Raw genomic sequence first — 115,343 nt, forward strand, 5'->3', positions numbered from 1 at the left:
TAGGTAAGCGCGGTCAGTATGTGGCTAACTTTTCAATGATATTTTTATTTTATGCGTTATGCGCGGCCTACATAGCAGGTGGCGGAGCCCAGCTACAAGAACGTATAAACACTGGTTTTAACTTAAGTATTGCCCCACAGTTAGGCTCCGTTATTTTAGCGGTGGTGATTGCAGGTGTTGTCACTTTAGGCACCAGCAAGGTAGATAAGCTTAATAGAGTGCTGTTTAGTATAAAAATAGTGGTATTGGGTAGCTTATTTTATATGCTTACGCCTTATGTGCATGGCCAGCACTTACTTGAAATGCCGGTTGAGCAAGGGCTCATATTATCGGCCATTCCTGTGGTATTTACCTCTTTTGGTTTTCATGGCTCTATCCCTTCTATTGTTAAATATGTCGGACTTGACATAAAAACCTTGCGCAAAGTTATGATTGCAGGCGCCTCTTTACCGCTGGTTATTTATATTTTTTGGCAAGTATTAAGCCAAGGTATAATGAGCCAAGCCCAACTTCTCGAAAGTGAAGGCTTAAGCGGGTTTGTAGCCAGTGTGGCAAATATTGCTAACAACACGAGCGTTTCTACAGCCGTTAAGCTTTTTGCTGATTTAGCGCTGGCAACGTCATTTTTAGGAGTGAGCTTAGGGTTGTTTGACTTTTTTGCCGACACATTCAAAAAAGCAGATACGGGCGCAGATAGAATAAAAACCGCATTTATTACCTTTATTCCTCCTCTTGGGTTTGCCTTATTTTATCCGCAAGGGTTTATTATGGCATTAGGCTATGCCGCCATTGCATTGGTGATATTGGCTGTATTTTTGCCGGTGAGTATGGTGTACAAACAGCGTCAAGGCGTTGAAAAAAGCGGTTATAAAGTACGAAGCGGTAATATTGGTTTAGCCATAGCCGCTTTGTGTGGCATTTCAATTATTAGTGCGCAATGCCTGCAAATGGCAGGGCTAATACCTGCAATAGGTTAATACCCAATAATAAGTAATACTCTATTGGCAATCCCCCCAAACAAGAGTTTGGGGGGATTGCCATGCAAACGCTAACGTTAAAACACGATTGCTTTTCCTCTACCGCTTTGCTCTGACGCCGCATCTAATTTGCCATTATGATTAATAATCACATGCATATCACCAAAGTGGCGTTCGTCCACTGTGTAACCCATTTTTATCAGCTGTTGTTTTACTGATGGCTCCAAGCCGGCATGTGCTCTGATAACATTTTTTGGCCATAACTGATGATGAAAACGCGGGCTATTTACCACATCATCGGCGCTCATATTAAATTCAATCGCGTTGAGTATCGATTGATACACCGAGCTAATAATAGTAGTGCCACCTGGCGACCCTGTTACCATTTTCACCTGATTATTACTGAGTAAAATAGTGGGGGTCATAGAGCTGAGCATACGTTTATGCGGCTGAATTTCATTTGCTTTGCCGCCAATGGCACCAAATACATTCATAACCCCGGGTTTAGCGCTAAAGTCATCCATTTCATCGTTTAAAATAAAGCCTGCGCCTTCTACCACCACACCACTACCAAAGCCTAAATTAATGGTGGTGGTATTAGCTACAGCGTTACCCATGTTATCGACAATGGAAAAGTGAGTGGTTTGCTCGCTTTCTTTTAAACCGGGTTTAATGTTTTCGGTGGTTGAAATAGCCTTTAAATCTATACTGCTACTACGGTTTTTAAGATAATTTTCTGCAAGTAGTTTTGCTGTAGGTACTTGGTAAAAATCAGGATCGCCTAAGTACTCTGCTCTATCGGCAAATACTCGCTTACCTATTTCAGCCAATAAATGCACATACCCTACTGAATTATGTTGTTGTGCAGGCGTTGGTTTTTTAAGCTCATACATTTTCAGCCATTGCAATATAGCAATGCCGCCTGAACTTGGTGGCGGTGAAGTAAGCACTTGGTAGCCATTCCAGTTCGCTTTTATAGGAGTCCGCGATTTAGCACGATAACGTTTTAAGTCATCTTGGTTAATGATCCCGCCATGTTGGTGCATAAATTTTGCAATAATTGCGGCAGTTTCACCTTGATAAAAGCCATCTTGACCGTCATCGCGAATGCGTTTGAGTGTGGCAGCTAGCTCTGGTTGTTTAAAAAGCGCACCTGCCGTAGCTGTAGCAAAATAACTGGCAAAATTTACTTTAATGTTTTTATTATTTAGATGCGCTATATAGTCCTCAATCAGCTGAGCCAACTTTTCAGGCACAACAAAGCCCTGCTCTGCTAATGTTACCGCAGGTTGCACTAACGCTTTCCACGGTAACGTACCATGCTTTTTATGGGCTAACCACATTCCTGCGACACTGCCAGGCACGCCACTAGCGTGTATGCCGTAAATAGATTTATTTTCAATTACTTGCCCCTGCTCATCTAAATACATATCACGATGCGCGGCACTGGGCGCGGTTTCGCGGTAATCTATAAAATCACCTTTTCCATCTTTATGGATAAGCATAAACCCACCGCCACCAATATTACCCGCTTCGGGGAGCGTAACGGCTAATACAAACTGAGCAGCAATAGCTGCATCAACCGCGTTGCCGCCTTGCTCTAACACGGCTTTTGCAGCGTGGGCACTAAATGTGTCGGGCATCGCCACCGCACTTTGTTTAGCCGCTACATTAAAAAAGCCTACTTGTATTATTAAGACACTGCTAATAATTAGCTTGCGTGGTGAAAAAAGTGTTCCCATCCCATATCCTTAGGTTATTTTTATACATTGATGGCAAACATTAATGCACAGTAACAAACACTAGGTCAATATTTATACGCCACATTTAAAGAGCTTAGGATTGTTGTTAGATTATCCACATGACTTTGAATAAAGTACGGCTGTTAAATTTGAGCCATCCTCTGTATGAATATAATAATGTTTAAGCTGCATACCGAGTTTTTTCATAACATTAATTGAGCCAACATTTGAGGTCAGTGCTGTAGCGCTAATTGCCTTTACTTGGCGTTGTTTTTCAAGCTCTGAACAAATAGCGCCTGCCGCTTCGATAGCATACCCTTTGCCCCAACTCACTTGCTTAAACCGCCAGCCCACTTCAATATCACTAAAATCAGGCGTATCTGAAAAAAAGCCCATCGGCCGAACAAGCACCCATCCTATAAAGGTATTGCTTTCACGCAAGGTTACTTGCCATAACCCCCACCCTTGTTGCTCGTTACGATAAGCAAGCATTCTAGGAATACTGACTGTTTTTATCTCTTCAAGCGAAGTGGGTTTACCTTGTGTTAAATACTGCATAACGGCTGGGTCTTGATCGAGCTCGTATAATTGCGGCCAATCATGTTCGTCCATTAGTTTAAAACTTAATCGTGTTGTTACAGCTATGTTCATTTTCATTGTTGTATAGTTACCCCTGAAATATAATTTTCTCTAAAGGAGATAGTAAATGAAGAAATTAGCAGGTTTAGCTTTATTAGGCACTTTAATTACGTTAACTGGCTGTGAAGATGCCAACGAAGTAAAACAAGATGCAAAAGAAACAAGCGCTCAAGTGAAAGAAAAGCTTGATGAAACTTGGAATGAAGTAAAGGAAAAAACCAATGAGCTTAAAAATGATGAATCATTAAACGAGCTACTTGAAGAAAGTAAAGAAATGGGCTTAGACATGTACGACGACGGCAAAGAAGTAGCTGTTGATGCATGGATTAAAAGCAAAGAAGCGGCTGGCGAGCTGACTGAAAAAACCAAGCAAAAAGCACGTGAAATTGCCGCAGAAATTGAGCAGGCACGTAAAGAACATAAAGAAGGTTAATTATTTTTAACCATAAAAAAAAGGTAAGCTATGGCTTACCTTTTTTGTTTTACTTTTAAAGTAAAATATAAATTATAGTTCAAAGTCTTTTTTGAATTTTAAACCAAACTCACTACGATCATTACTGCGCATAACGCCAACAAAGCCAGTTTGCTGTAGACGTCCTACATCGTAAACTTCGTTTAATACGTTTTCGCCATATAACGTCACTTCCATATCACCGTATGGGTTAGTGTAAGAAATATTAAAGCCAACGAGCTCACGCGAATCAATCGTTTCACTCTTATTGAAAACTGATTGACCTTGCATTTCACTGCGGTATGAGTAATTTGCATTCAATGCAACTGTGCCACCATTACTTAAATCTACAAAGTAAGAAGGCGCAACCATCACTGTCCAACGCGGAGTCAATGCTGGTGAATCACCTTTACCAATACCTTGTACGCCCTCGGCGACTTCGGTAATCTCTGAGTCTAAATAACCTACCGCACTGCGAATAGTAAAGTCATCAGTTATTGCAATTGTGGTTTCAAGTTCAATACCTTGCGCTTTAGACTGACCTGCATTCTCAACGATAGTGACAAAGCCACCACCCGCAGTTGGATCTGAGAATGGTAGTGCTAAGTCAGTGTAGTCGGTAACAAACATCGCAAGCATCATAGACACATTTTCATGTACTTGGCCTTTTAAACCAATTTCGTAGTTAACTGCTTTGGTTTCATCAAACGATACAAACTGATCTGGACCACCAAATGGGCGCGGCGGGAAACCACCTGTTTGATAGCCTTTTTGTACTTGGCCGTACACATTCATATTATTGCTAAGCTGATATGAAGCATTAATATCCCATGTCACTGCATTAAAGTCTGCACTAATGTATTTACGCTCTGAAAAGCTTGGGAAAATCGCATTCGCGTCTTTTTTATCTTCTGAGTAACGAAGACCACCGCCAATTGTTAAATCATCCGTTAAATCGTAACTACCATTAATGTAAGCTGCGTATGAGTTTGTTTCTTGATTGATTTCAAAAAATCCAAAGCCACCAAATGACGGAGTAACTCCATCATTTAACAGACCATTTGGCGTGTTAAACGGGCTAAATACAAAATCTTCTGAGCGAGTAAAACCATCTTCATTAAAGAAGTATAGACCCGATACAAAGTCCATTTTATCAAACGTTGCGTTTAACTGAACTTCAAAAGAGTATTGATCTGCACCGCCTACTTCTGGGAACTCAGATAAGTTAAGTGGTGATGCATCATCATCTAAGCCACCTTCATACTCAGAGGTGCGGTAGCTTGAAATAAACTTAGTTGTATACGTGTTATTAATTGCCCAATCAGCGGTAAATGACGTACCCCAACCTGAATATGAGGTTGATTCAATACCGGCAACTGTTGTGCCTAAATCATCTGGATTCGATGGAATTAAGTCTTCAGTTAATAATGGGAAATCGCCATTGAATACATCATTTGAATCTAATGAATCTGTTAGTTCAATAGTATAAGGTGATTGACCTGATTCATTATCAACCCCATCTAATGAGAAAGTAAACGCTAAGTCGCTGGTGGCTTCGTATTTAAGCGCGATACGACCACTAAACTCTTGCTCTTCACCAATTTCTTTTTCAGGGTTAGCTAAATTTACCGCCGTACCTACACCGTCACGTTGTTTGTATGACGCACTGGCTGACATGCTTAAGTCATTGGTTAGTGCATTATTAAAGTAAATATCGCCAGCAATACGCCCACGGCTGCCCACTTTAGCAGTTGTCGTTAAAATACCTTCATCACCAGGCTGCTTAGTAATTACGTTTACTGCACCACCTAATGTATTACGGCCATAAAGCGTGCCTTGTGGTCCACGTAGAACTTCAACTCGCTCAACATTAGGAAGCGATAAGTTAGACCCCATTTGGCGACCTAGGTAAACGCCATCTAGGTAAACACCTACACCGGGATCGGTTGTTATAATGTGATCTTGTAAACCAATGCCGCGAATAAATACAGAAGCATGTGCCGCGTTACCAACACCATAACGAGTAATGTTTAAGTTAGGAACGTATTTGCCAATGTCTTCTAAGTTACCCATATTGGCTTTATCAATAAGGTTAGCGCCTATTGATGTAATTGCAGTTGGAGATTCGAACAGGCTCTCGGTACGTTTACGTGCTGTAACTTCAATTTTTTCAAACGCGTCTTGTTTGGCAGTGGTTTTAGCTTCTTGTGCATTTACGGAAGTTGTTAGGGCTGCAATAACCGCTAAACTTAACTGTGAGAGTGTGCGTAATTTCAAGGTTTTCTCCAAAGGGTATTAATTTAATTATGCATTATATGTTATGTAAACATAAACTGTAGGCATAAAAAAAGATGCTTAGATGCATCTTTCCTCTGGGAGTGTATTGTATTACATAAAAGTTACAAAATGTATATTTAACTTTAGTTTATACAAAAAAATTAATTTTCAGTTTTTAATCTGAACTAATTATCTCAATAATGACGCAACTTTGGTTTTAAATTAAGACTTTAACATTAGCCAGCAGCCATATTGTGCATAAATCGCACACATAATTTATTGTGAAAAATACATTAAAGCTACATGAGATTATGACAATATCCAAAGACCCTTTATATTTAAGTCTACAGTAAAACCATTTTTAGGTGAAAAGCATGACAAAAAAACAGACCTCACAATCAGCTAACATGCTTTTTAACAACAACCACTATAATCCATTATTTTTTACTACATTGAATAACGACATATTGTTGGTATGCTACTCAGCCCTAAATTCTCTTACTAATTACGAACTTTTAAACCAATTTATTCATACAAATAATTACCAAGGGCTCGTTATTTTTAATATCCCTAAAAATACCGATGCGGCTTCACTCAAAGAATGGCCAAATTTAAAAGGTCTTTTTTATCAAGATACTAGTGAAGAGTTGTTCAATAGAGGGTTAGATGCAATTAAACAAGGTGAATTGTGGTTTCCACGAACCATTAGTGACATTTGGATGCGCCAAATGCTCGATACAGAGCAAAAAAACGCTTTGCAAACAACTAACCTAACCGATAAAGAAATTAAAGTACTCAATCTACTCTTTAGCGGACTTCATTCCAGTGCTATTGCTGATAGTTTATTTATAAGTGAAGCGACGGTGAGAGTGCACTTACATAAAATTTATAAAAAAATAGCGGTCAAAAATAAACAGCAAGCAATTCGTTGGTGCCAAGATAACCTAAAAAATATAAATTCACGTTTATAACTAAAAAAATAATTACTACTTAATACGTACTGCAGTAAATATTATCTCATCATAAATAATTTAAAAAATTCAGCTAGTTACATTACCTTAAAATATAAAAGCCTTAATTTTCAATCACAGTCATGTGTTCCTGTTGCAAAAAGGTAGTGAAAAGTACTTAATTTATTAATTTTAATTAGAAAAAAGTTAATACTCGTCTTATACTGCAGCGGGATACACATGAAATTAAATAGGATACACAATGAAAAAACTATCTGTAGCAGTAGCAATTTGTTGCGCACTTGCCACAAGCAACGCGAGTGCTGAAGTTCGTATTAATGGGTTTGCTTCTATTGTCGGTGGTAAGTCGCTCGATAGTGATCAAACTTTATATGGATATGATGATGATATTTCATTCAAAAATGAAAGCGTATTTGCTCTTCAGCTAACTGCTGATTTGCAAGAGAAGCTATCCGCTACAGCCCAAATAGTGGCTCGCGGCGAAAATGATTTTGATGCCGATTTTGAATGGGCATACTTAACTTATGAGATATCTGACGAATTACAGATCAGTGCTGGTAAAATGCGTGCACCGTTTTATCGTTACTCTGACTTTTTAGATGTTGGCTATACCTACCGCTGGGTGCGCCCACCTCAGTCTGTATATAACTTACCTTTTTCAACCTATGAAGGCCTAAGCTTATTACATACAACTCAGCTTGGTGATTGGGACTCTACTCTACAGGTTATTTACGGCAGCTTCGACGATAATATTGCCGTAGTATCTGTAAATGGTGATACCGAGCTTAATGATATTGCAGGGTTAAACTGGACATTAAGTTACGATTGGTTCAGTGCTCGCGCTGCTTACTTTGTTGCCGAAACGAGTATTGAGATTGAAAATGATACGGCCGAAGGTATGGCCCTTAACGGCTTAGAACAAGCCCTTCGTAACTCAGGTTTTGTTGACCAAGCAAACAGTATTGCTATTGACGAAGACGATGGTGCATTTTTAGCGCTTGGCTTTTCAATTGATTACAACAATATCTTGTTTGACGCTGAATACACACAGTTTGAAGTAGATAACAGTGCGCTCGCTAAGCAAACTCAATATTACACATCCTTAGGCTACCGTATGGATGAATGGCTTGTTCATTTAACCTATGAAAATAACGATGATGAGCATGACAGTAATCGTTATAATGCAATCCCAACTGTGCCGCAATTAAATGCTGGCCTTAACCAAGTTTTGGAAGGCTCTAAAGCAAAAAGTAATGTGTACACTATTGGTGCTCGTTATGATTTCCACCCAATGGCTGCCTTAAAAGTAGACTTTAGCCGCTTAAAAGATGACATAACAAATACTGAAACCGACGTAGTGGCCGTTGGCGTTGATTTAGTATTTTAATTGGAGCGAACCATGAAAAAATTAATTTTAGCCAGCATGCTAACATTATGTAGCTCAGCAGTTTTTGCTGAAGTTGCAGTCATCATTAACCCTGCGAATGCTAATGCAGTAAGCCAAGACGATATTAAAAAAATATACCTTGGCAAGAGCAAATCGTTTGCCGATGGCACCAAAGTGAACCCTGTTAATCAAAATGGCACTGCAGTCGCTGATGAATTTAACGACAAACTTGTTGGTAAATCGGGTAGTCAATTAAATGCCTATTGGTCAAAGCTCGTATTTACCGGTAAAGGCACACCGCCGGGTAAACTTGATAATGACCAAGCTGTGATTGATTTTGTCGCTGCTAATGCAGATGCAATTGGCTATATCGATAGTGCCAAAGTAAGTGATAAAGTTAAAGTAGTGGGTAAGTATTAATCTGCTAAATTAAAATAAAAGCCCGCAATAAATACTTTATTGCGGGCTTTTTTATCCCTTAACGTTTTACAAAATCATAAAACGTTAAAGTAATGTGCTTTAGCAACTACTCAATTTTAAACTTAGCAGTTGCATCTAATAAGTTATCTGAAAGGTAATGTAAGTTTTTAGCCACATCTCTTACTGCTTTTAGTGAGCTCATAGTATCTTCAAATGAAACATGCATATTAGATACGTTGTCTACAACCATTGCAGCAACAGAGGTTTGCTCTTCTGTTGCAGCTGCAATTTGCGAGTTCATGCCATTAATTTCTAGTATTTGCTCTGCAATTTTTTCAATCGAAACACCGGTTTGCTCTGCTGCACTAGCATTATCGGTTGCCATATCTCTTGCAGAGGTCATCGCGCTTACAGATTCATTAGCTGCCACACTTAATGTACTTAACAATTCACGTATTTCATTAGTTGACTGCGCCGTACGAGAGGCAAGCTCACGGACTTCATCTGCAACCACGGCAAAGCCTCGGCCATGTTCACCCGCGCGTGCAGCTTCTATTGCGGCATTTAGGGCTAATAAGTTTGTTTGCTCAGCAATGGATGTAATTACATTTAATATTTGCGATACATTTTTAGTGTCATCAGCTAACTTATTAATGGTGCTGGCCGCTATATTAATTTCATCACTTAGCGTTCGCGACGCATTTACAGACATTTTTACTTGTATTCGGCTTTGATCTACTTCTTTTTCTGCGGTTTGCACGGCATTAGATGCGCTTGCAGCTGATTGTGAAATATCACCCACGCTTTGCTTCATTTCTTCCATCGACTGTTTAACAACATCTGCATCGGTGGTTTGTTTGGTGGTCGCTCTCTCCGCTCGCTCCATCCCTTGTACAAGACGGGTTGAATTTTCCATTAACGGTTCACATACCGCGATGACTTCTAAAACGGTTTCTCTAAGCAGGCTAATAAAAGCATTAAAGTTTATAGATACCTGTCCTATTTCATCCTCTGAGTTAACAGCAAGCTTGGTACTTAACGACCCTTTACCACTTGCCAAAAGGCTTAAATTATTAGCGGCATCACTGGCTGATGAACCGATATTACGCGCTATCCAAATAGCCATAAGTAATAACAGTGCTAATGAAACTACCGCAACAACCAGCATTAAGTTAAGTGCGTCATCTGAGCGTGCTTTTGTATTAGCAACAAGCTGGAAAAAGCGATCATCTGCTTTTTGCTGTGCGCTTTTAAAGCTGGTTAATACGGCTTCATATAGGCTTGTTTTAAGCTGAGCTTGTTGTTGAATTTTACTGAAATCTGCCGTGCCATTAACCATACCATTGGCAATAGTTGCAGATATTTTTTCGTAATTAGCTAGTCGTGTTTTTGTATCATTATCAATATAAGAGGTATTAATTGCCTCAATCGCACCAAGATTAGTAACCAACTGCGCATAGGTTTCACTCGCCTTTGTTACTAAGTCTTGCTCACCAAAGGTTACAGCCTGGGTGTATAATTCATCTAATTTTTCTAAAATACTTACGTTAGCCAAGGTTAATTTGGCTACTTTATAAGACGATTTCTCCATTTCATTGAGTGATATGCGATTTTCGTTCATGGCAAAGTAGTTAACCAAAACGATTACTAAGAATGCGATGATCGCTATAGATGTAATTGCATGTATTTTTTTAGTAATGCTGAGGTTTTTAAAAGAGAAACCTGAAGCCATATTCATTTACTCCGTTTAATTATCTATAGTTATTATCGGCTTAAGATGCATAAATGTTAACTTTATTTTTAACTTTAGACGCTTTTTATACATAAAGTTAAATATACCGTAATATTCTTTTGTAAACACTAACAATTGAAATATAGAGTGTTCTACTCAATGATCAACATTAATCCTAAAAGAGTTGTTTAATATTTTAAATTTTAGGCACAAAAAAACCAGTAACATTGCTGTTACTGGTTTTTGTATTTGGTGCGGATGGGGGGACTTGAACCCCCACGCCCGAAAGCACTACCCCCTCAAGGTAGCGTGTCTACCAATTCCACCACATCCGCATTTTTTAAGCTATTGCTTAGTGTTAAGTCCGCATGTTTATTTGAGGCAAATAAACAACTTAACGATTTATAACTAAATTAATTTGGTACGTCAGAGCTTTGCTCTTTAGTTGATGTGACTGGCACATCTTCTTCAACTGGAGTCACTGTTTCAACAGCTGGAGCCGCTTCTAGGTTTTCCCATTCGTCAGTCTTTTTAATTTGACCGGCAGTTAGGTTACCTAACACAATACTAAGCACAAAAAAGATTGTAGCTAATACCGTTGTCGTTTTCGTCATGAAATTCCCAGCCCCAGAAGAACCGAAAACTGTAGACGATGCGCCGGCACCAAATGATGACCCCATGTCCGCACCTTTACCTTGTTGGATCAAAACCATACCAACAAGCGCTAAAGCTACAATTAAATACACTACTAATAAAATTTCGTACATCTTATACGGTCCCTTTTGCACTATTGCAGATAGCAGTAAATGATTCTGCTTTTAAACTTGCGCCTCCAATTAGGCCGCCGTCTATATCTGTTTGCGCAAATAATAATTCGCTATTTTTTTCATTAACGCTACCACCATATAAGATGGTTAGCCCTTGTGCTAAATCGCTATCTAGTGCAGCAATTTTGTCACGGATAAATTTGTGAACACTTTGTGCCTGTTCAGGCGATGCAGTCTTACCTGTGCCTATAGCCCAAACGGGCTCATATGCTATCACAGATTCTTTTAGTGCTGCTACACCTAATTTATTAATTACTGCGTCAATCTGCGCAGCAACTACTTGTTCTGTTTGACCGCTTTCTTGCTCTGTTTCACTTTCGCCAACACATAAAATAGGCGTTAGACCTACTTGTTGCGCGCGAGCAAATTTTGCAGCAACGGTATCATTGCTTTCTTTGTATATGCTGCGTCGTTCAGAGTGACCAACCAGTACATATTTCGCACCTAGCTGCTTAATTAGCTCTGCATCTACTTCTCCAGTAAACGCACCTGGGGTATTTTCAGACACTGTTTGCGTGCCTGTTGTTACACCACTTGCAATCATTGCTGGGACTAGAGGAAACGGAGGAAATAAAACAATGTTTACTTCAGAAGATTTAACATCGTTAATAGCATCAGACAGTTGTTGAACGAGTTCTAATGAACCATTCATTTTCCAGTTGCCTGCGACCATCGCTTTGCGTGCTGCCATTTTTCCACTCCACATTAGAAAGCGGGCGAGATATTAACTCGACTCGCCCAAAGTTACAAGAGGTTATTGTTATCAATCAGTTTGTTTGCTCATAGATTCAACAACCGCTGCTATTTTCTGTGCACTATCTATTACTATTTTTTCTTGCTCAGCTTCAACCATTACTCGTACTACAGGCTCAGTGCCTGATTTACGCAGTAATACGCGCCCTTTATCTGCTAAGCTTTGCTCTACTTCAGCAACTGCAGCGAGCACTTCGGGTGCTTGGGTCGGATCAGTACCGGCAGTGTAACGTACGTTAATCATTTTCATTGGGTACTTAGTAAAACCGGCTCCTAAGTCTTGAAGTGTACGATTTTGTGCTACCATAGCAGCAAGCACTTGTAAGCTTGAGATGATGCCATCACCCGTGCTGATTAAATCTAGATTCAACACATGCCCTGAGCTTTCACCGCCAATTTTCCAGCCTTTTTGCTGCAGCAGTTCCATCACATAACGATCACCGACTTTACTGCGAGCAAAAGCAATGTTTTTTGCTTTTAACGCATTTTCAAGTCCCATATTCGACATAACCGTGCCAACAACACCACCGCCTAAATTGTCATCTTGTGCAGCTTGGCAAGCAATAATATAAACCAAATCATCACCGTCGAATACGCGGCCATTATGATCAACCATCATCACACGGTCGCCGTCGCCATCATAGGCGATACCAACATCCGCTTTATGCTCTAGTACTTTACGCTTTAATGTATCAACATGGGTTGCGCCACATTCATGGTTAATGTTTACGCCATTTGGCTCACATGCATGAGTGATCACCTCTGCACCAAGCTCTCGCATTACAGAAGGAGCAATATGGTATGTAGCACCATTAGCACAATCTAAAACAATTTTAATTCCTTCCAGGGACAATCCTTGTGGAAACTGGCTTTTACAAAATTCAATATAACGGCCATCAGCGCTAGATAAACGTGTTGCTTTACCTAACTTGTCAGAAGCAACACAGGTCATAGGCTCGTCAAGCATCGCTTCAATTTGTAGCTCTACCTCATCATCTAACTTTAAACCTTGGCCATTGAAAAACTTAATGCCGTTATCATAATAAGGATTATGTGATGCGCTGATCACTATCCCCGCTTCAGCGCGAAACGTTTGCGCTAAATAAGCAACTGCAGGCGTTGGCATCGGCCCTAAAAGAATAACATCAATACCTGCTGCAATTAATCCAGCCTCTAGGGCAGTCTCAAGCATGTAACCTGAAATACGAGTGTCTTTACCTATAATGACTTTTTTAGTGCCATGAAGTGAGAGTACACGCCCTGCGGCCCAACCCAATTTCATCGCAAACTCTGGGTTAATAGGACCTTGACCTACTAAACCACGCACACCGTCCGTGCCAAAATATTTTCTTTCTTTCATTTAAAGTACTCCTTGTTTGCAGGCTTGATATACGCCAAGCACATCTGCGGTTTCTTTTACATCATGCACACGAATAATGTGTGCACCGTTTTGTGCGGCGATCAGTGCTCCAGCTAAACTGCCTGCCAATCTATCGTCTGTGTCTCTATTTAATAAATTACCAATCATTGACTTACGCGATAATCCCGCGAGCAAAGGAAGTCCCAATTTTGCATAATCGTTAAATTGAGCCAATATTTGATAATTATGCTTTAGTGTTTTTCCAAAACCAAAACCAGGATCTAAAATTAACTGGCTTTGATTAATGCCAGCAGCTTCGCATGCGGCTATTCGCTGGCTAAAAAAATCGTTTATCTCACCTGCTAGGTCATTATAGTGAGGAGCGTGTTGCATACTACGAGGTTGCCCTTGCATATGCATTAAGCACACTGCTACCTCAGGAAACTGTGCAACCACATCGATTGCGCCGGGCTCTTGCAATGCCCGTACATCGTTGACAATATCAGCACCGGCTTCAATCGCTTGGCGCATCACCTCAGCTTTACTGGTATCGATTGAAATAACGCAGTCACTTTGCTCACGAATAGCTTTAATAATAGGAATAACACGCTTTAGCTCATCTTCAAGGCTAACATCAGGTGCGCCTGGGCGTGTTGACTCACCACCGATATCTAAAATGGTCGCACCATCATCAAGTAATTGCATCGCATGACTCAGCGCGGCAGTTGTATTTAAGAACTGACCGCCATCAGAAAATGAATCAGGGGTAACATTCACGATCCCCATAATCACAGGCTCTGCAAAATCAAGCGTTCGGCCACGCGCAAGGTTAATTTTATTATTCATCGCTAACCTTAATATGTGATAATTTTAGTTATTTACATCGAACTGATACAAAAAAGCCCCGAACTTCGGGGCTTTTGGATATGTTATTTTAACGATTATTCAGCTTTATCATCAAGGTTTGTTTCATCTTTTTTAGATTCATCAGCTGGTTTTTGTACTTCATCAACTGGTTTGTCTTTAGAAACATCTTCTTTTTCTGGTTTAGCTTCATGACGGTCATGCGCATCACGTGGTTCACGTACAGGCTGACGAGCCATTAAATCATCAATTTGCTTCGCATCAATGGTTTCATACTTCATTAATGCATCTTTCATTGCATGCAGAATATCAATGTTTTCTTTCAATATTGATTCTGCACGTTGATAGTTGCGGTCTGAGAATAAACGTACTTCTGCATCAATTACTTTCGCCGTCTCATCAGACATGCTCATAGAGCGACCACCGCCGCCACCCATGTACATCTCACTTTGATCTTCAGCATAAAGTAATGGACCTAATTTTTCGCTTAAGCCCCACTGAGTCACCATCTTGCGCGCGATATCAGTGGCACGTTCAATGTCGTTGCTTGCACCCGTGGTTACTTTGTCTTCACCATAAATGATTGCCTCAGCAATACGACCACCGTAAAGGCTTGAAATCATTGATTCTAAAAGCTCTTTAGAGTGACTAACACGATCTTGTTCTGGTAAATACATAGTCACACCTAGCGCTCGGCCACGTGGGATAATAGATACTTTATAAACCGGGTCGTGCTCTGGCACCATACGACCTACAATTGCGTGGCCAGCTTCATGGTAAGCCGTCATTTCTTTCTCTTGCTCACTCATAACCATGGTCTTGCGCTCAGCGCCCATCATAATTTTATCTTTCGCAGCGTCGAATTCAGCCATACTAACAACACGTTTATTGCCACGTGCAGCATACAAAGCAGCTTCATTTACAAGGTTAGCGAGATCAGCACCCGAGAATCCTGGTGTACCACGTGCAATCACGGCCGCTTCAACGTTATCGCCTAATGGCACTTTACGCATATGTACTTTGAGAATTTGTTCACGACCACGAATATCAGGTAAACCGACCACTACTTGACGGTCAAAACGACCAGGACGAAGCAACGCAGGGTCTAGTACGTCAGGGCGGTTTGTCGCAGCAATAACGATAATACCTTCATTACCTTCAAAGCCATCCATTTCAACAAGCATTTGGTTTAGAGTTTGCTCACGTTCATCATGGCCGCCCCCCATACCAGCGCCACGTTTACGCCCTACCGCATCAATTTCATCGATAAAGATAATACAAGGAGCTGCTTTTTTAGCTTGTTCGAACATGTCACGTACACGTGATGCACCTACACCTACAAACATTTCAACAAAGTCAGAACCCGAAATAGTAAAGAACGGTACTTTTGCTTCACCAGCAACAGCCTTAGCAAGTAATGTTTTACCTGTACCTGGAGGACCGACCATAAGTACGCCTTTAGGAATACTACCGCCTAATTTTTGAAACTTAGAAGGGTCACGTAAAAAGTCCACCAGCTCGGTTACATCGTCTTTGGCTTCATCACAACCAGCTACATCAGCAAAGGTCGTTTTGACTTGATCTTCACTCATTAAGCGGGCTTTACTTTTACCAAATGACATGGCGCCTTTTCCACCGCCACCTTGCATCTGACGCATGAAGAAAATCCACACACCAATAAGCAGGATCATAGGGAACCAAGAAATAAAAATGCTTGCTAAAAACGATTGTTCTTCAGGTTTAACACCTTTAACGTTCACATCGCTTTTTAACAAATCATTTAAAATGTCTTTGTCATAAATAGGCATAATGGTTTGAAAACGCTCGCCACTATTTTTTATGCCAGTAATTGTGCCACTACCACTTTCAATGGACACTTCTTGTATAGAGCCGCTACGGGCGTCTTTTACAAATTGACTGTAACTTGTTTGACGATCAACTTGATCGCCGCCATTAAAGCTCTGAAATACTGACATAAGCACTACTGCAATAACCAGCCAGAGTATTAGATTTTTCGCCATATCGCTCAAGGGGTTAACCTCTTGTATCCAATTAATTTAAATTCAACTAAACGCCAAGCAACTGTACTACAGTTTGTATCCAGTCGCTACTATATATACTTCCCGAGAACGGGGACGCGAGGCATCCGGTTTACGTATCTTCACTGCTTTAAAACTATTACGTACATCTTGCAAATATTGATCAAAGCCTTCACCTTGGAATACTTTAACAATAAACGCGCCATTTTTCTTTAAAACTTGGTTGCACATATCAAGTGCAAGCTCAACCAAGTACATGCTGCCTGCCTGATCAACCGAGTTATTGCCACTCATGTTAGGTGCCATATCAGACAATACCACATCTACATTTTTACCATCAATGCGTTTTAACAATGCATCAAGTACCGCTTCTTCACGAAAATCGCCTTGTAAAAAGTCAACGCCCGCTAAAGAGTCCATAGGTAAAATATCACACGCAACCACTTGGCCTTTGTCACCCACTTTTTCAGCTAAGTATTGTGACCAACTCCCTGGGGCTGCGCCTAAATCAACAACGGTCATCGCTGGGCGCAATAACTTATCTTTGTTTTGGATTTCGTCTAATTTGAAAACAGCTCGAGAGCGCCAGCCTTTTTTTTGCGCTTCTTGAACATATTTATCATCAAAATGTTCTTTAAGCCAACGTTGTGAACTGGCTGACTGTTTTTTATTTGTCATAAATTAACACGCAACTAATTAGTAATATTCTCTAGATGGCGTTAGAATACCCTTAATTCAAGCCATATTCAGCAAAATTTGTAATATCATGACATTATCAAACAAACAAAAGCAGTTTTTAAAAGGTCAGGCGCATAGCCTTAAGCCTGTAGTTTTACTAGGTTCTAACGGTTTAACCGAAGGCGTAGTAGTTGAAATCCAAAGCGCACTAGAAATTCACGAATTAATTAAAGTGAAGGTGCCAACAGACGATCGTGAAACCAAAAAGCTTATTTTTGATGCTATTGTTCGCGAAACAGGGGCTACTAAATTACAGACTATCGGTCATACGATTGTGCTTTATCGTCAAAGCCCTGAGAAAAAAATTCAATTACCTCGTGGCTAATAAGGCCATTTAAAGGTAAAACAAAAAAACCAGCCATTGCTGGTTTTTTTATGCCTGCTTAAAAACCCATTGTCAGCGTTTTAACTTCATAACTATTATTTTCTAGTTTACTCACTAAATAATAATGCCCGTACTGACTCTCATCCATACTTTCAATAGCTTGGTTACTCAATAATGAAGCCAACTGCGGTGTGGTATTACTATGCCCTATTACTACCACAACGCCATTTTGTGCTAATAATTGTTTTTTCAATGTCATTAGATCAGCAGCATCATAGGTAATAACTTTAATATTATAATACGCGGCTAATGGCGCTGCCGTGTTTAGGGTACGGTTATAGTTACTGCTGAATAACGTTATGTTTGGATAGGTGTTAACTAACGAAACCAAGTGCTCTGCACGCGCTTGGCCTTGGGCAGTTAGAAATGGATTTTCCCCTGTTTGTTTTTCGCTATGTCGAAACAAGTAAACCTGTTCAGGGGCAGAAAAGGCGGGTTGGCAAATAAGTAATAATGCTATTAACAATGTTTTTATGTGGGCGTTCATTATTGCTTCTCTCGTTTATATGCTAATAGGCGATTTATAAACTCAGTAGTAAGCTCATTAATGAGTCCAGTTTCTGCATTTAAAATCAAACTAAAGCCTACATTTAAGTGCGGAAAAACCACTAAGTCACTGCGGTAGCCTTGCACCCAACCACTGTGGTAATAAAGCGTTTCATCATCATAATCATACACACGCCAGCCTAGCCCATAGTAGGCTTCGTTCATGTGCTCTCGCCATACTCGTCTGTAGCGTTCTTTTTTAGTATGTGTATAAGGACGCGTTTGCGTGGCCAATGCATCTAAGGATAATACCGATGGATATTGCCCTAATTGCGCATTTAACCAAATAGCCATATCTGACGCACTGGCGTTTACCCCAGCCGCCGGAGCGACTTTATAATAATTCTTTTTCAAACGGGCACTGTACCAACGCTTTTTCCCACGCACATGAGGATGTGCGTAGTTACTATCTTGCACCATGGCATCGTAGCCTAAGCTTGCATCGTTCATTTTTAGAGGGATAAAAAATGCGTCATTGAGCCACTGAGTATAAGTTTTGTTGGTGCTTTTTAAAATCACGTCATCAATTAAACTAAACATGACATTTTGATAGCCATAACAGTCACCGGGTTCGCATATGGGTTTTACACTTAATAGCTTTTCTACAATATCGCTATACCCCATTCGCGATTCGATTAAATTATCGTATGCATTCGGTACTAGCCCACTAGAATGGCTTAAAATATGAAAAACCTTTAAATCATCTTTGTAGTCGGTTTGTTTAAATTCAGGAATGTAATGACTAACAGGAAAATACAAATTAAGTTGTTCTTCATTTGCAAGTTTTGCCGCTAACGACCCTGCAAACGTTTTAGATACTGAGGCCAAACGAAACCGAGTGTGTGGATTAATTTTTTGCCCACTGCGCACTTTGGTATGCCCCATAGTATGTATATAGTCACGCGCTTGTGCGTTGACGATGGAAAGCGCTCCGCCCGGAATCTTTTTTACTTTTAGTTTTTTTTCTACGTAGCGTCCATAATTTTTAACAAAAGCTTCCCAGTCAGGATCTGTGCTTGCGCTTGCCTGTAAATGCGTCCCTAAAATACATAAAGCAAAAAAATAAAAGGGTAAGGAGTTAAAATACTTCATTCTTAGCTAATTTTTCTTTTTTAGTCATAATCAGCCTCTATAATATCATGAACTTTTGCTCGGACTAACGTACAATATGTTCGATTAATGGCTTTTGAGTGGATGTAAAATATTTATGCGTTTTTTAGTTGTATCACTTTTTATTGTATTAGCTTCAGGTTGTGCCGTAGTTAAGCAGCCTGCAGAACCTTTAGCAATGCCTGCAAAACCTTTGCTTAAGAGTCAAACTTACCAACTTAAATATGAAACCGAGCATGCTTCACCGAAAGTAAAATCGGTGCAATTACCTGCACATAACATTAAAAAAAATCAGACTGTCAGAGTGATCGTAGACCGTGCAAGTGTCACTGACACATTAGTATCTCAAATTAGCCAAGCACTTAACGATAAACAACTAAAAGTTACCACAACCGATAACAGTGATTACACGTTAGCTATTCATCAAGTTGACCTTGAGTTTATAGATGATGCAAAGTACATCCTAGCGCAGCCAGAAAAACCTTATTCATTGTTTTCAAAAGTAGCACAGCAATTCCCTTCTCAACAATGCGCAAATATACTGGCACAAGTTAGTATGCGCCTTACACACAAAGCATCGGGAGATGTAGTGTGGTTTGCCAAATCATCAATAGATAGTGCTAGCTTTCACCGTGAGCCCCTAATCTATAGCTTTACTGAAGAAAAAAAGATCACTAACGAGTTAGAAGTTGTTGCGTTTATTCATAAACATAATACCGAACAGGCTCGGCTTAAGCGTGCTGAACTTAAAAATGAAGTAACGGCCCCTGCTTATAAAACCATTACTAAACTGAGTCGTTTAACTAAATTAAATGGGCCATGTACACGTACTGAGATCAGCGCATTAACTCCCATGATGCAATTTTATTTAAGCAGTATACTTATCGATAAAATTAAGGTTCAGTAGTTGCAGGACGACCGCTACATTTTTTTACAGATTTAGCCAAGAGTTTGACAATATACTACCCTTTTAAGCAAACTCTAATTTAGGTTCCAAGGATGAAGCATTTCCCACAAAGACATTTTTTCCGTTGTGCAGCCTTATTGTTTGCGCTCATTTTTAGTGGCCAGAGCACAGCAAGCAATCGTTACTATGCCGATAACACATTGGAACCCACTACAGGGTTTGCCTGGGACTGGAGTGCAGGAGCTGGTTATTACATAGAAGATTCTTATTTGGTGGGCATGAATTCTTATGATGTTGGCGCCGAGTTAGATTTAAGCCTTGCGGTTTCTTACGATAATTTTTACCTTGATTTTGATCATAATCAACTCAGCGGTGGACTTGTTTTAGGCTATAGCTTAATTAACAAATACGATTGGGGCCTTGATTTATTAGGCACTAATTCGCAAGCCGGGTTTGACGAACAAGGCTTAGGTATTTATAACGATGGCATTATTGAGCCACTGCGCGGTATCAAAAAACGTAACTATGATTTTGATACCGGCCTTCGATTAACACGTCGATTTGAAAACTCACAAATTTCCCTTGAATACTTACATGATATATCTGGTGCTCATAATGGCTGGGTGGCAAACGTATTTTTTAGTCATATTCAGCCTTGGCGTAATTGGGAGTTTCGCTCTGGTATTGGCCTAAGTGCCTACTCTGAAGATTTTACAAACTATTATTTTGGTATTGATAGCGATGAAGCAAACGCAACTCGCCCTATTTATCAAACCAATGCCAGTACCAGTATTATGTTTGAATTTCATGCTGAATATCCCATTAACCAAGATTGGGTCTTTTTAGCAGGCTGGTTAACGACGTGGTTTTCAAAAGAAATTGATGACAGCCCAATTATTTCCCAAGGATATCAACACAAAGCCAAGGTAGGCGTGCGTTATGTACTTTAGATTTTTTTACTGTTTATTGTTTAGTTATTCAGGCTCTTTGCTGGCAGCCCCAGTGCAAATACCCGCTCAATTGAGTGCAGTACCTGATACCTGTGTGGCCTTACGTGAAGGACGTCACTGTTACGCCGATGTTGTTTTGTCATGGCAGCAAGTAGAAGTGGGGAATTATTGTCTACGCGATGCCACCTCAAAGTACATTATGCAGTGCTGGCTTAAACAGCGACAAGGTTCGTTTAATTATGCCTTTGACTCAACGCAAAGTATTTCGTTTGAACTATTTGACAGTAATACATCACAAGTCATTGCCGTCACAGAAGTAAAATTACAATGGGTGTATCAAAATAGGCAAAAAAAGCGGCGTTGGCGGTTATTTTAGTCACACACTATAAACATTATGATAGCTAAACATCATTTAGGTATGCGAAGAAAGCTTATGGATAATTACGGTACTATTTTACTGGTTGAAGATGATATTTCTCTTGCACAATGGGTCACTGAGTATTTAACAGAGCAAGGCTATGTTGTACACGTATGTCATCGAGGTGATGAGGTAATAAGCCAAGTAAAACGTTTAAGCCCACAACTTATTTTACTCGACATTATGCTGCCAGGGCTTGATGGTATTAGTGTATGTCGTGAGCTACGTAGCTTTTATCATGCCCCAATTATAATGCTTACTGCCCGCGATGAAGAAATGGATGAAGTCATTGGGCTAGAAGTCGGTGCTACCGATTATATAATAAAACCAGTACGCCCTCGCGCATTGCTTGCACGCATTAAATCTGCCTTGCGCTACAGTAGCGACACGCCTAAAACCGATGATCAAGCAAATATGATCAATATCGGTCAATTAAGTATTAATACCGAGTCACGCAACGTTACCCTTAACCAACAGGATGTGAACATTTCAAGCGCAGAGTATTTATTACTGCATTACTTAGCCAGTAATGCTGGACAAGTTGTTTCCCGCGATGCGGTGTTTAAAGCAACCAAAGGCAGGGAATATGATGGCTTAGATAGAAGCGTTGATGTGCTTATTTCTGCCTTGCGTAAAAAGTTTAATGATGACCCACAAAAACCAGAAAAAATTAAAACCATTTGGGGACGTGGTTATTTGTTTGTGACTACAGCGTGGTAAGTTTTAATGCCTGAGTGCTTAAAATAATTAGCGCGATAGTAATAAAAGTCACTTCAATACACCCAGCCTATTATGGAATAGCATCAATGAAAAAGTTTTATATTTCACTACTAGGCAGTGCGCTGCTTTCAATTATTGTTTTAGGTTGGCTTATTGATGCATTTAGCCAACAAGCGCATGCGCCTTTGGATGAGTTTAGCGTTCAAAGCCAGATTATTGTCGGGTTAAGTAAACAGCTCACGGCGCTTAAACCCGATGCTCGCCCGCAACAAGTAACAAAGCTCGCCGCTGACTTTGACCTTATACTTAACTACAAATTAAATCAGTCGCTGGCACTGCCCTTAGCGCTATTAGATAAAATGCAAACCCAAGGCGGATTAATACTCGAAGACGAGCAAGGCTTTTATATGCTCTACACAAATGATGAGTTAAGTCCTTATCATTTAACCATGCGTTTAGATAAACCCTATGAGGCCACACAACGAAACGATATTATTTTAACGCTATTATTTTACACTGGCTTATGTGTTTTTATGGGTTTTATTATTACCCCTTTAGCAAAGCGCCTTACGGTGTTAAACGAAGCAGCAAAGCAATTTGCATCTGGTAATGTTAAAGCGCGTATTACCCCCTCTCGATTTACCTATATAAAAGATGTGGAACTGACCTTTAACCGTATGGCGAGTCAAATTGAAAAGCTAGTTGCTGAAAACAAGCTAATGGCCTCCAGCTTATCGCATGATATTAGAACTCCAATTGCTTGCTTACGCTTTGGTGTCGACGCCGCTCTTGATAGTCATGACGAGAGTAAAATAAAGCATTATTTAACTCGCATGGAAACCGACTTAGACCATATGGAGTCAATGCTAAAAAGCTATTTAACGTTTGCTACTTTAGAGCAAAATGCGAATAAGCTTACTTACTCATCAGCAAACCTTAAACAATACCTAAGTGATATTGTATTGCAACTTGAGCCTAGAATAACCTCTCGCTCGCTTAATATTTCTTTAGAATGTGATGATCATACCGTTTATGCTGACTTACATTGGCTGGCAAGAGCAATCACCAACTTAATTAATAATGCCTGCGACTTTGCAAATCACAGCATTCAAGTAACCGCTTCAGTACAAGAACGTTTTCTGGTGGTGAACATCGCCGACGACGGACCAGGCATTGCTCAAGAAAATAATCATAAAGTATTTAGCCCATTTTTTCGTGAACGCAGCCACCGTAATCGCAGTGATAATAGTTATGGCTTGGGGTTAGCAATCGTCGCCAAAGTTGCCGATTGGCATCATGGCACCGTAAAAGTGAGTAAAAGTGAACGGCTCTCAGGCGCCTGTTTCACATTAACCATCGCTCAGTTTGAACATTAATCAACAATGCAAAGATGCTCAATACAGCTGATAAACGAAATATAATTAAAAAAATTGTGCTATTTATAATCAAAATACGCACGTGTTATTTATACAGCTAAATAAAACGCAATAATTGTGCAACAGAGACAAATAAGCACTTTTTATTTAATTACAATTCCAGTAGATTGTCACGGCGTCGAAAAAATAGAGAAGCAGAATAATATGAGTGCAGTAAGAGGTGAGTTTAGCTCCCGCTTTGGTTTTATAATGGCTGCGGCAGGATCAGCTGTTGGCTTGGGTAATATTTGGGGTTTTCCGACTCAAACAGCAAGTAATGGGGGCGCTGCATTTTTAGTCGCGTATTTAGTACTGGCTTTCTTTTTAGCCTACCCCGCTTTAATGGCAGAACTGATGATAGGTCGCCATGGGCAAGCTAATGCGGTCTCTTCATTAACTAAATTAACCACGCGACCATGGCAAAAGCAATTTGCCTTTGCTGTCGGTTTTGGTGGTATTTTATGTGCTGGATTTATTTTAAGTTTTTATGCCATTGTTGCCGGTTGGATGTTAAGTGCCACTTTAGAACCGGTAACCACATTGGTCGGCGCTGATGCCGCCTCTTTATGGTTAAGTGAGCAATCGCTTACTCGTAATATTCTTTTCACTGTTTTATTTATTATTTTAACTGTTGCTATTATCAGCCGCGGTGTAGAAAACGGCATCGAAAAATGGTCTAAACGCTTAATGCCCGCTCTGCTCGGTATCTTGTTTGCCCTAATTGCCTACGTGATGACTCAAGAAGGCGCTGTTGAGGGGTTAAAAGCTTACTTAGTCCCTGACTTTTCTTCTATTTTTGACCCTACATTGTTAGTGAGTGCCTTAGGCCAAGCTTTCTTTTCATTGTCACTGGGCACCAGTGTGATGATTATATATGGCTCATATATCAGTAAAAAAGAAAACCTTGTGTCCCTTGGCGCGTATGTAACCTTAATTGATGTGTTTATAGCGTTTGTAGCGGGTTTATTGATCATCCCTGCTATGTACGTGGCACAAGCGCAAGGTGTTGAAATATTCTCTGCAACTACAGGTAAACTTCTCTCTGAAGATACTCTCGTATTTCAGGTATTGCCTGCCTTATTTGATGGCATGGGTGGTGTAGGTTTATTTGTTGGCTTTGCTTTTTTTGCATTGATGAGTATTGCCGCACTAACTTCATCTATTTCCATGTTAGAAGCGCCAGTGTCGTACACGGTAGAGCGCTTTGCGATGAAACGTGTTCAAGCAACGTGGTTAATAGGCGCTTTAATTGCCATAGTGAGCATTACCATTGTGTGTAACCTAGGCACTTTATTTGGCTTAGTGATCACCCTAACAACCAAAGTTGCACAACCTTTATTAGGGCTTATGTGCTGTATATTTGTAGGTTGGATCTGGTACAGATCGTCACTACTTAAAGCGATTCAACAAGGTAACCCTGAGGTGCATAATACGTTATTTTGGAAGATATGGCCTTGGTATACTAAGTTTGTATGCCCTATTGCCATTAGCTTAGTATTTTTACATTCCCTACTAAGCTAGTTAAAAGATGCATAAAAAAGGCCCACATCAGTGGGCCTTTTTAGTGGAGCAATATTACTGCTTTAAAATCATATCCTGATGGGGTATGCCATCTTCTATATATTCATCACCAACACATTCAAAACCGAATGAGCGATAAAAATTCAGTAGGTAGGTTTGTGCGCCAATATAAATATCGCGAGTCGGCCATTGCGCCTTACAGCATGCTATTGCTTCATTGACTAACTGTTTGCCTAATCCAGAACTTCGCTGTGATTGAGCAACCAATACACGCCCTATCGCACTGTACTGAGCATCTTTTTCATAACAACGGGCATAGGCATGCACCGATAGCCCATCAAGTAAATAGACATGACGTGTAGAGTCTGCGATATCGTGATCATCAAGTTCGGGGTAAGGACATGCTTGTTCTACAACGAATACATCGACACGTTCACGCATGATTGAAAATAGGGTTTGGGAGTCGAGCGCAGAGAATGGCTCACATTTAAACGCCATTTAAACACCTTTTTTATTGCTGGGGCTGCTTAAAGCCCCTATCACTTTGTTAAGCAAATAACCGTTCTAGCTGATCACATAACTGCGATAAATTAACATGGTCATGCTCTATGGTTAAATCAACATAGCCATCACTTCTAAATGCTCTGTCTAATTCAATCAATACATGGGTTTTATGTGCTTCAGGAATAAACGACAACTCTATTTCTTTTATGCCAAACAAACTGCGGCTATTAGGCTGATACTCAAGCTCTTGATAACACCCCGACACAGATTGAAAAGTAGGAGCACGTAAATGGCCTTGCTCTACATCGGCTTTAACTAAACTAAAACCAAGCTTTTCCATCGCTTGCATGCATGTTTTAACCGCCTCATTAGGATAAATGTGTAAATGGTCTTTATCTGTTGGATCAAGCGCAAGGTCAATATCAAGGCCTGTTTCTAACCATACATAAGATTGGTTATAACCTGCATTAATTTCGGTTATAGGCGTTTCTGAGTGTAAACGGGCTTCAAACGGAATAGTTCTTACCTCACCGGGCTCAATAATACCAATATCGGTAATGCGCCACTGGTCAATCACATGATTAGTGAAATAATCACCGTCTTCACTCGCCACTTTTACACGGGTAACTAACATTAAGTCTAAACCGGTAATTTCTTGGCTCACATCACCTGCAGTAATTACAATTTGCGCGTTAAATAATTGCCCCGGCTGAAGATGCTCGGTCTCTAAAATAGTATCTACTTTGGCGGCACCAATGCCTACCGATGCTAAAATCTTTTTAAACATATTTTCTCCTTAAGCTAAGCAACTCTAATGTTTGCTTACGCTTAAACTCCTTCGTTATGGCATCTTAACCACATTTAAAAGCTCTTGTCAGCGAAAAACTGCTATTTACATGCTGTTTACCATAAAACTAGCCATATATGTGCATTTTTTATACATTGAAGCTACTTTACCTCTGCATAAACTGACAGTAGCAATCATTTGATAAATACTCACTATCACGTAACTAACTGCGTTAAATAAGTAGATTAATTGTCAATAAGCATTGTTTTTCGCTACACTACAGTGCCTAAAAAAGTGGTATTAATAACTATGGAACTAATTTATTTTGCTACCGCCTTCGTCTGCGGTTTTGGTATATACCAGCTAAAATTGCCGCCACTTATCGGCTTTCTTATGGCTGGATTTATTCTTAATTTAGCGGGTTATAAAAGCACGGAACTGCTGGAAACAATTGCATCTTTAGGGGTTACACTGCTACTTTTTAGTATTGGCCTCAAGCTTAAAATTTCAAATTTAATAAAACCTCAAGTCTGGGCTCCGGCCACCTTACATATTATTCTAAGCAGCGCTTTATTTAGTGGCTTTATGCTACTACTGGGTGTTTTTGCACTGCCATTATTCGTCGATTTAAGTTGGCAAAGTGCGCTGTTAGTTGGTTTTGCTCTGAGCTTTTCAAGCACCGTATTTGCGGTAAAAGTTCTTGAAGAGCGCGGTGAAATGGCAAGCCTGCACGGTAAAATAGCCATTGGTATTTTAGTTATGCAGGATATATTTGCGGTTATATTTTTAGCGGTCAGTACCGGTAAGTTGCCGAATATTTGGGCCTTAGGGTTAATTATTGCCTTACCTTTATTTCGCCCTGTTATGTACTGGGTGTTAAACCGCTCTAAACATGGTGAGTTACTGCCGCTATTTGGGTTTTTCTTTGCCTTAGTAGCAGGTTATAACGCCTTTGAATTTGCAGGTCTCAAAGGTGATTTAGGTGCTTTGATTGTAGGTATGATGTTCGCACCACACAAAAAAGCCGGTGAATTGTCTAAGTCATTGCTTAGCCTAAAAGATATATTGCTAGTTGGCTTTTTCCTAAGCATTGGTTTAAGTGCAGAGCTTACTGCCCACTCCTTAGTCGTCGCTTTAGTGCTGGTATTAATTATTCCAATTAAAACCCTGCTTTATTACATACTAACCAACCTATTTAAACTTCGTGCGCGTACCTCTTTGTTAACAGCATTTAGCCTAGCTAACTTTAGCGAATTTGGTTTGATTGTGTGTGCAGTTGCCGCATCTACCGGCATGGTTACCTCTGAGTGGCTTGCTGTTATTGCGATTGCGGTGTCGATCACCTTTGTAATTGCTTCTCCTTTAAATAAACGCTCTAACGAGCTATACGTTAAAATTGAACGCTTTTTATTAAAGTTTGAAAGCAAAACCCGCTTAGCTGAAGAGCTCCCAGTAAACTTAAATGACACAAAAATTGTTATTTTTGGCATGGGTAGAATTGGCACAGGTGCCTATGAAACAATAAACGCAACTCATCCGGATGTTGTTGCAGGTATTGATATTAAGCCTGAGGTAGTTGATAAGCATGTAAAGCGAGGTCGCCGAGTATTAATTGCCGATGCCACCGATCCTGATTTTTGGCAACGTGTTAACCACTCCCACGTTGAAATGGTAATGCTAGCTATGCCTAAGCACATGCAAAATATTTTTGCCTTAGAGCAATTACAAGCATCGGGTTATAAAGGACAAGTAACGGCGATTGCCAACTACCCCGATCAGCAAAAAGAATTAGAAGAAATGGGAATAGACTCTACTTACAACTTTTACTTAGAAGCAGGTAGCGGTTTTGCAGAGCATGTAAAGCAAACCCTGTTTCCTTAATAGGGTTTAGATGCAAATAGATTGCATTTACATTCCTTTACATCTGCGTATTTTATTGGTTTAAAAATAAGGTAAAATGTCTGTGTTGGTTTAGTAAAGCTAATACCTAAGTGTGTATTTAAATAAAATATACACAACTGGACCCCTTGCTTTTAATTAACCAATAAGATTCTCAAATTAGAGGGCCTACTCCCTCTATCAATAGGCTGTTACTTGCCCGTTACAGCCTATTTTATTTCTTTATTATCCCTTACACTTAACACCTCTACTCATAAAAGATGTCAATAATGGATCCTCAACAACTTAAAGTCGCCATTAATACCATTATGCCGTTTGGTAAATATGCGGGACGCCCCTTACTTTTGCTGCCTGAGCCTTATTTAGTGTGGTTTAAACAGCAAGGCTTTCCTAAAAGCAAGCTCGGCTCTCAACTTGCAATGATGTACGAAGTGAAGCTTAATGGTTTAGAGCAAATGTTGATGCCATTACTAGAAAAAAATAGTAAATAAATAGAACTTTTCTATAAGTGGCCTGTCTATCTATTTGCTACTTGTTGATTTTTTGGTTTTAAACCGCAAAAAAGCGCCTTTAAGGCGCTTTTTTATTGTTTGGGATTTACTAGTCTAAGCTAATAATAAACTTAACCCCACCCAGTGTAGAGTCTTCAATCGTGCACTGCCCTTTATGCCATGACACAATTTTACTCACTATCGCCAACCCTAACCCAAACCCACCGGTTTTTTTATCACGACTTTTATCTAAGCGCGTAAACGGCTTAAATACTTTTTCGCGCTCAGAGAAGGCAATACCAGGGCCATCATCTTCAACCACTAGCAGTAACTTTTCATCGGCAGTACTTAAACTAATATGTACACTTTTCGAGGCATGTTTAAGTGCATTACTGATTAAGTTTTGCAGCACCCGCGACATAAAATGACTATCGCATAAGTAAATAAATTGAGTGGGGAGCGTTGTTGTTAGTTTAATACGGGTATCAAAGTTTACTTTTTCAATATTAGTTTTAATTAATGCAACGATATCGCAAGGGGCTAATTGTAGACTAGGTTGCTGTGTATCTAAACGGGCGTATTCCAACATTTCAGATACCAAGGACTCCAGTTCATGAATATCCATTTGCATGTCAGATAAATACTGCTGTGCTTTGGTATCGTGAGTTTTATCCTCGAGTATTGCAATAGCAAACTTCAACCGCGCTAATGGCGTTCTAAATTCATGAGATACAGAAGAGGTGAGCTCTTGCTGAGCACTCAGTAAAAACTCAATACGTTGCTGCATTACTTGCAATGTATCGGTGATGGGTAAGAAGAATGACTTTGAGCCATGGCTTAATTGAAAGTCTTGCGAGCCACCCACTGCCTCGCATGCATGACTCAGCTTTGCAAAGTCTCGCCACAACAAAAAGCTCCACAAACCTATTGGTAAACTTATAATAAACAACACCAGTAAATACGGTAACACAGTCCCTGAGCTGCTGTGTTTAACACCTACAGGGCCTACTTGTAGCAATTGTGAATTATTTAGCGTTACATACCAAACGATACGCTGCTGTTTATCATATAAATAAAGGTAATGGTTTTGAAATAGTTGTGCTTGCTGTTCAGGTGGGAGCACTAGATCTTGCTGGGCAATGACTTGGCTATCAAAATTATGTTTAAGCTGCTCAAGCCCATCTGGGGTTTGTGAAAGCAGCCATAAAGACTGCCCGAATTCGTCATCTAACAATACACTTTGCTGAGATTCATCATAGGGCCAAAACTGCTCTATGACACCACTAACAATAAACAAAGAGGCAATAATATACACGTAAAGGCTTATAAATAGCTTTCCCATTAACCTAGCCTAACACCTTGCATTTATTACATATCCCACGCATCTGATACAAATAAATAGCCTTGCCCCCATACCGTTTTAATACGGTATGGTTTATCACTATTATCACCGAGCTTTTTACGAATGCGTGATACACGAACATCCACCGTGCGGTCTAACCCGTCGTACTCACGCCCTATCATATGTTGATGGACATGCTCTCGACTGAGCACTTCACCAGCATTTGAAGCCAATAACCACAGCAATTCAAATTCATGAGAAGTCAGGACAATTTCAACACCGCTTAGCTTTACAATGCGGCTGGTTTTATCTATTGATAAGTCACCAAATTGAAGTTCTTCAATCGCTTTAACACTTGGCTGTCCACGGCGAAGCAATGCACTAATTCGAGCAAGAAGTACACGCGGCTCTGCTGGTTTTATAACGTAGTCGTCAGCCCCGAGTTCTAAGCCTATGACTTGATCGAAGTCTTCACCCTTTGCTGTCAGCATTAAGATAGGGAGAGTGTATTTGTCACGTACTTGTCGACATACGCTAAAGCCATCTTTTCCTGGCAACATTACATCTAAAATGATCAAGTCGACGTGGTTTTCACTAAGATAAGGGAACACTTCGTCACCGCGTTCTAAAACGTCAACTTCTAAGCCATTATGCTCAAGATAGTCTTTGGTTAATTGTTGCAACCCTAAATCATCTTCAACAAGTAATATCTTTGGCATTTACTGCTCCTAAATTAAAAAAAGCTCCAAGGTGAGCGTAGCCGATGTTTTTTCTTAGCGTATGCGGTTTGCACTTCTATTTGCACACTCGCTAACGATACACCTGTATGGGGATTAATCAGGGAGTATATGGTCTCCACCTGAACACGCGCTTTATAACTAAGTTGGCCTTTTTTGACACCTTGCCAGCATTGTAATTGTGTATCTTGTTGGTATAAACATACATCGCTAGCGGCTGACAGTTGCCACTTAAATTTTAACTCAAGATCACAAAATTCTTGTTGTTCGGAAACCACACAGACTTTGGGTGATACGTTAAGTGAAGAGGCTTTTGCAACGCTAGCGTTGCTAAAAAATGAAGCTGCAAGCACAACCAACATAAAACACTTCATATTAAAATGTATGTTCGAATCCTATAAAGGCGGTCATTGAATAGTCATGTTCAAAAAGCGGGCTGCTATCCATTGCTGAATAATCATAATAGGCTAAATGAAAACGAAGCGCGTTGACTCCATCTACAGGCCAACGGGCGTCGATTTTAGCATAAGGTTGCCAACTACTACCAACTTCTATTTCACCGTAAATAGATTCAGCGCTATTTAAACCATAAAAATAGTTATTTAGTTGGGCTGATTTGTAATTAACGCCTAACGTCGACTTTAACGTTAATTGCTTAAACTCATGATGATATTGCCATTGCAACGATCCCCTATAGCCATTATAAACGCTGTTTACATCATGCAATAATTGCGCAGAAAATACTTGCTGCTGCTTTACAAAAAAATAGCTGATACCGGCATCAAGTGCGACTCGTCTTTTTTGTATATTATTTATGTTTACTTCACGCGGTGAATCAGTGTGTAGCGATTCTAATATCTCGTTCTCAGCGGTTGTTTTAAAGGGGAAAATATTTTGTGGATGCCAATCAATAAAAAAGCGTGACTCAGGGTTAATTTCTGACACAAAACTAACGTTATGTTGTTTGCTTTGTAAAAAAGAATAACCAAGACGGCCATTATCAAAAAACCAATTTTGACCATAATAAGCCACTTGCGGAATAACAACTAAGGGGATGTTATCTGCACCATACAGAGGATTTGTGATCACCCCAGCACCAACACTCACACTAAGATTAAGCTCATCAGTGGATATATGTTGCTGCTTCTGAGCAATCGCATTAGTGCTTAATAGCACTAATAACAGGCATGTGTTTATTCTCAGATGGAACCGCATGAAGTTAATCGCTAGTTTATAAAGTGGCTTTGACCCTATAGTAGCAAGTAGTATGAACACAAGCTCTAGAGGGTTACAATCATTAACAAATTTGATACAAACAGAACACGTTTACATATCGGCCGCTATTTCGACCCGATTACGACCATGGGTTTTAGCTAAATAAAGTGCTCTATCTGCCTTTTCAACTAATAAACAGCTTTTACTAAAAGGCTCCATTAAAGCAATGCCGAAACTGGCTGAAATATTACGTTTATTATTACTGTCTTCTTTTTTACGAATCGTCAATTTGGCAATGCTCAAACGAAGCTGATTACAAAATGCCATCGCATCATTAATGCTTTCAAAGTAACCCGTAATACAAAATTCTTCACCACCAAAACGATAAGCTCTGTATTGCTCTTGTACACTATTTTGCACTTTTTGAGCGACTAGCTTGAGTACCTCATCGCCTTTTTGATGGCCAAAATCGTCATTAAAACGTTTAAAATGATCAATATCGAACATAATCAACACCGCTAATTTACCGTGTTCATTTTGTGAAGAGGCGTTCAAACAAAACTCAACAATGTCTGTATCAAACTTACCGCGATTAAATAATCCGGTTAAGGAATCTTTATCAACCGCTTCTTGGGTCACGCTAAGCGCTTCTTTTAAATCTTTAATTTCGTTGTACGCTTGCGCTAATTTGGTTTGGAATCCACGGGCGTAATCTTGCATCGCAATTGATTCGTCAGTTAGGCGCTCAACGCAAGAAAGGATCTCATTAAATGAGTTAATACTAGAGAGCGTTTTTAATTCATTTTGTGAATCAACTAACGAGGTAGTAAAGCTTTTCGAATATTGAATGGAGTCACTAAGATCAAACTGCATTTGCTCTACGGTGCCATGAAACCTTTCAGACATTTGTTGAAAAAATGCAAGCTCTTCGTCATTAATATGCTTATTAAAAATTTCTTGGGCGGTTTGAGCTGAACACGTATTGTGCAAAGAGATGACTTTATCAAGCTCTGTGTTTAGTTGTGGGTTGTCGCCCTGTACATAACAGTACCAAATAGCATAATTTATTGGCGTTACAGGCATTTTGTATTTAACCATCAACGGAATGGCTTTTTTTAAACACTGGGCAGAATGAGCAAGTGAAACCGTATTATCCATAATTAAAACTCTTAGACATCACAACAAGGATGTTAATAAACACATAAATATTAGCGATCTATATTAACAGTTTTTTATCATCCAACAAACCTATATTATGTTTTCCCCCATATTTTGTGCAATATTCCAAAGCGCACTAATAGCAGGGTCGTTTAGTTCTTTATGTAATACCGCCAAACCAATTTTAAACCCCTGTGGTGGCTCGCCTTTATACTCTAAAACCTGAACCTTATCGTTTAGCGGACTATTATCGAGTACAATTTTTGGGATCATGGCCACGCCTAACCCTAAACTCACCATAGATACCATAGCTTCATGCCCTGCCACTTGCGCGTAAATTTTTCCTTGCACATTATTTTTTCGCCACCACTGCTCCAACCTTTGCCGTGAAAATCCTTGTTCAGCAACAATAAATTCAAGCTCAGACCAATCAATAGTTTCGCTACTAGTGGCTAATTTTTCTGTGATCGGACATTGAATAGTGGGCGCAATTAATACCAATGGCGAGTAGCCAATATCTACAAATGCAATTTGTGCAGGTAATTTACTGGGTCTGGCTGCAATGGCCATAGATTCATGTCCATCTAACACTCGGTTAATAGCCAAGGCGGGATCGCCCGTATTTAAGGTAATTTCAATATGCTGATGCTGAGCTCTCAGTTGCTCTAAAATATGATGCAAAAAACTGTAAGACGCGGTAACGGAGCAATAAAGGCTCACATTGCCATAAATATGTTGTTGCGGTTCGTTTAAATTAGCCTTAAAGCGCTGCCAATTATTAAGCGTAGCACTGGCATACTCCTTAAATGCAACGCCTTCGCGGGTAAGCTTTACACTGCGATTATCTCGCTGGAATAACATCACCCCTACTTCATCTTCTAACTGCTTAATATTACGACTTAAAGTGGGCGCACTTACATGACATAACTCACTGGCACGAGAGAAATGAAGCGTTTTTGCCAACGCCAAAAAGTAATTTAAATGCTTATGATCCATAACAACACCAGTATTTCATATTATGAAACACTTTAATTCAAATATATCATTTTACGCAAGAAAAGATTTTCCATATTGTTATTCCAAGCAAAGCAAAAGCAATGCATCTAACAAACTGAATTAATAGGAAACTTATCATGGCAAATTATTTTAATAGCTTACCTTTACGCGAACAATTAGCGCAATTGGCACAATGTGAATTTATGGGCGCAGACGAATTTAACGACGGTGTTGCTGCACTTAAAGGTAAAAAATTGGTAATTGTAGGCTGTGGCGCACAGGGCCTAAATCAAGGCTTAAACTTACGTGATTCTGGTTTAGATGTAGCCTATACACTGCGTGATTCAGCCATTGCTGAGCGTCGTCAGTCATTCTTAAATGCATCTGACAATGGTTTTAAAGTGGGTACATATGAAGAGTTAATCCCAACAGCCGATGTAGTACTTAACTTAACACCTGATAAACAACATACTGCAGTTGTTAATGCCATCATGCCATTAATGAAACACGGCTCAACCCTTGCCTATTCACATGGCTTTAATATTGTTGAAGAAGGCATGCAAGTTCGTGAAGACATTACCGTTATTATGGTTGCACCAAAATGCCCGGGGTCAGAAGTACGTGAAGAGTATAAACGCGGCTTTGGCGTACCTACATTAATTGCGGTTCACCCAGAGAATGATCCTCAGGGCCATGGCTTGGCACAAGCAAAAGCCTATGCAGCAGGTACAGGTGGTCATCGCGCGGGGGTACTTAAATCATCATTTATCGCTGAAGTGAAATCTGATCTGATGGGCGAGCAAACCATTTTATGTGGCATGCTACAAACTGGCTCTATTTTATGTTTTGACAAAATGATTGAAAAAGGAATTGATGCCGGTTACGCCTCAAAACTTATTCAATATGGCTGGGAAGTGATCACAGAAGCACTTAAATATGGCGGTGTAACAAACATGCTTGACCGCTTATCAAACCCTGCAAAGGTTAAAGCGTTTGAGCTAAGTGAAGAGCTTAAAGTGATTATGCGTCCTCTTTATAACAAACACCAAGATGACATTATCGATGGCACATTTTCACGTGTAATGATGGAAGACTGGGCAAATGATGACGCTAACTTACTAAAATGGCGTGCTGAAACTGCAGAAACTCATTTTGAAAAAACCCCTGCAGGCGATGTAGAAATTGCTGAGCAAGAATTTTTTGACCACGGTATTTTAATGGTGGCAATGGTAAAAGCGGGTGTAGAACTGGCATTTGAAACCATGACAGCGGCCGGTATTATTGCAGAATCTGCCTATTATGAGTCACTGCATGAAACGCCGCTGATAGCCAATACTATTGCACGCAAAAAGTTATTTGAAATGAACCGCACTATTTCAGATACCGCTGAGTACGGCTGCTATTTATATAACCATGCCTGTTTGCCGCTTCTACAAGAATTTATGCAAGGTATTGATACTGATGTTATTGGTAAAGGCTTAAATGAGCAAAGTAATCAAGTTGATAACCAAACTTTAATTCAAATAAATACGGCTCTACGTGAGCACCCTGTTGAGAAAGTAGGCGCAAAATTACGCGGCTACATGTCTGCAATGAAAAAAATAGTTTAACCCAAGGGTCCTAGAACTTTCACTTGTTAGAAACCAAGCCCACTTGCATTTTGCTGTGGGCTTTTTTAAGTGCAAATTAATCATCAATAGCTGAAAATAAATAATGTGCTAAAATAATTCCCCTCATTGCCTCAGTTGTAAATATAAGCACTATCATGACGATACAAAATCTCTCTATTACTCAAAAAATAACAGCCCTTGGAAGCATTATTGCTATTTGTGTTGCTGTATTAATTGGTTTGACGTCTTTGCATAACTCAAAGAATATTATTGAGCAACGCATGATCGAATCTGAACTGCCAAGTAAATTGCAAACAATCAGTAATCATATTGGTGGGGAGATCAATGAACTTCTTGGTGCAGCACAGCAGCTTTCGGCAAATACCTTTATTTTAGATTGGGCAAATGCTGGCAACAACAACGACACGCTATTACTTAAAGAGCTCAATCGTTTGGTTGATCAATACGATCTTGCCACGGCTTCGTGGGCGAATAAAAACACTGCACAATATTGGAATCAAGATGGCTTTTTACGTGTTTTAAAAAATGATGCCGCAGATGGCTGGTTTTTTGCTTTTACACAATCAAAGCAACCTTACTCAATTAGTATTTATCAAGAGTCTGAAAACGATGTAAAAATGTTTGTTAACCACCAACAACCTAATGGTTTAGGCTTGGCAGGCTTAGCAAAAAGCATTACAGATATGCAAAAGCTGCTACAACAATTTAAAATTGAGCAATCAGGGTTTGTGTTTATTGCCGATAAAAACGGATTAATTCAGTTACATAAAGATGCAGACAAAGTCGCTAAGGTTAATATAGATAGTATTTACAGCGCTAATATTCATAACAAATTACTTAGTAAAAACGGCTTCGCTTTAGAGGAAGTAAATATCAACGGGCAAGCCACACTCATTGCAGCCACACCGATTAAAAACACTGACTTATTTGTCTTAGCTCAAGTCCCAAAAAGCGAAGTATTTTCTAGTGTAAATACCCTAAAGTGGCAAATATTCACTTTCACTATCATCACTGCGCTAATCGCAAGCGTGATCAGTTACTTATTAGCTCGCTCTTTAGCTTCACCGTTATCAACAATGGCTGAGCTATTTTCGCGCTTAGGCCGTGGCGATGCAAATTTAGCCTATCGCTTACCAACATCTCCCCAACCTGAGCTAAATAATTTAACCACCGGCTTTAATCAATTTATTGAAAAAATAGAAACCGCTATTGTGCAAGTGGCTAATGAGAGCCACGGTATTCGCCACAGCTCAGATCATGTATTTTCGCAAGCCAAGCAAAACTCTTTAGCGCTTGATAAGCAAAAAGAGCAAACTATTTCAGTTGCAGCAGCCATTAATGAAATGGGCGCTACAGTGCAAGAAATAGCGCAAAGTGCTGCCAATGCAGCTAAGTTAACCAACGATAGCCGCGATAACACCAAGCAAAGCCATCAACAAGTGTTACAAAGCCAAACGACAATCTCAGCCCTTGCCAGCGACATTGACGGCATAACCGAGCAAGTTGCTTTACTTTCTAAAAAGACTATTGATATCGCTAGTATTGTGGATTCAATTAGAGGTATATCTGAACAAACCAACTTACTGGCTCTCAATGCAGCCATTGAATCTGCTCGTGCTGGTGAACATGGACGAGGCTTTGCTGTAGTTGCTGATGAAGTAAGAGCGCTTGCAAATCGTACCTCACAATCGACCACTGAAATTCAATCAATGATTGAAGAGCTCACTCATATTTCAGATGACGTTGTCAGCGATATCGGTCAATCAAAAGATAAAGCACAACAAAGCGTAAGCGCAATGCAAAACTCGGTTGAGTTACTTAATACCATTACTGAAACAGCCAATGAAATTAACGATATGGCGACCTTAATTGCCACCGCCACCGAACAGCAAAGTAGCGTTGTGAATGATGTAGGTCGTAGTATTGAGCAAATAAGTGAGATCAGTGATAAATCAATGAGTGAACAAATCAATACAGAACAAGCAATTCGTGATTTAGCCACCAGCGCACAAACACTTGATGCACTCGTTGCTACGTTTAATCAGCAACGTTAAATAGAGTGCTACATTAAAAAATAACCTCTGTACAAAATAACCACTATACTTAAGTGTGTTTTTTGTACAGAGGTGTGTATGAATGCTCTCCAAGGTAAACATTATTTACTGATTGTGTGTCTGCTGGCTCTGTGTGCTTGTAGCACCACAGATAACGCCAATATAAGCGTGCCAATCCCCACTATTACTCCTCCCATGCAATTACAACAGCAGCTGGTAGAGTCTGAGCAACAAATATTTCAACTCGACGATAGCCTCAAACAGCAATTAAATGCTTACGTGCAATCGAGTAAATCAGTTGATGAAATAGCGTATAGCCTACTTAGTTTTTTACTCACAAATGGCGATAGCGCTTTATCTTATCAATCCACCACGACACAAACCGCATCTCAGAGCTATCAAAACTTAAACGCCAATTGCTTGTCACTATCAATTTTAGCATATAGTTTAGCTGAGCATTTAGGGCTTAAAGCTCGCTTTCAAAAAGTACACATTCCGGAGTATTGGTCTCTAAATCAGGGATTTAATTTACTCACGGGGCACATCAACCTTGCCATAGACAATAAAACGAAACTCAAAGACAGCTCACTTGTTTATCAGCGTAATAAGCGTTTAATCATTGATTTTGATCCCAATAGCCGACAAGCCCGTTTTGCAACCTCATTGCTTTCAAAAAAAAGAGTGACCGCCATGTTTTATAATAATAAAGGGGGTGAGGCACTGGTAAATAAACACTATGATTTAGCGTTTAGCTATTTCAAAGCAGCAATCAATACGGACGCTTCATTTAGTGCTAGCTGGGGCAATTTAGGGGTACTCTTTAAACAATTAGATGGTTTAAAGCAAGCGGAGCAAATGTATCGCTATGCTATTGCCTTAAATACTGATAATAATACTGCACAAGGTAACTTAGCATTATTATACACACTCACAGATAGAGTGGCCGAAGGCGAAAAGCTATTGGCTGAGCTTGACAAAAAACGCCAAGAAAATCCTTACTATCATATCTCGCTTGGTAACAGTGAGTATGTAAATGGTAATTTTAAAGGCGCAATTAGCCACTATAAAAAAGCGAACGCTATGTCACCAACCTTACATGAAAGCCACTTTGGACTGGCGCGAAGTTACTTTGAGTTAAATAATATAGCTAGGGCGGAATTTCATTTGCGTAAAGCCAGAAAAAAAGCAGACTTTACACATGACAAACAACGCTATGATAATAAACTCATCGCATTAAAATCACTTATCGTTAAGGCGAATCATTATTAAATTATTTAGCTTAACCTGCATTGTATTTTTTATAAGTTGGAGTGGACTCTCAAAGCCGATTGAGCCGCAGTTATTCACTGATTTAACAACGCTAACCAGCTCTAAATTAGCAGGCAGAAAAACGAATAGTCACTCGGCTTTACTCACCAGAGAATATTTAAAAGCACGCTTTAAAGAGCATCAACTGACGGTTATAGAACAACCTTTTACTTATCCATCAGGGCTGTTTTCTAAGGCGCAAGGCGTAAATATTGTTGCGACCAAAACAGCAAAAAATTTGCCTGTTATTGTTATTACAGCGCATTACGACCATTTAGGCCTAAAAGCCGGAAAATTACACCCTGGCGCTAACGATAATGCCTCGGGTGTTGCCGCATTACTATACTTATCGAACGCTTTAAAGGTGCAATCATCCTATGGTTTTGTGTTTGTTGCAACAGACGCTGAAGAAAACGGTTTACACGGCAGTGAGCACTTTGCCAAAACAATGCGCCAGTTCCCTGTTGCTTTAAATATTAACTTAGATATGTTGGCAATTAAAAAATCGCATAAGCGGTTATACGCGCTAACAAGTCGTTCGTTAAAAAACCAACTCACTCCACTATTTAGCCAAATAAAAAATACGAGTGTCGAATTAAAGCCCGTTTACTCATCACGAAAAATGAGTCGACTCACCAACACGAAACAAATAGACTGGCACAGAGCCAGCGACCATTATTCATTCGCTAAACAGAAAATTCCGTATGTGTACTTTTCGATGGGCGCCGATAACTATCATCACACAGCAAAAGATACGCTCGAAAATATTAATACTGCTCTTTATCAAGAAGCAGTATTGCTAATTGAGGCATTTATTAATCAGCTTTTGACAAACCCTGAGGTATTCAGTCCCCCTTTAAAAGCAGCAACGTAAGCCTCTTTTTTTGCCCGTGGAAGTTTTTTAATCGCATATTCTAATTTACTTGCGTCGCTTTTAGTCCCAACTTGTTGCTGATGAATGAGCACCAGCGGTCCTTTCCCTTTGAGGTTTTTTGCCCCTTTACCCGCTTGGTGCGTTGCTAAACGACGCGCTACATCAACTGTAATACCGGTATACCAATGACCAAGCCGTGTTTGCACAATATACAGTGACCAAACAGCCGGTTTACTTTTACTATTGCACAACTCATCGTTTAAACTTTTTTGATTATTAATGGTCAAAACCTCGCCTTAACGCGCTAAACAAAAACAATTACTCAAAAGGGTTTTACCTTGAGTGACTAATCGGTATCATGTAGATTATAAAAAATAAGGATCACAACTAACAATGCAGTCGTTAAAAACTTTTTCTCTTTGGCTTATCGTCGCTTTAACGCTTAGTTCAGCCGCAGGTTGTTCTAGCTGGGTGTACAGAATCAACATCCCTCAAGGTAACTTTTTAGAACAATCAGACGTTGATAAGCTTCGCGTTAATATGACTCGCGAGCAAGTAATTTATGTACTAGGCAGACCGATTGCCGAAGACGCCTTCGATAAAAATACTTGGCGTTACGTTTACAGCTTTAATAAAGGGCGCGCTAATGAACAATATAAATCATTAGTATTAAACTTTGAAAATGAAAAGTTGGTAACGGTCTCTGGTGACTATGAGCAACCAGAAAACTTTACAACCCCTTTAGAGCAATAAGCCATTTGGGTTTAATTGAAAAAGGTGAGCATGGCTCACCTTTTTTGTATCTAACGATCTAACGGTCGGCCACCGGTTACTTTATTTGCGCGGCCCTCTTCTTTGGCTTTTTCGGCGCGCTTTCTGCGGGCATCTTTAGGGTCGGCAATTAATGGGCGGTAAATTTCAACTCTATCGCCGTCTTTAAGCTCATGATTAAGCTTTACCGTTCTGTTCCATACACCTAAAGTTAAAGCGGTTGCATCAATCTCAGGGCACTTCTTAATAATACCTGACTGGATCACTGCTTGCTCTGCGGTGGTACCTTGGAATACCTCTATATTTAGCGTGGTTGCTTTCGTTGGCAACGCAAACACAATTTCAATATTGATCATGCACGCTCTCCATATACCGCTTTTGCACGTTGAGTAAAGGCACTCACCATATTTTTAGCCACATCATTAAAAATTTTACCAAACGCAAGTTCTATTAACTTACTAGAAAATTCAAAGTCTAGCTGTAAATGTACTTTGCACGCATGTGCATCTAATTGCTGAAAATGCCAACGACCTTGTAAGGTTTTAAAAGGCCCATCGACCAAGCGAAGCATCACTGTTTGCTCATCAATTAGCGTATTTTCAGTGGTAAACCATTTTTTTATACCGGCTTTAGATATTTCTAAACTGGCGGTCATGTTATTATCATGCTGCTTAATAATTTTTGAGTCTGAACAATTAGGTAAAAACTGCGAATAAGCTTCTACATCATTGACTAGATCAAACATCTCTTTAGTGCTGTACATAACCAGCGCACTTTTTTCTATTTGTGGCATACTCACTCCCAACTGTGTGCAGGAATTTTAGCAAGCTTTGTGCGTTTCCCCAAACTTTCATCGCGCTTAAATGAATCCTTCGCTTTTGCATGTATAATTTAAAAAAATCGATGTAAAACATCTCGTATAACGTATATTATAGGGCACTATGGCTAAGAAAAATTCATCAAAATCGACAAGTAATACCATCGCGCTAAATAAAAAAGCGCGACACGAGTATTTTTTACACGACAAGTTTGAAGCAGGTATTGAACTCCAAGGCTGGGAAGTAAAAAGTATCCGAGCAGGTAAAGTAAATATCTCTGAAACTTATATTCATCTTAAAAACGGTGAAGCGTTTTTATTAGGCAGCACAATCCAGCCTTTAAATAGTGCATCAACCCATGTTATTTGCGACCCGCTGCGTTATCGTAAATTATTGCTCAGCAGACGTGAACTTGACCGTTTGGTAGGTGCAACCGAGCGTGATGGTTATTCATTAATTGCCACAGCTATGTATTGGAAAAAATGCTGGGTAAAGCTTGAATTCCATTTAGCGAAAGGTAAGAAAATGCATGACAAACGTGAAGACGGTAAAAATAAAGATTGGTCCCGTGAAAAAGAACGCTTAATGAAACATAAAGTTTAAATGAAAAAGCCTAACATCATGTTAGGCTTTTTTTTGCTAAATTTTTAGGAAAATACAAATTATTACAAATTAAAGTCGCTCGGCGTTTTGTTTATCAATAATAACTAAATCACGTTACAGCGCCAAATAGCGAGCATCCTATCGTTTACCTTTATTGAGAAAATCAGTACATATTAGTGCAGATAACAAAATCATCTTTGTGGCCAATTGATAACAGTTAAGTTACATGGTATTAATAATTCGACTTGTAAAACAAGTAAATTATAACATATCAACAAGGACTTAAGGATGAAGCAATCAATTGCATTTACACCGAGCTTAATCATCGGTGCTACTATCGCATTGTCAGCAGGTTTTAGTACAACGACTTATGCTGCACAGCAAACTGCAGAAAAAGTAGAACGTATTCAAGTAACAGGCTCTCGTATCAAACGTTCGGACATCGAAGGCCCGTCTCCAGTACAATCCATTAATAAAGAAGACATCGAAAACATGGGTTATGACAACCTACAACAGCTTCTTGAAAGAATGCCTGTTGCAGGTAATGGTACTTTTTCAACCCGTGGTAATAACCAAGACTCAACCGCAAATGGCTCAGCTGCCGTCAGCCTTCGAGGCTTAGGCGCCGATGCTACCTTGGTACTTATTAATGGTCGTCGTGTTGCAATCAGCGCATTTGCTGAAGGGATCACCAACTCATTCGTTGATATCAACAGTATTCCTGTTTCAGCAATCGAACGTATTGATATTTTAAAAGATGGCGCCTCAGCAATCTATGGCTCTGATGCTGTAGCGGGTGTTGTAAACGTTATCTTGAAAAAAGATATTGACGGTATTGAAGTAAACTTAGGTTACGGCGGCACAGATGGCCCTAACTATGAAGAAACTACAGCCAGTATTGTTTGGGGTACTACTAGTGCAAAAAGTAGCGCATCCGTTATTATTGATTACTTTAAAAACACCTCTTTATCATCAGATGAAATGGGGCGTTTAGGTACTGCTAATCAATCTCCATATGGCGGTGAAGATTTCCGTTCATCACGTGGCTTCCCTGGCTACTTCTATGTTGATGGCGTTAAAACAATAGACCCTGCGTGTCCTGCAGAAAATGCAACATCAAGTGGCAGTTGTTTATTTGACTATGGTCCATTTGGCTATATTGCACCGGCATCAGAACGTGTAGGTGCTATTTCACAATTTGAATACCGCTTTGATAATGGCATAACGGGCTTCTTAGAAATGGCCGTTCAGCATAACAGCTCAATTGCAGCAGGTGCCCCAACGCCACTTGATGAAGATGCGGGCTTAACAGTACCAGGTAGTCACCCTAATAACCCATTCGGCCAAGATATTGAAATAGGTCGTTACAGAACCGTAGATGCGGGTGCGCGCCAATGGGATATCGAATCAGACACATTACGTTTTGTTGCTGGTTTAAAAGGTGAAATAAACGATTGGAGCTGGGAAACAGCGGTACAAAAAGGACGTAGTAAGTCATTACAAACTGGGGATCGCTCACAAGGTTGGGTACGCACCGACTTCTTACAACAAGAAATTGATGCCGGTAACTACAACCCATTTGGCGGCACTTACAACGATCCGGCCGTAATTGATAGAATTACTACGAGTTTGGTTCGTCAAGGCGAGTCTCATATGACGTCGTTCGATGCTAACATTTCAGGTGAAGCATTTAGCTTTGGTGATGATGTTGTCATGATGGCGGCCGGTATTGAATACCGCGAAGAGGACGTAACGGATACGCCAGATGATCAATTCCAACGAGGATTAATCTTTGGTACCGAGTCTGTGTCAGCTGCAGCAGAGCGTGACCAATACGCTGCCTATGTAGAGTTTTCAATTCCACTTGCTGAGAACTTAGAGCTACAACTTGCTGGTCGTTACGATGATTACAGTGACTTTGGTACCACAACCAATCCTAAAGTCGCTTTACGCTGGGCACCTACTGATGAAATCACAGTGCGTGGTTCTTGGGCACAAGGCTTTAGAGCACCGTCACTTGCACAAGTAGGTTTAGGGCCATCTCAAGAGAGCCAGTTCTTTATCGATAATTACCGTTGTGACGCAACAGGTAAAGATTGTGATGCACTAGATTACAACATTGAATTTGCTGGTAATCCTGACTTAGAGGCTGAAGAGTCTGAATCTTGGAACGTCGGCTTTATTTGGGCACCTACAACTGACTTTGGTTTGAGTGTAGATGTATGGAGTATCACCCAAGACAATAAAATTGATGAGCAAGAGTTTGGTCCAATTTACAACTCAGAGTGTAATAACCAAAACAGTACCGTATGTGTTCGCTTACCTCCTTCAGGTACGGACAGTTTAGGGACTATTCAAAAGATTTTCAGTACTTTTGAAAACGTGTCATCACAAGAAGTTTCGGGCGTTGATATTTCAGCAAACTACAATCACTCACTGGATGATTTAGGCTTACTAAAATTCAATTTAGAATGGGCTTACCAAGATAAATTTGAAAAAGACGGCCGCGATTATACCGGCGAATATGGCTACCCAGAGCATCGCTGGATTTTCTCAACTAACTGGGAAATTGGTCAGTTCAACACAAACATGAACATTAGTTATGTAGGTGAGTTTGAAGATACGCCAGATATCGACTTCGATGGTAACTTAGACTTCGATAGTAATACATCGCGTACTGTTGATTCACAAGTACTGGTAGATTTACAAACATCATACCGTATTACTGAGTCAGCAAAGGTATCGCTAGGTGTGAACAACTTATTTGATGAAGAGCCACCGTTTGCAATTGGTGACGGTGATTCAGATCTGTATGGTTACGCATCGGGTGTACACAACCCTCGTGGTCGTTACATTTACACTAAAGTTAGCTTTTCGTTTTAATTTAAAATAATAAAAAACCGCCATTTTGGCGGTTTTTTTTCTTAAACTAAAGGGCTAAATTATAGCTCGCCTTCGTTTTCAGATAAGAATTTAGCAACGCCTTCAGGGCTTGCGTCCATTCCTTTTTTACCTTCAGTCCAACCAGCAGGACATACTTCACCGTGCTCGCTGTGGAATGCTAGTGCATCAACCATACGGATCATTTCGTCGATGTTACGACCCAGTGGTAAATCGTTCACTACTTGGTGACGTACGTTACCTTCTTCATCGATTAGGAAAGAACCACGAAATGCAACGCCCGCTTCTGGGTGCTCAACGTCGTATGCTTTACAGATTTCGTGTTTAACGTCTGCAACTAGTGCGTATTGAACTTTACCAATACCGCCGTCTGCTACAGCCGTGTTACGCCATGCGTTGTGTGAGAATTGTGAATCGATAGAAACACCAATTACTTCTACGCCACGTTTTTGGAATTCTGCATAACGCTTATCAAAAGCAATAAGCTCAGAAGGACATACAAATGTGAAATCTAGTGGGTAGAAAAAGATTACTGCTTTTTTACCTTTGATTTTTTCGTGAAGGTTATAGCTATCTACAATCTCACCGTTACCTAGAACAGCTGCAGCGGTAAAGTCTGGTGCCTGACGGCCTACTAATACACCCATTTTATTCTCCAAATATTTTGAGTTTATTGTCAATTGCTTACGCAATACTGATTACTAATATGGGCACTAATTTTAAAATTACAATAGCAACCATATTTAATTAAACATTATTCTATGGCTATCAAAAATAAATTAACAATCGTATTTATAGATAGCACCGTTCTAAAATAGCGAACGCTTGATAAATGGACTGATTTTTAATCATAAAAAAACCTGCTTTAAGCAGGTTCTTTTTACTAATCCATAATATCGCTAGGCATATCACCGCGAATATGTTGCCATATTTCACCGGTTTGATGACCATATTTACGCATCATGAATATTGCACCATCGTGCTCTTTATTCTCAGCAAGCTTAGTTAAGTCTTTATAAAACTGGCGTGCAAGCTCGCGAGTGCGAGGATCTGAAAAGTAATGGCAGCCAATCTTAGAATAAAAACCTTTAAAGCCATTAAGGATGAGCACATAAATGCGATTGTTACCGGCAACAGCTAATTCATGATGAACTTTATAATCATAATCTGCAAACGCTTGCGCGCTGTCTTCTAATTCATCACTTTGTGATAAAATTTCGATAACACGCTCTGGTGCAAGCTTTATAGCTGCACGGGTATAAATTGCGCTGATATTAGTACGTGCTGAGAGTAACTGATCGGTTAGCTCTGGCATTTTATCTTCATCTAAACGTGCCAGTGTTTCAAGGATATTTAATCCTGAGGTTTCCCAAAAGTTATTAACGCGAGTAGGTTTACCATGTTGTATTGTTAACCAACCGTCCCTAGCTAATCGCTGTAATACTTCTCGTAATGTGGTTCTAGTAACACCAATTAACTCTGAGAGTTCACGCTCAGCAGGCAGAATTGAACCTGGAGGAAAATCACCATTCCAGATTGACTCTACTATGTATTCCTCAGCAAATCCTGCTGGGCTTTTCGCTTTAAAAATTCTCATTCAATTCCTACTCGAATTAATTCACATCACATCGCTACATACGATTAACTGACTGATTGTACCAGACAAGCCACAACTAACAAGTAAAGTAAGTTAAATTACCTAGGTATGTGATTAAAAAGGCAACTTTACTTGTATGATTCGCTAGTTTTACCGATAGGTTTTAAACACAATATGAATGCCAACCTATTATTCATACCAGACACTTTGACTATTATTATTTAGTTGTTTACACCCTCTATAAGCTGGACTAAGTTAATGACATTAACCAGACTATTAAACGCCTCCCTAGGGAAAAATCATGCAACAGAGTGTCCCATCTGCAATATTTATAAATTTTTTAGGTAAAGCACCTCAATGGTATAAATACACCATTATTGCATTTTTAATAATTAACCCGCTGCTGTTTCAATTAAACCCTTATTTGTCTGGCTGGGTACTGGTTATTGAGTTTATTTTTACACTGGCCATGGCGCTCAAGTGTTACCCACTGCAACCTGGTGGTCTACTTGCCATTGAGGCACTATTAATTGGTATGACATCAACCACGCAAGTTGAACATGAAATAGCACAAAACCTAGATGTGCTTTTATTACTTATTTTTATGGTTGCCGGTATTTATTTCATGAAAGATCTGCTGCTGTATATTTTTACCAAGTTAGTGGTTTCAGTAAGAAGTAAAACCGTTTTATCGCTTGCGTTTGCAATAGCTGCTGCGTTTTTATCAGCTTTTTTAGATGCCCTAACTGTAATGGCGGTTGTTATTGCGGTGGCCATGGGCTTTTATAGTATTTATCACAAGGTGGCTTCAGGAAAAGATTTTATTAGTGAGCACGATATTAACGATGATAACCAAGTAAAAGAGGTAAACCGTCAAGATCTTGAAGAGTTTCGTGCTTTTTTACGTAATTTACTCATGCATGCCTCGATTGGAACCGCACTTGGCGGCGTGTGTACTATGGTTGGTGAACCACAAAACTTAATTATTGCAGAGCGAGCAAGTTGGCTATTTGGAGAGTTCTTTTTAAGAATGCTGCCCGTTTCTTTACCCGTGCTTTTTGCGGGCTTATTAACAACCTTTTTATTAGAAAAAACAAAAACCTTTGGTTATGGGGCAAAACTGCCAGAAACAATTCATGCTATTTTAAAAAACCATGCACAAACACTTGATAAAAAACGTACCAAACGCGATAGAGTTAACCTCACAATTCAAGCACTTATCGCTATCTGGTTAATTACTGGCTTAGCGTTACATTTAGCAACCGTGGGCTTAATTGGATTATCGGTAATTATTTTAGCCACGTCGTCGGCCGGCATAATAGAAGAGCACCAACTCGGTAAAGCCTTTGAAGAGGCCCTCCCCTTCACTGCACTACTTTGTGTATTTTTTAGTGTAGTTGCAGTAATCATCGATCAACAACTCTTTACTCCTGTGATTACTTGGGTACTAACATTTGAAGGGCACTTACAATTGGTGATGTTTTTTATCGCTAATGGATTGCTTTCAATGGTCAGTGATAATGTATTTGTCGGCACTGTATATATAAATGAAGTTGCTGCAGCTCTAAAAGCAGGTCAAATAACTCGAGACCAATTTGATTTACTTGCAGTGGCGATAAACACCGGCACAAACTTACCCAGCGTGGCCACCCCTAATGGTCAAGCTGCTTTCTTATTCTTACTGACATCAACACTAGCTCCCGTGTTACGCCTATCTTACGGTCGAATGGTGTATATGGCTTTACCTTACACTTTTGTGCTTACCTTTGTTGGGTTAAGCTCGACTTATTTTGGCTTGAGTGAAATAACCAGTTTGTTTTATGACTGGGGGATAATACAACACCACATCCCTGTAGCGAATTCTGGGCATTAAGAGCTTACCCAACTTTGAGGAGCTAGGAAATTTCATAGCTCCTCACTTTTCCCTTTTACTTGCTCCGCTGTTTATCCTACGTCATAATCTAAGCCCTTATTTAAATACGGATTTGTTATGAACTGGCTTGCTAATCTAAGTACTCAACGTACACCTTGGTTATTATTCAGTGGGATTGTTTTTCTGCTTGAAGTCATCGCGCTCTTTTTTCAATACAACATGGGGTTAGCACCGTGCATTATGTGTATTTACCAACGCACCGCGGTATTAGGCTTACTTTTTGCCGGTATTATTGGCGCCAGTAAACCAAACAACCTCGTAGTCCGTATTGTCGCTTATACAGTGTGGGGAGTTTCAAGTGTATGGGGGTTACTAATAGCTCGTGAACACATTGAAATGCAAACAACCACTGACCCCTTTGCATTTAGCTGTGAGTTTGAGCCGAATTTTCCAGAGTTTATGCCATTACATCATTGGATACCGCAATTTTTTGAGGCAACCGGTGATTGCGGAAACATAGATTGGCAATTTGCAGGCTTAAGTATGCCAGCATGGATGGAAGTTATTTTTGTATTGTTTACCGCCACACTTTTTGCGTTAGTGGCCAGTCGATTAATCTCTAAAAAGTCACTTTAATATGTTTACTTTTTTTTCAAGCCACGTTGACGAACTTAAACACTTAAAAGTTCGTCAAAGACAAACCGTTATTGCGATCTCGTTAAGTATGCTCTCTCCTAGTGACAGAGTGTTAATGCGTATTGTAAAGCTTATGCTGCTAAGCCCATTTTTTTTAATATTTACCCTTTTTGAAGGATGGCTACTCGTGCCCTTTTTGATTGTGGCTGGTTTAAGCTACCCACTACTAACCGCCCCCGTAGATATTAACTTTGCTAAAAAGCACCTTGGTGCTGCCTTAAAACAGTTTGATCAGGGCGCATAGCGCCCCTTTTAGTTAAAACGTCACCTTTCCATCAAGTTTGGCTAGCATTTTTTTACCCACCCCTTTTACTTTAGCTAGATCTTCAAGTGATGCGAAATCACCATTTGCTTCTCTATAATCGATAATTGCCTGTGCTTTTTTCTTGCCAACACCTGGTAACTTAATTAACTGTTTTAAATCAGCAGTATTAATATTAACCACGGCTGATTGCATCTGCTCTGATAGCATATCGCTTTGCGCAAAGGTGGTACCCATAGGTAATAAATATAAAGCAGCGGCTAATGAGATGATTTTAATTAATTTCATACTATTTCCTTTTGTGTTCTTACATGAACATTCGTTGATTATTTACACCCAGCACTTTTACATAACGTTGTGGTTACTAAGTACTAACGGTAACAATCACTCCTTGCGACTCCTTTACTGCAACGCGTTATAAAGTGACTTAATAAATAAAGTAGAGTTACTCTTTATTGTCAACCAAGCTGCAGATAAACTAAGGCTAAAGCTTGCAAAACCACGCGCAAGCTTGTACTGTATATAAAAACAGTAATCTAATGATTTAAAATAATCATATTGCCACGTAAGTAAGCAGGAGAAATCATGGCTGTTGTTGTTAAATATGTTGTAGAACGAAACGGAGTCGAGCGCATGACGTTTACTACTAAAAAAGAAGCTGATGCCTATGACAAAATGCTCGATATTGCCGAGTCACTAGAACTCATGCTTGAAAAAGTAGATGTGCCGCTAAGTGAACAACAGGTTGAGTCGCTCGCGCTGGAGATTGCAAAAAGTAAAGACGACTTTATGGCCGTACTTAAAGGTGGTAAAGAAGTACCCACTAAAGCTAAAAAAACAAAGTCAGATAACGTTGCGGATATAAAAGATAAAGCAGCGAGTTAGTACTTTCAAAAGCTCAATAGTAATTATTAAAAAACTGAATTCGGTATTCGAATTCAGTTTTTTTATGCCTTTAAATAATAATAGCTAAAGGCAAGTAATCGGTGATTAAACGAGATGAATGGTCTTTTCTAAAGGTCAGCCAATAAAAAAATGCCAACCAGTTAAACTGATTGGCATTTATAAAAACCAACACTTTACGTTAGCTAATCAGTTACAATGACGATTCAACTTCATCAAACAGATCAGTAATTTCTTTTTTCGGTTCAGCTGTCACAAGGCTTCCTACCACAATAGCAATACTCGCTAAAATGAAGCCTGGGACGATTTCATAAATTACACTGCTTAAGCTCTCACCATTAATGGTAATAGGCGCATAAATCCATACAAGCACTGTTAAAGCACCAACAACCATACCGCTAATAGCCCCTTTTAAGTTCATACGTTTCCAGTAAAGGCTAAACAAGACAAGTGGACCAAATGCAGCACCAAAACCAGCCCATGCGTTGCTAACTAAATCAAGTATTGAACTATTACGGTCATACGCTAGGTAAATAGCAAATAACGCAACCAGTATTACGCTAATACGCCCTACTAACACCAGCTCAGTTTGCGAGGCATCGCGGTTTAAGTAAATCTTGTAGAAGTCTTCAGTAAGCGAGCTTGAACACACCAATAATTGCGATGAAATCGTACTCATAATCGCAGCTAAAATAGCAGCCAGTAGGAAACCAGCAATTAATGGGTGGAAAATAAGTTCAGCTAATACTAAGAAAATGGTCTCTTTATCGGCAATAGGCATTTGGTTTTCAATCATAAAGGCAGCACCAAATAAACCGGTAAATACCGCACCAATCGCAGATAGTGTCATCCAAGACATACCAATACGACGCATAGTTGGCATTTCTTTCACTGAGCGAATAGACATAAAGCGAACAATAATATGTGGCTGACCAAAGTAGCCTAAGCCCCAAGCCATCGCAGAAATAATAGCAATGGTAGAACCACCAGCAAACCAATCAAGCATATTCAATGAATGGATTTCACTGGCTTTAGGTGAACTTAACAACTGCTGGTAATTTGCATTTGCTAAAGTATCCATAAATGGCTGATCTAGCATCATATAAGTAGCGATAGGTACTGCAAGCAAGGAGATAAACATAATACAACCTTGCACGAAGTCTGTTAGGCTAACCGCTAAAAAGCCACCAAATAAGGTGTAAACAACAACCACACCCGTGGTGATGTATAAACCCATTTCGTAACTCATCTGAAATGAATTTTCAAATAACTTACCACCGGCGACTACGCCTGATGAAGTATACAAAGTAAAGAACACAATAATAACAATTGCAGAGATCACACGGAGGATATTCTTGTTATCATCAAAACGATTTGCAAAATAATCAGGGATGGTAATAGAGTCATTTGCTTTTTCAGTATAAACACGCAGTCTTGGGGCGACTAAGAAATAGTTTGCCCATGCGCCTAACACTAAGCCAATAGCAATCCAAACCTTGCTAAGCCCAAACAAGTACATTGCGCCAGGTAGGCCCATAAGTAACCAACCACTCATGTCTGATGCACCCGCTGATAAGGCAGCAACACTGGGGGCTAAATTACGACCACCTAGCATATACCCTGATATATCGCTGGTAGATTGCTTATATGCGTATAGTCCTATTCCCAGCATTACAATAAAATATAATGCCAGTGAAATAATCATTCCTGTTTCCAAATTTGCCTCCACTTAAATAAGTAATAACAGGCTTTTAATCCAAATAATGACTCTTGAAATCTTATAATTAAGACAGTATTGGAATAAAAGCTTTCTACTGAACTATAACACGGTAATTGCTAATAACTCCAACCCGCTCATTTAAGTAGATAAAAAACCATCGGTTAGCTCACTTTTGCAACAAATAAAATGAAAAACAATAAAATTAGATTAAGAAATACCAAACCAACCATAGTATTTTATTAATAATGTTCATTTTACCGATGCTATTTTGAATGTTTTCCAATATATTATTACAATGTTAATCAATTTCTACTCTTTCGGAATCCTATATGTATTTTTACGCTGCTCGGCAACCTATTTTAGATCGCAATAAAGAACTAATTGGCTATGAGCTTTTATTTCGTGATGGAGTTGATAACGTATTTCCAAATATTGACGGCGATGAAGCCACGTCTCGACTGATTGAAGGCAGTCAATTTAACTTTGGCTTAGAAGATTTAACTGATAATAAACCCGCTTATATTAACTTTACCTTAGACACCTTGTTAAAAGGCTACCCAACCCTTTTAAACAAAGATGGGGTGGTAATTGAAATACTCGAAACCGTCCAGCCAGGTAAACGCTTATTGGCAATTGTTAAAGACCTAAAAGAAAAAGGCTATACGCTAGCGCTAGATGACTATGCACATCAACCTGTATGGCGGCACTTTTATCCGTTTATCGATATTATTAAAGTCGACTTTTTAACTTGTGATATTGAAAACGTTAAAACGATCATAGAGGATTTAAAACCTTATCCACACATAAAATTACTTGCTGAAAAGGTTGAAACTTACGCGCTTTACAATCAAGCTTTTGAACTAGGTTTTGAATACTTTCAAGGCTTTTTCTTTTCAAAACCAGAAATGGTGCAAAGCAAGGCGTTACCGCCATCGGGCATGGCATTGGCTGAGCTACTCTATGAAACATCCAGCGTAGAAATGGATCTTAAAAAAATCACCGATGTATTTGAGCGTGATGTCAACTTATCGTATAAGCTGCTACGCTACTCAAATTCGGCAGCATTTGCTCGCCGCTCTGAAATAAACACAATAAAACAAGCGCTTATTGTATTGGGCGCGGCTGAAATAAAAAAACTACTCTCTTTATTATTTGCCGCACAAGTCTCTGCAGACAAACCTCTGGAGCTTATTAGGTTGTCGCTAACACGCGCGCGTTTTTGTGAGCTTTTAGCAATTTCACATGGCAAACTTAGAGATACAGGAATAGCATTTTTAACCGGCATGATGTCGCTTATGGATGCCATACTAGATGAAGAGATGGACAGTGTAATGCTTAAGCTACCGCTTTCAAATGAGATAAAAGCGGCACTGTTAAACAATGAAGGGCTGCTTGCTGAGTATTTAAACTTAGTAACTCTCTATGAGCAGGGTAACTGGCAAGCTGCTAACGATAAAGCCCAACAGCTTAACTTAGGTGATGATGTGCCTGATGCTTACCACGAAGCACTTAATTGGGTTAGTGAACAAATGCAGATAATGATTGATAATTAAAGCGCTCATTAGCAATTAATAACTAAAAATAAAACGCCAGCATTTGCTGGCGTTTTTATTTTTATTAAAGGCTTTCTAAGAAATCTTCGTCAAAATCTTCAGGCTCTTCTTTTATTGGCGGATTGCCATCGTAGAGTTCATATAACTGACGCTGAAAGTAAATGTCTTTAACAAACAGGTATGGGTCTAATGAATCATTTAATAAACCCTCTTGAGCCATTAAAGACGCCCTTGCCTCAACCGCCTTTAACGCAAACACTAAAATTGTTTGTGGTGTTGTCAGTGCAATTTCAGGTAAAACCACATTATCAACAACATCACCGGTTAAGTTACGTGCAGTTGATGGCCCCATTGCCGGGATCATTAAATAGGCACCATCGCCTACTCCCCACACACCTAAGGTTTGGCCAAAATCTTCATCAGTTACTTCAAGCCCTAACGAACTTGCAACGTCAAATAAGCCAAACACTCCCACCGTAGAATTCACTAAAAAGCGCGCAAAATTAATTCCGGCACTGCTTGGCTTTCCTTGCAGACCCGCATTAATAATATCAACCGGTGCGGTAATATTATCGGTGAAATGCACAATACTTCGACGCACAGGCTGTGGGGTTACTGTTATATAACCCACTGCCGCAGGCCTTAAAATATAAGCATCAAGTACGTCCATATTAAAGTCATAAATAGGTCTGTTTACACTTTGTATGGGATCGCGCTCATCATATTTACTCTCAGGCACTTGAGCACAACCCGATAACGTGAGTAAACATAATAAAAGTAAGCCTTGTTTTAACATCTCAAATCCTTAAGGTATTAATGTATCAATGTTCAGTTGCACTTGGCGCACCTCTTTAGAAGCAAGCACTTGAGAATGCCCTTCAAGCTCCCCAGTGCTTGGCATAACTGAATCATCATTAGAGATACGCGCAGAAATGATAATTTCACTCGCACTCGATAAGTTTAGCCCTGCCATCATGGCATTAGCATCGCTCAGCTCAACCGTAATTGGAAAGCTATAGTCTGTTAGTTTGACCACGGCTAAAGGCATCGGTGATCCCTTAGCCGCTTTAGCAAACACAAACAAAATACCGTTATTGGGCTGTTTGTCTGCAAGTTGGCTATCGATATCAACGGTAACTTGAATACTTTGAGCCGCTAACTGATCGCCACTGGTTGCCACGTTTTGCTGAGCAATTTGTAGATCGATTTCGCTAATACGTTGGTTGATCATAGCATAGCGCGTATCAGACTCATCCATACTTGCAAGTAGCACCTCAAACGCTGCCTTTGCCTGTAGCCAGTCTTTTCTCTCAAAGGCGATTAGTGCAAGTAACGAAATCGCATCAAGGTTATTTGGTTGAGCTTGCAGTACTTTAGAAAGCATACCCGCTGCACGAGTCATGTTTTCTTCACTGCCCTCAAGTAATAGCACCTGAGAGTAGCTAACAAGCGCTTGCATATTATCAGGGTTTATTTTTAATGTTTTATCGAATGACTGTTTCGCCATATCAAATTCATTTAGCATTAAAGCAACACGCCCTAACAACATCCAAGCAACTTCATCATCACCGCTTTGGCTTAACTTAGTACGCAGTGCTAGGGCAAACGCTTGTAACTCATTTTTAGTTAATGGCTCGCCCTTTTGCATTACGGCGCGCTGACCATAATCGGCCAAGTTATCCATTGCATCATGCCAAGCTGCAATTTGTTGCTGGCTGCCTGTCATTGCATAGAAAATACCTGCTAATGCAATTAAAAACGCCGCCCCTGTTAAAGCAAATATACGATTGTCACCACGACTATTTAGTGACTTCTCTGGCGATAATTCATTAAGTAAGCGGCGTTTTAATTCAATAATAGCTTCGCTGTGATTTTGCGAGTCTATACGTTGATTATCTAAATCTGCCTGTAATTCAACTAAACGCTGTTCATAAATGCTGATAAGCTGTGCATTGGCGTTATGAGTAATGGTTACTACGCGCTCTTTTTTTAAAAAAGGCACAATAATAAACAGCAATGCAATGAGTGTGAGTAAAGCAAAAGACGCCCACATTAAAATCATTTAACTTTGCTCCTGATGTTTATTTTGTTTAATCAGCTTATTGAGCATCACTTCATCAGCGTCACTCCAGGTTTGTTTTACCGACGCTTTACGTTGGCGAATCACAATAAAGCCAAACCCAATTATTACGATGAGTACCGGAAGTACCCACAGTATTAACGTGGCAGGTGTTACCGGTGGATCGTAATGAACAAAATAGCCATATCGATCAATCATGTAATCAATAACTTCATCTTTGGTTTTGCCATCTTTTACCAACGCCAGCACTCGCTCGCGCAAGTCTTTTGCGACAACGGCATCAGAGTCAGCAATATTCTGATTTTGACACTTCGGGCAACGTAATTCTTTTGTTAGCTCTTCAAAGCGAACAGCTTGCTCGTTGCTATCAAATTGATAACGGTCTTGCTGAGCAAACGCAGCTACACTAACAAACAAGCTAAGGGTTAATAAAAACAATCTCATGGCTGCAGCTCCTGCATAATAGGCGCAAACTTAGCACGCCAAACTCGAGGGTTTATATCACCAGTGTGATGTAACAAAATGGTGCCATTTTTATCTACTAAAAATGTCTCTGGTGCACCGGACACCCCTAAATCTAAAGACAATGAACGTTCTAAATCTAAAATATTAAATTGATAAGGGTCGCCCGCACGTGAAAGCATATTACTCACATCATCACGCAGCGCTTGCATATCAAATGGGCCATCAAAATCGGCGTCGTAACTTTGTACATAATACAAGCCGATAATTTTAACCCCTTGCTCGCGTAGCTTAGTTAAATAGCCAAGCTCAGCTAAACACGTCGGACACCATGTGCCCCATACGTTTAGTAAATACACGTCACCCTTTAGCTGCTCATCAGTCCAACGTTTATCGTCTTGCATTAAATCAGGTAAATTAAACGCAGGCACCGTTTGACCAATTCGCCCTGTTTGTATTTCCCGCGGGTTGGCAAACAACCCTTGGTATAAAAACACACAAATAAAGATAAAAATTAATAAAGGGGCAATTGCGATAAGTTTACGGTTCATACTGCCCCCTCTATTTCATCTTTTCGCGGTGAGGCGCGATAGCGCTTATCGAATAAAATCACAAAACCAGCGAGTGAGATCAGAATACCGCCAATCCACATCCAACGTACAAACGGCTTATGGTAAATGCGTAATGACCATGCCCCTTCACTTAGTTGCTCACCAAGCGCAAGATATAAATCACGAGTGAATCCGGCATCAATAGCGGCTTCGGTCATAAATTGCATACCAATATCGTAACGACGCTTTTCTGCATATAAACGCGTTACAGTGTCATTCCCTTTTAATACCGTCACGACACCAGCATGACCACTGTAGTTTGCACCACGAATGGTCTTCACACCTTCAAAGCGGTATTGATACTGGTTAAGCTGCACGATATCGCCTTGCTTCATCGATACATCACGCTCAACTGAATACGCCGAGGTGAGTGTAATGCCCGCTATAACAAAGGCTAAACCAACATGCCCCAGCACCATTGCCCAATAGCTTAAACCTAAACGCTTTATACCGAGCTTAAGCGAGCCATGAACCGCTGCTTTGGTATATAAATCAATAAAAGTGGCAATAAATATCCATACACCTAGCGTGGTTGCTAAAAGTGTTAATGGAGTCACTACCTCATAGCTACTAAATAACCACGCACAGGTAATGATAATACTGGCTAGTGCGCCTACAAATATTTTATTTTGTAAAAAGGCCCACTTATTTTGCTTCCAACGCAGGAAAGGTCCAATGCCCATTAAAATAGCAAATGGCACCAGTAAAATAGCAAACATTTTATTAAAGAAAGGTTCGCCAATTGAAATACTGCCTAGCCCCATTTCCTTGTGCACCATAGGTAATAATGTACCTAACAGTACAATTAACGTAGCAACTACTAAGAAAATATTGTTTAACCAAAGTGCCACTTCACGCGATACAAATTTATAACGCCCTTCACTTTTAACTTGTGAGACACGCAAGCCATATAACGCTAAACCGCCACCAACAACTACGGCCAAAAAGCCAAGAATAAATAAGCCACGATCAGGGTCTGTTGCAAAGGCATGCACCGAAACAATAATTCCTGAGCGAACGATAAAGGTGCCTAGTAAACTTAATGAAAACGCCGCAATAGCCAGTAACACTGTCCATGATTTAAATACGCCACGTTTTTCAGTCACACTTAAAGAGTGCAGTAACGCGGTTGCGACTAACCATGGCATGAGTGATGCGTTTTCAACAGGATCCCAAAACCACCAGCCGCCCCAGCCTAGCTCTGAATAGGCCCACCAACTACCTATGGTGATACCTAAGGTTAAAAAGCCCCATGCCGTCATTGTCCATGGGCGTGACCATTTTGCCCAGGTGTTATCAAGCTTGCCGGTTAACAACGCGGCAATAGCAAAGGCAAAAGCAACAGAAAGACCGACATACCCCATATAAAGTAATGGAGGGTGAATGATCATCCCTGGGTCTTGTAATAATGGATTTAAATCGCGTCCCTCAACAGGGAAATAGGGCAGTAAACGTTCAAACGGACTTGAAAGTAGCAAGGTGTACATCATAAATCCGACACCTAAAAAGCCAAGCACACCTAATACGCGAGCACGAAGTACCCAAGGCAGTGACTTTGAACGCACAGCAACAACGGCGGTCCAACCGGCCTGCATTAATAACCACAGTAAAATAGCGCCTTCATGGCCACCCCATGTTGAGGTTATTTTATAATACCAAGGCAAGGTGCTACTTGAGTGATACGCTACATAAGATACGGTAAAATCATCAGTTAAGCTGGCATAAATAAGCGCAGCAAAAGACAAAGCAACAAATGCAAACTGACCAATAGCAAGTGATGGCGCAGCGCGCATCAAACGAAGGTTTCCTGTGTGTGCACCCCAAAGTGGGAAAATACACAACAGAATACTCAGTACCATGGCCAATGTTAGGGAAAAATAACCAAGTTCTGGGATCATATTAGCTCCCACTATCTAAATTGTATTTTGGTTTCTCGTGCTTAATTCCTTTTACTGCCTCGGCAACCTCGGCTGGCATATATTCTTCATCATGTTTAGCCAGTACTTCAAACGCTTCAATGACGTTAGGTTCAACTAGCACACCTTGTGCAACAATTCCTTGCCCTTCACGAAATAGATCAGGCAAAATTCCTTGATAACGCACCGTGACCAATGGGCCAGTATCAATCAACTTAAAGCTTACCTGTAAGCTTTGCTCATTTCTTTGTACTGTACCAGGGACAACCATACCGCCAATGCGGAGCTTTTGTCCTATATGAGGCTTTTCTTTATTCGGGCCTTTACCATCAATTAATTCACTGGGGGTGTAAAACAAATTAATGTTTTCTTGTAAGGCGTACAACACTAAACCAATTGATCCACCAATACCAAAGAGTACGGCAATAATAACCAAAAGGCGTTTTTTACGTCTAGGGTTCACGAGGTTTGCTCCTGCTTAGAATTTTTAATTCGAGTTTCACGCGCAATTTGCTGCTCTACCGACGCTAAAATTTGTTTTTTGTCGCGTAACGAGCTAAATAAAATGCCTAATAAAATTAATGCGCATGTACCAAAAGAAAGCCATACATAAAAGCCATAGCCTCCCATTGCAATAAAATCTGAAAACGAGTCAAACTGCATAATTACCCCTTAGTTAACAACTGTCGCACCCATGGGCGGTGCTTTTCACGGTGTAAAATTTCATTTTTAAAACGAATTAAAGTCACAGTACCAACAAACGCGGCAAAGGCTAAAATATTAATCATTAACGGCCAAAACATACTTGGATCTACCGCGTCGCGGTTAAACTTAGTGATGCTTGCCCCTTGATGCAGGGTATTCCACCATTCCACCGAAAAGTGAATGATAGGCAAGTTAATAACCCCAACAATAGCTAAAATAGACGCGGCGCGACCGGCTGATTTTTTATCTTCAAAGGCATGGTACAAAGACAACACCCCTAGATATAAAAATAACAAAATGAGCTCAGAGGTCAGTCGTGCATCCCATACCCACCAAGCACCCCACATAGGTTTACCCCACGCAGCACCGGTGATTAAGGCTATTGCGGTCATGCAGGCACCTACGGGTGCTATTGCAATAACCGCAAGCTCTGCATTGCGTAATTGCCATACCAACGCAACAATGGCAGCAATCGCCATTGATGAATAGGCGCCCATAGATAAAATAGCGGAGGGCACGTGAATAAAAATAATACGGTAACTGTCTTTTTGTTGGTAATCGGCAGGAGCAAAACCTAATCCCCATACCCAACCGACAATCATACTAATAACCGTTACTACTGCAAAATATGGCAGTAGAGTATTGCATAATTGATATGCTCGCTCTGCTTTCGCATACGGATGTAACCACTTCCACATATTAACTTACACTCACTTTTAATGCTGATGATATGGCAATTGGCGCACTGATAGTCGCAACGACTAACATCGCACCAAGGATTGCAAGCTGACCACTGTAATCCAGCGACATAGTGCTGGTATCAATAGCGGAAGTTGCAAAAATTAAAACCGGAATATACAAAGGCAAAACGAGCAGACTCATTAAAATGCCGCCTTTTTGTAATCCCACAGTCAAGCCCGCCCCTATTGCGCCTATGAAGCTTAATAAAGGCGTACCCAATAATAGCGTTAATAACGTAGCCATTAGGGCCGTCGTATCTAAATTTAGTAGTAAAGCAAATAAAGGGGTCATTAGCACTAACGGGAGGCCGGTGATCACCCAGTGTGCGGCTACTTTGCCCAGTACCGTTAATGATAATGGGTATGACGAAGCAATGAGCTGCTCCAAAGAGCCGTCGTGGTAATCATCTCTAAACAGTTTATCAAGGCCAAGCATGGTCGATAATAAAGCCGCAACCCAAATAATGCCCGGTGCCATTCTTGATAACAAGCCTGGCTCAGGCCCTATGGCTAATGGAAACAGTGAGATAACAATTAAAAAAAACAAGATAGGATTAACTATTTCAGCGCGCTGACGAAAAGCGAGCTTAACGTCTTTGCTAAATACCGCGACAAATAACTGCCAATATGAATGCTGTCGTGTCATTAGTGGCGGTACTCCAAAGTCAACGTTTGTAAGTCACTAAAGTGGGTGGTTAAATCTTGGTGTGTTGTTAACAAAATAGCGCCCCCCTTTGATAAGTGCTCAGTAAAACGTTGCTGTAAAAAGGCAACCCCGCTTTTATCTAGCGCCGTGAAAGGTTCATCTAAAATCCATAACTTCGCTTCAGATAACCATAATCGAACGAGTGCCACCCGCCGCTGTTGACCCGCAGATAACATTCTTACAGGCACATCTTCCAGCCCCACTAAACCTAACTTACTTAATAAAGGGTATAAGTCAGGAGTATCAACATAACCATTAATAGCCAACCAATGTGCTACATTTTCAAGTGCACTAAGTTGTACGTTAACACCGGTTTTATGGCCTATAAATAATAAGTCTCTGGCATATTCGTCATAATATTTTTTGATAGATTGATTTAGGTATAAAATATCACCTTCATCCGGCAGCGAAAAACCAGCAATAATGCGCAATAATGATGTTTTACCAGCCCCATTAGGGCCGGCTAACTGCATGATTTGACCGCTTTTAAGGCTAAAATTAAGTTCATCAAACAAACAACGCTCTTGCTTGATACAAGTAACGGACTTAATGTGTAACAAGATGACGATTCTCTCTGCCAAAAATTAGCCGTAAGTCTACCATAATGATAGGGTAATACGAATATTGCTTTAGAATCGATTTACTTAAAATAAAGAAAACTTGATATAAAATAATGAATACACCAACGCACATCACATTGTCTAACCCACAGGTTAGTAATCAAACAACTGATTCAGGTAAGGCTGCGTTAGCAACACTGCCACCTGAAATGCTGGCGGCAAAAAATATTCAGTTTTCTAAAGATTCAGTCACGCTTGATGTGTTTATGAATAAGCATTGGCAAACGATTCGCCTTGGGACAACTGAGACATTCACAAACGTTGAAAAAATAGCAAGCGCTAACATACAGTTAAGTGCAGATGGTAAAAGCTTAACCATCATCCCTAACAATACAACTTTAACAATTAAACAACCGGCTCAGTTGCAACGATTTTTAAATTTTATAAACACCCAAAGTGATATTCAAAACAGTCCACTATCACTTCAGGTGGTATTACAACCCACACCAAAGTTGGTCATTGAAAAATTTAATGCCAGTATTGCTATTAATAAACACGTTGCACAATTACTCGCAGATGAGCCTTTAATAAAGGGGATGATTGAAACGGATAGCAAAGGTACACGACTTAATATTATTAACCGTTTTGCTGATATAGTGCATTCACAGCCAATAAACCAAGCCAAACTAACACAGTTGCTTGCCAGTAATTTAACCCCTGCTCAGCTTCATGCTATGCCTAAGTTTGCGGTATTAAGCCCAAACTCTTTTAAAGACTCATTAACTATTAACCTAAGTCATCGACAATTAAGTGAACTACCTACCATCCCGACTAAGGTAAACATTACTCACCAAGCAGATAAATTACTGATCAAAACCGCTTATCATAATATGACTGTGAGCCTTAAAAACTCATTTAGTAAGCCGTTTAATGAGATGCTCTCTTTGCAACAGTCGCAAGGCCTAATTGATCCCTCGCCAAGTAAACAGCATCCGCTCAGCACGATAAACAGTCCCATACAATCATGGTTAAAAAGCAGTTTTGCTGATTTTAAAACACGTATTTTAGATGCGGTAAAGTACTTTGAAAGCAAGCCATTTACGACCTCGGTAAGCTCATCTCAAAAACCAGAATTTACTGGCAATGATCAGCAAAAATGGCTCACCTCAATGCAAAAAATTGACATCACACAATTAAAAAACGTGTCAAATTTAGCGCCGCCCCTAATGCAATTTACCCAGCAAATAAAATCAAGCGTTTCTATGTGGCAACAACAACCGTTAGTAGCACACACTTTATCTCCTTTAGTGAGTCCTTTTTCATCCCCACCAACTAACGCAGTTACATTTGGTCAGAGCTTACAGCCTTTAGAAAAACTCTTATTAGCGACGGTTATAAAACACAGTCCAATCACCTCAATAGAAAAAAAAGATGCGACCAACCAAATAATAAGCAGCCAACTTAATACCATTACAAGCAAACTGACTGATCAAGGAACCGATTTAAACCGTTTAGTTAATCAGGCTTTTAATCGCATGTTGTCAGATACTAATTTACACCCAGCAACCATACAGCGCGAAATACTCAGCACCATAAAGCCCACACAACTTCAAAACGACATTTTACAGAGCTCGTTTAATAGAGGTGTTGAACAGCTTTCATTAAGCATTTTAGCCGCGCCTATCATTAACCAAAATCCAAGTGCAGTGAGTATTAATAATCAAACGGGTTTAGAAGCTTTACTGCAGGTTTTATTACCGACGTTTAAAGTGGGTAATAGCGCCAATAAATTGTTGGAACAATTACAGCAACCACAAGTACAAGCATTAGCAGGTGAATTAACCCAAATTAAGAACGCATTAAGCCAAGTACAAACGCCCGCTATTAGTCAACAACCTGACACAAACGCCTTAGTGCAATTTTTATTACCGATGAAGCTGCCTGCTGAAGCGGCGCAAACAGAAATAACTTTAGGGCAGTATAAAAAGCACAGTAGCGGTAAACTAGCGGATAAAAATGTCTGGTTTGTTAGGCTCAACTTTGATTATGCCGAGCTGGGTAAGCTACAAATAATCGCAGAACTCATGGATAAAGCTTTAGATTGTCAGTTGTTAGCCTCAACCCAAGCGGTGAGCGCTTTAGCTCATCCACATCTTGATAATTTACGCTCAAAACTGGCAAAACAAGGCTTACAAGTGGGTGAACTTAAACTAAAACGAGCGGATGATAACCATCAAGCATTTTACCAATCGCATGCCATTATTAATATTAAAGTTTAGCCATGACTGAGTCATCAAAAAGCAATTCAGCAATTGGACTACTCTACGAGGCGGGACATTCACCCATTGTAAGTGCTAAAGGGTTTGGTGAACTGGCGGATGAAATTATTGCCCTAGCCAAAGAAAAAGGAATTTTAATCCATCAAGATGAAGCACTTGCAAATACACTATCGAAACTAGACCTCGCAGAAGAGATCCCCAAAGAGTTGTACTTTGTTATTGCTGAGCTCATTGCGTTTTCATACGTGGTTAGAGGAAAGTTTCCGCCTGGTTGGCAAGACTTTCAGGGAAAGCTAAATATAAAAGCATAACGCAGTGTTATAAAAGCAAAAAAGGCGCTAAGCGCCTTTTTGTTTGTGTAATGAAAACAACAGTTCAGCCTCGGCGCGGGGTAATTCACATTCGCGAATAACCTCATCTAAATCAGCACCTAACTCAACCATTTTTACTGCACGAGAGTATATTTTAGCATCGGGGTCATCGTATTTTTGAGCTGCTTGTTGCTGTATCAGCTCTTGGTTTTGTTGTTCTACCTCAAGCACACGCTTACCAATACTCAGTAAACCGGTTCGCAACTCAGACACTTCGCTACGTAAAATATTAATCTGCTCTGATGAATCTTTAAACTGCTGTAATTGCGCGCCAAGCTCACTCGCATAGCGCTTTTTAAACATCACAATTAAAAGCAGCGAGAATAGTCCAAAAACTAAACCCGCAATAGCAATACCAAGTAATAACATAGTTTTATGTAGAGAAGCTTATATATCGCTTAACTCATCCCATTCGTCATCACTAAGTAGTTTATTTAAATCAACCAGAATAAGTAACTCATTGTCGCGGTTACATACACCTTGAATAAATTTAGCACTTTCCTCTGTACCTACATTTGGCGCACTGTCAATTTCAGAGCTACGTAGGTAAACAACCTCAGAAACGCTATCGGCTAAAATGCCAATCACTTGCTCTTCTGCTTCAATAATTAAAATACGTGAATTATCCGTCGCTTCAATATCAGGTAAACCAAAACGAGAGCGAGTATCAATAACGGTAACAACATTACCACGTAAGTTAATAATACCAATCACATACGAAGGCGCACCTGGTACAGGAGCAATCTCGGTGTAACGCAGTATTTCTTGCACTTGCATTACATTTACGCCATAAGTTTCATCTTCTAGCTTGAACGTAACCCACTGCAAAATCTCATCATTATTATCTGCATTTTTTTTAGCTGACAGTAATTTATCTTCACTCATGCTCTTACCTCGTAATGGTCATTACTTGTGACGGCTATCTAAGCCTTTCTCTAATAGTGCGTTTAAATTATTAACATCTATTAAAGCACACATTTTTTCTTTAATTACTCCAGCAAGCCATGGGCGCTTACTGTTATTTGTACGCCATTTTACATCTTCTTTACTCAATGTAATGTTATTTATTAGTTTTTCTGCTAATAAACCCCATTGGCTATCACCTAAAGTGATGAGATATTGATAATTTAAAGATGCCTCTAACTGCTCATCGTACTTTTCAGGCATAACCCAGCGAGCGGTATCAACAACATTGAGTTTTTCTTCTCGGTTGATCATAACCCCTTTAAACCACTTAGGCTTGCCAAATAAATGATTTACTTCTCCAAGCTCATGAATGCCACCTAAGGCTTTTAGCGGCACCGCTAAAGTAAGCCCTGCCACTTCAAAAAACAGCGCTTGAAACTCACCATCAAAGTAGTCAGCTTCACCACCTACAACCACCTCTTGCTCAGGCACGACGTGTTGCTCTTGGTGGGTGTCAATTTCTACATTCGATACTTGCTTATTAAGCTTTTCAACTTCAACAACAGGCTCAACTATTACTGGTTGTTCTTTTTGCTCTTCATACGTTACCTGCTCAAGCAGTTTAGCAACAGGCTCAAGGTCTTTTGTTGGTTCGTCATCAGATAATAACGCCCCTAAGTACTGAGTGACTACTTTTTCATTAGCAAATAATTGCTTACTCATTTATTAACCTTGTTTTATTAAATATTTAAGTAATGCTTTATAAGCATAGACTCCACGCGCATTTGGGCAAAAATCTACCGGTACTTTTTGCGCTAAACTTGCATCTCTAAATTTAGTATCAACAGGAATAACGCCTGGCCATACTTTTTCTTTATACGTTTCTTGTAATGTTTTATAGGCCTCAAGCGATGCTTTGGTTCGTTTATCATACATAGTTGGAATTATAGTATATTCATAGCTTTTCGCTTGAGAGGTTTGCATTAACTCCATAGTACGCATCATTCTATCGAGCCCTTTAAGCGCCAAGAACTCAGTTTGCACCGGCACTAACACTCTTTCACAGGCGGCAAGCGCATTGACCATCAGCACACCTAAAACAGGTGGGCAATCTAAAATTGCATAATCGTAATACTCGCTAATTTTAGCCAGTGTTTTTTTTAAAATCAGGCCCATTCCCGTTTTATTACCCATGCTACGGTCAAGTGTCGCGATCGCCATAGTTGCAGGTAAAATATCAAGGTTTTCAATTGTTGAGGGGCATAATGCTTGCAGTATTTCTTCACTTTTCATACTCGAGCCGCGAGTAAAAATATCGTAAACACTGACCTCTAAATCTTCTGAATCAATACCAAAGTAATAGGTTAGTGAAGCATGAGGATCTGTATCAATCAATAACACGCGCTTGCCTTGAAGCGCAAGGATCCCTGCAAGGCTAACCGCTGTAGTGGTTTTGCCTACTCCCCCTTTTTGATTGGCTACTGTCCAAACTTTCACATTACATCCTAATTACTGTTCGTTGCGCGTGGTAACACGGATGCCACCATGCGGTAAACGGATTATTTTTATTGTATCGTCTTGGGCAGGTAGCTCAATTTCTGGCTGACTTTGCTCTGATACTGAAATTGATGATTTCGTTTGTTCATCAGAGGGCTCTGGTGCTAAACCATATTTAGAAAGTGCAATCACGACTTTACGGTTTTCAGCACGCCCAGCTTCGGTATCATTATCGGCAAAGGGCGAGTATTGACCATATCCCTCAATGGCCATGCGCGCGGATTCAATGCCCAAACGCTCTAGTTCAACTAATATTGAGGTTGCACGCGCCACTGATAACTCCCAATTAGAACGAAATATTTCATTTCGTATGGTTTCGTTATCTGTATACCCGCGTACTCTTATATAGTTATCGACTGATGCGATGATTGCTTCAATTTTTTTTACAATCTCTTTGGCCTTGTTATGTGCAACAGCACTACCACTGGCAAACAACAATCCGGAATTGAGCTCAATAACCAACCAGTCTTGGCTTAGTTCTAAGCTAGCCTCGCCACTGCGTATCTCATCAATCAGCGACGATTGTAATTTAGCCAATAAACTATCCAGCGGCTTACCTAAGTGGCGTTGACTAATATTGCTATTGTCACTTTGACCATCGAGTAACATTGGGCCTTGCTCTTGCTCTTGAATACTTTCGCCATAGAGTATTTCAGCCTCAGGGGTCACCCTTTCAAGCAATAAAGCATCACCATTTACCCCGTTACCCTGCTGAGAATATTGTTTTGCAGACTTATCAAAAACATGCTCAAGAGAATCAGATAAAACCTTGATGTTGTCTTCTTTGTTTATCGCAATTGCATACAATACAACAAAAAATGCAAACATTATGGTCATATAATCCGCATAAGAAACTAACCAACGCTCAGTATGTTGGCTCTTTAATTGGTGATGACGTAAGCGACGGCGTAACATAGGCGCTAATGGGCCTGTAAAATTGGACGTTCAACGCGGTAGGCTTCAAGCTTTAGTTCAATATTAATAGGGCTCTCACCTTGGCTAATAGCAATTACACCTTCCGCTAACATTTCGTGATAAAGCATCTTTTGTTCAACCCGTTGCTTTAGCTTATTGGCCATAGGTAAAAATAATAAATTAGCCAAACCAACACCATATATAGTTGCAATGAACGCGGTGGCAATACCCGTTCCTAACTGCTCAGGATCGTTAATAAATGACATGGCTTGAATAAGCCCAAGTACCGCACCTAAAATACCAATAGTTGGGCTATACCCACCCATTGCTTCATATACCCGGCTAGCCTCAAGTAATCGTTCTCGCTCAAGTAATAAGTCAATCTCGAGAGTATCGCGTAGTTTTTGCTCTGAACAGCCATCAACTAATAAACTCAGTCCTTTGGCAGCATAGGGATCTGAATGCGCAAGTGCTTCGTTTTCTAATGCTAAATAGCCTTCTTGACGGGCTTTATGCGACCAGCGTTTTACTTGCTCAATAGCATCTTCAATATCATGGTCGTCGGTAATAAAAACCCAATGAGTAATACTAAGCATTTTTTTAAATGTATTGGCTGATGTTTGTAGCATCACCGCACCTAATGTACCGCCTAATACAATAATTAGTGCAGGCCCATTAAACAGCGCAGATACCACACCTCCCTCTAAAGAATAACCGATTGCAATAGCACCTAATGCAACCAGTAATCCTAAAACAGAAAGCTTATCCACAGCCAACCTCTCTTTTTAAACGTGCAGCCACATCATGAAGGCTAATGCTTTCGCTCGCTAAACCTGCACTGGCTATCGCCTGAGGCATACCATAGACAACACAGCTTTTTTCATCCTGAGCCCAAATTGTAGCGCCAGTTTGCTTAAGCATGCGAGCACCATCACGACCATCTGCACCCATGCCTGTCAAAATAATGGCAAGCACATCACCTTGATACGCTTTGGCCGCACTGGCAAAGGTAATATCAACACTTGGTTTATAGTTTACTCGTTCATTTTTATCTTCAAACACACGAAGGGTTCTATTAGAGCCACGTCCTTCTACCATCATTTGCTGGCCACCTGGCGCTAAATAAGCGCACCCAGGTTGTAATCTATCGCCTTGCTGCGCTTCTTTTACTTTAATCTTACACAAGCCATCTAAGCGAGTAGCAAAGGCCGGGGTAAATGCAGCAGGCATATGCTGTATGAGTAAAATAGGGTGTGGAAAATTAGCAGGTAATTGCGTCAAAATAGTTTGCAGTGCAACTGGCCCACCTGTGGATGTACCAATAGCAACTAACTGATACTGCTTACCACTGGCACGCGCTGAGGCACTGCTGTTATTAGGTGCAGGACTCGCATTATTAAAGCTACGATCAGGTTGAACTATCGGCTTTTTAGCAAGGTTAGAAAAGCGTTCAGAACTGTTTGACGCTGGTTTACTAATACTTGGAGATGGGGCCGTTCTCGTAATTCTTCCAATACGCTGGCGGCCTATTTCCTTAACCTTATTTTGCAATAACTTAATTGCATCATCGTTATTGCGAGCAATATCTTCAAACTTTTTAGGTAAAAAGTCCATCGCCCCAGCATCAAGCGCATCCAAAGTGGCAGATGCCCCTGCTCGTGTTAACGATGAAAACATTAAAATAGGTGTTGGATTACTCGCCATGATCTCTTTCACAGCACTAATACCATCCAGCACCGGCATTTCAACATCCATGGTGATAACATCAGGACGTAACTGAGCTGTTTTTTCGACGGCCTCTCGGCCATTTACAGCAAAGCCTATTACCTCAATGCCGCTGTCTTGTTCAAGAATTTCACTCACTCTGCGGCGAAAAAAGCTTGAATCATCAACTACTAAAACTTTAACAGCCATTTCGCTCTCTTATTCAATGAATGGGTAGGCATAAAGTTTATACCTACTTTTTATTATCCAGCGTAATGCTTTAGCATACTCGGTACATCTAATATCAGTGCAATTCCACCATCAGAGGTAATAGTCGCACCCGCCATACCCGGCGTACCTTGCAATAATGCATCTAGAGGCTTGATCACCACTTCTTCTTGACCTATTAGTGAATCAACAACGAACCCTACTTTTTGAGTCCCTATTTGCACAATAACGACATGCCCTTGTGCTTTTCGCTGACCTCTATCAGCGCCTTTTATAAGCCAATGTTCAAGGTAGAATAATGGAATCGACTTTTTACGAACAATAATCGTTAGCTGGCCATCAACCACATTAGTTTTTGTTAAATCTAAGTGGAATATTTCACTTACACCCGCTAGCGGCAAGGCAAAGGTTTGCTCTCCCACCACCACCATTAAGGTAGGTAATATCGCAAGTGTTAGTGGAACTTTGATTTCTAAAGTAGTCCCTACGCCCATTTCTGATTTTATGTTAACCGAGCCATTGAGCTGAGTGATTTTTGTTTTAACCACATCCATACCAACACCACGGCCAGAAATATCTGAGATTTCTTCTTTGGTTGAAAATCCAGGTGCAAAAATAAGGTTATAAGCTTCAGTATCAGAAAGACGACTCGCTTGGTCGTGATCAAGCACCCCTTTACTAATCGCAATCTTTTTAAGCTTTTCAGCATCCATACCGGCACCATCATCTTGGATGGTAAGTAGAATATGATCACCCTGTTGCGAAGCTGATAAAGTCACCGTACCTGTTCTAGGTTTACCCGATGCTTCACGAATATCGGGCATTTCAATACCATGGTCGACCGAGTTGCGAACCAAATGCACCAATGGATCGGCCAATGCTTCCACTAAATTTTTATCTAAATCGGTGTCTTCACCGACAAGTAATAAATTAATATCTTTTTTAAGTGTTCGTGCTAAGTCACGTACAACACGAGGAAAACGGCCAAATACTTTTTTAATTGGCTGCATTCGTGTTTGCATTACTGCACCTTGGATATCAGCAGTCACAACATCTAAGTTGGAAATAGCTTTACCCATAGCCTCGCTATCAGAATTAGTCGCCAAACTCACTAAGCGATTTCGCACAAGTACTAACTCGCCCACCATGTTCATTATTTGGTCTAGGCGTTTGGTATCAACACGTACTGTTGTTTCTGCCGGTGGAGGCGCTGCTTTTTTAGGCGGCGCAGCTTTAGCTGCTTGTGCCGCAGGAGCAGGCTTAGCTGGCTCTGGTTTAGGCTGTGGCTTAGCTGCAGCAACTGGTTCTGGCTTTTTAGCTGCCACTGGTTCTGGTTTACTTACAGGAGCCGGTGTTTCTATCGACTTAGGTGCACCTTTACCATGAAGTTCATCAAGTAACGCTTCAAACTCGTCGTCACTTATTTCATCATCGCCCGAGCTTTGCTCGTTACTTGGTGGAGCCACAGGGGCTGATGGTGTTTGTTGTGGTGTACTTGCGGTTGCTTGGCTCACTTCGCCAAAGCTGCCTACACCATGAAGTTCATCCAATAAGCTGTCAAACTCATCGTCAGTTATATCACCACTGACATCATTGTCACTTGATGATGATTGTTTTTCTTGTGGGGCTTGCCCTTTTCCATGAAGTTCATCAAGTAGGCTTTCGAATTCGTCTTCGGTTATTTCATCAATCTGAGACTCAGTACTGCTGCTATCTGGGCCGCTAAATAATTCATCAAAAGCAAACGGGTCTTCTTCAGCATCGTTGCTCGGTTGCTCTGCAACTGGTTCGGGCTCTACCGATGGGGTTTCGACAGGAGCTATATCTTCAACCACAGAATCGCCGGCAAGCTCTTCTGCTGTCGGTGGCTGTCCAAGTTTGTGAAGTACTGCAAGTAATTCTGGATCAGCAGGCTCTGGCTGGTCACGATTTTTAATCGTGGCAAACATTTCATTAATGGTATCCAGTGCTTGTAAAATCACATCCATTAATTCAGAGTTAACTGTTCTTACACCTTGGCGCAGTAAATCAAACACATTTTCAGCACCATGACATGCATCAACAAGCTCTGTCATAGCCAAAAAGCCAGCGCCACCCTTTACAGTGTGGAAACCGCGAAATATTGCGTTTAGTAGCTCAGTATCATCTGGGTTGTTTTCCAGTTCTACTAACTGTTCAGATAAAAGCTCAAGGATTTCTCCGGCCTCTACTAAAAAGTCTTGTAAAATATCTTCATCGACTTCAAAGCTCATGCAGTACTCTCCTATTAGAAGCCCAAACTTGATAATAGATCATCAACTTCATCTTGATCAGATACAACATCATTACGCGTTTCTTTATCAATAATAGGCCCTTCGGGACCTGCTAGTGTTTGTGCAACAATGGGATCTTCTATTTTTTCTGGTTGTTCAGTTGGTTCAACCTCACCACCTTGCGCTGCAAATGCAGTCAACAGGTGAATTAAACTTTCTTCAACTTCACGGACAAGTTCAATAACACGGCGAATAACCTGACCCGTTAAATCTTGATAGTCTTGAGCCATCAGCACATTAGTCATCAGCATTTGTAACTCATCGGTTTTGTGATGAGAACTGCTCATAAACTTATCAATACTATGACAAAGTGATTTAAACTCGCCAAGCTCTATTTCGCGGTTCATTAAACGATCCCACGTTGGCTTGATATCAGCTATTTCGTCAGCGATTTCTTGTGCTAATGGTAAGCTTGCTTCAACCGCATCCATTGTCTTATTGGCTGCGTTTTCTGTCATTTCCATGACATAGTTAAGGCGTTTTTTTGCGTCAGGGATGGCATCAGTGGTAATGTCTGTTAAACGCGTGTCTAACTCGAAACTTTTTAAAGCTTCGTGCAGTTGACGCGTCAACTTACCCACCTCAGCAAATAACTGTGATTGCTCTTGTGAAGCTGTTTCTAAAATTAACTGATTCGCTTTATCTTGCTCACCATTTTCTAAAAAAACAACTAACTGGCGAGCTTGTTCTAAAGTAATCTGAGGCGCAGCAGGTGCTGACATAAGCCTCTCCCTCTCATTAACCTAAGCGTTCGAACACTTTTTCTAATTTAGTTTTCAATGTACCTGCAGTAAATGGTTTAACAATATAACCATTAACACCTGCTTGGGCCGCAGCAATTATTTGTTCTTTTTTAGCTTCTGCTGTAACCATTAAAACAGGAATATGCTTTAATTTTTCATCAGCTCGAATTGCCCTCAAAAGATCAATACCTTGCATGCCTGGCATATTCCAATCTGTTACAACAAAATCAAACGCTTGATTTTGCAACATAGGCAAAGCAGTTGACCCGTCATCTGCTTCTTGAACATTGGTAAAACCTAAATCGCGCAACAGGTTTTTAATAATACGTCTCATTGTTGAGAAATCATCAACAACAAGAATTTTAATGTTTTTATCCAAAACATCCTCCAGTGAGGCCTGAACCTTTATTTACTTACTTCTAGTTTATCCAGTCATTGATTTTTGCTTTAAGCTTAATCATCGCCTGACCATGTATCTGACTTACACGCGATTCACTTACATCGAGTATATGCCCAATTTCTTTTAAATTCATCTCATCGTTATAGTACAAAGAAAGCACCATTGCATCTTTTTCCGGTAACGACTTTATTGCACTGAGTAAAGACTCATTAAACCGTTCATTTTTAACATTATTGAACGGTTTGTCTAGTGCTAAATCTTGGCCATGAGGTGTAATCACATCGTCATCTATACCAAGGTCTTCAATACCTAACACTTTACTTACATTTACATCGTTTAAAATATGATGGTACTCATTTAGCGAAATTTCAAGTTTTTCAGCAACTTCACTATCTTTAGGTTCACGGTTTAAACTGTTCTCAAGCGCAACAATAGTCTCTGCAACCAAACGGCTTTTTCTGTGAACTGAACGTGGAACCCAATCGCCTCGGCGCATTTCGTCTATCATCGCACCACGAATACGAATACCGGCAAAGGTTTCAAAGCTTGCGCCTTTGCTCGCATCAAAGTTTTTTGAAGCTTCAATTAAACCAATCATACCCGATTGAATTAAATCATCTAGCTGCACACTGGCCGGTAAACGAGCAATTAAATGGCACGCCACTTTTTTGACTAATGAGGCATGCTTTTCAACAATCATATTTAAATTTTGTGTTGACTGATATCCCATAGCTCTATTCACCGGTATTGTCATTGTTAGTTACTAACTAGTTTCTCAATGAAAAACTCTAAATGACCCGAGGCTTGACTAGGTGTTGGCCACTTAGCAATTTTTGTAGCCAGTGTTTTAAAAGCAATTGCAGCAGGCGACCCAGGAAAAACCTCAACAATTACTTTTTGGCGGCGCGTTGATTTGCGCATATTTTCATCATATGGAACCGTTGCAACCAACTCCATTGATATATCTAAAAATCGGTCGGTAACCTTTGAAAGTTTTGCAAACAATTCCTGCCCTTCGCGTAAACTACGCACCATATTGGCAACAATTTTAAATTTATAAACGCCGTGCTCACGGCTAAGTACTTTAATTAAAGCATAGGCATCGGTAATTGATGTAGGCTCATCACATACCACCACAACCACATCTTGCGCTGCGCGAGAAAAACTCAGCACCATATCGGAAATACCCGCAGCGGTATCAACAATTAAAATATCAAAGTCGGTGTTAAGTTCACTAAATGCACGAATAAGTCCAGCGAGCTCTGAGGGTGATAACTCAACCATACTTTGCGAACCCGATGTTGCAGGCACTATTTTTATGCCTGCGGGACCTTCGACTAAAATATCATCAAGTTCACATTCGCCCGATAAAACATGAGATAAATTACGCTCAACGCGCAGTCCAAGCATCACATCACAATTCGCTAATCCTAAATCAGCATCTAGTACAAGCACACGTTTGCCTTGTTGGCCTAACGCGATTGCCGTGTTAAGGGATACGTTCGTTTTACCCACTCCACCTTTGCCGCCGGTGACAGCGATAACTTTTACGCCGTTATTATTATTCTTGCTCATTTTGCGAAGGCCGCTTGCTTGATCTAAAACTGTGTTAATCATACATCTCTACTGTGCTCGACGCCACTGATTGGTGTCGTGATTGTTGTGCTTTTATTCTTTTTAAATACAATTGCTCAGCTTTTTTTACTAGTTTTTCGGCATTTGCCACTCTAATATCTTCTGGTACTCGCTGACCGTTAGTAAGATACCCTATTGGGAGACGATTTTGAATCGCAATACTAATAATCTCACCTAAACTCAATGACTCATCAAGTTTAGTAAAAATACATCCGCTTAGCTGTACTTTTTTAAAGTGCCTTACTGTTTCTTGTAATACATTAATTTGCGCCGTCGCACTTAATACTAAATAACTACGTATATCAACACGCTGATTACGCATCAAGGTGTTTAACTGCTCAGTTAAGCGTAAATCACGTTGACTCATTCCCGCTGTATCAATTAAGACTAGACGTTTATTTCGTAAATGGTATAAAACTTCTGCTAATTCATTTGCATCTTTAACTTGTTTAACGCCACAACCTATAATACGACCATACGTTGCTAGCTGCTCATAAGCACCAATACGGTAGGTATCGGTAGTAATAAGCGCTACTTTATCGGCACCGTATTTTTGTGCACCCAATGCTGCCAGTTTTGCAACTGTGGTGGTTTTACCCACGCCTGTAGGCCCGACTAACGCAAAAACACCGCCTTGGCGAAGTATTTCGTTGTTCGTGGTTTGCATTTGATCTTCAACCATGTTCAATAAAGCTTTCCAGCCTTGTTGGCGAGACACATCGTCTGGTACAAAACATGCCATTTGCTCAGCAACATTTTTCTCTATCCCCATACCGACTAAGCGGTCAATCATACATGCACGGGTCGGGTCGCGACGTGCCATATCTTGCTGCATTAAACCTGATACTTGGTGCTCTAATAGTTGACGAATTGCGTTCATTTCTTCACGCATTGTGCTGATGTCACTGGATTCTTTATGCATTGTTTGCTGACGCGGTGCGCTGGGTGAATCTAAATCGTCAAAGCCACTGTCTAAATCGTCAAAACCTAAGCTATCGGCTTGGGTGCGAGGACGCACTGGCGCGCTTTGTTCACGTTCAAACATATTTTTAGGTCGTGATTGCACAGGCTCTTGTTCTTGATAGTGGCCAGAAGTGTCAATGCCAGAGTGTGAAAACATTGAAGCAAGCTCTGCTGAACGAGGACGTGGAGACTGACGCTCTAGTAAGGCTTGTAAGCTATCTGCAACCTTTGCTTGTGGCTTAGGTTGAGCGCGTTGCGGTTCTGGTTTAACAAAATTATGTGAACTTTGCTCAGTATGTGCAAATGAAGCTCTTGCAGCGGGTTGGCTTTGAGGCTGCTCTGGCGGTTTTGTCGCTGCTTTGTCGTAATCAACTGCAGCAACAATTTCAACGCCATTAGCTAGTTTTTTATTTGACATAATAACCGCATCAACACCCAACTCTTCTTTTACTTCTTTTAGTGCAGTGCGCATGTCTTTAGCAAAAAAACGTTTAATTTTCATAATTCAAACCCCTTTAAAATCTTATTGTTGGCCTACAGAGCTGACAATCTTGATCTGTCTTTCATCTGGTATCTCTTGATAAGACATCACTCGCAATCCTGGAATGGTGTATTTAACAAATCGAGATAACACAGTGCGTAACATTCCTGACGTTAGCAATATTGAAGGTTCACCGGCCATTTCTTGATTTTGATGCGCTTCATTCAATGATGTTTGAAGTCTATCAGCAAGCCCTGGTTCTATTCCGGCACCTTCATCACCTGCATTTTGAAGTGACTGATGCAACATCTGTTCCAACTCAGGCGCCAAGGTTATGACAGGGATTTCAGAAGACATACCAACGGCATCTTGAACGATTAATCTACGCAGTGATATTCGCACTGCAGCCGTTAATACATCTGGGTCTTGGCTGCGAGGGCCATACTCAACAAGGGTTTGAACAATTGAGCGCATATCTCGTATTGCCACCCCTTCGTTTAATAAATTTTGTAGTACTTTCACGATGGTGGTCAGCGGTAATACCTCAGGTACAAGTCCTTCAACTAAGCGAGGGTGACTCTTACCTAACATATCTAATAAGTTTTGTACTTCTTCATGTCCGAGTAATAAAGCGGCGCTATTGGTGAGTAACTGGCTAATATGGGTTGCCACCACGGTAGCCGAATCAACCACCGTGTAACCTAAAGACTGTGCTTCATCTTTTTGATCAGGTTTTATCCAAACTGCATCTAAACCAAACGCAGGATCTTTAGTTTCAATTCCTTTTAACGGGCCAAATACTTGGCCTGGGTTAATCGCTAATTCATCACCATGTTTAAGCTCACCCTCACCACTTGATACACCCATCATGGTTATGCGGTATGCATTTGGGTCGAGTTCTAGATTATCGCGTATATGCACCGGCGGCACTAAAAAGCCTAGCTCTTGAGATAGTTTTTTACGCACTCCTTTAATACGGTTTAACAGCTCGCCACCTTGTGATTGGTCAACGAGAGGAATGAGTCGGTAACCGACTTCTAAACCAATAACATCAACTTGTTGAACATCATCCCAACCCAGTTCTTTTTGCTCTTGTTTAGCCGCAATTCCGGTACCTGAGGCCGCATTTTCGGCTTCTTCTGCTTCTGCAGCGGCTAATTTCAGTTTATTTTGTTGAGTATAGTATGCAAGGTAACCTAAAAGCGCCCCTAAGCTTAAAAATGCAAGGTGTGGCATACCTGGGACTAAGCCCATAGTAATAAGGATACCTGAGGCAATAAATAACGACTTTTCGTTACCTAATTGCTTCTTAAACTGATCGCCCATGTTGTGCGATTCATTTTGACGGGTTACAACAATTGCAGTACCAATTGAAAGTAGTAATGAAGGTAATTGCGCGACTAAGCCATCACCAATGGTCAATAGTGTGTACACTTCCATAGCGCGTGAAAAACTTAAATCATGTTGGATCATGCCAACAAATAAGCCACCCACAATATTGATCACTAAAATGACTATGCCAGCAATAGCATCACCTTTTACAAATTTACTAGCTCCATCCATAGAACCATAAAAGTCAGCTTCACGGGTTACTTCCTCACGACGTTCTCTGGCTTGCTCGGCACTGATAAAACCGGCATTCATATCTGCATCTATGGCCATTTGCTTACCTGGCATAGCATCTAGAGTAAAACGCGCTGATACCTCTGAAATACGACCAGCACCTTTGGTGATTACCACAAAGTTAATGATGATCAGAATTAAAAACACCACCAAGCCCACGGCGTAGTTACCACCGATTACCACTGAACCAAATGCTTCAATGACTTTACCAGCAGCATCCCCACCGTTATGACCCTCAAGCAGTACCACCCGGGTACTGGCCACATTGAGTGCTAAGCGCATTATGGTTGCAATTAACAGCACCGCTGGGAACATACCAAACTCAAGCGGCTTCATGGTGTATACAGTGACCAGCAATACAACTAACGCAAGCGCGATATTAAACGAAAATAATATATCAAGCAGGAATGGAGGCAGCGGTAAAATAACCATGCCCAGCGCAGCCAACACCAAAAGCGGTGTACCAACGCCCTTCGCATATTCTTTTTTATCTTTATTAAGTTGTTGTAATACCGCTTTAAATTCCATAACTCTACAATTTCAAAAAATTGACACTACGCTGAAATTGCAATAACTATTCCAAGTTAGTTGGTTAGCAGTTAATACTTAAATTCATCGGGGATAGGCAGCTTTTTATTAAGGGCAACAGGGCGTTTTCCACGACCTTTTTTAAACCGTTTAAGCTGAAACACATAAGCAAGCACTTGAGCAACCGCAGTAAAGAGCTGATCGGGGATTTGCTCACCCACTTCTGCAGTATGATAAAGCGCTCGGGTTAAAGTTGGAGACTCAACAATAGGCACTTCATTACCCAATGCAATTTTACGAATTTGCATGGCGAGCTCATCCACACCTTTGGCTAATACAATAGGCGCGCCTGCTCGCTCTGTATCGTATTTTAAAGCTACGGAATAGTGAGTAGGGTTGGTAACAATAACATCGGCGTCTGGCACATCCTGCATCATTCTCTTTTGCGACATTTGACGTTGGGTTTGCCTTATGCGCGCTTTAATCTGCGGATCACCTTCTGAGTTTTTATATTCGTCTTTTACCTCTTGCATAGTCATTTTAAGCTGTTTGTTATGACTATAGCTTTGAAATGGGGCGTCAATAGCAGCAATAATAATTAAGGTGCAAGACATGCCTAAAAACATCCACGCTAAAATTTCCAAAGCATGAACAATATTGCCAGGCGCACTTTCTATACTTAAATGTAAGATTTCATCAAAAAACGTATTAATTAAAAAAATAGCAAATGCGGCCACCAAGCCAAACTTTAATAATGACTTAAGCAATTCTATAGCCGCTTGTGGACCAAACATGCGGGTAAAGCCTTTCATTGGCGACATTTTACTGGCTTTGGGCGCAGCTGCTTGCCAACTAAAATTAAAGCCGCCAAGCATGGTATTACCGATAAATGCAGCCAATACAATAATGAGTACAAACATCGACATAGGAAATAACAGTACGTCGGCCACCTCTCCCCATACGGCAAACATTTTGGTGGTGTCGTAGGTTTCATTGCGGTTAAGACTCAGCATTCTTCCCATAATGCGGTACAAGCCTTTGCCAATTTCAGGCCCATACATTAATAAGGAAATAGCAGAAAAAATAAGCACAAACATGGTACCTAACTCTTTAGAACGCGCTATTTGGCCTTTCTTTTTAGCATCATCAACTTTTTTGGGGGTGGGTTCTTCGGTTTTTTCTTGTCCGGAATCTTCAGCCATTACGCTCTCCTAAGGGGAACAACCAACTAGAGTACACATCAGCTCAACCATTTTTAGCCATTGGAACTCAAACTGAGTGACAAAGTTACCGAGCGTTGCCCAAATAATAACGAGCCCTGCCACTAAGGTAAACGGGAAGCCTATCGAGAAAATATTTAACTGCGGTGCAGCACGGGTCATAATACCAAATGCCATATTAATAACCAGCATGGCGGTTAATGGTGCTAATGACAGCACTAATGCAGTGGTAAACATCCAACCACCCCATGTCACTATGTCCCAGTAATGATCAACCGCCCACCAATTGCCATCAATCGGGAGTACTTCAAAACTGTGCACCACCATTTGAATCATCATTAAATGACCATTAAACACAAAAAATAATAAGGTAGCTAATATTAGATAAAATTGCCCCACTGCAGGCACACTCATCCCATTAGAGGGGTCAACAACAGATGCAAAACCTAAACCGGTTTGCATAGCAAGAATTTGACCGGCTAACACAAACGTATTGAGTAATAGTGTGGACGCAAAACCAATTGCGACACCAATCAACATTTGTTGGAGTACCACTAAAATCATTTCAAAAGAAAATAGATTAGTAAATGTAGCAGCAGGAAGAACAGGAACAACTAAGAAGGTGACCACTACAGCCAAGCCCATTTTTATTCGAGCAGGTACGTTTTTTGCGCCAATACCCGCCATGATCATGATCATAGAGCTGATGCGCACTAAGGGCAGTAAAAAATCACTTAACCATTGAATGACAACGGAAAATGGAAATTCCATTGTTAACCTGCAATTTCGGGGATAAGCAGCACTAAGCGATTAAAAAAGTCCATTAGCTCTTGAGTAAACCAATGTCCTCCCACAATCAGGGCACTGATGGTGATTAATAAACGCGGTAAAAAACTCAGTGTTTGTTCGTTAATTGAGGTTGCTGCCTGAAACACAGCCACAACCAACCCAATAATTAAGCCAGGTACCACAATGGCAGACACCAGCTTAATCACTAAAAATAGGGCTCCACTTAAAATATCAACAAATACTTCAGGTTCCATGGACGACTCCTAGTGTGGTTGGTTCAATGAAGAGTGCACAACTACGTGCCCAAGCCAAAGCTTTTAGCGAGTGTACCCATCACCAAGCTCCACCCATCAACCAATACAAACAACATAATTTTAAACGGTAGCGACACAATCATGGGCGATAACATCATCATACCCATGGCCATCAATACCGATGCAACCACCAAATCGACAATCAAAAAGGGAATAAAAAACATAAAACCAATAATAAAAGCGGTTTGTAGCTCACTGGTCACAAACGCAGGAATAAGCACAACCATTGGCGTTGCTTCAGGCGAGTCAAGCTGATCGTAACCTGCTATTTTAGCAAAGGTTTCTAAATCTTTTATACGTACCTGTGAGAGCATAAACGCTTTCATTGGCTCTTTGGCTAAATCAAGTGCTTCAAGTGACGTTACTTGTTCACTTAAATACGGTTCGATAGCTCGCTCATTTATTTGCTCATAAATTGGCGCCATAATAAAAATACTTAAAAACAGCGACATACCTAGTAATACTTGGTTCGAAGGCGTTTGCTGCAAACCAATGGCTTGGCGCAAAATAGCTAAAACAACAATAATTCGAGTGAAAGAGGTCATCATGATAATGGCGGCTGGAATAAAGCTCATAGCCGTCATGATCGCCAACACTTGTAGCGTCACTGAGTAGTCTTGGGTGCCATCGGCATTAGTGGTGATCGTCAGCGCGTCAATCCCCTCGGCATTGACCCCTGGGACGAACACCATGGCAAATAGGAAAAGCAGCCATTTAGTCATAATATTAGTTCTTTTTATTTTGATTAAGTTGCGGATTCAACATTTTGCCAAACCGCTTCGCTAATTCTGGTAACTCTTTTTCTGTTAGGGGGGTTTCTAACTTGTGTAGATAATTAATACTGTGTGGAGTAACCCCTAATAGGTGCTGTGCATTATCTATTTCAACCACCATTAAGCGCTCGCGTGATCCCAACGGAAGACTGCGGATCACTTTAAACTCATCGTTATTGGTTAAATTTGGATTGAGCTTTTTTACAAAAAAAGCCAACACTAAAATTAACACCACAACCATACCCAAAGATAACACCATGGATACGATATCTGTGGTCGGTGTTGCAGCATCGGTTGCTGCAAACACCGAATTGCTTAAACTGGCTAGTGCTATCATCGTAACTTTTTGATCCGTTCAACCTGGCTAATTACATCCGTTAAACGAATACCGAACTTATCGTTCACCACAACCACTTCGCCATGCGCAATCAAAGTACCATTAACTAAAACATCAAGCGGTTCGCCGGCAACCCTGTCAAGCTCAACGACCGAACCTTGGTTAAGTTGTAATAAATTACGAATATTAATTTTAGAACGCCCTACTTCCATAGAAATAGTAACGGGAATATCTAAAATAGTATCGAGTTTACGTTTTTCTTCACCGCTGAGTTCATGCTTTGAATCATCAAGCTCATCAAGCTCAGTTACTTTGACCTCAGGACTATCGTCAGTGCCTTCAGCTTCAGCAAGTGCTGCTGCCCATTCGTCCATTGTATCTTGATCATCGCTCATACTTTTAACCTTTTAATCAATTACCAGTCTAAGTCTACACCGTTTGAAAGGTGTAAATCATCTTCTAGTTCTGCTAATTCTGCATCTGAATCAATTTTTTTGCCGCCTTTAGTAAAGACATGCAGCTCAGATTTAACTGAATCAGGGCGTTTAATTTTTTCACTAATTTGTAGCGCAACGTTATCGCGTGAACGACCCATTTTAGCTCTAAATGTAGGGAGTTCTTCCACAAATACGGTAATATGCTCAGGCATTTCAACTGGAATTATATCCCCAGCTTTGAGCTCCATTATTTGTTTTAAGCTTAAATCAACTTCAAGTAGCTGGGTCGATAAATCGACTTCTACGTCCATTATTTCGTCACGAAGCGCCTTACTCCAACGTAAATCGGTATCTTCAGTATCAGACTGAACACCCGCATCCAATAGCTCTCTGATAGGTTCGAGCATTGAATAAGGTAGCGCAATATGAAAGTCTCCCCCGCCACCATCCAGCTCAATATGAAAAGAGCTGATAACCACTACTTCGGTTGGGCTAACAATATTAGCCATCGCAGGGTTTACCTCAGAATCGAGGTACTCGAACGACACATCCATCACCGGTGCCCATGCTTCTTTGTAATCTTCAAAGATTATTTTCAGCAGCATTTGTACGATTCGGCGTTCTGTTGGGGTAAATTCACGTCCTTCAATTTTGGCATGATAACGGCCATCGCCACCAAAGAAGTTGTCTACCAGTATAAATACTAAGCGTGCTTCCATGGTAATAAGGCCGGTGCCTTTTAGTGGGCGAAAACGCACCATATTCAAACTCGTTGGTACAAACAAGGTATGTATGTACTCACCGAACTTGATCATTTGCACGCCGTTAATTGACACCTCAGCGGTGCGGCGCATCATGTTAAATAAGCTAATTCGCATGTGACGGGCAAATCGCTCGTTAACAATTTCAAGTGTCGGCATGCGACCACGCACGATGCGATCTTGCGAAGAAAAGTCGTACTGTAGTGTACTTCCCTCACCATCTTCACCGTCGTGTATATCTTCCTCTTCGACTTCATCGACACCATGTAATAGTGCATCAATTTCGTCTTGGGATAATAAATCGCTCACACTGGCCCCTTATTGCATCACAAAGCCGGTAAATAGTACCCGCTCAATTACTTTATTCCCTTCAACATCCATCATAGCGGCCTGTACTTTATCAAGTGCAGTAAAACGCAGTGTTTCTTTGCCTACACTGGTGCTAAGTTCATCAGCCGTTGTCATGGAAAATACACTCAGAAGTGTGCCTTCAATCAGTGGAATGTGTTTTTTAGCCGTTTCTTCATTACCATCGCCGCGCACTAATAATTGCACTTTAATCTGTACAATTCTATCGCGACTAGCCCCTGGCACATTAAAAATAAACGGTCTAGGCATCGCAACATATAAAGCACTGCCAACCGTTGCCGAAGAACTTGTTGGCGCAGCAGCTACCTCACCATTGGCAGCATCATCTGCAAGGGTTTCTACTGGCTCATCACCACCTGATAATAAAAAGTACCCTGCCACAGCGCCAACAATAAGTAATACAGCGGCAATAATTATTATGAGTTTGCTTTTACTTTTACTTACTTCTTCTATTTCTAAATTAGTATCTTCAGCCATTGTATTTCCTTTATTTGCAAAGGTATTTGCTTGTTTTAACTATTATAATAGCAGGACTTAGGCATAGTAATCTATTGATGATGACGTTTGTTGTCCAGAACCCTGTATTTGCTTATCTGGTTGCTCACTATTTGTCTCATCTGTAGAGCGATTATTGGCCATTTGCCCTTGTGAATCACCTTCTTGTTGCTGTGCTTGCTCACCTGAGGAATCACCGTAAGAAATACTGCTTTCACCTAGTTCTAAACCTTGCTGCATCAGCATTTCTCTAAGCCTAGGTAAAGACTGCTCCAGCGCTTCTTTGGCTTGCTGGTTTTGCACTACAAAGTTGATTTGTGCTTGCTCAGCATCACTTCTAATACGAATTTGCATGCTGCCCATTTCTGGCGGATCTAGGCGAATTTCAGCTTCTTTATTATTAATACTTAACATTGAGCTAACCCGCTCTTGTAGCATTTTTGCCGCATCACTTTTAATAATGTTTAAAGCCTGTAACGTGGCAGGATCAATGCTTACTTGTTTCGCTTGTGCTGTACTTTGTAACTGTCCTGCTTGCAAGCTTTGCGCTTCAATAATAGCTTGTTCGTACCCTAAAGTATCGTATTTAGCGAGACTACTAAGCGACTGTTTGTCAAATATATTAATGATCTGAGAGAAAATTTGTGCTGCACGCGGTGGCATTTGTTCAGCATTAGTGCCGCGCATGCTCTCTTTTTGTAATGCGTCTAACTGTTTGGCAAGCTCTTCAGGGTTATCAGCTACCGATTTTGAACTCTCTAATTTTAGCTCAGGTTTTACATTGGCTGATTCAGTACCAGCCTGTGCTTTTGGCGCTATTGCTCCCGCCAAAGCATTATTTGAAAATAGTGGCTTATCTTTGGCGCTAAACAAGCTGTCCGCGTTAATCGCGGTCTCTAAATCACTGATTACTCCTTTTAGCGAGGTAAGTTCTTTCGTTGATAAAGATTCATTTTTAACGTAACCCTGCAACTGATTGAGTAAGGCCTGTTTTTCTGAGGTAGTTAACGTACTTATTTGTGCATTAATGGTCTGCTGAGGTGTTTGAGGCTTCTCACTTTCACTCACATACTTACTGAGTAATTGCTTTAAATCCGCTAGGTTATCTTTATTAATTGGCTTGCTCATCGCATTAAGCTCAGTGGCTAATTCACCTTGCTGAGCAGGTGTTAAATTTGCCAATAATTTATCTGCTTTAATGGCATTATCATCTTTTGATAACAGCGCCAAAATTGATGAGTCTAATGATGATTTTACGGTTGTGGTATTAGTCGGCTTATCGGCCACCTTATCTGTTGCTAATTGACTTGAAACAACATCGCCTTTTTGACTCGCATTAACAGCTGCTAGCGCTTTTGTGTCAAGCAGTGTCGGCTCACCTTCGCCTTTTCCTGCTAAATTAGCACCTTGTACATTTTGTGTTTGTGGAATGATTTCATCATCCACAACGGCATCACTTGGCATAGTAATAATAGGTGCCAGCTTATCTTCAGGCTTAGCGTTTATTTTAACAGCGTCTTTGTCTATTAACTGCGCACCACCATGGGGGTTATTTTTTACTGAGGTATCGATGACTTGTGCCGCATTAATTTGCGCCAGCATATCTTCACCGCTCAAAGGCTTTTCTTCGCTACTTTGCTCTTTTAGATCGGATTGTTCATCTGCTGATTGTTTGTTTGGCGCTTTAGCTTGCGTACTGTGTGTTTCAGAAGCTTGGTTAGCAAGGGCTAATTGATCAAAAAAGCCAGCATCATTACTGCTATCTAGCTTTGTTTTATCACTGTCTTTTTTAACTAAGTATGAGTCTTGCTCAGATACCGCTAACATTGAAATATCATTTATCGCCATAAATCACCTAATAAAAGCGGCAACAGCCCACCGCACAATCCTAAAAATCATTGCTCTTGTAGAATCTAAGCAATTAGCATGCCTACCTTATAGTGCTTTATGCCTTTGATAAAACTGATTAGAGGAAAATTCATCGAGCATTTTTTGCTCACTTTTAGCGGCCAACATATCCGCTTTTATCTGTTGTTTTTCAATTAACTTAGCAACCGCTTTCGCTTTTACTTGTTGCTTTAACCACAAGGTTTTACGCTGGCTAACCACCTGCTTTGCAGTGTTAACAGTGCTTGCTTGTTGACGTATCGCTTCTTCAATCTTAGCAATGAATGCATGATACTGACTAAATCCGGCACTTGATAAACCCGACTGCCCCTTAATATGAAGTTGCTGCGTGTATTCAAGTCGAAAGTCATTTAAGCCCTGCAGCTTTTGCTGATTTACTTGCAAATTTTGATTAGCTTGCAAGTAGCTCATGCGTAACGTTTCTTCTTTTTCGTTTTCAAGCCTGAGCAACAAATGCAGTTTATTTTTTGCCATTATGCTTGTCCTAATAATTGCGCTAGCCCTTGAAGGCCATCATCATAGCTAATCACATCACGCATCCCTTGTTGTAAAAATGCGTTCACTCTTGGCATCATGTTTATTGCCTGATCGAGCATTTGATCACTGCCTTTTTGATAAGCGCCCAAGGTGATCATGTCTTTGTTCTGTTGATACATTGAATACACTTGCTTAAGCACCCGAGCTTGTTGCATGTGCGACTCAGACACCACTTGAGGCATAACTCGAGAAATCGATTTTTCTATGTCAATGGCAGGATAATGGCCGCTGTCGGCTAAATCACGCGATAAAACAATATGTCCGTCAAGTATGGCACGTGCAGCATCAGCAATCGGGTCTTGCATGTCATCGCCTTCACTCAGTACGGTAAAAAAGGCAGTAATAGAGCCTTGTCCTTCCCCGCCGTTACCCGCTCTTTCCACCAGCGCAGGTAATTTAGCAAATACTGAAGGTGGGTAGCCTTTTGTTGCAGGGGGCTCACCCACAGCCAGCGCGATTTCACGCTGTGCCATAGCATAACGCGTCACCGAGTCGAGTAATAACAATACGTTTAAACCTTGATCTCGAAAATACTCTGCAATGGTTACCGCACTTTCGCAGCCTTTTAATCGCATTAATGGTGAGGCATCAGCGGGGGCTGCAACAACAACTGAACGTTTACGCCCTTCAACACCCAGTATTTCTTCAATAAATTCTTTTACTTCTCGACCACGCTCACCGACTAAACCTACTACAATCACATCGGCTTCACTGCCTCGGGTCATCATGCCTAATAATACTGATTTACCCACACCAGAGCCTGCAAATAAGCCCATGCGCTGGCCTTGGCCGACAGTAATCACCGAGTTAATAGCACGTACCCCCACATCCATAGGCTTACTAATGGGGCGTCTTGCAAGAGGGTTTATTGCATTTTGAGCAAATTTGAGTGTATGTTCTGCATTAATTTTACCTAAGCCATCTAAAGGTCTGCCTAAGCCGTCTACCACTCGACCAAGTAAGCTCATGCCAACAGGCAAACCTGTGTCATTAACTTGGGGGATAACTCGCGCACCAGGAAGTACGCCTGAAATGTGGTCGTTAGGCATTAAATACAAAGTTTGATCGTTAAATCCAACAATTTCAGCGTCAACAAAGCCGTTCATTGTTTCAATTTTACATTGGCTGCCTACCGGAGCGCGCAAACCTTTGGCTTCCAGTGTTAAACCAACCACACGCGTTAAAACTCCCGCGACTGCAGGCGCTGGAATTTTAATATGCCGTTGGTATTGAGATAAGCGTTCGCTTAATGAAGTATCGCTCACAGACATAACACGCCAATAAAAAAGTTAGATACCACTGTTATGCAAAAAGCTATCCAACGTTTCTTTGACACGGGTTTTCAAGGTCATATCTAAAGATGATAACGTTGTTTTAACTTCACAACCGCCCCGCTCTAGAGTGGGTTCTGCAATTAATTGCCAATGATTATCTTCAATAGCTTGTTCCCCATAACTGGCTTTTATCAGCGATAAGTCATCTGGATGAAGATGAATTCGAACTTTTTCTTGTTCTGCATTAAGTGCATCAATGCTTTTTTTCAAAGTATGTAAAATAATATCAGGTGATGTTTTTACTTCTTGATAAATAATCGCTTCACTGAGCATAGTGGCTAGCTGTACCAGCTGTTTTTCTGCTTGTTCGTCCACTTTTTTAAGCGGGTCGCTTAAACTATCTAGTAAGCCACGCAGGCTGGTCAACTGCTCATCAATTAATGGTTTAACGTCTTCTTGGCCTTGTGTTTTACCCAGCTCTACACCTTCTTTGTAACCCGCCTCTTTACCCTCGGTTACGCCTTTGTCAAAGCCATCTATATAGCCTTGTTCGTGCCCTTGTTTAAGGCCTTCTTCGTAGGCATCTTGGCGAATACGCTCCAGCTCTACCATAGTTAATGAAGGCAGCTCTGGTTCTTCCGGTTCTTCTACTTGTTCTTTTGCTATTTCTTTACGGTATAGCTCGGCTAAGGGTGTGCCATAAGCCGTAGAGCGATTGCGAAAGCTTCGCTCATCGGGAGCAACATCAGGAATTGGCCAATTTTTTAATAACTCATCAGCTTCATCTGCATGTAATGGGCGACCTTTAGAGTGACTCATAGGTTATAAGAACTCCTCACCACCGCCACCACCAAGCATAATTTCACCTGAATCAGAAAGGCGACGTGCTGTTGATAAAATTTCTTTTTGCGCCGCTTCTACTTCACTAATGCGCACAGGAGCCATAGCCTCTAAATCATCAGCGAGCATTTCAGCAGCACGTTTTGACATGTTACCCAAAATTTTCTCTTTAAGGGCATCGTCGGTCCCTTTAATGGCTTTCATTAATACATCTTGCGGCACTTCACGCAGGATTGCTTGAATGCCTCTGTCGTCTACATCCATTAAGTTTTCGAAGACAAACATTAAGTCTTGAATTTGTTGCGACATTTCTTCGTCATGCTCACGGATTGAATCCATTAACTGCCCTTCAACATTGGTATCGAGGTAGTTCATGATATCTGCCGCAGCTTTTAAGCCACCCATTTTCGCAGCTTGTGCACCCGCTTGACCGGCAAATTGTTTTTCCATAATTTCATTCAATTCTTGCAATGCTGCCGGTTGTACTTCTTCTAAATTAGCAATACGCATGGTTAAATCGAGGCGCACTTTTTCAGGAAATTGCGCTAAAATTTCAGCCGACTGTTCAGGCTCTAGGTAAGAGAGAACAATTGTTTGAATTTGCGGATGCTCATTACGAATAATGTTAGCCACCTGTTTAGAATCCATCCATTTTAATGAATCAAGGCCTTTAGCGCCTGAGCCCATCACTATTTGGTCTATCAAGCTGGCGGCTTTATCTTCACCTAATGCGGCTGTAAGTGCTTTTTTGATGAAGTCTTCAGATTGAAAACCAATCGTACTAAAGCTTTGAATTTGTTCAATAAACAAATTATGAACCGCGCTAATTTTAGCTTGCGACAAATCATCGATTGCCGCCATAGCCATACCGACCTTTTGCACTTGTTTTGGCTCTAAGTGCTTGAGGATTTGCGCTGCATCTTCTTCAGTTAAGCTCAGCAATAATATTGCGGCTTTATCTACACCATCAAGTTTATCAACATCAAACGCTTGAGGTAGTTGTTTTTGTTCTTGATCAGTCATCTTCTGTTAACCACGCTTTCACTACTTGTGATGATAGTTCTGGTTCATTGGCTACAAGGGCACGAACCGCTTTGAGTAAGTCTTCGTCGCCGTGTAGGTCTGGTAAGCGTAGTGTACCATCGCTTGAGAAGCCAACAGAAGCAGAATCAAAGTCATTATTTAGCATATCTAATGTGCTGTCACCAAGATCAACACCTGAACTAAGAGAATCTTCATCGTATTCTTCAAGTGTATTATCTGGGTAAATTAAGCGCTTAAGCATAGGTTTAACGACAGCTAAAATCAGTACAATAATAACCAGTGCACCTAATACTAAGCGCATCATTTTCATAAACCAATCTTGTTCCCATAAAGGCAACTCAAAATCAAGCGCTGAGTCTTCACGAACAAATGGTACGGTCACTACTTCAAGTGCATCGCCACGTTGCATATCAAAGCCTACGCCACCTTGTAACAAGCGACGAATATTTGACAGGGCTTCAACCGAGCGTGGCGTCATAGTTGTTTCACCATTTTCACCCACCGTAGGCAGGTAATCAACCGCAACAGAGACGCTTATTCTGCGGATCACTCCAGTTTGCTGACGCTTATGTGAAATAGTGGTATCGAGTTCATAGTTACGAGTGGCTTCTTTGTGAGTTCTACTCGGTGAGGTTGCAGTGCCTGCACCGCCCGCCATCGCATCTTCAGGAATAGTTGAGTTAACTGGTGGCTGATTAGTAAGCGCGCCTGGAATACCAACCGCTAGGCCACCAATATTATTTTCTTCAAAGGTCGTTTCACTTCTTACCGCAGGTAAATCTGGGTTGTAACGTTTTTGTGTTTCTTCTACCGCACTAAAGTCCATACTTAAATCTACTTGTGCGGTGTAATTACCTAATCCAACCACGGGAATCAAAATACTGTCGATTTTTTCTAGGTATTCTTGCTCACGTTTACGTTCTATATCGTATTCTTTACGCGAGCGTGCAGCTAAAGAGGTTTGCGAGCCTGAATTTAATAAACGACCATTTTGATCGGTCACAGTAACGCGCGAAGGCTCAAGCCCTTGTACCGCTGAAGCTATCATATCAACAACCGAGTCAACTTCTTCGCCATCTAGAGAGCGACCGCGTTTAAGAGTAAGTACAACAGTTGCAGAGGGTTTTTTCTCTCTACGGGCAAACACATTTTCTTTGGGAATCGCTAACAATACTTTGGCGCGAGTAACATTATTTAGCTCTTCTATAGTACGGGCAAGTTGTTGCTCACGACCATGTTTAAGGCGCTCACGCTCTAAACGTTGGCTTACCCCAAACCCCATGTCTTGCATAATAATGTCGCTACCTGATGTAGGCCCTTGATCTAAACCTTCACGGGTCATCAATAACTTGATATTTTGATATTCAGTTTCATCCACCGAGACCACATTGCCATCAAGTTGGTAGTCAATTTTTTGTGCATCTAAAAAGTCGAGTGTTTCTATTAACTCTTCAGTTTGCATTTTACCTAAAGGGCGCATATCTGGCTGACGAGCCCAAATAATAACGAAAATAGCAATGGCTAAACAAATAGCTAATGCAACAATCAGGGTAATTTGACGTAAAACATCAACACCGCCAAGGGCACTGAAATAGCCTGATTTTTGCTCTTGTTGATCTTCGTTTTCACTTTGCTCCATCATGCCATCAGCAAGTGCCAGATCTGTAGATTGATTAGATTGCGCCACAATAATTCTCCACTACCTAGTTAAACAGGCATGTTCATAATTTCTTTATAAGACTCAACAAGCTTATTACGAACCTGTACCGTAGCTTCAAATGCCACAGAAGACTTTTGCGAAGCAATCATAGCCTCGGCAAGTGATACGCTTCTGTCGCCATTCTCTACCGCTTTTACTTTTTGCCCTGTGTCTTGCTGAAGTTCATGCACTGTATTAAGGGCATTACTCAACATGTCACCAAACTGTGCTGTAGAGGTTGATTGCACTTGCGTTGGCAAGTTATTAACTTGATTACTACGTGTGGCCTCCGCAGCCATTGATTGCATTTCTTGAAATAAAGCACTGTTTTGAATTTTCATAATTGTCTCTGATAATGCAGTAAACTCTTAAAGAGAATGAAGCACAAAACATGCCAAAAATTAAAACCAATTAAAACAACGCTTTAAGTAAAATAATTAAGCAGTCAGAGTTTTGACAGCCCTAAATTCAAGTGATTGAACTTAGGGCTTATGGGGGTTATGCTGGGAGGGAAATACCTAAATCACGCATTTGTGCTAATTTGTAGCGTAAAGTACGCGGGCTAATACCTAAGGTTTCGGCGACCTCTTTACGTTTTCCTTGGCAGCGTGCCAAGGTTTCTAAAATAATACGATGTTCTTTATCTTTAAGCTCATCTTTGTAACTACCAGTATCGACGGCTAACAAATCATTTTTTTGCTCATCTGCAGGCGCTGCTTTTTCATCATAATAAGCGTTACTGAGACTACTTTTTACAGGCTCAATGTCAGCTTTAGTTTCTGCCACAAAATGCGTTGGGGCTAGATTTTCGATAAAAATAGCATGCTCATCAATACTATTTCCACTGCGTAAAATTAATGCTCGCTGGATAACGTTATCTAGTTCGCGTACGTTACCGGGCCAGCTATGGCTAAGCAGTTTTTGCTCTGCACTGCTATCTAAATACGCCATTGGCTCTTTGCTTTTACTTAAGTGACGTTCAATCAAATGTTTAGCCAACACAATAATGTCCCCTGGGCGCTCACACAGTGGTCGCCATAGCAGTGGGAAAACATTGAGTCGATAGTATAAATCTTCGCGGAACTGGTTTTCAGCAACCGCTTCTTTTAACTCTCGGTTACTTGTGGCAAGCACACGTACATCCAGTGCAATGGTTTTACGACCACCTAAACGCTCAACTTCACGCTCTTGTAGTACACGTAACAGCTTGGCTTGCAGGCCTAAATCCATTTCGGTGATTTCATCAAGTAAAATAGTACCGCCCTGTGCTTGTTCAAACTTACCAGGGCAAGCTTGAATAGCACCGGTAAACGCGCCTTTCTCATAACCAAATAAAGTGGCTTCGAGCATATTTTCAGGAATAGCAGCACAGTTAATCGCAACAAACGGTTCATTACAGCGTTTTGATTTGTCATGAATATAACGCGCCAGTACTTCTTTACCAGAGCCACTTGGCCCAAGCACCATCACACTGGCATCTGAACGAGCAACTTTATTAGCAAGTTCGAGTAATTGAATACTACTAGGGTCGGCGACAATGGGCCCGTCTGTTTCTTTTTCTTTTTCTGGTAAGTAACGACTCACCATATTCAATAGCACTTCTGGTGCAAATGGCTTAGCCATATAATCAATCGCGCCTAAACGCATAGCCTCTACAGCATCATCAATAGTGGCGTAGGCCGTCATCATTAGTACGGGTAAATCAGGGTAATTTAATTTAATACTACGTAACAAATCCAAGCCGCTCATTGCGCCCATTTGTACATCACTGACCACCAATGAAAATACTTCTTTTTTTAGTAGCACCATGGCTTGCTCGGCACTATTGGCCGCCATACAGGCTATACCTGACATTTCAAGCGTATCAATTAATGCTTCACGAAGTCCGGCGTCATCTTCTACAACTAAAATAGTGTTACTCATTGTGACTCCCCTAATTTAGATGTGACACTAATAGGTAGCAACATACTAAAAATTGCTCCCCCTTGTGGGTTGTTGTTTGCTTCAACACGTCCCTGGTGTGCACTGGCCACTGAACTTACAACGGCAAGTCCTAAACCAGTACCTTGGCTTTTGGTGGTATAAAAGGGTTCAAATATTTTTTCAGTTTGTGCTAAATCAAGCCCAGGGCCATTATCACTAACACTAATGCGGACATAATCAGGGTCTTGCATATCACGCAAAGCACTAAGATGTACTTGTGCACCACTGCCAATAACTTGAATACTATTATGAATTAGGTTTTGAATTGCGCTTGCCAATGCTGTTTTGTTACCCATAATTTCAATATCAGGCTCAGGTAAGCTCACATTTAATTCGCTATCATTGAGCGCTACCATAGCATCGGCACCGGCTTTAACTTCACTTAGTAGCTGTTGCATCGACACTTGCTCAACAACTTGTTGATCACCACTTTTAGCAAATAACAGCATGTCGTTTACTTGGGTTTCTAAATCTTTTAAACGTGACATTAATTTAGTATGAAAACTGCCGCGAGACGCTTCGGGTAAGCGTTTTGAGCCTAAATTTGCGGCATACAACATAGCCGCTGATAACGGTGTGCGTACTTGATGAGCCAAAGACGCAACCATTTTACCTAAGGCACTTAAACGCTGCATATGCGCGACTCGCTTTTGTAAGCGTCGGGTTTCGGTTAAATCGGTCATTAGTATAAGTTGCCCAGGCTCAGGCGCGAGTGCAGTAATATCGAGCTTTATTAAGCGTCCATCTTTTAACGACACTTCATGACCATCATCTTGATGAGGACGAAATGAGCGCTGAATAACGCTAAACCACTTCTCTCCTTCTAATGGCTCGCCGAGCATATCGATAGCTATTTGGTTTGCCTTAGCGATCATTCCTTTACCATCAAGTACAATCACGCCCGCAGGCATGGTATCAACCAGATGAGAGAGCCAACTTGCTTGTTGACGCAAATCACTCAACTCACCAACATACTCCTCTTGCAGTAAACATGGGTTATACTGATTAGCAGAAATAAACTGAGGTTTTAGCACACTTGCAAGGGCCATAATCAACTCTCTAAAATAATGTAGATACACTGGCTAATGCACAATATGTACCAAAGTTATTTCATAATAATATCAATAATTTAAACAGTTAAAATACGTGCCGTAAAAATGACGCGCTAAGGAATAAGCATGAAAGAAGAAGCTCAGTATCGCTGTCCATGGTTAGATACTTCAAAACCAGACTACGTGGATTATCATGACCATGAATGGGGCGTACCTGTGTATGACGATCACCTACTTTTTGAGTTTTTAACGTTAGAATCGGCACAAGCAGGGTTAAGTTGGTACACCATATTAAAAAAGCGCGCTAATTATAAAAACGCCTTTGCAAACTTTGATGTAAATAAAGTAGCGGCCTTTACTGAGCAGGACCTAGAAACATTAATGCAAAATGAGGGAATTGTTCGCAACCGCTTAAAAATAGCCGCAACAATTAATAATGCAAAGTGCTTCATTGCTATTCAAAAAGAGTTTGGCAGCTTTAGTGATTACCAGTGGCGGTTTGTTGGTAATAAACCTCAGGTAAACGATTTAGAGACGCTTGCGGATTACCCTGCAGTTACTGAAGCATCAACGTTATTTGCAAAAGATTTAAAAAAGCGCGGTTTTAAGTTTTTAGGCCCAACCACAGTGTATGCCTACATGCAGGCCTGTGGAATGGTTAACGATCATAGTAATAATTGCTTTAGAAAAGAAGAAGTTAAAAAGCTAGGCTAGGTGGGGGTTACGGGTTACGAGACGCGGGGTAAACCCGCTGACAAGTATAGCGCCGAGTTTGCATTAAACGCGGTGTTTATTTTTTCTAACCTAACACCTAGCGCCTAGTACCTAGCACATGCACTTAGCTCTCAATCTCTAGAAAGGTTATATTTTTTCATTTTTTCGACCAGTGTGGTTCGTCTTACGCCAAGCACTTCAGCAGCACGGGCAACAACGTAATCAAAGCGCTCTAATGCCTGGGTGATTAAGTTAATTTCAAGCTCAGCTAAGTACTCTTTGAGCTCAATACCTTCATCGGGCAATAAACCAGGTGCGGCCTGAACAAAATCATCTTCTAGATCTATTTCATCTTCGCTAAATCCGCCACTAAAAATATCATTAAAGGCATCACGCTCCATCAGCTCTTCTGGGTACTGTGGCTCATAGGCTTCAACTTCAATGTAGCGGTATTTATTGGGTAAATCAGGAACATCAACCACCTTGTCTGGGAACATAATAACCATACGCTCAACTAAGTTAGCGAGCTCACGAATATTACCCGGCCAAGAATGTTCTTTTAAACTATCAATAGCACGCTCTGTAAACTTAGCCGTAGTACCGCTTTGTTCATTTACACGGCGCATAAGCTCTTTAAGTAGTAATGGTATGTCTTCTGCGCGTTGAGCAAGAGATGGGCTCTCAATAGGAAAAACATTTAAACGATAGTATAAATCCTCTCTAAATGAGCCTTTTTCTATCATGCTTTCAAGGTCACGGTGGGTTGCAGCAATCACACGCACATCAGCTTGGATCGCTTTGGTACCACCAACGCGCTCATAGCTACGCTCTTGAAGCACTCGCAGTAACTTAACTTGCATTTGCAGTGGCATATCCCCTATTTCATCTAAAAATAGCGTGCCACCTTGCGCTAACTCAAAACGGCCTTTTCGTGCTGAAATAGCCCCAGTAAACGCGCCTTTTTCATGACCAAATAGTTCACTTTCTAGTAGCTCTGCAGGAATTGCCCCACAGTTTACTGGTACAAATGGGCCTTTGTTACGCTTAGAAAGCAAATGTACGTTACGGGCAACTACTTCTTTACCTGTGCCCGATTCACCTAAAATAAGTACGTTAGCATCGGTTTTAGCAACCTGCGTAATTAAAAAGCGTAAATCTTTTACCGCTTTGGTTTCACCAACAAGACCATCAAAGGTGCTTTTCTCTTTATTATTTTTATGTTCATGCGGCAACATGCGCTGATATTGCTGACAGTCGTGTAACAGCTGTGTGGTTATTTCATGAGTAAATGGCTCACATATCAACCCCACAACATTAGCCAAACTCAACAAAGGTTTAAGCGTTTCACCAATGAGTAAAAAAGGAAATGTTGGGTATCGTTTAATTAAACTTTCGTGATCTAAAGACTGCAAAGCACCTAACACCACAATACATTCTTTGTTTTGATAGTGGCTGCATGCCTGTTCAAAGTCAGCTTCTGTTTGCAACTGTACAGCCTCACCAATAAAAGTAAGCGATGCGTATAATCCAATAGAGCGATTGTTATTATTATCTAAAATTAAGATCATCTTTAGCGAGCCATTTATTTCACTAATTTGTTTTATTAATCAAATTGTAAGCCAGTTGGGTTTGGATGCAAGCAATAGCGGCGATTTTTTGACATTAACGCCAAAAAACAGACACTGGCCGCACAAAGTTAATACTTTATAGCTATTAATTGCCTGGGTAGTTTTAGTGATATACATACTTAGGATGAATTAAACGACATATAATGCGATTTTCAATGATACGATTCCACACAGAAGAAACACATAAAAACTGCTATTATTACTTAAAGGTGTGACTGTTTTTGCCGATAAAGTAATAGTCAAACTTATGTTGGAACTAAACTTGCTTAGAGTTCTGAACATGTTATTAAAATTTGAGGAATTACCTATGGCTCATGCATCAATCAATAAATACCGTCAAATAACAGTTAGCAGTGTTAAAGAAATGACGCCTTACGACCAAGTTAAACTCGTGTTTGTGAATATTGTTGGCAAGCTCTCTGCTGCAAAAGGATTTATTGAACGTAAAGAGTTAGAAAAAAAAGGCAACGCAATCTCTGATTGTATTGTGCTACTTGGTGCGTTGCAGCAGGTATTAAATTTTGAACACAATAATGAAGTATCAACTAACTTAGACTCTTTGTATGACTACTGCCAGCGCTGCTTATTAACTGCAAACCTTGAAAACAATATAGATAAAATCGATGAAGTAATTACCTTGATTAAAGAGATTAAATCAGGTTGGGAAGCAATTCCATTCGAGCAAAGAGAACCACAACTATAATGGCTTTAAAGCAAATAACGAGTTCACAAGTTACAGATAGTGAAACTCGCAAATATTGTAATGAGCTAGTGAGTTTGATTAATGACTCAGAGGATTGGGATATTGAGCAAGCGCTGAGTATTCATAATAAGCTTGATACATATATAAGTGAATCACTTACAAGAGAAAAAGCTTTTTACTCTGCGACTGAACTTGAGTTTTTAATTAACCTAATAGAACAGCTATCTGCTAAAATGGATGCTCAAAAACAACTATTAGCGGTTAAAATAGTTGGTAATCAAAAAAATAAAAAAGCTGTAAATAAGTATAAATCTAACTTTTAAAATAGATTTGGCAATATTAGGCTGGTTAGCTGTGGAGAGAATCTCATGTTTGATGGAAAGGTAGTTTTAATAACAGGTGGAACAGGGTCGTTCGGTAAAAAGTATGTAAAAACACTATTAGAGCGGTACAGTCCAAAAAAAATTATTATCTTTTCTCGTGACGAGTTAAAACAGTTTGAGATGCAGCAAGATTTTGATCAGCCTTGCATGCGCTACTTTATTGGTGATGTTCGAGATAAAGAACGACTAAATCGCGCAATGCGTGGCGTTGATTATGTCATCCATGCTGCAGCCCTTAAGCAGGTACCTGCCGCAGAGTACAACCCAATGGAATGCATCAAAACTAATATTAATGGGGCAGAAAACGTCATTAATGCAGCACTTGATAACAATGTTGAAAAAGTCATTGCCCTCTCGACAGATAAAGCAGCTAACCCTATTAATTTGTATGGTGCCACTAAATTAGCCTCGGATAAATTATTTGTAGCGGCAAACAATATTGCAGGCGGCCATAAAACGACTTTTTCAGTAGTGCGTTATGGGAATGTAGTATGTTCGCGAGGGTCAGTTGTGCCTATTTTCCAAAAATTCATTAATGAAGGCCGTGATCACATCCCTATCACTCATGACGAAATGACTCGTTTTTGGATAAGCCTTCAACAAGGTGTTGATTTTGTTTTAACAAATTTCGCGCGCATGTTGGGCGGTGAAATTTTCGTACCTAAAATCCCATCAATTCGAATTGCTGATTTAGCAAAAGCAATGGCTCCTGAATTACCTATTAAAATTATTGGTATTCGCCCAGGAGAGAAACTTCATGAAGTTATGTGCCCTGCCGATCTGTGTTTTGAAACCTATGAATATAACGATCATTTTGTAATTGCACCAGGCATCAAATTTAGCAGTCGTAGTAATGACTTTACAGTTAATGCACTTAATGAAAAGGGAAAAAAAGTTCAGCAAGGCTTTGAATATAACTCTTTGAACAACCCACATTACATGACGATTGAAGAAATTGAAGCCTTCAATATTGAAGCCTTAATTTAAAAGTAATGACTCCATGATCCCATACGGCAAACAAGCTATCTCTCAACAAGACATCGACGCAGTAGTTGATGTCTTAAAATCTGATTGGTTAACGCAAGGCCCAAAAGTACCCGCTTTTGAGCAAGCCATCGCAAATTATTGTGGCAGCACCTATGCATGTGCAACAAACAGTGCCACATCAGCATTGCACGTTGCATGTTTAGCGTTAAATGTGGGGAAAGATGACATCGTGTGGACCTCCCCTATTTCGTTCGTTGCTTCCGCAAATTGTGCACTGTACTGTGGTGCTCAAATAGACTTTGTGGATATTGATGTAGCAACAGGGAATATGTGCACTGATGAGTTAGAAAAAAAACTTATTATTGCTAAAGAAAATAATCGTTTACCAAAGGTAGTCATCCCAGTTCACCTGGCAGGTCAATCATGTGATATGCAGGCTATATATCAACTTGCAGTTGAATATGGCTTTAAGATTATTGAAGATGCTTCACATTCTATTGGTGCAAAATATTTAGGTAAGCCTGTGGGCAGCTGTGAGTTTTCAGATATTTGCGTATTTAGCTTTCATCCAGTCAAAATAATCACCTCAGCTGAAGGTGGAATGGCGGTAACAAACAACAAACGACTTGCTAATAAAATGGTGCGTTTACGTAGTCACGGGATTACATCCGATCAGAGTGAAATGACAGAGCCAAGTCATGGCCCTTGGTACTATCAGCAAGTTGAACTCGGCTTTAATTATAGAATGACTGAGTTACAAGCTGCACTAGGCCTTAGCCAGCTCTCAAAGCTTGATGAATTTGTTGCAAAACGCAACCAGCTAGCTAAAGTATATACTAGCAAGCTAAAAGATATGTCTATCAATCATTTAACTCAATCACACCAAAGCTATTCTAGTTACCATCTATATATTTTAACCTTGTCTGGTGATGCAATTGTAAAACATGATTCTCTTATCTGTAGTTTAAGAGAGCAAGGCATAACGAGTCATTTGCATTACATTCCAATTCATATACAACCTTATTACAAAGAGCTTGGCTTTAAGGCAAATGACTTTCCAAATGCAATGAGATACTACAGCTGCGCTCTCACCATACCTTTGCATCCTGGATTAACTAATTCAGAACAAAACTTCATAATAGAAACATTAGCTAAACAACTATGAAAATCGCTTTAGGAACCGCCCAATTTGGTTTGAATTATGGTATTAGTAACACCCTTGGGCAGGTAAAAAAAAATGAGATCAAACGAATACTTAGTGCTGCGCTAGACGCTGGCATTACAGTGGTTGATACGGCATCAGCTTATGGAATTAGCGAGAGTAATATTGGCCAATCGGGTTTAAGCCAAGCTTTATCTATCGTTACTAAAGTATCAAGTGAAAATATTCACGCGCAGGTAGAAAAAAGCTTAAAAAATCTGAACTGTGACTCAATTGATGCAGTGTTATTTCATAATTGTGAGTTGCTTTTAAGCAGCTCAGGGGAAGACTATTTTTCGCAGCTAGAGCAGTTAAAAACCAAAGGCATAGTTAAGCGAATAGGTGTTTCTGTTTATAATCCTAAAGAACTTGAATTACTTAGTGAAAGGTTTAATTTAGATCTGATTCAAGCTCCTGTTAATTGGTTAGATCAACGTTTTATACAACCTGAAATTATCGATAAGCTAATAGAAAAAAATATAAAGCTTCACGCTCGCTCGATATTTTTACAAGGGCTTTTATTAGAGCCAATGATTCAAAATAACGCTTATTTTTCACAGTTTAATAATGAGTTTTCTCAGTATAATCGTGTTATTAATGAATTAGGCTGCAATCGGCTAACTTTCGCATTAGCAATTATTGCGCAAAAAGCCCCTCATATCGAAAATGCAATTATAGGATGTTGCTCACAAGAACAGTTAACACAATTAATAGACAGCTACTGCGCCGCAAAAAAGCTTACACTCCCCTCGGATGACGTTTTAGCCTCTTTAGCTTCAAGTAATTTAGCATTAATCAATCCATCGCAATGGCTTGGTTAATTAAGCGCTAGGATTAAAAATATGATAAATGCTTTCATGCAAGCTAGGACAGGATCAACACGCTTACCTAATAAAGTTTTAAAGAACCTCCAAGGTTTACCTATGTTTATTCAACAAGCTAAGCGTGTACAACGAGCAAAATTAGTAGACAACCTAGTTATTGTCACAAGTACTGATGAAAGTGACGACATTATTGAACAGTTATGCAATGAGAATAATTTATTATGCTTTAGAGGAAGTTTAAGCAATGTTCTCAGCCGGTACTTTCATGCTGAACTCAATTACCCTTGTGATGCTATCGTTAGAATAACAGCTGACTGCCCAGTGATTGACCCTGAGCTCATGGACTATGTCATTAATAGTCATTTAAAAAACAAAAATGATTATACTTCAAACTGCTTAGTAGCCACATACCCTGATGGTCTCGATATTGAAGTGATCAGTAAAAAGGCCTTACATAACGCTTATAAATATGCAGAAAAGCCTTCTGAGCTAGAACACGTAACACCTTATATAACAAGTCACCCTGATAAGTATAAGTTACAGAATATCCAAAGTGAGCAAGACCTCTCTGCCTATAGATGGACTGTTGACGAACCCAATGACTTTGAGTTGATTTCATCAATATATGAAAATTTATATGTAAAAAAGCCTAATTTTAATTATCAAGATATACTGGAATTGTTATCGCATAAACCAGAGCTGAACTTATTAAACTCCCAAATTGCTCGAAATGAGGGAATGGTTAAATCATTAAAACAAGATAAAGAAGAAGGCTATGAATAATTACACTAATTCAGCGGAGTGGCTACATAGAGCTGAAAAAACCATTCCTCTAGGTTCCCAAACTTTTAGTAAGAGTAGAATTGCGTTCCCACAAAATGCAGCACCTTTATTTATTGAACGAGGTTTAGGTTCTAAAGTGTGGGATGCAGATAATAATGAGTATATTGACTTTGTGAATGGCTTACTTTCTGTTTCTTTAGGCTACTGTGATGCTGATGTAAATCAAGCTGTGATAGACCAGCTTAGCTCAGGGATCACTTTCTCCCTTCCTCATAGATTAGAAATGGAAGTCGCCGAAGAACTCACAAAGCTAATACCTTGCGCTGAAATGGTGCGTTTTGGTAAAAATGGCAGTGACGCAACATCTGCTGCTATTCGACTAGCAAGAGCTTATACAAAAAGAGAGCATGTTGCAGTCTGTGGTTATCATGGTTGGCAAGATTGGTATATTGGCTCAACAACCAGAAATTTAGGTGTTCCCGAGTGTGTTAGAGCGCTTACCCATACGTTTACATACAATGACCTTAGCTCATTAGAAAGGCTCTTTACTGAATACCCTGAACAGCTTGCTGCTGTAATTATGGAGCCAATGAATATAGCCTTTCCAGAAGCTGGATTTCTTGAAGGAGTACAAGCACTTTGTAAAAAACATGGCTCTGTACTAATTTTTGACGAAACAATTACCGGTTTTCGGTTTGATCTACATGGTGCTCAAGGCTTATTTAATATTACACCTGACCTAGCAACCTTTGGCAAAGGCATGGCAAACGGATTCCCTATTTCAGCTATTGTTGGAAAGAAAGAAATAATGTCATTGATGGAAGATATTTTCTTCTCCGGCACCTTTGCGGGCGAAACCATGTCTTTAGTTGCTACAAAAACAACATTAAAAAAAATGCAGCAAGAAAGAGTACTGACACATATTCACACTTTAGGTGAAAAATTAATTTGTGAGCTTAATAAATTAATAGACAAACACGATGTAAAAGATTGGCTGAGCACTGCAGGTCATCCGTCATGGTCTTTTATTATTATTAAAGACACTCAAAAATATTCCTCATTAGAGCTAAAATCTTTATTTATTCAAGAGATGTGCACTAGAGGTATTTTAATTGGTGGTAGTCATAACCTTAGCTTTGCCCATACACATGATGATATAGAGAAATTACTTAATGCATACGATGAAGTTATTTTTATTTTAAAAAATACAATAAAAACGCAAAATTTGTATGATATTTTTAAAGGTAAACTATTAGAGCCCGTTTTTAAGGTGAGATAATGCAATTAGCCATAAGAACAGATGCCAACGAATTAATCGGTGCCGGCCATTTGATGCGCTGTTTAGAGTTAGCAAACACTTTAGCCGAAAAAAATATAAAAATTAGATTCATTGTAAAAGAGTCTGCTTTAGCGAAATCTTTACTAAAGAGCCAGTTAGTTAGTTATTTAAAATTATCTACAGCAAATAATGGACTTGAAGAAACCAACCAAATACTTGAAAAATACAATATCAAAAGTATTTTAATTGACCATTATGAAATAGATATTCAATGGGAGCAACAATTAATAGCTGATTATATAGTTATAATCGATGATCTAGCTGATAGAGCACATCTCTGTAATTTACTAATTGATACGGCATCAGAGTCTAGGCTAAGCGCTTATAAAAAGCTTGTGCCTAAGCAATGCAAACTTCTACTGGGTCCTAAATATGGAATTATCAGAGATGAATTCATTCGAAAATTAAACGATGAGCACTTAGCCTATGACATATTTATATGTTTTGGCGCCTCAGATCCTCAAAACAATAGCTTTGCTTCGTTATATGAACTTGATGTAAGGCAATACAAGGGTAAAATTTGTTTAACTACAGGTTTGGGTTATGCACACGGAAAAACGCTAAAAAGCCTCATTGAAAATACAAATTTAAACATAACTTGGCATCAAGCACCTCCAAACTTAGCTGACTTAATGTATCAATCAAAAGTAATCATTACAGCTCCTGGTTCAATGCTCTTCGAAGCTGCATCAATGGGAAAATCCATTATAATGATAAAAACAGCAGAAAATCAAAATGGTAACATTGAGTTATTTGAATTAAGTGAAGCAGCTATTTTATCAACCGTCTCCAACATATATAGCTGTATTCAAATAATTGAAGATAAAAGTAAAATATTAGCATTAAAAGCAAAAGCTATTAGTGATGGCAAAGGAAAATATAGAATTGCTCATTGTATCCATCAAAATTCATCGTTGATATAAGTGAAAATTGACTCTCTTACATATTTAAATGAGAACTATATAAATGCAACAAAACCCTAATCTCATATCTAAAGTACAACTAAAAAAAGCCACTTATTCCGATAAAAAAAATGTCTTTGAGTGGCAAACAAGTAGTGGTGTTCGTAAATACTTTAAGCAAACTGCAATTCCAACATGGCCAGAGCATTGCAAATGGTTCGAAGATACACTAAAAAGAGCCGATAGGACCCTATATATAATTAATCATGATGGAAATGATATTGGCACTCTTCGTTTAGATGAAATTGAATTAAATAAATATGAAGTTTCGATTCTGATCTCGCCCCAAGCTCAGGGAAAAGGTATTGGAGTTGCAGCTTTGAATAATATAACCGAACTAAAGAAACATGGAACGATTATTGCTGAGATTAGACCTGATAATTTAGCATCTATCACTGCTTTTACAAAAGCAGGTTTTACAGCTTTAACACCATCTTTATATAGTTTAAGAATAGAGAGCTGAAGAGCTCTCGAATTAAAAATAGCTATAGGCTTTATTATGAGAATTTTAATGAGTGCTGCGGCATCTGCTGCAGCTATATCTATTATTAAGCACTTGCAAACCTTAGGTCACAAAGTGATAGGTATTGACGCAAATGAGAATAGCAAAAGTATTGCAATGCACTTCTGTGATGACTTCTACTTATCGCCTTTATGCAGTAGCTCTGAGTTTATTCCATTTATCAACCAACTTGATGATAAGTTTGACTTATATATTCCATTTATTGATGAAGAACTTATTATTCTTTCTCAAAGTTCAGACTTATCAAAAAGTATCTCAAAGAAGATATTAATTAATAGCAAGTCAACAATAAGCATCTGTACAAGTAAGGTTAATTTTCAACTATTCTGCGAAGAAAATAACTTGCCCGTAGCCCCAACATCAACATCTGCCCCCGCGATATTTAAGCCAGAGTATGGTAGAGGTGGGAAGGGAATTTATATTATTGAAGACGATGAATTATTTCCTTTTTTTAAAAATAAAAAAGGCGTAATACAAACCTTATTAAAGGGCACAGAATATACCGTCGACGTGCTTGTAGATTCCGAGGGTGATTGGGTTTTTGGGTTAGCGAGAAAGCGCCTTGAAGCAGTTGGGGTGTCGAGAGTCGGTGAAATAAATCAACACCCTTTAGTGCTTACATTAGCTAAAAAATGTGTTGAAAAGATTCGCTTTAATGGCCCCATAAATATACAAATAATGTTAGATGAAGATAGAGAGAACGCACATATCATTGAAATCAATCCTAGACTTTCAGGTAGTTTAATTTTTTCAATAAACTCAGGGTTCGACATTATCGATTTGAGCATAAAAAGCTGGTTGTCGCTGCCATATCAAATACCACTAGAAGAAAATATTTCTGATAACCGTTTAATAAGATATTGGCAAGAACATATATGCTGATAAAAAAATTGGCGCATCAGTTAAGCAAATATGATGATATTATTTTCGATCTAGACAATACACTATTTGATCAAAGTGATTATGACATTGGAGCGTTTAAAGAGATTGAAAAAATACTTTCCGAAATAACCCAACTTCCCCTCAAAGGCCTAGCTATATTCCTCCATACTCATAAGCTAAAAATGGGAGTACTTTATCCGTACCTATTTAATGATGCGATAGCAGCCTATGAATTACCAAACCATTACCTAAGCATAATGCTAAATACCTACTATAAACATGATGGAAAGTACATAAGCAAAAAAGCAAGCTTAATCCCAACTTTGTTTGAGATACTTGATGAAAAAAGGTTATTTGTCGTTACCAATGGCCAAAAAAATGTTCAGCAAACTAAAATAGATAGGCTGCAGTTAAATAATTATGTTTGCGATATAGTGTTATGCGATCCTAAATCACCTGAGCGTTTAAAACCAAACAGATATGCTTTTGATTTATTAAATAAACGCCATAAACTTAATTCTGTTGTAATGGTTGGAGATACAACAGAAACAGACGGACTTTTCGCAAAAAATGCTAAAATTCCTTTTATTCATTTTAGTTACAAAGATTATCTACATGAAAATACTAAATAAAGAAATTTCAGCAAACAGTAAGCCATTCATTATTGCCGAAATGTCTAACAACCACTTAAGAAATAAAGAGCTTGCTTTAAAAATGATTGAAGTCGCATCTGAGTGCGGCGTTGATGCAATAAAAATACAGACATATACAGCTGACTCTCTAACTATTGACTGCGATAGGGATGACTTCATTATCAAAAGTCCGCCTTGGAAAGGTCAAAGCTATTATAAATTATATGAAGAAATCTCAATGCCTTTAGATTGGACAGAGTCACTTTTTCAAAAAGCAAAAGAGCATAATATTATTTTATTTAGCTCTCCATTTGATGAAGTTTCAGTCTCGATATTAGAAAAATTTGACTGCCCTCTTTACAAAGTTGCCTCCTTTGAGGTGCAAGATTTTAAATTATTAAAAGCGATAGCAAAGACTGGAAAACCTGTAATTTTATCAAGCGGTATATCTAGCTTTGAAGAAATAAAAGAAAGTGTTGAGTATTTGAAAAAATATGGCAGTAGCCAAATAGCCGTTTTGCACTGTACAAGTTCATACCCAGCATCGTTTGAGCAGATGAATTTAAATGCTCTTAACGAATTAAAAAGGCTAAACATAATTACTGGCTTATCTGATCACAGTCTTTCAAATATCCCAGCGATTACATCTATTGCTATGGGTGGAAGGATAATAGAAAAGCATTTTATTCTAGATCGTAAACTAGGCGGACCTGATGCAACATTTTCAATAGAGCCAGATGAATTAAAGTCTTTAGTAATTTCATGCCACAACACATGGAAGGCATTGGGTAGCGCCGAAATACTGGCTAAAGGTTCTAGATTAGGTAAAGAACATGGGCGTTCAATCTACGTTGTAAAGGATGTTAAGGAAGGGGATACTGTAAACTCAGAAAACATTAGAGTAATACGCCCAGGTTTTGGCTTACCCCCTAATAATTATGATTTAGTTATCGGACAAAAATTTACATCTGACATCATCCGAGGAACAGCGCTATCAAATAAACATTTAACAATGGAAACTAATAAGTGAAAAAAAATATTTTTGCTATTGTCGCTCATGCTGATGATGAAGCGATTGGATGTGGTGGTACTTTATTAAAACATCAAAAACAAGGTGATCATATATCCATTGTATATATGACAAATGGCGTTTCAGCACGAAAAAACAGCTCTGATACGGATTATGAACAGCGCCTTAGGATGACAAAAAAAGCGGGAGAGTATTTGTCTGCTAAGCAATACTTTTTTAATTTTCCTGATAATAAAATGGACACAGTTGCGATCCTTGATGTAGTCCAAGCAATAGAGTCTGTCACTAAAAAAGAACTACCAGATATTATTTATACACACCATTATGGCGACTTAAATATAGATCATCGTATTGTACATCAAGCAGTCATGACTGCATTTAGACCTATTCCCTTAGTAAAAACCCCAACAATATATTCATTTGAAGTTAACTCAAGTACAGAGTGGAATACGCCAATCAATGCATTTGCATTTTCACCAACGTTTTTTGTCGATATCTCAGAACATATAGCAGAAAAGAAAAAGCTACTCTTAATATATGAAGATGAAATGCGCAAGCCTCCCCACTCTCGTTCTATTGATGCAATTGAGGCATTGGCAAAAGTAAGAGGTAATACCGTCGGTGTTGATTATGCAGAAGCTTTTATGCTCAAAAGAAAAGTTAGTTAAGAAGGAGTAGCTATGAATTGCCCTGTTTGTAATTATAAAAAAAACACTTTATTACTTAAGTTAAATAACTTTCCAATTTACCAACATCCAATGGATGATACGTCAAATATACCTTTGCCACATGTTATTGATATTGAATACTCAATCTGTAGGCAGTGCGCACATGCTTTTCAATTAAACTACAATAAAGATATTCTAGAAGCTATATATAAGCATCATTACTATACACCGTCACCTGAAAATATAGGTGCCTCATTTAGGTATGATTTCATAAAGTTTATTAGTGAAAACAATATCATTGATAAAAAAACGCTAAATGTTCTAGAAATAGGCTGTTCAAGTGGAGAAGTACTAGCAGAACTAAAGACAATTTATTCTAATGTGGACTACCATGGCATTGAGCCAAATGAAGAAACTGCGATAGCAGCTGAAAAAAAAGAGTTGATAGTAGAAAAGGTTTTTTTCACTGAAAAAATTGCCTCTAGCCTATGTTTTAAATCTGACCTTATTTATTCTCGCCATGTAATTGAACACATTTTTGATTTTAAAGATTTTTTCAAAGCCATATCAAAGGTAAGTCATTCAACTTCTACACTCATTTTAGAAACACCTAGTTTAGACTGGTCTATCACACAGCCTTCAACACAAGCTTTTCATGTTGAACATATACATGTTTTCTCAGAGCGTTCATTAGTAACCCTTGCAAATCAATTTGGTTGGTTTAAAGATAAAAGTATTGTAACTGCATCCGGTAATTTAATTATTTCATTCACAAATAAAGAGAAAAAATCTTTACTGCCTTTAGCACCATCGGATAATGGCAAACTAAAACAAAAGATAGATAAAGATATTCAAGCATTACAAAGCTACTGTAAAGATGAAGAGTTTATCTTCTGGGGTGCAGGTTCTGGAGCTGTAACTTTATTGGCTTTAACAGGGTTAAAGCCTCTGTATATTATCGATGGAAATCCAAATAAAACTGGGAAACGCTTTTGTGGTCTCAATTATACGATTAAGTATTCAATCGATACTATTAATGCTCTCATTAATAAAGATTTAGACAAAAAGCTAACAGTCATTATCTCATCTTCATTTCATGATGAAATAAAGCATGAGCTGACCTCATTAGGTTGGCGAGGAAATATCTACGCTCCTTATGCCTTAAAATAAATGCATTAATTAGGCGATCGATAAATTCACATTTTAGGAAACCCATGAACCAATTAACGATAAAAAGTCACAATATCCAAGGTATCTTTATTAGAAGTATTCAGTTGGAGGACGTTACAACTAAATACGTAAGTTGGTTAAATGACTCAAAAGTGAACCAGTATTTAGAAACACGCTTTCATAAGCAGGATATAGATTCTGTTAAAAATTATATATCCTTACAGCTAAATAACCCTCTCGAGCAACTTTTTACAATAAGAACAAGTGAAAATGAACATATTGGCAATATAAAAATAGGAAGTATCAATACAATTCATAATGTTGCCCAGGTTAGCCTCTTTATAGGGGATAAAAAGTTCTGGGGAAAAGGCTACGCTAGCCAAGCAATAAGACTAGTAAGCCAGTACTCTTTTCAAAAATTGAGATTAAGAAAGCTCACTGCAAGTGCTTATACCTCTAATATTGGTAGTATCAAAGCATTTTTAAAGGCTGGGTATGAAAATGAGTGTATTTTAAAGGAGCATTATATTTTAGATGGTAAGCCATCTGATGTCGTGTTCATGTCTTTATTCAAAAAACCACAAGATGACTTTATTGAGTTAGTCGTTACTAATAAATAACGACTAACTTTGATTAGACTTTGGCCGGTTTATTATAGTTTTCAATAAACTCTAAATAGATACCTTTTACATGTTCATGAAACGCGTCAACACATGCATTTATAAATCCAGTACGCATTTCTAAGTCATTGTAATAATAGCTACTTGTCATAATATAAGCTTGAAAATATCTAAAAGTTCCCTGAATCAGCCAATAAACTACAACATCGTCTGCGGTGCTATTACGTAATGTAAGTAATATTTTATTTTGTAAATTAAACGCATCAGCAAGCTGCTCACGTGTTTCAAAATATTGAGAAGTTATAGACAACAGCTGCTCAAGAACATCTTTTGTTCTCGTTTTGATAGCTTCCATTTTATGATTAACATTACCAGCAGACAATTGCTCTAAAGAAGTAGCTTTGTAAAGTAGCGCTGTGATCTTATCTTCCTTATTAACAATCGGTTTTATATTACCAATATCTTTAATAAGTTTAGGTTCAGTATACCTAATGAAAGCACCATTGGCGGTATTAAATACTTTAACATTTAGGTTTTCTTGAAGTAGTAATTCTAAGTTACCTTTTGATGAGTCAAATATCGGGGTTGTGAATACTTCTTCAGTAAAATTACCTTTAACAACAAATGCACCTTCAATACCTTTTTCAACTACTTTTTTATGCTTAAAGTCATTATCGAAATATATACTATGTTTTGAATGATGGTGCTCTTTAGAGACAAATCCTAAGTCAGTACCAACTAAATATACTTTCTTAAACCCTAATTCAATTGCTGTAGCAAGCGCTGTATTTGATACTGTAGGATTACTGTAATCAGGGTAAGTAAACTGCTTCTTTGTATCCAAAGCACGAATAAGACGACCGCCTGCATCATTTATTTTTGATAACAAATGCGCATTTTTAAAACGCTTTAAAATATTATCGTAAACAGTATTTAACGCAATTATATTTATTTGATTTAACTTTGTATTTAAATCAGATGTGCGATCAATTGACTCAATCCAGTCTAATAGTGCCGCAGTACGTTCCATTTCAATATGGATATCAGGTTTAATATTATTGCTAAGCAAAGCTCTCAATGCAGTACCACAAGAAATTATGATGATGTTGTCTTGGTTATTTTTTAAAAACTCAATTGCATCATCAAGAGAAGGACCATTAGCGACTATAAATACGGGGTAATCATTTAATGAATTTTTAACTAGTTCAGGCTTTTTTAACACTGGAAACTTAGCATTTAAATTGGCTAATGTGTGCGACACGCCAATTATTTCATCTTCAAAAAACCCCCAGCCTGCAGCCCAACGATGGCCAATACCTTTTATACGCTCAATTGTTTTTTCAATCAATGAGCTATCATAATGCTTAAAAAATAGTATTTGACTGATATTAAAGTGACCCTGATTAAACAAAAATTTGGAAATTTCGTTAATCACGCCATCTTCATTGCCGCCTACACGTATTGAAAACTGTCCGCCATTAGCTGTGCATTTATCAAAAAGTGGTTTTAATTCTATACAATGTAGTAACGCATAAAAAGCGTCTTTACTTGGCTCAAATAAAAACACATTTAGTACATCTTTTTTACTGAGTAGCTCTTCTATCTGATACCCTAAGCCACCGCCTAAAAAGCAGATAAAGTCGAGACGATTCTCTGCAGCAGGGTTGTGAATTTTATTATCTGTCTCTGACGAACGAACGTTATAAATTGATTTCAAAAGCGCGGCATGTTCAAAAACAATATTTTCGTCATCTTGATGACCTAGTTGATATTTGAAGTAAAGCGGATTCTCTAAAAACTGAACAACTTGTTGTTTTGCAAACTCCCTAGGATTAACTTGATAGACAAACTCATTATTATTAAATAAGTTTGCATTATTTGCTTCATCTATAGCTACGCCCGTATCACTTGGTGTGTAGTCTTTAAATGACTCATATATAACTGGCATTTGCTCTTGCAATAGAGCTAGGTTTGCAAGCAAGGTTGCTTGCAACATCATTTTTGTTAATTCTTGTTGATTAGCGTCCAAATTTCACTCCGCTTAACTTGATTTTTTAACCACCCCAGGTAGGTTAGCTAATTGTTGTTGTAAATAGCTGCCTGTTGAATTTAAATTGGCGACTAATAAATCCATTGCATTATATTGACTGTATAACCGTTCTTCGTATTTCGCCATACGAATATTAAATTTCTCTACATCAGTTTCTAGTTTAGAAAGCTGTGATTCACGACCTTCTATACGTGAACTAATAATACCATCAGAAGCCGTATAACCTTTAATGACTGTGTCTAACTGGCCAACAAAACCATCACCGTCATTTTCTCCGATAAAAAAGGTTTGTAAGGCTTGAGGATCCTTTTCTATCGCAGCTTTTAATGCATCGGAATCAATACTTAATTTACCTGAACGCTCCGTTCTAATACCAAAATTAGCTAAAAAATCGGTATTACCATTTCCCGTGCTAAATTCTGAGGTTAACAATGAGCGCACCTGGTTTACAGACCCTCTTAATAATGAGTCACCAGCAAGCGCCCCTACGCCCTCTTCAGCACTTGAGCGTCCTAATTGCTTAGATAAATCAATAAAAGCATTAAATTTGTCTACAAATGAGTTCAAACCAGCTGTAATATTTTTATTATTTTCTGTTATTACGGCTTTACTTAAATCATCGTCAGTTCCATGCATTTTTTTGGCATTAATGGTGACGCCCTCAATGACATCTTTAAATTCATTTGTACTGCTCGTCGCAACAAGCGTACCATCTATCGTAATTGAGGCATCCGTCGCTGCAGTTACTTCGTTTAGGTTTTCAGCGTAAGTTGCTGATGCTGTATCACTGTCATACGCAAGACGAGATAAACCCAAGGCGTCTGTATTGTTGCCATCAGAGACATCATCAACTACAATTTTTATTGCGTTTTCGGCGCCGGTTTCTTTACTTGATAATACTAACCGCTGCCCCGTGTCATCGGTAATAATAGTGGCATTCACGGAGTCATTGTCAGTTGAGTCATTAATCGCGTCACGTATATCAGCAAGTGTTGCGGTGTCTGACACATTAATACCAAAACTGTTAGCGCCAGAACTTATAGATAGCTTACCTTCACCCACCGCTTCATCGCCAGCTATAGCATTTGATGTTAGCTTATGGTTTTCGGCCAAACTATTAACTTTAATTGAGTAATTATTGGTTTGTGCATCTTTTTCAGAGCTAAAAGAAACAAATTCATCACTACCACTTATTGTTCTTTTTTGATATTCATCAACTGATGATAGTGACTCCAAAGAACCATTCAGCTCTTCTAAAGACGCTTTTAGTGTGCCTACAGCAGATATATCAGTCGTGAAATTAGCTTGCTGTTTTGTTACTCGCGCTTGATAAGGGGATTTTTCAGCATTGACTAAAGCACTTACAATTTCGTTTACTTGAAGTCCGGAGCCTATGCCCGTAAATGAAATAGCCATAATAATTACCCTCTTAAATTACTGAAAAATTAAACTTTAAAATCAACCAATACACCGGTGGCTTCAGCCAATTTAGCAACTATACCTAATACTTCCTCTGACGGATATTGCTTTACCAAATCACCACTTTCTTTGTCGATAACCTTGATTACATTGCGGCCAGAATCTTCATCTACTTTAAACTGAAGACTGCGGTTCATTTCACCCATAAAGTCCTGCAATTGCTGTACCACCTTCTCTAGCTTTTCAGGTGACAACTCAGTTTTAGAGACTTCATTATTACTTGCAGCAGTAGGGGTGGTTGTATTCTTCTGTTCATCAATATTTTGCTTAACTTGAGATGGGGCTTGATAACTTGAGGTAACCTCACCTTTTTGCGCTGAGCTGATATTTAAATTTAAATTTTGCGTTTCCATAATTCGCTCCTACTATAAAGCGATATAAAGCTTTATACCTATACAAGAAAGGAAGGGTTGCCCCTTCCTTAGTAGTTAAAGTATAGAGCTTATTGTTAAATTAACCTAATAAGCTAAGTGCTGCCTGTGGTAACTGGTTAGACTGAGCTAAGATTGTTGTACCAGCCTGTTGCATAATCTGGTTTTTAGTCAGTTTAGCCGTTTCTGCAGCGTAATCGGTATCTTCGATACGGCTTTTAGAAGCCGATACGTTTTCTGATACGTTTGCAAGGTTTGCTATGGTAAAGCCAAAACGATTTTGTACCGCACCTAAATCAGCTCGTTGCGCATCGATTTGAGCAAGTGCCGCATCAATTGTATTAATTGCATTTTGTGCACCTGCAGAAGTAGCACCTGAGATGTCAATAGTCTCAACTGAAGTTAACGCACTTGAACCACCTGTTGAATCTATTGTAGATGCATCTGAACCAAATATCTCATCTACTTTTGTTCCTGATATACCTATTTTATCAGCTGAGCTTAGGTTTAGTTCTGCTGAAACACTAAGCGAACCTGCTGTACTAGCCACAGCTTGAGCGCCAATAGTAAAACCACTTGTATCGCCAGCACCAGTTACATCAATACCATCTATATCTGTAGCTGTGAATGATATAGAGCCGGCTGCCTCATCATAAACAGCATCATAGCCATCTTCTTGCATATCTTTAGCTAGGCGAGCCATGTCTCCGCCAAATGTACCCAAGTCATATTTATCAACCGCAGTGCCACCCTTTTTAATCTCAATTGTAGACGAGCTACTTGCATCAATACCAGCGATTGTAGTTGTTAATTTAGCTTGAGCATTTACACCTGCCCCTGAAGAATTAATAGTATCAGCAATTGCTGCAGCACCAGAGCTTGCTGCAACTTCAATATCAACACCGTTGATATTAACTGTTTGTGCTGAAGTAGCTACATTGGCACTTAAAGCAACCGTTTGAACATCACCAAGAGCAGAAACAGTCGATGTTGCACCACCTTTAATTTCATTTGCACCGATAGCATCAGCTGATACATCACGAAGACTTACGTTAATTGTTTCATTTGCATTAGAACCTACTTGGAATTGCTTAGTACCAAATGAGCCATCTAGTAAGCTAGTACCACCAAATTTAGTTGTTTCTGCGATACGCGTTAATTCTTGTTGCAATGCGCCTACTTCTTTTTGAAGGGCCGCACGTGCATCAGCATCGTTTGAACCATTCGCTGATTGCAGCGCTAGGTCACGCATACGTTGTAGAATGTTTGATGATTCTGTCATCGCACCCTCAGCGGTTTGCGACATTGAGATACCGTCATTAGCATTACGCTGAGCAACACCTAGACCGTTAATTTGTGAAGATAGACGGTTAGCAATTTGTAGACCAGCCGCATCATCTTTCGCGCTGTTAATTTTCATACCAGATGAAAGACGTTGCATTGATGTGCCTAATGCATCGCTAGATTTTGATAAGTTTCTTTGTGCATTTATTGATGCAACGTTAGTATTTACTGATAAAGCCATGTTATAACTCCTGATTACTTTCGTAATGTAACTAATTGATTTTAACCAAGAGCCATCACAATAAAAATCTGTTCAAGCTCCGTTCTAATTAAGTTAACGGCCGTTATAAAATTACCTTTAGCTTTTTTTTAAAAAAAACAGTAAAAAACTTTAGTTAATTGAAATACAAACAAAAAAGCCAAGTATAAATACTTGGCTTTTTAATTTTAATTATTAACCACCTAACAAGCTTAATGCAGCCTGCGGTAACTGGTTTGCTTGTGACAAAATAGTAGTACCTGCTTGTTGCATGATTTGGTTTTTAGTCAGGGTTGCTGTTTCAAGCGCGTAATCTGTGTCTTGAATACGGCTACGCGAAGCTGACACGTTTTCAGATACGTTTGCAAGGTTGGCAATAGTAAAGCCAAAACGGTTTTGTACCGCACCTAAGTCAGCTCGCTGTGCATCAATTTGCGCCAGTGCAGCGTCAATCGCTTTTATAGCATTTTGAGCACCTTCCGAAGTCGAACCAGAAATATCCACACTTTCAATACTTGTTAGCGAACTAGTACCACCTGTTGACTGTATTGCTGCCGTACCTGTACCAAATAACTGATTTGCAGTTGTACCTGAAATACCAATTTTATTTGCTGATGATAAGTTTAACTCTGCAGAAACACTAAAAGAGTTAGCTACTGTTGTTACTGCAGTACCACCTATTGTAAAGCCACTTACATCAGTTCCAGTGATATCGATACCATCAACATCTGTTGCTTTGAATGCAATTTCTT

The 115,343-nt window shown here is 39.8% G+C and carries 118 protein-coding genes and 1 tRNA gene (2 of these 119 cut by a window edge); 44 read left to right on the forward strand and 75 right to left on the reverse strand.

All coding sequences use genetic code 11. The annotated features are described in order from the left end of the window. Positions 1 to 977, forward strand: the 3' portion of a protein-coding gene (locus tag PISS_RS10935; RefSeq protein WP_083494660.1) for an aromatic amino acid transport family protein. 226 nt of this gene lie to the left of the window's left edge; 977 of the gene's 1,203 nt are visible here — the last part of the coding sequence; its start codon lies beyond the left edge, outside the window; the stop codon is at positions 975 to 977. Positions 978 to 1,054: 77 nt separating this feature from the next. On the opposite strand, the gene ggt is transcribed toward PISS_RS10935, so the two are convergent. Next, complete coding sequence (ggt, locus tag PISS_RS10940) at positions 1,055 to 2,719, reverse strand: gamma-glutamyltransferase (protein ID WP_058155069.1); 1,665 nt, start codon at positions 2,717 to 2,719, stop codon at positions 1,055 to 1,057. Between the two features lie 111 nt (positions 2,720 to 2,830). Beyond that, positions 2,831 to 3,376, reverse strand: a complete 546-nt coding sequence (locus PISS_RS10945) for a GNAT family N-acetyltransferase (RefSeq protein ID WP_090494398.1) — start codon at positions 3,374 to 3,376, stop codon at positions 2,831 to 2,833. Between the two features lie 49 nt (positions 3,377 to 3,425). On the opposite strand from PISS_RS10945, the gene PISS_RS10950 reads away from it, so the two are divergent. Continuing rightward, positions 3,426 to 3,791, forward strand: coding sequence for a hypothetical protein (locus PISS_RS10950; protein ID WP_013465487.1), 366 nt, complete (start codon positions 3,426 to 3,428; stop codon positions 3,789 to 3,791). 72 nt (positions 3,792 to 3,863) lie between these two features. Here PISS_RS10950 and PISS_RS10955 read toward each other — a convergent pair whose 3' ends face one another. After that, on the reverse strand, positions 3,864 to 6,086 hold the full coding sequence (locus tag PISS_RS10955) for a TonB-dependent receptor (RefSeq protein WP_013465488.1): 2,223 nt from the start codon (positions 6,084 to 6,086) through the stop codon (positions 3,864 to 3,866). 374 nt (positions 6,087 to 6,460) lie between these two features. On the opposite strand from PISS_RS10955, the gene PISS_RS10960 reads away from it, so the two are divergent. The 3 genes from PISS_RS10960 to PISS_RS10970 all read left to right on the forward strand — a co-directional run bounded on the left by PISS_RS10960 (position 6,461) and on the right by PISS_RS10970 (position 8,864). After that, on the forward strand, positions 6,461 to 7,057 hold the full coding sequence (locus tag PISS_RS10960) for a LuxR C-terminal-related transcriptional regulator (protein WP_036953696.1): 597 nt from the start codon (positions 6,461 to 6,463) through the stop codon (positions 7,055 to 7,057). A gap of 241 nt (positions 7,058 to 7,298) precedes the next feature. Next, positions 7,299 to 8,444 (forward strand): porin, encoded by a 1,146-nt coding sequence (locus PISS_RS10965; RefSeq protein ID WP_013465491.1) that lies wholly within the window; start codon positions 7,299 to 7,301, stop codon positions 8,442 to 8,444. 12 nt (positions 8,445 to 8,456) lie between these two features. Further along, a complete protein-coding gene (locus PISS_RS10970; RefSeq protein ID WP_013465492.1) occupies positions 8,457 to 8,864 on the forward strand; it encodes a type 2 periplasmic-binding domain-containing protein in 408 nt (135 codons plus the stop codon). Positions 8,865 to 8,970: 106 nt separating this feature from the next. On the opposite strand, the gene PISS_RS10975 is transcribed toward PISS_RS10970, so the two are convergent. From PISS_RS10975 to rlmE, 8 genes are all read right to left on the reverse strand, one after another. Then, complete coding sequence (locus PISS_RS10975) at positions 8,971 to 10,596, reverse strand: methyl-accepting chemotaxis protein (RefSeq protein ID WP_013465493.1); 1,626 nt, start codon at positions 10,594 to 10,596, stop codon at positions 8,971 to 8,973. Between the two features lie 250 nt (positions 10,597 to 10,846). Further along, positions 10,847 to 10,931, reverse strand: a tRNA-Leu gene (locus tag PISS_RS10980). Between the two features lie 78 nt (positions 10,932 to 11,009). After that, a complete protein-coding gene (secG, locus tag PISS_RS10985) occupies positions 11,010 to 11,363 on the reverse strand; it encodes a preprotein translocase subunit SecG (protein WP_013465494.1) in 354 nt (117 codons plus the stop codon). A gap of 1 nt (position 11,364) precedes the next feature. Next, positions 11,365 to 12,114 carry a triose-phosphate isomerase gene (tpiA, locus tag PISS_RS10990; RefSeq protein WP_013465495.1) on the reverse strand — a complete coding sequence of 250 codons (750 nt, stop codon included), beginning with the start codon at positions 12,112 to 12,114 and terminating at the stop codon, positions 11,365 to 11,367. 72 nt (positions 12,115 to 12,186) lie between these two features. Beyond that, positions 12,187 to 13,536: a phosphoglucosamine mutase gene (gene glmM / locus PISS_RS10995; protein ID WP_013465496.1), complete on the reverse strand. Its 1,350-nt coding sequence runs from the start codon at positions 13,534 to 13,536 to the stop codon at positions 12,187 to 12,189. Next, complete coding sequence (folP, locus tag PISS_RS11000) at positions 13,537 to 14,382, reverse strand: dihydropteroate synthase (protein WP_058155071.1); 846 nt, start codon at positions 14,380 to 14,382, stop codon at positions 13,537 to 13,539. It lies immediately after the preceding gene. 95 nt (positions 14,383 to 14,477) lie between these two features. Then, positions 14,478 to 16,421 (reverse strand): ATP-dependent zinc metalloprotease FtsH, encoded by a 1,944-nt coding sequence (gene ftsH / locus PISS_RS11005; RefSeq protein ID WP_033104106.1) that lies wholly within the window; start codon positions 16,419 to 16,421, stop codon positions 14,478 to 14,480. A 66-nt stretch (positions 16,422 to 16,487) separates the two neighbouring features. After that, positions 16,488 to 17,117, reverse strand: coding sequence for a 23S rRNA (uridine(2552)-2'-O)-methyltransferase RlmE (gene rlmE, locus PISS_RS11010; RefSeq protein WP_013465499.1), 630 nt, complete (start codon positions 17,115 to 17,117; stop codon positions 16,488 to 16,490). Positions 17,118 to 17,205: 88 nt separating this feature from the next. Between rlmE and yhbY the strand changes: the two genes are divergently transcribed. After that, a complete protein-coding gene (yhbY, locus tag PISS_RS11015; protein ID WP_008112687.1) occupies positions 17,206 to 17,502 on the forward strand; it encodes a ribosome assembly RNA-binding protein YhbY in 297 nt (98 codons plus the stop codon). Between the two features lie 58 nt (positions 17,503 to 17,560). On the opposite strand, the gene PISS_RS11020 is transcribed toward yhbY, so the two are convergent. Next, positions 17,561 to 18,049, reverse strand: a complete 489-nt coding sequence (locus PISS_RS11020) for a SixA phosphatase family protein (protein ID WP_024602064.1) — start codon at positions 18,047 to 18,049, stop codon at positions 17,561 to 17,563. After that, on the reverse strand, positions 18,049 to 19,200 hold the full coding sequence (locus tag PISS_RS11025; RefSeq protein ID WP_013465501.1) for a serine hydrolase domain-containing protein: 1,152 nt from the start codon (positions 19,198 to 19,200) through the stop codon (positions 18,049 to 18,051). The genes PISS_RS11020 and PISS_RS11025 overlap by 1 nt, the downstream gene beginning before the upstream one ends. Before the next feature lie 115 nt (positions 19,201 to 19,315). Between PISS_RS11025 and PISS_RS11030 the strand changes: the two genes are divergently transcribed. The 6 genes from PISS_RS11030 to PISS_RS11055 all read left to right on the forward strand — a co-directional run bounded on the left by PISS_RS11030 (position 19,316) and on the right by PISS_RS11055 (position 25,149). Then, positions 19,316 to 20,125 carry a hypothetical protein gene (locus PISS_RS11030; RefSeq protein ID WP_013465502.1) on the forward strand — a complete coding sequence of 270 codons (810 nt, stop codon included), beginning with the start codon at positions 19,316 to 19,318 and terminating at the stop codon, positions 20,123 to 20,125. Between the two features lie 92 nt (positions 20,126 to 20,217). Further along, positions 20,218 to 21,075, forward strand: a complete 858-nt coding sequence (locus tag PISS_RS11035) for a MipA/OmpV family protein (protein WP_058155072.1) — start codon at positions 20,218 to 20,220, stop codon at positions 21,073 to 21,075. Then, a complete protein-coding gene (locus PISS_RS11040; protein ID WP_016899250.1) occupies positions 21,065 to 21,451 on the forward strand; it encodes a DUF3019 domain-containing protein in 387 nt (128 codons plus the stop codon). Before PISS_RS11035 ends, PISS_RS11040 begins: the two co-directional genes overlap by 11 nt. 57 nt (positions 21,452 to 21,508) lie before the next feature. Further along, positions 21,509 to 22,213, forward strand: a complete 705-nt coding sequence (locus PISS_RS11045; protein ID WP_058155074.1) for a response regulator — start codon at positions 21,509 to 21,511, stop codon at positions 22,211 to 22,213. 86 nt (positions 22,214 to 22,299) lie between these two features. After that, the gene (locus PISS_RS11050; protein ID WP_033104097.1) at positions 22,300 to 23,589 is read left to right on the forward strand and encodes a HAMP domain-containing sensor histidine kinase; all 1,290 of its coding nucleotides are present in this window, start codon (positions 22,300 to 22,302) and stop codon (positions 23,587 to 23,589) included. A 204-nt stretch (positions 23,590 to 23,793) separates the two neighbouring features. Continuing rightward, positions 23,794 to 25,149: a sodium-dependent transporter gene (locus PISS_RS11055; RefSeq protein WP_024602058.1), complete on the forward strand. Its 1,356-nt coding sequence runs from the start codon at positions 23,794 to 23,796 to the stop codon at positions 25,147 to 25,149. Positions 25,150 to 25,203: 54 nt separating this feature from the next. Here PISS_RS11055 and PISS_RS11060 read toward each other — a convergent pair whose 3' ends face one another. Together PISS_RS11060 and PISS_RS11065 are read right to left on the reverse strand one after the other, a co-directional pair. Next, positions 25,204 to 25,647 carry a GNAT family N-acetyltransferase gene (locus tag PISS_RS11060; protein WP_058155075.1) on the reverse strand — a complete coding sequence of 148 codons (444 nt, stop codon included), beginning with the start codon at positions 25,645 to 25,647 and terminating at the stop codon, positions 25,204 to 25,206. A gap of 49 nt (positions 25,648 to 25,696) precedes the next feature. Then, a complete protein-coding gene (locus PISS_RS11065; protein WP_013465509.1) occupies positions 25,697 to 26,440 on the reverse strand; it encodes a sporulation protein in 744 nt (247 codons plus the stop codon). A 309-nt stretch (positions 26,441 to 26,749) separates the two neighbouring features. Here PISS_RS11065 and PISS_RS11070 point away from each other — a divergent pair, with 309 nt between their 5' ends. Both PISS_RS11070 and PISS_RS11075 read left to right on the forward strand, forming a co-directional pair. Continuing rightward, the gene (locus tag PISS_RS11070) at positions 26,750 to 28,321 is read left to right on the forward strand and encodes a cation:proton antiporter family protein (RefSeq protein ID WP_024602056.1); all 1,572 of its coding nucleotides are present in this window, start codon (positions 26,750 to 26,752) and stop codon (positions 28,319 to 28,321) included. Between the two features lie 287 nt (positions 28,322 to 28,608). Continuing rightward, a complete protein-coding gene (locus PISS_RS11075; RefSeq protein ID WP_013465512.1) occupies positions 28,609 to 28,830 on the forward strand; it encodes a DUF3820 family protein in 222 nt (73 codons plus the stop codon). A gap of 109 nt (positions 28,831 to 28,939) precedes the next feature. Here the strand turns inward: PISS_RS11075 and PISS_RS11080 are convergent, their stop codons facing one another. From PISS_RS11080 to ilvY, 6 genes are all read right to left on the reverse strand, one after another. After that, a complete protein-coding gene (locus PISS_RS11080) occupies positions 28,940 to 30,172 on the reverse strand; it encodes an ATP-binding protein (protein ID WP_028834009.1) in 1,233 nt (410 codons plus the stop codon). A 26-nt stretch (positions 30,173 to 30,198) separates the two neighbouring features. After that, the gene (locus PISS_RS11085) at positions 30,199 to 30,891 is read right to left on the reverse strand and encodes a response regulator (RefSeq protein ID WP_013465514.1); all 693 of its coding nucleotides are present in this window, start codon (positions 30,889 to 30,891) and stop codon (positions 30,199 to 30,201) included. 14 nt (positions 30,892 to 30,905) lie between these two features. Next, a complete protein-coding gene (locus tag PISS_RS11090) occupies positions 30,906 to 31,271 on the reverse strand; it encodes a DUF3019 domain-containing protein (protein WP_028834008.1) in 366 nt (121 codons plus the stop codon). A gap of 13 nt (positions 31,272 to 31,284) precedes the next feature. Continuing rightward, on the reverse strand, positions 31,285 to 32,085 hold the full coding sequence (locus PISS_RS11095; protein WP_083494661.1) for a MipA/OmpV family protein: 801 nt from the start codon (positions 32,083 to 32,085) through the stop codon (positions 31,285 to 31,287). Between the two features lie 150 nt (positions 32,086 to 32,235). After that, the gene (locus PISS_RS11100; RefSeq protein ID WP_013465517.1) at positions 32,236 to 33,282 is read right to left on the reverse strand and encodes a GGDEF domain-containing protein; all 1,047 of its coding nucleotides are present in this window, start codon (positions 33,280 to 33,282) and stop codon (positions 32,236 to 32,238) included. A gap of 90 nt (positions 33,283 to 33,372) precedes the next feature. Further along, entirely contained in the window at positions 33,373 to 34,278 is a 906-nt protein-coding gene (gene ilvY / locus PISS_RS11105) for an HTH-type transcriptional activator IlvY (protein WP_013465518.1), read from the reverse strand. A 137-nt stretch (positions 34,279 to 34,415) separates the two neighbouring features. Between ilvY and ilvC the strand changes: the two genes are divergently transcribed. The 4 genes from ilvC (at position 34,416) to PISS_RS11125 (ending at position 40,145) form a co-directional block, all read left to right on the forward strand. Then, positions 34,416 to 35,888, forward strand: coding sequence for a ketol-acid reductoisomerase (ilvC, locus tag PISS_RS11110; RefSeq protein ID WP_013465519.1), 1,473 nt, complete (start codon positions 34,416 to 34,418; stop codon positions 35,886 to 35,888). A gap of 155 nt (positions 35,889 to 36,043) precedes the next feature. Continuing rightward, entirely contained in the window at positions 36,044 to 37,963 is a 1,920-nt protein-coding gene (locus PISS_RS11115) for a methyl-accepting chemotaxis protein (protein ID WP_058155079.1), read from the forward strand. A gap of 78 nt (positions 37,964 to 38,041) precedes the next feature. After that, positions 38,042 to 39,232: a tetratricopeptide repeat protein gene (locus tag PISS_RS11120; protein WP_058155081.1), complete on the forward strand. Its 1,191-nt coding sequence runs from the start codon at positions 38,042 to 38,044 to the stop codon at positions 39,230 to 39,232. Positions 39,233 to 39,425: 193 nt separating this feature from the next. Beyond that, positions 39,426 to 40,145 carry a M28 family peptidase gene (locus PISS_RS11125; RefSeq protein ID WP_257720504.1) on the forward strand — a complete coding sequence of 240 codons (720 nt, stop codon included), beginning with the start codon at positions 39,426 to 39,428 and terminating at the stop codon, positions 40,143 to 40,145. Here the strand turns inward: PISS_RS11125 and PISS_RS11130 are convergent. Beyond that, positions 40,091 to 40,432: a GIY-YIG nuclease family protein gene (locus PISS_RS11130; protein ID WP_024602045.1), complete on the reverse strand. Its 342-nt coding sequence runs from the start codon at positions 40,430 to 40,432 to the stop codon at positions 40,091 to 40,093. The genes PISS_RS11125 and PISS_RS11130 overlap by 55 nt on opposite strands. 106 nt (positions 40,433 to 40,538) lie before the next feature. Between PISS_RS11130 and PISS_RS11135 the strand changes: the two genes are divergently transcribed. After that, complete coding sequence (locus PISS_RS11135; protein WP_013465523.1) at positions 40,539 to 40,898, forward strand: outer membrane protein assembly factor BamE; 360 nt, start codon at positions 40,539 to 40,541, stop codon at positions 40,896 to 40,898. 50 nt (positions 40,899 to 40,948) lie between these two features. Here PISS_RS11135 and PISS_RS11140 read toward each other — a convergent pair whose 3' ends face one another. Further along, entirely contained in the window at positions 40,949 to 41,272 is a 324-nt protein-coding gene (locus PISS_RS11140; RefSeq protein ID WP_013465524.1) for an RnfH family protein, read from the reverse strand. Further along, positions 41,269 to 41,709 carry a type II toxin-antitoxin system RatA family toxin gene (locus PISS_RS11145; RefSeq protein WP_013465525.1) on the reverse strand — a complete coding sequence of 147 codons (441 nt, stop codon included), beginning with the start codon at positions 41,707 to 41,709 and terminating at the stop codon, positions 41,269 to 41,271. Before PISS_RS11145 ends, PISS_RS11140 begins: the two co-directional genes overlap by 4 nt. A gap of 148 nt (positions 41,710 to 41,857) precedes the next feature. On the opposite strand from PISS_RS11145, the gene smpB reads away from it, so the two are divergent. Both smpB and PISS_RS11155 read left to right on the forward strand, forming a co-directional pair. Beyond that, on the forward strand, positions 41,858 to 42,337 hold the full coding sequence (gene smpB, locus PISS_RS11150) for an SsrA-binding protein SmpB (protein WP_013465526.1): 480 nt from the start codon (positions 41,858 to 41,860) through the stop codon (positions 42,335 to 42,337). A gap of 288 nt (positions 42,338 to 42,625) precedes the next feature. Further along, on the forward strand, positions 42,626 to 45,220 hold the full coding sequence (locus PISS_RS11155) for a TonB-dependent receptor (protein ID WP_033104092.1): 2,595 nt from the start codon (positions 42,626 to 42,628) through the stop codon (positions 45,218 to 45,220). A 59-nt stretch (positions 45,221 to 45,279) separates the two neighbouring features. Here PISS_RS11155 and PISS_RS11160 read toward each other — a convergent pair whose 3' ends face one another. Together PISS_RS11160 and fadR are read right to left on the reverse strand one after the other, a co-directional pair. Beyond that, positions 45,280 to 45,885, reverse strand: coding sequence for a peroxiredoxin (locus tag PISS_RS11160; RefSeq protein WP_008109095.1), 606 nt, complete (start codon positions 45,883 to 45,885; stop codon positions 45,280 to 45,282). 236 nt (positions 45,886 to 46,121) lie between these two features. After that, positions 46,122 to 46,835 (reverse strand): fatty acid metabolism transcriptional regulator FadR, encoded by a 714-nt coding sequence (gene fadR / locus PISS_RS11165; RefSeq protein ID WP_008109093.1) that lies wholly within the window; start codon positions 46,833 to 46,835, stop codon positions 46,122 to 46,124. Positions 46,836 to 47,136: 301 nt separating this feature from the next. On the opposite strand from fadR, the gene nhaB reads away from it, so the two are divergent. From nhaB to PISS_RS11180, 3 genes are all read left to right on the forward strand, one after another. Then, positions 47,137 to 48,708 carry a sodium/proton antiporter NhaB gene (gene nhaB / locus PISS_RS11170; protein WP_058155082.1) on the forward strand — a complete coding sequence of 524 codons (1,572 nt, stop codon included), beginning with the start codon at positions 47,137 to 47,139 and terminating at the stop codon, positions 48,706 to 48,708. 117 nt (positions 48,709 to 48,825) lie between these two features. Further along, entirely contained in the window at positions 48,826 to 49,344 is a 519-nt protein-coding gene (dsbB, locus tag PISS_RS11175; RefSeq protein ID WP_058155084.1) for a disulfide bond formation protein DsbB, read from the forward strand. Position 49,345: 1 nt separating this feature from the next. Further along, the gene (locus PISS_RS11180) at positions 49,346 to 49,648 is read left to right on the forward strand and encodes a DUF6170 family protein (RefSeq protein WP_058155086.1); all 303 of its coding nucleotides are present in this window, start codon (positions 49,346 to 49,348) and stop codon (positions 49,646 to 49,648) included. Between the two features lie 12 nt (positions 49,649 to 49,660). Here the strand turns inward: PISS_RS11180 and PISS_RS11185 are convergent, their stop codons facing one another. Continuing rightward, the gene (locus PISS_RS11185) at positions 49,661 to 49,954 is read right to left on the reverse strand and encodes a ComEA family DNA-binding protein (RefSeq protein WP_058155088.1); all 294 of its coding nucleotides are present in this window, start codon (positions 49,952 to 49,954) and stop codon (positions 49,661 to 49,663) included. Positions 49,955 to 50,251: 297 nt separating this feature from the next. Between PISS_RS11185 and PISS_RS11190 the strand changes: the two genes are divergently transcribed. Further along, a complete protein-coding gene (locus PISS_RS11190; RefSeq protein WP_013465532.1) occupies positions 50,252 to 50,551 on the forward strand; it encodes a YebG family protein in 300 nt (99 codons plus the stop codon). A 211-nt stretch (positions 50,552 to 50,762) separates the two neighbouring features. On the opposite strand, the gene putP is transcribed toward PISS_RS11190, so the two are convergent. Further along, complete coding sequence (putP, locus tag PISS_RS11195; RefSeq protein ID WP_008113313.1) at positions 50,763 to 52,274, reverse strand: sodium/proline symporter PutP; 1,512 nt, start codon at positions 52,272 to 52,274, stop codon at positions 50,763 to 50,765. Between the two features lie 344 nt (positions 52,275 to 52,618). On the opposite strand from putP, the gene PISS_RS11200 reads away from it, so the two are divergent. Further along, entirely contained in the window at positions 52,619 to 53,842 is a 1,224-nt protein-coding gene (locus PISS_RS11200) for an EAL and HDOD domain-containing protein (protein WP_033104090.1), read from the forward strand. Between the two features lie 64 nt (positions 53,843 to 53,906). Here PISS_RS11200 and PISS_RS11205 read toward each other — a convergent pair whose 3' ends face one another. From PISS_RS11205 to ccmA, 10 genes are read right to left on the reverse strand one after another with little or no spacing between them, the layout of a single operon-like run. Then, positions 53,907 to 54,638 (reverse strand): MlaA family lipoprotein, encoded by a 732-nt coding sequence (locus PISS_RS11205; RefSeq protein WP_028834001.1) that lies wholly within the window; start codon positions 54,636 to 54,638, stop codon positions 53,907 to 53,909. A 9-nt stretch (positions 54,639 to 54,647) separates the two neighbouring features. Next, positions 54,648 to 55,904 (reverse strand): c-type cytochrome biogenesis protein CcmI, encoded by a 1,257-nt coding sequence (ccmI, locus tag PISS_RS11210; RefSeq protein ID WP_033104089.1) that lies wholly within the window; start codon positions 55,902 to 55,904, stop codon positions 54,648 to 54,650. Next, positions 55,905 to 56,366: a cytochrome c-type biogenesis protein gene (locus PISS_RS11215; RefSeq protein WP_013465536.1), complete on the reverse strand. Its 462-nt coding sequence runs from the start codon at positions 56,364 to 56,366 to the stop codon at positions 55,905 to 55,907. Then, positions 56,363 to 56,935, reverse strand: coding sequence for a DsbE family thiol:disulfide interchange protein (locus PISS_RS11220; RefSeq protein WP_013465537.1), 573 nt, complete (start codon positions 56,933 to 56,935; stop codon positions 56,363 to 56,365). Before PISS_RS11220 ends, PISS_RS11215 begins: the two co-directional genes overlap by 4 nt. Beyond that, entirely contained in the window at positions 56,932 to 58,893 is a 1,962-nt protein-coding gene (locus tag PISS_RS11225; protein ID WP_058155090.1) for a heme lyase CcmF/NrfE family subunit, read from the reverse strand. Before PISS_RS11225 ends, PISS_RS11220 begins: the two co-directional genes overlap by 4 nt. A gap of 1 nt (position 58,894) precedes the next feature. Then, on the reverse strand, positions 58,895 to 59,374 hold the full coding sequence (ccmE, locus tag PISS_RS11230) for a cytochrome c maturation protein CcmE (protein WP_008465420.1): 480 nt from the start codon (positions 59,372 to 59,374) through the stop codon (positions 58,895 to 58,897). Further along, complete coding sequence (gene ccmD / locus PISS_RS11235) at positions 59,371 to 59,574, reverse strand: heme exporter protein CcmD (protein ID WP_008112240.1); 204 nt, start codon at positions 59,572 to 59,574, stop codon at positions 59,371 to 59,373. Before ccmD ends, ccmE begins: the two co-directional genes overlap by 4 nt. 2 nt (positions 59,575 to 59,576) lie before the next feature. Beyond that, positions 59,577 to 60,314 carry a heme ABC transporter permease gene (locus tag PISS_RS11240; RefSeq protein ID WP_058155092.1) on the reverse strand — a complete coding sequence of 246 codons (738 nt, stop codon included), beginning with the start codon at positions 60,312 to 60,314 and terminating at the stop codon, positions 59,577 to 59,579. Between the two features lies 1 nt (position 60,315). After that, positions 60,316 to 61,002, reverse strand: a complete 687-nt coding sequence (ccmB, locus tag PISS_RS11245) for a heme exporter protein CcmB (RefSeq protein ID WP_033104087.1) — start codon at positions 61,000 to 61,002, stop codon at positions 60,316 to 60,318. Next, positions 61,002 to 61,622, reverse strand: a complete 621-nt coding sequence (ccmA, locus tag PISS_RS11250) for a cytochrome c biogenesis heme-transporting ATPase CcmA (RefSeq protein ID WP_076920609.1) — start codon at positions 61,620 to 61,622, stop codon at positions 61,002 to 61,004. The genes ccmB and ccmA overlap by 1 nt, the downstream gene beginning before the upstream one ends. Positions 61,623 to 61,735: 113 nt before the next feature. Here ccmA and fliK point away from each other — a divergent pair, with 113 nt between their 5' ends. Both fliK and PISS_RS11260 read left to right on the forward strand, forming a co-directional pair. After that, positions 61,736 to 63,901 carry a flagellar hook-length control protein FliK gene (fliK, locus tag PISS_RS11255; RefSeq protein WP_058155093.1) on the forward strand — a complete coding sequence of 722 codons (2,166 nt, stop codon included), beginning with the start codon at positions 61,736 to 61,738 and terminating at the stop codon, positions 63,899 to 63,901. 2 nt (positions 63,902 to 63,903) lie between these two features. Then, complete coding sequence (locus tag PISS_RS11260; protein ID WP_010387940.1) at positions 63,904 to 64,212, forward strand: EscU/YscU/HrcU family type III secretion system export apparatus switch protein; 309 nt, start codon at positions 63,904 to 63,906, stop codon at positions 64,210 to 64,212. Positions 64,213 to 64,239: 27 nt separating this feature from the next. Here PISS_RS11260 and PISS_RS11265 read toward each other — a convergent pair whose 3' ends face one another. From PISS_RS11265 to PISS_RS11415, 31 genes are all read right to left on the reverse strand, one after another. Beyond that, positions 64,240 to 64,641 carry a DUF2802 domain-containing protein gene (locus tag PISS_RS11265; RefSeq protein ID WP_008112228.1) on the reverse strand — a complete coding sequence of 134 codons (402 nt, stop codon included), beginning with the start codon at positions 64,639 to 64,641 and terminating at the stop codon, positions 64,240 to 64,242. Positions 64,642 to 64,659: 18 nt separating this feature from the next. Continuing rightward, positions 64,660 to 65,157: a chemotaxis protein CheW gene (locus PISS_RS11270; RefSeq protein ID WP_008112225.1), complete on the reverse strand. Its 498-nt coding sequence runs from the start codon at positions 65,155 to 65,157 to the stop codon at positions 64,660 to 64,662. Between the two features lie 21 nt (positions 65,158 to 65,178). Beyond that, positions 65,179 to 65,901 carry a chemotaxis protein CheW gene (locus PISS_RS11275; RefSeq protein WP_008112224.1) on the reverse strand — a complete coding sequence of 241 codons (723 nt, stop codon included), beginning with the start codon at positions 65,899 to 65,901 and terminating at the stop codon, positions 65,179 to 65,181. 3 nt (positions 65,902 to 65,904) lie between these two features. Then, the gene (locus PISS_RS11280; protein WP_008112222.1) at positions 65,905 to 66,675 is read right to left on the reverse strand and encodes a ParA family protein; all 771 of its coding nucleotides are present in this window, start codon (positions 66,673 to 66,675) and stop codon (positions 65,905 to 65,907) included. A gap of 12 nt (positions 66,676 to 66,687) precedes the next feature. Further along, positions 66,688 to 67,650 (reverse strand): flagellar motor protein MotB, encoded by a 963-nt coding sequence (locus PISS_RS11285; RefSeq protein ID WP_016899237.1) that lies wholly within the window; start codon positions 67,648 to 67,650, stop codon positions 66,688 to 66,690. A gap of 5 nt (positions 67,651 to 67,655) precedes the next feature. Further along, positions 67,656 to 68,420, reverse strand: coding sequence for a flagellar motor protein (locus PISS_RS11290; protein WP_058155095.1), 765 nt, complete (start codon positions 68,418 to 68,420; stop codon positions 67,656 to 67,658). Continuing rightward, positions 68,413 to 69,564, reverse strand: a complete 1,152-nt coding sequence (locus PISS_RS11295) for a protein-glutamate methylesterase/protein-glutamine glutaminase (RefSeq protein WP_016899235.1) — start codon at positions 69,562 to 69,564, stop codon at positions 68,413 to 68,415. Before PISS_RS11295 ends, PISS_RS11290 begins: the two co-directional genes overlap by 8 nt. Positions 69,565 to 69,617: 53 nt before the next feature. Next, positions 69,618 to 71,834: a chemotaxis protein CheA gene (locus PISS_RS11300; RefSeq protein WP_013465548.1), complete on the reverse strand. Its 2,217-nt coding sequence runs from the start codon at positions 71,832 to 71,834 to the stop codon at positions 69,618 to 69,620. Positions 71,835 to 71,848: 14 nt separating this feature from the next. Beyond that, positions 71,849 to 72,616 (reverse strand): protein phosphatase CheZ, encoded by a 768-nt coding sequence (locus PISS_RS11305; protein WP_010387932.1) that lies wholly within the window; start codon positions 72,614 to 72,616, stop codon positions 71,849 to 71,851. A 16-nt stretch (positions 72,617 to 72,632) separates the two neighbouring features. After that, entirely contained in the window at positions 72,633 to 73,016 is a 384-nt protein-coding gene (gene cheY, locus PISS_RS11310; protein WP_008112210.1) for a chemotaxis response regulator CheY, read from the reverse strand. A gap of 40 nt (positions 73,017 to 73,056) precedes the next feature. Next, positions 73,057 to 73,767: an RNA polymerase sigma factor FliA gene (locus PISS_RS11315; RefSeq protein WP_008112209.1), complete on the reverse strand. Its 711-nt coding sequence runs from the start codon at positions 73,765 to 73,767 to the stop codon at positions 73,057 to 73,059. 26 nt (positions 73,768 to 73,793) lie between these two features. After that, entirely contained in the window at positions 73,794 to 74,654 is an 861-nt protein-coding gene (locus PISS_RS11320; protein WP_058155097.1) for a MinD/ParA family ATP-binding protein, read from the reverse strand. Next, positions 74,647 to 76,137 carry a flagellar biosynthesis GTPase FlhF gene (flhF, locus tag PISS_RS11325; protein WP_013465549.1) on the reverse strand — a complete coding sequence of 497 codons (1,491 nt, stop codon included), beginning with the start codon at positions 76,135 to 76,137 and terminating at the stop codon, positions 74,647 to 74,649. The genes PISS_RS11320 and flhF overlap by 8 nt, the downstream gene beginning before the upstream one ends. Before the next feature lie 21 nt (positions 76,138 to 76,158). Further along, the gene (flhA, locus tag PISS_RS11330; protein ID WP_008112204.1) at positions 76,159 to 78,267 is read right to left on the reverse strand and encodes a flagellar biosynthesis protein FlhA; all 2,109 of its coding nucleotides are present in this window, start codon (positions 78,265 to 78,267) and stop codon (positions 76,159 to 76,161) included. Positions 78,268 to 78,338: 71 nt separating this feature from the next. Then, a complete protein-coding gene (gene flhB, locus PISS_RS11335; protein WP_013465550.1) occupies positions 78,339 to 79,469 on the reverse strand; it encodes a flagellar biosynthesis protein FlhB in 1,131 nt (376 codons plus the stop codon). A 9-nt stretch (positions 79,470 to 79,478) separates the two neighbouring features. Continuing rightward, positions 79,479 to 80,258: a flagellar biosynthetic protein FliR gene (gene fliR / locus PISS_RS11340; protein WP_013465551.1), complete on the reverse strand. Its 780-nt coding sequence runs from the start codon at positions 80,256 to 80,258 to the stop codon at positions 79,479 to 79,481. 2 nt (positions 80,259 to 80,260) lie between these two features. Next, positions 80,261 to 80,530, reverse strand: a complete 270-nt coding sequence (locus PISS_RS11345; RefSeq protein ID WP_010387922.1) for a flagellar biosynthetic protein FliQ — start codon at positions 80,528 to 80,530, stop codon at positions 80,261 to 80,263. 41 nt (positions 80,531 to 80,571) lie between these two features. Further along, positions 80,572 to 81,312, reverse strand: coding sequence for a flagellar type III secretion system pore protein FliP (gene fliP, locus PISS_RS11350; RefSeq protein WP_013465552.1), 741 nt, complete (start codon positions 81,310 to 81,312; stop codon positions 80,572 to 80,574). A 4-nt stretch (positions 81,313 to 81,316) separates the two neighbouring features. Next, a complete protein-coding gene (fliO, locus tag PISS_RS11355) occupies positions 81,317 to 81,700 on the reverse strand; it encodes a flagellar biosynthetic protein FliO (RefSeq protein ID WP_024602027.1) in 384 nt (127 codons plus the stop codon). After that, on the reverse strand, positions 81,697 to 82,095 hold the full coding sequence (fliN, locus tag PISS_RS11360) for a flagellar motor switch protein FliN (RefSeq protein ID WP_013465554.1): 399 nt from the start codon (positions 82,093 to 82,095) through the stop codon (positions 81,697 to 81,699). Before fliN ends, fliO begins: the two co-directional genes overlap by 4 nt. A 20-nt stretch (positions 82,096 to 82,115) precedes the next feature. Continuing rightward, positions 82,116 to 83,207 carry a flagellar motor switch protein FliM gene (fliM, locus tag PISS_RS11365; protein WP_010387912.1) on the reverse strand — a complete coding sequence of 364 codons (1,092 nt, stop codon included), beginning with the start codon at positions 83,205 to 83,207 and terminating at the stop codon, positions 82,116 to 82,118. A 9-nt stretch (positions 83,208 to 83,216) separates the two neighbouring features. After that, positions 83,217 to 83,744: a flagellar basal body-associated protein FliL gene (fliL, locus tag PISS_RS11370; protein ID WP_013465555.1), complete on the reverse strand. Its 528-nt coding sequence runs from the start codon at positions 83,742 to 83,744 to the stop codon at positions 83,217 to 83,219. 57 nt (positions 83,745 to 83,801) lie between these two features. Beyond that, on the reverse strand, positions 83,802 to 85,610 hold the full coding sequence (locus tag PISS_RS11375) for a flagellar hook-length control protein FliK (protein WP_058155098.1): 1,809 nt from the start codon (positions 85,608 to 85,610) through the stop codon (positions 83,802 to 83,804). An 87-nt stretch (positions 85,611 to 85,697) separates the two neighbouring features. Next, on the reverse strand, positions 85,698 to 86,144 hold the full coding sequence (gene fliJ / locus PISS_RS11380) for a flagellar export protein FliJ (protein WP_008112186.1): 447 nt from the start codon (positions 86,142 to 86,144) through the stop codon (positions 85,698 to 85,700). Then, complete coding sequence (fliI, locus tag PISS_RS11385) at positions 86,144 to 87,478, reverse strand: flagellar protein export ATPase FliI (protein ID WP_008112184.1); 1,335 nt, start codon at positions 87,476 to 87,478, stop codon at positions 86,144 to 86,146. The genes fliJ and fliI overlap by 1 nt, the downstream gene beginning before the upstream one ends. A gap of 18 nt (positions 87,479 to 87,496) precedes the next feature. Next, the gene (fliH, locus tag PISS_RS11390) at positions 87,497 to 88,300 is read right to left on the reverse strand and encodes a flagellar assembly protein FliH (protein ID WP_016899230.1); all 804 of its coding nucleotides are present in this window, start codon (positions 88,298 to 88,300) and stop codon (positions 87,497 to 87,499) included. A gap of 3 nt (positions 88,301 to 88,303) precedes the next feature. Next, on the reverse strand, positions 88,304 to 89,344 hold the full coding sequence (gene fliG, locus PISS_RS11395; RefSeq protein WP_013465559.1) for a flagellar motor switch protein FliG: 1,041 nt from the start codon (positions 89,342 to 89,344) through the stop codon (positions 88,304 to 88,306). Continuing rightward, on the reverse strand, positions 89,337 to 91,052 hold the full coding sequence (gene fliF, locus PISS_RS11400; protein WP_008112179.1) for a flagellar basal-body MS-ring/collar protein FliF: 1,716 nt from the start codon (positions 91,050 to 91,052) through the stop codon (positions 89,337 to 89,339). Before fliF ends, fliG begins: the two co-directional genes overlap by 8 nt. A gap of 20 nt (positions 91,053 to 91,072) precedes the next feature. Beyond that, positions 91,073 to 91,405, reverse strand: a complete 333-nt coding sequence (gene fliE / locus PISS_RS11405; RefSeq protein WP_016899229.1) for a flagellar hook-basal body complex protein FliE — start codon at positions 91,403 to 91,405, stop codon at positions 91,073 to 91,075. Between the two features lie 157 nt (positions 91,406 to 91,562). After that, a complete protein-coding gene (locus PISS_RS11410; RefSeq protein ID WP_028833986.1) occupies positions 91,563 to 92,987 on the reverse strand; it encodes a sigma-54-dependent transcriptional regulator in 1,425 nt (474 codons plus the stop codon). Further along, positions 92,984 to 94,096 (reverse strand): sensor histidine kinase, encoded by a 1,113-nt coding sequence (locus PISS_RS11415; RefSeq protein WP_013465561.1) that lies wholly within the window; start codon positions 94,094 to 94,096, stop codon positions 92,984 to 92,986. The genes PISS_RS11410 and PISS_RS11415 overlap by 4 nt, the downstream gene beginning before the upstream one ends. A 129-nt stretch (positions 94,097 to 94,225) precedes the next feature. Between PISS_RS11415 and PISS_RS11420 the strand changes: the two genes are divergently transcribed. Beyond that, positions 94,226 to 94,813 carry a DNA-3-methyladenine glycosylase I gene (locus tag PISS_RS11420; RefSeq protein ID WP_028833984.1) on the forward strand — a complete coding sequence of 196 codons (588 nt, stop codon included), beginning with the start codon at positions 94,226 to 94,228 and terminating at the stop codon, positions 94,811 to 94,813. A gap of 131 nt (positions 94,814 to 94,944) precedes the next feature. On the opposite strand, the gene PISS_RS11425 is transcribed toward PISS_RS11420, so the two are convergent. Continuing rightward, the gene (locus PISS_RS11425; RefSeq protein ID WP_013465563.1) at positions 94,945 to 96,381 is read right to left on the reverse strand and encodes a sigma-54 dependent transcriptional regulator; all 1,437 of its coding nucleotides are present in this window, start codon (positions 96,379 to 96,381) and stop codon (positions 94,945 to 94,947) included. Between the two features lie 367 nt (positions 96,382 to 96,748). On the opposite strand from PISS_RS11425, the gene fliS reads away from it, so the two are divergent. Genes fliS through PISS_RS11500 form a run of 15 tightly spaced genes read left to right on the forward strand, consistent with a single transcriptional unit; the run spans position 96,749 to position 109,148 of the window. Next, positions 96,749 to 97,144 carry a flagellar export chaperone FliS gene (fliS, locus tag PISS_RS11430; RefSeq protein WP_013465564.1) on the forward strand — a complete coding sequence of 132 codons (396 nt, stop codon included), beginning with the start codon at positions 96,749 to 96,751 and terminating at the stop codon, positions 97,142 to 97,144. Then, complete coding sequence (locus PISS_RS11435) at positions 97,144 to 97,467, forward strand: hypothetical protein (RefSeq protein WP_013465565.1); 324 nt, start codon at positions 97,144 to 97,146, stop codon at positions 97,465 to 97,467. The genes fliS and PISS_RS11435 overlap by 1 nt, the downstream gene beginning before the upstream one ends. 45 nt (positions 97,468 to 97,512) lie before the next feature. Continuing rightward, positions 97,513 to 98,514 (forward strand): UDP-N-acetylglucosamine 4,6-dehydratase (inverting), encoded by a 1,002-nt coding sequence (gene pseB / locus PISS_RS11440; RefSeq protein ID WP_013465566.1) that lies wholly within the window; start codon positions 97,513 to 97,515, stop codon positions 98,512 to 98,514. A 13-nt stretch (positions 98,515 to 98,527) separates the two neighbouring features. Beyond that, complete coding sequence (gene pseC / locus PISS_RS11445; protein WP_058155100.1) at positions 98,528 to 99,679, forward strand: UDP-4-amino-4,6-dideoxy-N-acetyl-beta-L-altrosamine transaminase; 1,152 nt, start codon at positions 98,528 to 98,530, stop codon at positions 99,677 to 99,679. Then, on the forward strand, positions 99,676 to 100,536 hold the full coding sequence (locus tag PISS_RS11450; RefSeq protein ID WP_013465568.1) for an aldo/keto reductase: 861 nt from the start codon (positions 99,676 to 99,678) through the stop codon (positions 100,534 to 100,536). Before pseC ends, PISS_RS11450 begins: the two co-directional genes overlap by 4 nt. A gap of 21 nt (positions 100,537 to 100,557) precedes the next feature. Further along, the gene (locus PISS_RS11455) at positions 100,558 to 101,322 is read left to right on the forward strand and encodes a cytidylyltransferase domain-containing protein (RefSeq protein ID WP_058155101.1); all 765 of its coding nucleotides are present in this window, start codon (positions 100,558 to 100,560) and stop codon (positions 101,320 to 101,322) included. Beyond that, positions 101,315 to 102,601 (forward strand): aminotransferase class III-fold pyridoxal phosphate-dependent enzyme, encoded by a 1,287-nt coding sequence (locus PISS_RS11460; RefSeq protein ID WP_058155102.1) that lies wholly within the window; start codon positions 101,315 to 101,317, stop codon positions 102,599 to 102,601. The genes PISS_RS11455 and PISS_RS11460 overlap by 8 nt, the downstream gene beginning before the upstream one ends. Beyond that, on the forward strand, positions 102,601 to 103,584 hold the full coding sequence (gene pseG, locus PISS_RS11465) for a UDP-2,4-diacetamido-2,4,6-trideoxy-beta-L-altropyranose hydrolase (protein ID WP_058155104.1): 984 nt from the start codon (positions 102,601 to 102,603) through the stop codon (positions 103,582 to 103,584). The genes PISS_RS11460 and pseG overlap by 1 nt, the downstream gene beginning before the upstream one ends. Before the next feature lie 43 nt (positions 103,585 to 103,627). After that, positions 103,628 to 104,086, forward strand: a complete 459-nt coding sequence (locus PISS_RS11470) for a GNAT family N-acetyltransferase (RefSeq protein ID WP_058155105.1) — start codon at positions 103,628 to 103,630, stop codon at positions 104,084 to 104,086. A 36-nt stretch (positions 104,087 to 104,122) separates the two neighbouring features. Beyond that, a complete protein-coding gene (locus PISS_RS11475; protein ID WP_016899223.1) occupies positions 104,123 to 105,028 on the forward strand; it encodes an ATP-grasp domain-containing protein in 906 nt (301 codons plus the stop codon). Next, a complete protein-coding gene (locus tag PISS_RS11480) occupies positions 105,022 to 105,660 on the forward strand; it encodes an HAD family hydrolase (protein ID WP_058155107.1) in 639 nt (212 codons plus the stop codon). Before PISS_RS11475 ends, PISS_RS11480 begins: the two co-directional genes overlap by 7 nt. Then, entirely contained in the window at positions 105,644 to 106,690 is a 1,047-nt protein-coding gene (pseI, locus tag PISS_RS11485; protein ID WP_058155108.1) for a pseudaminic acid synthase, read from the forward strand. Before PISS_RS11480 ends, pseI begins: the two co-directional genes overlap by 17 nt. After that, positions 106,687 to 107,358: a PIG-L deacetylase family protein gene (locus PISS_RS11490; RefSeq protein ID WP_013465577.1), complete on the forward strand. Its 672-nt coding sequence runs from the start codon at positions 106,687 to 106,689 to the stop codon at positions 107,356 to 107,358. Before pseI ends, PISS_RS11490 begins: the two co-directional genes overlap by 4 nt. A 12-nt stretch (positions 107,359 to 107,370) precedes the next feature. Continuing rightward, positions 107,371 to 108,528, forward strand: coding sequence for a class I SAM-dependent methyltransferase (locus PISS_RS11495; RefSeq protein ID WP_013465578.1), 1,158 nt, complete (start codon positions 107,371 to 107,373; stop codon positions 108,526 to 108,528). A gap of 44 nt (positions 108,529 to 108,572) precedes the next feature. Further along, positions 108,573 to 109,148 (forward strand): GNAT family N-acetyltransferase, encoded by a 576-nt coding sequence (locus tag PISS_RS11500; protein WP_013465579.1) that lies wholly within the window; start codon positions 108,573 to 108,575, stop codon positions 109,146 to 109,148. Between the two features lie 13 nt (positions 109,149 to 109,161). Here the strand turns inward: PISS_RS11500 and PISS_RS11505 are convergent, their stop codons facing one another. The 5 genes from PISS_RS11505 to PISS_RS19155 form a co-directional block, all read right to left on the reverse strand. Beyond that, on the reverse strand, positions 109,162 to 111,177 hold the full coding sequence (locus tag PISS_RS11505) for a motility associated factor glycosyltransferase family protein (RefSeq protein ID WP_058155110.1): 2,016 nt from the start codon (positions 111,175 to 111,177) through the stop codon (positions 109,162 to 109,164). A 12-nt stretch (positions 111,178 to 111,189) separates the two neighbouring features. Further along, complete coding sequence (gene fliD / locus PISS_RS11510; RefSeq protein ID WP_013465581.1) at positions 111,190 to 112,614, reverse strand: flagellar filament capping protein FliD; 1,425 nt, start codon at positions 112,612 to 112,614, stop codon at positions 111,190 to 111,192. A gap of 29 nt (positions 112,615 to 112,643) precedes the next feature. Then, a complete protein-coding gene (locus tag PISS_RS11515) occupies positions 112,644 to 113,030 on the reverse strand; it encodes a flagellar protein FlaG (RefSeq protein WP_016899222.1) in 387 nt (128 codons plus the stop codon). Positions 113,031 to 113,130: 100 nt separating this feature from the next. Then, positions 113,131 to 114,573 carry a flagellin gene (locus PISS_RS11520; protein WP_016899221.1) on the reverse strand — a complete coding sequence of 481 codons (1,443 nt, stop codon included), beginning with the start codon at positions 114,571 to 114,573 and terminating at the stop codon, positions 113,131 to 113,133. Between the two features lie 213 nt (positions 114,574 to 114,786). Further along, positions 114,787 to 115,343 carry the 3' portion of a flagellin gene (locus PISS_RS19155; protein ID WP_414704468.1) on the reverse strand. It continues 64 nt past the right edge of the window, so 557 of the gene's 621 nt are visible here — the last part of the coding sequence; the start codon falls outside the window, past its right edge — the gene reads right to left on this strand; it ends in the stop codon at positions 114,787 to 114,789.

This window comes from Pseudoalteromonas issachenkonii (genome assembly GCF_002310795.1).
GTDB classification, from domain to species: Bacteria; Pseudomonadota; Gammaproteobacteria; order Enterobacterales; family Alteromonadaceae; genus Pseudoalteromonas; species Pseudoalteromonas tetraodonis.

Bases quoted from the DNA above. Each gene is read 5' to 3' on its own strand.
- ggt (WP_058155069.1), bottom strand. From the start codon at position 2,719: ATGGGAACACTTTTTTCACCACGCAAGCTAATTATTAGCAGTGTCTTA.
- PISS_RS10945 (WP_090494398.1), bottom strand. From the start codon at position 3,376: ATGAAAATGAACATAGCTGTAACAACACGATTAAGTTTTAAACTAATG.
- PISS_RS10950 (WP_013465487.1), top strand. From the start codon at position 3,426: ATGAAGAAATTAGCAGGTTTAGCTTTATTAGGCACTTTAATTACGTTA.
- PISS_RS10960 (WP_036953696.1), top strand. From the start codon at position 6,461: ATGACAAAAAAACAGACCTCACAATCAGCTAACATGCTTTTTAACAAC.
- PISS_RS10965 (WP_013465491.1), top strand. From the start codon at position 7,299: ATGAAAAAACTATCTGTAGCAGTAGCAATTTGTTGCGCACTTGCCACA.
- PISS_RS10970 (WP_013465492.1), top strand. From the start codon at position 8,457: ATGAAAAAATTAATTTTAGCCAGCATGCTAACATTATGTAGCTCAGCA.
- PISS_RS10975 (WP_013465493.1), bottom strand. From the start codon at position 10,596: ATGGCTTCAGGTTTCTCTTTTAAAAACCTCAGCATTACTAAAAAAATA.
- secG (WP_013465494.1), bottom strand. From the start codon at position 11,363: ATGTACGAAATTTTATTAGTAGTGTATTTAATTGTAGCTTTAGCGCTT.
- tpiA (WP_013465495.1), bottom strand. From the start codon at position 12,114: ATGGCAGCACGCAAAGCGATGGTCGCAGGCAACTGGAAAATGAATGGT.
- glmM (WP_013465496.1), bottom strand. From the start codon at position 13,536: ATGAAAGAAAGAAAATATTTTGGCACGGACGGTGTGCGTGGTTTAGTA.
- folP (WP_058155071.1), bottom strand. From the start codon at position 14,382: ATGAATAATAAAATTAACCTTGCGCGTGGCCGAACGCTTGATTTTGCA.
- ftsH (WP_033104106.1), bottom strand. From the start codon at position 16,421: ATGGCGAAAAATCTAATACTCTGGCTGGTTATTGCAGTAGTGCTTATG.
- rlmE (WP_013465499.1), bottom strand. From the start codon at position 17,117: ATGACAAATAAAAAACAGTCAGCCAGTTCACAACGTTGGCTTAAAGAA.
- yhbY (WP_008112687.1), top strand. From the start codon at position 17,206: ATGACATTATCAAACAAACAAAAGCAGTTTTTAAAAGGTCAGGCGCAT.
- PISS_RS11020 (WP_024602064.1), bottom strand. From the start codon at position 18,049: ATGAACGCCCACATAAAAACATTGTTAATAGCATTATTACTTATTTGC.
- PISS_RS11025 (WP_013465501.1), bottom strand. From the start codon at position 19,200: ATGAAGTATTTTAACTCCTTACCCTTTTATTTTTTTGCTTTATGTATT.
- PISS_RS11030 (WP_013465502.1), top strand. From the start codon at position 19,316: ATGCGTTTTTTAGTTGTATCACTTTTTATTGTATTAGCTTCAGGTTGT.
- PISS_RS11035 (WP_058155072.1), top strand. From the start codon at position 20,218: ATGAAGCATTTCCCACAAAGACATTTTTTCCGTTGTGCAGCCTTATTG.
- PISS_RS11040 (WP_016899250.1), top strand. From the start codon at position 21,065: ATGTACTTTAGATTTTTTTACTGTTTATTGTTTAGTTATTCAGGCTCT.
- PISS_RS11045 (WP_058155074.1), top strand. From the start codon at position 21,509: ATGGATAATTACGGTACTATTTTACTGGTTGAAGATGATATTTCTCTT.
- PISS_RS11050 (WP_033104097.1), top strand. From the start codon at position 22,300: ATGAAAAAGTTTTATATTTCACTACTAGGCAGTGCGCTGCTTTCAATT.
- PISS_RS11055 (WP_024602058.1), top strand. From the start codon at position 23,794: ATGAGTGCAGTAAGAGGTGAGTTTAGCTCCCGCTTTGGTTTTATAATG.
- PISS_RS11060 (WP_058155075.1), bottom strand. From the start codon at position 25,647: ATGGCGTTTAAATGTGAGCCATTCTCTGCGCTCGACTCCCAAACCCTA.
- PISS_RS11065 (WP_013465509.1), bottom strand. From the start codon at position 26,440: ATGTTTAAAAAGATTTTAGCATCGGTAGGCATTGGTGCCGCCAAAGTA.
- PISS_RS11070 (WP_024602056.1), top strand. From the start codon at position 26,750: ATGGAACTAATTTATTTTGCTACCGCCTTCGTCTGCGGTTTTGGTATA.
- PISS_RS11075 (WP_013465512.1), top strand. From the start codon at position 28,609: ATGGATCCTCAACAACTTAAAGTCGCCATTAATACCATTATGCCGTTT.
- PISS_RS11080 (WP_028834009.1), bottom strand. From the start codon at position 30,172: ATGGGAAAGCTATTTATAAGCCTTTACGTGTATATTATTGCCTCTTTG.
- PISS_RS11085 (WP_013465514.1), bottom strand. From the start codon at position 30,891: ATGCCAAAGATATTACTTGTTGAAGATGATTTAGGGTTGCAACAATTA.
- PISS_RS11090 (WP_028834008.1), bottom strand. From the start codon at position 31,271: ATGTTGGTTGTGCTTGCAGCTTCATTTTTTAGCAACGCTAGCGTTGCA.
- PISS_RS11100 (WP_013465517.1), bottom strand. From the start codon at position 33,282: ATGGATAATACGGTTTCACTTGCTCATTCTGCCCAGTGTTTAAAAAAA.
- ilvY (WP_013465518.1), bottom strand. From the start codon at position 34,278: ATGGATCATAAGCATTTAAATTACTTTTTGGCGTTGGCAAAAACGCTT.
- ilvC (WP_013465519.1), top strand. From the start codon at position 34,416: ATGGCAAATTATTTTAATAGCTTACCTTTACGCGAACAATTAGCGCAA.
- PISS_RS11115 (WP_058155079.1), top strand. From the start codon at position 36,044: ATGACGATACAAAATCTCTCTATTACTCAAAAAATAACAGCCCTTGGA.
- PISS_RS11120 (WP_058155081.1), top strand. From the start codon at position 38,042: ATGAATGCTCTCCAAGGTAAACATTATTTACTGATTGTGTGTCTGCTG.
- PISS_RS11135 (WP_013465523.1), top strand. From the start codon at position 40,539: ATGCAGTCGTTAAAAACTTTTTCTCTTTGGCTTATCGTCGCTTTAACG.
- PISS_RS11140 (WP_013465524.1), bottom strand. From the start codon at position 41,272: ATGATCAATATTGAAATTGTGTTTGCGTTGCCAACGAAAGCAACCACG.
- PISS_RS11145 (WP_013465525.1), bottom strand. From the start codon at position 41,709: ATGCCACAAATAGAAAAAAGTGCGCTGGTTATGTACAGCACTAAAGAG.
- smpB (WP_013465526.1), top strand. From the start codon at position 41,858: ATGGCTAAGAAAAATTCATCAAAATCGACAAGTAATACCATCGCGCTA.
- PISS_RS11155 (WP_033104092.1), top strand. From the start codon at position 42,626: ATGAAGCAATCAATTGCATTTACACCGAGCTTAATCATCGGTGCTACT.
- PISS_RS11160 (WP_008109095.1), bottom strand. From the start codon at position 45,885: ATGGGTGTATTAGTAGGCCGTCAGGCACCAGACTTTACCGCTGCAGCT.
- fadR (WP_008109093.1), bottom strand. From the start codon at position 46,835: ATGAGAATTTTTAAAGCGAAAAGCCCAGCAGGATTTGCTGAGGAATAC.
- nhaB (WP_058155082.1), top strand. From the start codon at position 47,137: ATGCAACAGAGTGTCCCATCTGCAATATTTATAAATTTTTTAGGTAAA.
- dsbB (WP_058155084.1), top strand. From the start codon at position 48,826: ATGAACTGGCTTGCTAATCTAAGTACTCAACGTACACCTTGGTTATTA.
- PISS_RS11180 (WP_058155086.1), top strand. From the start codon at position 49,346: ATGTTTACTTTTTTTTCAAGCCACGTTGACGAACTTAAACACTTAAAA.
- PISS_RS11185 (WP_058155088.1), bottom strand. From the start codon at position 49,954: ATGAAATTAATTAAAATCATCTCATTAGCCGCTGCTTTATATTTATTA.
- PISS_RS11190 (WP_013465532.1), top strand. From the start codon at position 50,252: ATGGCTGTTGTTGTTAAATATGTTGTAGAACGAAACGGAGTCGAGCGC.
- putP (WP_008113313.1), bottom strand. From the start codon at position 52,274: ATGATTATTTCACTGGCATTATATTTTATTGTAATGCTGGGAATAGGA.
- PISS_RS11200 (WP_033104090.1), top strand. From the start codon at position 52,619: ATGTATTTTTACGCTGCTCGGCAACCTATTTTAGATCGCAATAAAGAA.
- PISS_RS11205 (WP_028834001.1), bottom strand. From the start codon at position 54,638: ATGTTAAAACAAGGCTTACTTTTATTATGTTTACTCACGTTATCGGGT.
- ccmI (WP_033104089.1), bottom strand. From the start codon at position 55,904: ATGATTTTAATGTGGGCGTCTTTTGCTTTACTCACACTCATTGCATTG.
- PISS_RS11215 (WP_013465536.1), bottom strand. From the start codon at position 56,366: ATGAGATTGTTTTTATTAACCCTTAGCTTGTTTGTTAGTGTAGCTGCG.
- PISS_RS11220 (WP_013465537.1), bottom strand. From the start codon at position 56,935: ATGAACCGTAAACTTATCGCAATTGCCCCTTTATTAATTTTTATCTTT.
- PISS_RS11225 (WP_058155090.1), bottom strand. From the start codon at position 58,893: ATGATCCCAGAACTTGGTTATTTTTCCCTAACATTGGCCATGGTACTG.
- ccmD (WP_008112240.1), bottom strand. From the start codon at position 59,574: ATGCAGTTTGACTCGTTTTCAGATTTTATTGCAATGGGAGGCTATGGC.
- PISS_RS11240 (WP_058155092.1), bottom strand. From the start codon at position 60,314: ATGTGGAAGTGGTTACATCCGTATGCGAAAGCAGAGCGAGCATATCAA.
- ccmB (WP_033104087.1), bottom strand. From the start codon at position 61,002: ATGACACGACAGCATTCATATTGGCAGTTATTTGTCGCGGTATTTAGC.
- fliK (WP_058155093.1), top strand. From the start codon at position 61,736: ATGAATACACCAACGCACATCACATTGTCTAACCCACAGGTTAGTAAT.
- PISS_RS11260 (WP_010387940.1), top strand. From the start codon at position 63,904: ATGACTGAGTCATCAAAAAGCAATTCAGCAATTGGACTACTCTACGAG.
- PISS_RS11265 (WP_008112228.1), bottom strand. From the start codon at position 64,641: ATGTTATTACTTGGTATTGCTATTGCGGGTTTAGTTTTTGGACTATTC.
- PISS_RS11270 (WP_008112225.1), bottom strand. From the start codon at position 65,157: ATGAGTGAAGATAAATTACTGTCAGCTAAAAAAAATGCAGATAATAAT.
- PISS_RS11275 (WP_008112224.1), bottom strand. From the start codon at position 65,901: ATGAGTAAGCAATTATTTGCTAATGAAAAAGTAGTCACTCAGTACTTA.
- PISS_RS11285 (WP_016899237.1), bottom strand. From the start codon at position 67,650: ATGTTACGCCGTCGCTTACGTCATCACCAATTAAAGAGCCAACATACT.
- PISS_RS11295 (WP_016899235.1), bottom strand. From the start codon at position 69,564: ATGGCTGTTAAAGTTTTAGTAGTTGATGATTCAAGCTTTTTTCGCCGC.
- PISS_RS11300 (WP_013465548.1), bottom strand. From the start codon at position 71,834: ATGAGCTTTGAAGTCGATGAAGATATTTTACAAGACTTTTTAGTAGAG.
- PISS_RS11305 (WP_010387932.1), bottom strand. From the start codon at position 72,616: ATGTCAGCACCTGCTGCGCCTCAGATTACTTTAGAACAAGCTCGCCAG.
- PISS_RS11315 (WP_008112209.1), bottom strand. From the start codon at position 73,767: ATGGGATATCAGTCAACACAAAATTTAAATATGATTGTTGAAAAGCAT.
- PISS_RS11320 (WP_058155097.1), bottom strand. From the start codon at position 74,654: ATGATTAACACAGTTTTAGATCAAGCAAGCGGCCTTCGCAAAATGAGC.
- flhF (WP_013465549.1), bottom strand. From the start codon at position 76,137: ATGAAAATTAAACGTTTTTTTGCTAAAGACATGCGCACTGCACTAAAA.
- flhA (WP_008112204.1), bottom strand. From the start codon at position 78,267: ATGGAATTTAAAGCGGTATTACAACAACTTAATAAAGATAAAAAAGAA.
- flhB (WP_013465550.1), bottom strand. From the start codon at position 79,469: ATGGCTGAAGATTCCGGACAAGAAAAAACCGAAGAACCCACCCCCAAA.
- fliR (WP_013465551.1), bottom strand. From the start codon at position 80,258: ATGGAATTTCCATTTTCCGTTGTCATTCAATGGTTAAGTGATTTTTTA.
- PISS_RS11345 (WP_010387922.1), bottom strand. From the start codon at position 80,530: ATGGAACCTGAAGTATTTGTTGATATTTTAAGTGGAGCCCTATTTTTA.
- fliP (WP_013465552.1), bottom strand. From the start codon at position 81,312: ATGACTAAATGGCTGCTTTTCCTATTTGCCATGGTGTTCGTCCCAGGG.
- fliO (WP_024602027.1), bottom strand. From the start codon at position 81,700: ATGATAGCACTAGCCAGTTTAAGCAATTCGGTGTTTGCAGCAACCGAT.
- fliN (WP_013465554.1), bottom strand. From the start codon at position 82,095: ATGAGCGATGATCAAGATACAATGGACGAATGGGCAGCAGCACTTGCT.
- fliL (WP_013465555.1), bottom strand. From the start codon at position 83,744: ATGGCTGAAGATACTAATTTAGAAATAGAAGAAGTAAGTAAAAGTAAA.
- PISS_RS11375 (WP_058155098.1), bottom strand. From the start codon at position 85,610: ATGGCGATAAATGATATTTCAATGTTAGCGGTATCTGAGCAAGACTCA.
- fliJ (WP_008112186.1), bottom strand. From the start codon at position 86,144: ATGGCAAAAAATAAACTGCATTTGTTGCTCAGGCTTGAAAACGAAAAA.
- fliI (WP_008112184.1), bottom strand. From the start codon at position 87,478: ATGTCTGTGAGCGATACTTCATTAAGCGAACGCTTATCTCAATACCAA.
- fliH (WP_016899230.1), bottom strand. From the start codon at position 88,300: ATGAGTCACTCTAAAGGTCGCCCATTACATGCAGATGAAGCTGATGAG.
- fliG (WP_013465559.1), bottom strand. From the start codon at position 89,344: ATGACTGATCAAGAACAAAAACAACTACCTCAAGCGTTTGATGTTGAT.
- fliE (WP_016899229.1), bottom strand. From the start codon at position 91,405: ATGAAAATTCAAAACAGTGCTTTATTTCAAGAAATGCAATCAATGGCT.
- PISS_RS11410 (WP_028833986.1), bottom strand. From the start codon at position 92,987: ATGAGTAACACTATTTTAGTTGTAGAAGATGACGCCGGACTTCGTGAA.
- PISS_RS11415 (WP_013465561.1), bottom strand. From the start codon at position 94,096: ATGGCCCTTGCAAGTGTGCTAAAACCTCAGTTTATTTCTGCTAATCAG.
- PISS_RS11420 (WP_028833984.1), top strand. From the start codon at position 94,226: ATGAAAGAAGAAGCTCAGTATCGCTGTCCATGGTTAGATACTTCAAAA.
- PISS_RS11425 (WP_013465563.1), bottom strand. From the start codon at position 96,381: ATGATCTTAATTTTAGATAATAATAACAATCGCTCTATTGGATTATAC.
- fliS (WP_013465564.1), top strand. From the start codon at position 96,749: ATGGCTCATGCATCAATCAATAAATACCGTCAAATAACAGTTAGCAGT.
- PISS_RS11435 (WP_013465565.1), top strand. From the start codon at position 97,144: ATGGCTTTAAAGCAAATAACGAGTTCACAAGTTACAGATAGTGAAACT.
- pseB (WP_013465566.1), top strand. From the start codon at position 97,513: ATGTTTGATGGAAAGGTAGTTTTAATAACAGGTGGAACAGGGTCGTTC.
- pseC (WP_058155100.1), top strand. From the start codon at position 98,528: ATGATCCCATACGGCAAACAAGCTATCTCTCAACAAGACATCGACGCA.
- PISS_RS11450 (WP_013465568.1), top strand. From the start codon at position 99,676: ATGAAAATCGCTTTAGGAACCGCCCAATTTGGTTTGAATTATGGTATT.
- PISS_RS11455 (WP_058155101.1), top strand. From the start codon at position 100,558: ATGATAAATGCTTTCATGCAAGCTAGGACAGGATCAACACGCTTACCT.
- PISS_RS11460 (WP_058155102.1), top strand. From the start codon at position 101,315: ATGAATAATTACACTAATTCAGCGGAGTGGCTACATAGAGCTGAAAAA.
- pseG (WP_058155104.1), top strand. From the start codon at position 102,601: ATGCAATTAGCCATAAGAACAGATGCCAACGAATTAATCGGTGCCGGC.
- PISS_RS11470 (WP_058155105.1), top strand. From the start codon at position 103,628: ATGCAACAAAACCCTAATCTCATATCTAAAGTACAACTAAAAAAAGCC.
- PISS_RS11475 (WP_016899223.1), top strand. From the start codon at position 104,123: ATGAGAATTTTAATGAGTGCTGCGGCATCTGCTGCAGCTATATCTATT.
- PISS_RS11480 (WP_058155107.1), top strand. From the start codon at position 105,022: ATGCTGATAAAAAAATTGGCGCATCAGTTAAGCAAATATGATGATATT.
- pseI (WP_058155108.1), top strand. From the start codon at position 105,644: ATGAAAATACTAAATAAAGAAATTTCAGCAAACAGTAAGCCATTCATT.
- PISS_RS11495 (WP_013465578.1), top strand. From the start codon at position 107,371: ATGAATTGCCCTGTTTGTAATTATAAAAAAAACACTTTATTACTTAAG.
- PISS_RS11500 (WP_013465579.1), top strand. From the start codon at position 108,573: ATGAACCAATTAACGATAAAAAGTCACAATATCCAAGGTATCTTTATT.
- fliD (WP_013465581.1), bottom strand. From the start codon at position 112,614: ATGGCTATTTCATTTACGGGCATAGGCTCCGGACTTCAAGTAAACGAA.
- PISS_RS11515 (WP_016899222.1), bottom strand. From the start codon at position 113,030: ATGGAAACGCAAAATTTAAATTTAAATATCAGCTCAGCGCAAAAAGGT.
- PISS_RS11520 (WP_016899221.1), bottom strand. From the start codon at position 114,573: ATGGCTTTATCAGTAAATACTAACGTTGCATCAATAAATGCACAAAGA.